The sequence below is a fragment of the Actinospineispora eucalypti genome, from assembly GCF_039543365.1.
Taxonomy (GTDB): Bacteria; Actinomycetota; Actinomycetes; order Mycobacteriales; family Pseudonocardiaceae; genus Pseudonocardia; species Pseudonocardia eucalypti.
This window is the reverse complement of record NZ_BAABJP010000062.1, coordinates 110555-192183: the sequence shown is the minus strand read 5'-3', so window position 1 is coordinate 192183 and position 81629 is coordinate 110555. Positions and strand designations below refer to the sequence as shown.

The 81629-nt window shown below is 72.8% G+C and carries 89 protein-coding genes and 1 pseudogene (1 of these 90 cut by a window edge); 54 read left to right on the top strand and 36 right to left on the bottom strand.

Going from position 1 to position 81629, the window contains the following annotated elements; all coding sequences use genetic code 11:
• A pseudogene (locus ABEB12_RS39090) lies at positions 1-258 on the bottom strand (hypothetical protein); the annotation flags it as partial.
• Positions 259-271: 13 nt separating this feature from the next.
• Between ABEB12_RS39090 and ABEB12_RS39085 the strand changes: the two are divergent.
• Positions 272-1792: an ABC transporter permease gene (locus ABEB12_RS39085; RefSeq protein WP_185062208.1), complete on the top strand. Its 1521-nt coding sequence runs from the start codon at positions 272-274 to the stop codon at positions 1790-1792.
• Positions 1793-1840: 48 nt separating this feature from the next.
• Positions 1841-2776 (top strand): nucleotide-binding protein, encoded by a 936-nt coding sequence (locus ABEB12_RS39080; RefSeq protein WP_185062207.1) that lies wholly within the window; start codon positions 1841-1843, stop codon positions 2774-2776.
• A gap of 1 nt (position 2777) precedes the next feature.
• On the opposite strand, the gene ABEB12_RS39075 is transcribed toward ABEB12_RS39080, so the two are convergent.
• A complete protein-coding gene (locus ABEB12_RS39075) occupies positions 2778-3542 on the bottom strand; it encodes a hypothetical protein (protein ID WP_185062206.1) in 765 nt (254 codons plus the stop codon).
• Between the two features lie 352 nt (positions 3543-3894).
• Between ABEB12_RS39075 and ABEB12_RS39070 the strand changes: the two genes are divergently transcribed.
• Positions 3895-5730, top strand: coding sequence for a hypothetical protein (locus ABEB12_RS39070; RefSeq protein WP_185062205.1), 1836 nt, complete (start codon positions 3895-3897; stop codon positions 5728-5730).
• 23 nt (positions 5731-5753) lie between these two features.
• Here the strand turns inward: ABEB12_RS39070 and ABEB12_RS39065 are convergent, their stop codons facing one another.
• From ABEB12_RS39065 to ABEB12_RS39050, 4 genes are read right to left on the bottom strand one after another with little or no spacing between them, the layout of a single operon-like run.
• Positions 5754-6518: an ATP-binding cassette domain-containing protein gene (locus ABEB12_RS39065; RefSeq protein ID WP_185063044.1), complete on the bottom strand. Its 765-nt coding sequence runs from the start codon at positions 6516-6518 to the stop codon at positions 5754-5756.
• Positions 6512-7375 carry an ABC transporter permease subunit gene (locus ABEB12_RS39060; RefSeq protein ID WP_185062204.1) on the bottom strand — a complete coding sequence of 288 codons (864 nt, stop codon included), beginning with the start codon at positions 7373-7375 and terminating at the stop codon, positions 6512-6514. The genes ABEB12_RS39065 and ABEB12_RS39060 overlap by 7 nt, the downstream gene beginning before the upstream one ends.
• Before the next feature lie 4 nt (positions 7376-7379).
• Positions 7380-8258 carry a transporter substrate-binding domain-containing protein gene (locus ABEB12_RS39055; protein ID WP_185062203.1) on the bottom strand — a complete coding sequence of 293 codons (879 nt, stop codon included), beginning with the start codon at positions 8256-8258 and terminating at the stop codon, positions 7380-7382.
• Positions 8255-9466, bottom strand: a complete 1212-nt coding sequence (locus ABEB12_RS39050; RefSeq protein ID WP_185062202.1) for an FAD-dependent oxidoreductase — start codon at positions 9464-9466, stop codon at positions 8255-8257. The genes ABEB12_RS39055 and ABEB12_RS39050 overlap by 4 nt, the downstream gene beginning before the upstream one ends.
• Positions 9467-9558: 92 nt before the next feature.
• Between ABEB12_RS39050 and ABEB12_RS39045 the strand changes: the two genes are divergently transcribed.
• Complete coding sequence (locus ABEB12_RS39045; RefSeq protein ID WP_185062201.1) at positions 9559-10461, top strand: alpha/beta hydrolase fold domain-containing protein; 903 nt, start codon at positions 9559-9561, stop codon at positions 10459-10461.
• Between the two features lie 13 nt (positions 10462-10474).
• On the opposite strand, the gene ABEB12_RS39040 is transcribed toward ABEB12_RS39045, so the two are convergent.
• Positions 10475-11149, bottom strand: a complete 675-nt coding sequence (locus ABEB12_RS39040) for an RraA family protein (RefSeq protein ID WP_185062200.1) — start codon at positions 11147-11149, stop codon at positions 10475-10477.
• Positions 11146-12756, bottom strand: a complete 1611-nt coding sequence (locus tag ABEB12_RS39035) for a putative PEP-binding protein (protein ID WP_185062199.1) — start codon at positions 12754-12756, stop codon at positions 11146-11148. The genes ABEB12_RS39040 and ABEB12_RS39035 overlap by 4 nt, the downstream gene beginning before the upstream one ends.
• A gap of 140 nt (positions 12757-12896) precedes the next feature.
• Here ABEB12_RS39035 and ABEB12_RS39030 point away from each other — a divergent pair, with 140 nt between their 5' ends.
• On the top strand, positions 12897-13151 hold the full coding sequence (locus ABEB12_RS39030; RefSeq protein ID WP_185062198.1) for an HPr family phosphocarrier protein: 255 nt from the start codon (positions 12897-12899) through the stop codon (positions 13149-13151).
• On the opposite strand, the gene ABEB12_RS39025 is transcribed toward ABEB12_RS39030, so the two are convergent.
• Positions 13148-14119, bottom strand: coding sequence for a sugar-binding domain-containing protein (locus ABEB12_RS39025; protein ID WP_185062197.1), 972 nt, complete (start codon positions 14117-14119; stop codon positions 13148-13150). The genes ABEB12_RS39030 and ABEB12_RS39025 overlap by 4 nt on opposite strands.
• 134 nt (positions 14120-14253) lie before the next feature.
• Between ABEB12_RS39025 and srlA the strand changes: the two genes are divergently transcribed.
• The 4 genes from srlA to ABEB12_RS39005 are packed head-to-tail and all read left to right on the top strand — an operon-like array spanning position 14254 to position 16673.
• Positions 14254-14892, top strand: coding sequence for a PTS glucitol/sorbitol transporter subunit IIC (gene srlA / locus ABEB12_RS39020; RefSeq protein WP_185062196.1), 639 nt, complete (start codon positions 14254-14256; stop codon positions 14890-14892).
• Positions 14889-15893, top strand: a complete 1005-nt coding sequence (gene srlE, locus ABEB12_RS39015; RefSeq protein ID WP_185062195.1) for a PTS glucitol/sorbitol transporter subunit IIB — start codon at positions 14889-14891, stop codon at positions 15891-15893. Before srlA ends, srlE begins: the two co-directional genes overlap by 4 nt.
• 13 nt (positions 15894-15906) lie before the next feature.
• Positions 15907-16281 (top strand): PTS glucitol/sorbitol transporter subunit IIA, encoded by a 375-nt coding sequence (locus tag ABEB12_RS39010; protein ID WP_185062194.1) that lies wholly within the window; start codon positions 15907-15909, stop codon positions 16279-16281.
• Positions 16278-16673: a transcriptional regulator GutM gene (locus ABEB12_RS39005; RefSeq protein ID WP_185062193.1), complete on the top strand. Its 396-nt coding sequence runs from the start codon at positions 16278-16280 to the stop codon at positions 16671-16673. Before ABEB12_RS39010 ends, ABEB12_RS39005 begins: the two co-directional genes overlap by 4 nt.
• Positions 16674-16704: 31 nt before the next feature.
• Here ABEB12_RS39005 and ABEB12_RS39000 read toward each other — a convergent pair whose 3' ends face one another.
• Positions 16705-17025 carry a hypothetical protein gene (locus ABEB12_RS39000; protein ID WP_185062192.1) on the bottom strand — a complete coding sequence of 107 codons (321 nt, stop codon included), beginning with the start codon at positions 17023-17025 and terminating at the stop codon, positions 16705-16707.
• A gap of 147 nt (positions 17026-17172) precedes the next feature.
• Here ABEB12_RS39000 and ABEB12_RS38995 point away from each other — a divergent pair, with 147 nt between their 5' ends.
• From ABEB12_RS38995 to ABEB12_RS38970, 6 genes are read left to right on the top strand one after another with little or no spacing between them, the layout of a single operon-like run.
• The gene (locus tag ABEB12_RS38995; protein WP_185062191.1) at positions 17173-18510 is read left to right on the top strand and encodes an SAF domain-containing protein; all 1338 of its coding nucleotides are present in this window, start codon (positions 17173-17175) and stop codon (positions 18508-18510) included.
• Positions 18510-19496 carry a thiamine pyrophosphate-dependent enzyme gene (locus ABEB12_RS38990; protein ID WP_185062190.1) on the top strand — a complete coding sequence of 329 codons (987 nt, stop codon included), beginning with the start codon at positions 18510-18512 and terminating at the stop codon, positions 19494-19496. The genes ABEB12_RS38995 and ABEB12_RS38990 overlap by 1 nt, the downstream gene beginning before the upstream one ends.
• Positions 19497-19504: 8 nt before the next feature.
• On the top strand, positions 19505-20512 hold the full coding sequence (locus ABEB12_RS38985) for a pyruvate dehydrogenase complex E1 component subunit beta (RefSeq protein ID WP_185063043.1): 1008 nt from the start codon (positions 19505-19507) through the stop codon (positions 20510-20512).
• Entirely contained in the window at positions 20506-21633 is a 1128-nt protein-coding gene (locus ABEB12_RS38980; RefSeq protein ID WP_185062189.1) for a 2-oxo acid dehydrogenase subunit E2, read from the top strand. Before ABEB12_RS38985 ends, ABEB12_RS38980 begins: the two co-directional genes overlap by 7 nt.
• On the top strand, positions 21633-22358 hold the full coding sequence (locus ABEB12_RS38975) for a 2-C-methyl-D-erythritol 4-phosphate cytidylyltransferase (protein ID WP_185062188.1): 726 nt from the start codon (positions 21633-21635) through the stop codon (positions 22356-22358). Before ABEB12_RS38980 ends, ABEB12_RS38975 begins: the two co-directional genes overlap by 1 nt.
• A complete protein-coding gene (locus ABEB12_RS38970) occupies positions 22355-22681 on the top strand; it encodes a hypothetical protein (RefSeq protein WP_345703528.1) in 327 nt (108 codons plus the stop codon). The genes ABEB12_RS38975 and ABEB12_RS38970 overlap by 4 nt, the downstream gene beginning before the upstream one ends.
• Here ABEB12_RS38970 and ABEB12_RS38965 read toward each other — a convergent pair whose 3' ends face one another.
• From ABEB12_RS38965 to ABEB12_RS38955, 3 genes are read right to left on the bottom strand one after another with little or no spacing between them, the layout of a single operon-like run.
• Entirely contained in the window at positions 22682-23119 is a 438-nt protein-coding gene (locus ABEB12_RS38965) for a cupin domain-containing protein (RefSeq protein ID WP_185062187.1), read from the bottom strand.
• On the bottom strand, positions 23116-24393 hold the full coding sequence (locus ABEB12_RS38960; protein ID WP_221498183.1) for an MFS transporter: 1278 nt from the start codon (positions 24391-24393) through the stop codon (positions 23116-23118). The genes ABEB12_RS38965 and ABEB12_RS38960 overlap by 4 nt, the downstream gene beginning before the upstream one ends.
• Positions 24390-25691: an MFS transporter gene (locus ABEB12_RS38955; protein WP_185062186.1), complete on the bottom strand. Its 1302-nt coding sequence runs from the start codon at positions 25689-25691 to the stop codon at positions 24390-24392. The genes ABEB12_RS38960 and ABEB12_RS38955 overlap by 4 nt, the downstream gene beginning before the upstream one ends.
• 116 nt (positions 25692-25807) lie before the next feature.
• Between ABEB12_RS38955 and ABEB12_RS38950 the strand changes: the two genes are divergently transcribed.
• Both ABEB12_RS38950 and ABEB12_RS38945 read left to right on the top strand, forming a co-directional pair.
• A complete protein-coding gene (locus ABEB12_RS38950; RefSeq protein ID WP_185062185.1) occupies positions 25808-26170 on the top strand; it encodes a type II toxin-antitoxin system RelE/ParE family toxin in 363 nt (120 codons plus the stop codon).
• Between the two features lie 28 nt (positions 26171-26198).
• A complete protein-coding gene (locus ABEB12_RS38945) occupies positions 26199-26456 on the top strand; it encodes a helix-turn-helix domain-containing protein (protein WP_185063040.1) in 258 nt (85 codons plus the stop codon).
• Here ABEB12_RS38945 and ABEB12_RS38940 read toward each other — a convergent pair.
• From ABEB12_RS38940 to ABEB12_RS38915, 6 genes are all read right to left on the bottom strand, one after another.
• A complete protein-coding gene (locus tag ABEB12_RS38940; protein ID WP_185062184.1) occupies positions 26433-26732 on the bottom strand; it encodes a hypothetical protein in 300 nt (99 codons plus the stop codon). The two genes, ABEB12_RS38945 and ABEB12_RS38940, sit on opposite strands and share 24 nt — an antisense overlap.
• Positions 26722-28170: an amino acid permease gene (locus ABEB12_RS38935; protein WP_185062183.1), complete on the bottom strand. Its 1449-nt coding sequence runs from the start codon at positions 28168-28170 to the stop codon at positions 26722-26724. The genes ABEB12_RS38940 and ABEB12_RS38935 overlap by 11 nt, the downstream gene beginning before the upstream one ends.
• On the bottom strand, positions 28167-28316 hold the full coding sequence (locus ABEB12_RS38930; RefSeq protein ID WP_185062182.1) for a hypothetical protein: 150 nt from the start codon (positions 28314-28316) through the stop codon (positions 28167-28169). Before ABEB12_RS38930 ends, ABEB12_RS38935 begins: the two co-directional genes overlap by 4 nt.
• A 28-nt stretch (positions 28317-28344) precedes the next feature.
• The gene (locus tag ABEB12_RS38925; protein ID WP_185062181.1) at positions 28345-28746 is read right to left on the bottom strand and encodes a hypothetical protein; all 402 of its coding nucleotides are present in this window, start codon (positions 28744-28746) and stop codon (positions 28345-28347) included.
• A gap of 3 nt (positions 28747-28749) precedes the next feature.
• Entirely contained in the window at positions 28750-29052 is a 303-nt protein-coding gene (locus ABEB12_RS38920; RefSeq protein WP_185062180.1) for a hypothetical protein, read from the bottom strand.
• A gap of 212 nt (positions 29053-29264) precedes the next feature.
• Positions 29265-29969 carry an FCD domain-containing protein gene (locus ABEB12_RS38915; protein WP_185062179.1) on the bottom strand — a complete coding sequence of 235 codons (705 nt, stop codon included), beginning with the start codon at positions 29967-29969 and terminating at the stop codon, positions 29265-29267.
• 120 nt (positions 29970-30089) lie between these two features.
• Here ABEB12_RS38915 and ABEB12_RS38910 point away from each other — a divergent pair, with 120 nt between their 5' ends.
• From ABEB12_RS38910 to ABEB12_RS38890, 5 genes are read left to right on the top strand one after another with little or no spacing between them, the layout of a single operon-like run.
• Positions 30090-30770 (top strand): class II glutamine amidotransferase domain-containing protein, encoded by a 681-nt coding sequence (locus ABEB12_RS38910; protein WP_185062178.1) that lies wholly within the window; start codon positions 30090-30092, stop codon positions 30768-30770.
• Positions 30758-31483, top strand: coding sequence for a glutamate synthase (locus ABEB12_RS38905; protein WP_185062177.1), 726 nt, complete (start codon positions 30758-30760; stop codon positions 31481-31483). Before ABEB12_RS38910 ends, ABEB12_RS38905 begins: the two co-directional genes overlap by 13 nt.
• A 12-nt stretch (positions 31484-31495) precedes the next feature.
• The gene (locus tag ABEB12_RS38900; protein WP_185062176.1) at positions 31496-32824 is read left to right on the top strand and encodes a glutamate synthase-related protein; all 1329 of its coding nucleotides are present in this window, start codon (positions 31496-31498) and stop codon (positions 32822-32824) included.
• Positions 32817-34172, top strand: a complete 1356-nt coding sequence (gene glnT, locus ABEB12_RS38895; protein ID WP_185062175.1) for a type III glutamate--ammonia ligase — start codon at positions 32817-32819, stop codon at positions 34170-34172. The genes ABEB12_RS38900 and glnT overlap by 8 nt, the downstream gene beginning before the upstream one ends.
• A 15-nt stretch (positions 34173-34187) precedes the next feature.
• Positions 34188-35111, top strand: a complete 924-nt coding sequence (locus ABEB12_RS38890; RefSeq protein ID WP_185062174.1) for an SDR family NAD(P)-dependent oxidoreductase — start codon at positions 34188-34190, stop codon at positions 35109-35111.
• Here ABEB12_RS38890 and ABEB12_RS38885 read toward each other — a convergent pair.
• The 4 genes from ABEB12_RS38885 to ABEB12_RS38870 form a co-directional block, all read right to left on the bottom strand.
• Positions 35108-35350: a hypothetical protein gene (locus ABEB12_RS38885; RefSeq protein WP_185062173.1), complete on the bottom strand. Its 243-nt coding sequence runs from the start codon at positions 35348-35350 to the stop codon at positions 35108-35110. The genes ABEB12_RS38890 and ABEB12_RS38885 overlap by 4 nt on opposite strands.
• A gap of 214 nt (positions 35351-35564) precedes the next feature.
• Positions 35565-35732, bottom strand: coding sequence for a hypothetical protein (locus ABEB12_RS38880; protein ID WP_185062172.1), 168 nt, complete (start codon positions 35730-35732; stop codon positions 35565-35567).
• Positions 35732-36145 (bottom strand): hypothetical protein, encoded by a 414-nt coding sequence (locus ABEB12_RS38875; protein WP_185062171.1) that lies wholly within the window; start codon positions 36143-36145, stop codon positions 35732-35734. The genes ABEB12_RS38880 and ABEB12_RS38875 overlap by 1 nt, the downstream gene beginning before the upstream one ends.
• A gap of 23 nt (positions 36146-36168) precedes the next feature.
• Entirely contained in the window at positions 36169-36756 is a 588-nt protein-coding gene (locus ABEB12_RS38870) for a L,D-transpeptidase (protein WP_345703527.1), read from the bottom strand.
• 243 nt (positions 36757-36999) lie between these two features.
• On the opposite strand from ABEB12_RS38870, the gene ABEB12_RS38865 reads away from it, so the two are divergent.
• The 5 genes from ABEB12_RS38865 to ABEB12_RS38845 are packed head-to-tail and all read left to right on the top strand — an operon-like array spanning position 37000 to position 41422.
• A complete protein-coding gene (locus ABEB12_RS38865; RefSeq protein WP_185062169.1) occupies positions 37000-37704 on the top strand; it encodes a thioredoxin domain-containing protein in 705 nt (234 codons plus the stop codon).
• Complete coding sequence (locus ABEB12_RS38860) at positions 37701-38534, top strand: cytochrome c biogenesis protein CcdA (protein ID WP_185062168.1); 834 nt, start codon at positions 37701-37703, stop codon at positions 38532-38534. The genes ABEB12_RS38865 and ABEB12_RS38860 overlap by 4 nt, the downstream gene beginning before the upstream one ends.
• A 12-nt stretch (positions 38535-38546) precedes the next feature.
• Entirely contained in the window at positions 38547-39611 is a 1065-nt protein-coding gene (locus ABEB12_RS38855) for a substrate-binding domain-containing protein (RefSeq protein ID WP_185062167.1), read from the top strand.
• Between the two features lie 18 nt (positions 39612-39629).
• Positions 39630-40514 (top strand): carbohydrate kinase family protein, encoded by an 885-nt coding sequence (locus tag ABEB12_RS38850; protein WP_345703526.1) that lies wholly within the window; start codon positions 39630-39632, stop codon positions 40512-40514.
• Positions 40511-41422: a pseudouridine-5'-phosphate glycosidase gene (locus ABEB12_RS38845; RefSeq protein ID WP_185062166.1), complete on the top strand. Its 912-nt coding sequence runs from the start codon at positions 40511-40513 to the stop codon at positions 41420-41422. Before ABEB12_RS38850 ends, ABEB12_RS38845 begins: the two co-directional genes overlap by 4 nt.
• Here ABEB12_RS38845 and ABEB12_RS38840 read toward each other — a convergent pair.
• On the bottom strand, positions 41419-42294 hold the full coding sequence (locus tag ABEB12_RS38840; protein WP_185062165.1) for an MBL fold metallo-hydrolase: 876 nt from the start codon (positions 42292-42294) through the stop codon (positions 41419-41421). The two genes, ABEB12_RS38845 and ABEB12_RS38840, sit on opposite strands and share 4 nt — an antisense overlap.
• Before the next feature lie 79 nt (positions 42295-42373).
• Here ABEB12_RS38840 and ABEB12_RS38835 point away from each other — a divergent pair, with 79 nt between their 5' ends.
• The 6 genes from ABEB12_RS38835 to ABEB12_RS38810 all read left to right on the top strand — a co-directional run bounded on the left by ABEB12_RS38835 (position 42374) and on the right by ABEB12_RS38810 (position 48077).
• Entirely contained in the window at positions 42374-42796 is a 423-nt protein-coding gene (locus tag ABEB12_RS38835) for a MarR family winged helix-turn-helix transcriptional regulator (protein WP_345703525.1), read from the top strand.
• A gap of 406 nt (positions 42797-43202) precedes the next feature.
• Complete coding sequence (locus tag ABEB12_RS38830) at positions 43203-44585, top strand: cytosine permease (RefSeq protein WP_185062164.1); 1383 nt, start codon at positions 43203-43205, stop codon at positions 44583-44585.
• The gene (locus ABEB12_RS38825; RefSeq protein ID WP_185062163.1) at positions 44582-45529 is read left to right on the top strand and encodes a nucleoside hydrolase; all 948 of its coding nucleotides are present in this window, start codon (positions 44582-44584) and stop codon (positions 45527-45529) included. Before ABEB12_RS38830 ends, ABEB12_RS38825 begins: the two co-directional genes overlap by 4 nt.
• Positions 45526-46476 carry an isopenicillin N synthase family oxygenase gene (locus ABEB12_RS38820; RefSeq protein WP_185062162.1) on the top strand — a complete coding sequence of 317 codons (951 nt, stop codon included), beginning with the start codon at positions 45526-45528 and terminating at the stop codon, positions 46474-46476. The genes ABEB12_RS38825 and ABEB12_RS38820 overlap by 4 nt, the downstream gene beginning before the upstream one ends.
• Positions 46477-46486: 10 nt before the next feature.
• Complete coding sequence (locus ABEB12_RS38815; RefSeq protein WP_345703524.1) at positions 46487-47026, top strand: NUDIX hydrolase; 540 nt, start codon at positions 46487-46489, stop codon at positions 47024-47026.
• 82 nt (positions 47027-47108) lie between these two features.
• Positions 47109-48077 (top strand): alpha/beta hydrolase fold domain-containing protein, encoded by a 969-nt coding sequence (locus tag ABEB12_RS38810; RefSeq protein WP_185062161.1) that lies wholly within the window; start codon positions 47109-47111, stop codon positions 48075-48077.
• A 23-nt stretch (positions 48078-48100) separates the two neighbouring features.
• Here ABEB12_RS38810 and ABEB12_RS38805 read toward each other — a convergent pair whose 3' ends face one another.
• A complete protein-coding gene (locus ABEB12_RS38805) occupies positions 48101-49309 on the bottom strand; it encodes an ROK family protein (RefSeq protein WP_185062160.1) in 1209 nt (402 codons plus the stop codon).
• Between the two features lie 88 nt (positions 49310-49397).
• Here ABEB12_RS38805 and ABEB12_RS38800 point away from each other — a divergent pair, with 88 nt between their 5' ends.
• The 5 genes from ABEB12_RS38800 to ABEB12_RS38780 all read left to right on the top strand — a co-directional run bounded on the left by ABEB12_RS38800 (position 49398) and on the right by ABEB12_RS38780 (position 54444).
• Complete coding sequence (locus ABEB12_RS38800; RefSeq protein ID WP_221498182.1) at positions 49398-50453, top strand: substrate-binding domain-containing protein; 1056 nt, start codon at positions 49398-49400, stop codon at positions 50451-50453.
• A 9-nt stretch (positions 50454-50462) separates the two neighbouring features.
• The gene (locus ABEB12_RS38795; RefSeq protein ID WP_185062159.1) at positions 50463-51431 is read left to right on the top strand and encodes an ABC transporter permease subunit; all 969 of its coding nucleotides are present in this window, start codon (positions 50463-50465) and stop codon (positions 51429-51431) included.
• On the top strand, positions 51428-52174 hold the full coding sequence (locus ABEB12_RS38790) for an ATP-binding cassette domain-containing protein (RefSeq protein WP_185062158.1): 747 nt from the start codon (positions 51428-51430) through the stop codon (positions 52172-52174). The genes ABEB12_RS38795 and ABEB12_RS38790 overlap by 4 nt, the downstream gene beginning before the upstream one ends.
• Positions 52175-52189: 15 nt before the next feature.
• Positions 52190-53062: a TIM barrel protein gene (locus ABEB12_RS38785; protein WP_185062157.1), complete on the top strand. Its 873-nt coding sequence runs from the start codon at positions 52190-52192 to the stop codon at positions 53060-53062.
• Between the two features lie 71 nt (positions 53063-53133).
• Positions 53134-54444 (top strand): cytochrome P450, encoded by a 1311-nt coding sequence (locus ABEB12_RS38780; protein ID WP_185062156.1) that lies wholly within the window; start codon positions 53134-53136, stop codon positions 54442-54444.
• 420 nt (positions 54445-54864) lie between these two features.
• Here ABEB12_RS38780 and ABEB12_RS38775 read toward each other — a convergent pair whose 3' ends face one another.
• A complete protein-coding gene (locus ABEB12_RS38775) occupies positions 54865-57225 on the bottom strand; it encodes an acetyl-CoA acetyltransferase (RefSeq protein ID WP_185062155.1) in 2361 nt (786 codons plus the stop codon).
• A complete protein-coding gene (locus ABEB12_RS38770) occupies positions 57222-57839 on the bottom strand; it encodes a TetR/AcrR family transcriptional regulator C-terminal ligand-binding domain-containing protein (protein ID WP_185062154.1) in 618 nt (205 codons plus the stop codon). The genes ABEB12_RS38775 and ABEB12_RS38770 overlap by 4 nt, the downstream gene beginning before the upstream one ends.
• A 125-nt stretch (positions 57840-57964) precedes the next feature.
• Here ABEB12_RS38770 and ABEB12_RS38765 point away from each other — a divergent pair, with 125 nt between their 5' ends.
• Complete coding sequence (locus ABEB12_RS38765; protein ID WP_185062153.1) at positions 57965-58825, top strand: SAM-dependent methyltransferase; 861 nt, start codon at positions 57965-57967, stop codon at positions 58823-58825.
• Between the two features lie 9 nt (positions 58826-58834).
• On the opposite strand, the gene ABEB12_RS38760 is transcribed toward ABEB12_RS38765, so the two are convergent.
• Both ABEB12_RS38760 and ABEB12_RS38755 read right to left on the bottom strand, forming a co-directional pair.
• Positions 58835-59044 (bottom strand): DUF5302 family protein, encoded by a 210-nt coding sequence (locus tag ABEB12_RS38760; RefSeq protein WP_185062152.1) that lies wholly within the window; start codon positions 59042-59044, stop codon positions 58835-58837.
• 68 nt (positions 59045-59112) lie between these two features.
• Positions 59113-60411 carry an amidase family protein gene (locus tag ABEB12_RS38755; protein ID WP_221498181.1) on the bottom strand — a complete coding sequence of 433 codons (1299 nt, stop codon included), beginning with the start codon at positions 60409-60411 and terminating at the stop codon, positions 59113-59115.
• 86 nt (positions 60412-60497) lie between these two features.
• On the opposite strand from ABEB12_RS38755, the gene ABEB12_RS38750 reads away from it, so the two are divergent.
• The 7 genes from ABEB12_RS38750 to ABEB12_RS38720 all read left to right on the top strand — a co-directional run bounded on the left by ABEB12_RS38750 (position 60498) and on the right by ABEB12_RS38720 (position 66891).
• A complete protein-coding gene (locus ABEB12_RS38750; protein WP_185062151.1) occupies positions 60498-60977 on the top strand; it encodes a MaoC/PaaZ C-terminal domain-containing protein in 480 nt (159 codons plus the stop codon).
• Positions 60974-61798 (top strand): aldolase/citrate lyase family protein, encoded by an 825-nt coding sequence (locus ABEB12_RS38745; protein WP_185062150.1) that lies wholly within the window; start codon positions 60974-60976, stop codon positions 61796-61798. The genes ABEB12_RS38750 and ABEB12_RS38745 overlap by 4 nt, the downstream gene beginning before the upstream one ends.
• A gap of 70 nt (positions 61799-61868) precedes the next feature.
• Complete coding sequence (locus ABEB12_RS38740) at positions 61869-62837, top strand: glycerophosphoryl diester phosphodiesterase membrane domain-containing protein (RefSeq protein ID WP_185062149.1); 969 nt, start codon at positions 61869-61871, stop codon at positions 62835-62837.
• Complete coding sequence (locus tag ABEB12_RS38735; protein WP_185062148.1) at positions 62830-63462, top strand: DUF4129 domain-containing protein; 633 nt, start codon at positions 62830-62832, stop codon at positions 63460-63462. The genes ABEB12_RS38740 and ABEB12_RS38735 overlap by 8 nt, the downstream gene beginning before the upstream one ends.
• A 98-nt stretch (positions 63463-63560) precedes the next feature.
• Positions 63561-64628 carry a DUF4350 domain-containing protein gene (locus ABEB12_RS38730; protein WP_185062147.1) on the top strand — a complete coding sequence of 356 codons (1068 nt, stop codon included), beginning with the start codon at positions 63561-63563 and terminating at the stop codon, positions 64626-64628.
• Positions 64625-65596, top strand: coding sequence for an AAA family ATPase (locus tag ABEB12_RS38725; protein ID WP_185062146.1), 972 nt, complete (start codon positions 64625-64627; stop codon positions 65594-65596). Before ABEB12_RS38730 ends, ABEB12_RS38725 begins: the two co-directional genes overlap by 4 nt.
• A gap of 2 nt (positions 65597-65598) precedes the next feature.
• Positions 65599-66891: a DUF58 domain-containing protein gene (locus ABEB12_RS38720; protein WP_185062145.1), complete on the top strand. Its 1293-nt coding sequence runs from the start codon at positions 65599-65601 to the stop codon at positions 66889-66891.
• Between the two features lie 259 nt (positions 66892-67150).
• Here the strand turns inward: ABEB12_RS38720 and ABEB12_RS38715 are convergent, their stop codons facing one another.
• Positions 67151-68146, bottom strand: a complete 996-nt coding sequence (locus ABEB12_RS38715) for a stage II sporulation protein M (protein ID WP_185062144.1) — start codon at positions 68144-68146, stop codon at positions 67151-67153.
• A 35-nt stretch (positions 68147-68181) separates the two neighbouring features.
• Between ABEB12_RS38715 and ABEB12_RS38710 the strand changes: the two genes are divergently transcribed.
• A complete protein-coding gene (locus ABEB12_RS38710; RefSeq protein ID WP_185062143.1) occupies positions 68182-68997 on the top strand; it encodes an RDD family protein in 816 nt (271 codons plus the stop codon).
• 26 nt (positions 68998-69023) lie between these two features.
• Positions 69024-69479, top strand: a complete 456-nt coding sequence (locus ABEB12_RS38705; RefSeq protein ID WP_185062142.1) for an SRPBCC family protein — start codon at positions 69024-69026, stop codon at positions 69477-69479.
• An 8-nt stretch (positions 69480-69487) separates the two neighbouring features.
• Here ABEB12_RS38705 and ABEB12_RS38700 read toward each other — a convergent pair whose 3' ends face one another.
• On the bottom strand, positions 69488-69781 hold the full coding sequence (locus ABEB12_RS38700; RefSeq protein WP_185062141.1) for a PASTA domain-containing protein: 294 nt from the start codon (positions 69779-69781) through the stop codon (positions 69488-69490).
• A gap of 33 nt (positions 69782-69814) precedes the next feature.
• The gene (locus tag ABEB12_RS38695) at positions 69815-70288 is read right to left on the bottom strand and encodes an ATP-binding protein (protein WP_185062140.1); all 474 of its coding nucleotides are present in this window, start codon (positions 70286-70288) and stop codon (positions 69815-69817) included.
• Between the two features lie 261 nt (positions 70289-70549).
• Here ABEB12_RS38695 and ABEB12_RS38690 point away from each other — a divergent pair, with 261 nt between their 5' ends.
• Positions 70550-71320 (top strand): SDR family NAD(P)-dependent oxidoreductase, encoded by a 771-nt coding sequence (locus ABEB12_RS38690; RefSeq protein ID WP_185062139.1) that lies wholly within the window; start codon positions 70550-70552, stop codon positions 71318-71320.
• A complete protein-coding gene (locus ABEB12_RS38685; protein WP_185062138.1) occupies positions 71317-72087 on the top strand; it encodes an enoyl-CoA hydratase-related protein in 771 nt (256 codons plus the stop codon). Before ABEB12_RS38690 ends, ABEB12_RS38685 begins: the two co-directional genes overlap by 4 nt.
• On the opposite strand, the gene ABEB12_RS38680 is transcribed toward ABEB12_RS38685, so the two are convergent.
• Positions 72080-73540 (bottom strand): FCD domain-containing protein, encoded by a 1461-nt coding sequence (locus tag ABEB12_RS38680; RefSeq protein ID WP_185062137.1) that lies wholly within the window; start codon positions 73538-73540, stop codon positions 72080-72082. The genes ABEB12_RS38685 and ABEB12_RS38680 overlap by 8 nt on opposite strands.
• 141 nt (positions 73541-73681) lie before the next feature.
• Here ABEB12_RS38680 and ABEB12_RS38675 point away from each other — a divergent pair, with 141 nt between their 5' ends.
• Positions 73682-73942, top strand: coding sequence for a hypothetical protein (locus tag ABEB12_RS38675; protein ID WP_185062136.1), 261 nt, complete (start codon positions 73682-73684; stop codon positions 73940-73942).
• A 294-nt stretch (positions 73943-74236) separates the two neighbouring features.
• Positions 74237-75436, top strand: coding sequence for an isochorismate synthase (locus ABEB12_RS38670; RefSeq protein WP_185062135.1), 1200 nt, complete (start codon positions 74237-74239; stop codon positions 75434-75436).
• A 15-nt stretch (positions 75437-75451) separates the two neighbouring features.
• On the opposite strand, the gene ABEB12_RS38665 is transcribed toward ABEB12_RS38670, so the two are convergent.
• Entirely contained in the window at positions 75452-77044 is a 1593-nt protein-coding gene (locus ABEB12_RS38665) for a PEP-utilizing enzyme (RefSeq protein WP_221498180.1), read from the bottom strand.
• A gap of 241 nt (positions 77045-77285) precedes the next feature.
• Here ABEB12_RS38665 and ABEB12_RS38660 point away from each other — a divergent pair, with 241 nt between their 5' ends.
• Positions 77286-77696: a cold shock domain-containing protein gene (locus ABEB12_RS38660; RefSeq protein WP_185062134.1), complete on the top strand. Its 411-nt coding sequence runs from the start codon at positions 77286-77288 to the stop codon at positions 77694-77696.
• Between the two features lie 64 nt (positions 77697-77760).
• On the opposite strand, the gene ABEB12_RS38655 is transcribed toward ABEB12_RS38660, so the two are convergent.
• Both ABEB12_RS38655 and ABEB12_RS38650 read right to left on the bottom strand, forming a co-directional pair.
• Complete coding sequence (locus ABEB12_RS38655; protein WP_185062133.1) at positions 77761-78951, bottom strand: metallophosphoesterase; 1191 nt, start codon at positions 78949-78951, stop codon at positions 77761-77763.
• A 5-nt stretch (positions 78952-78956) separates the two neighbouring features.
• The gene (locus ABEB12_RS38650; protein ID WP_185062132.1) at positions 78957-79601 is read right to left on the bottom strand and encodes a TetR family transcriptional regulator; all 645 of its coding nucleotides are present in this window, start codon (positions 79599-79601) and stop codon (positions 78957-78959) included.
• 73 nt (positions 79602-79674) lie between these two features.
• On the opposite strand from ABEB12_RS38650, the gene ABEB12_RS38645 reads away from it, so the two are divergent.
• Positions 79675-81629: the 5' portion of a flavin-containing monooxygenase gene (locus ABEB12_RS38645; protein ID WP_345703523.1), read on the top strand. 52 nt of this gene lie beyond the right edge of the window; only the first 1955 of its 2007 coding nucleotides appear in the window; its start codon is at positions 79675-79677; its stop codon lies beyond the right edge, outside the window.

The following is an 81629-nucleotide window of genomic DNA, read 5'->3' as shown; positions in this document are numbered from 1 at the left end:
CAGCGCCCCGGCCCCGAGCCGGTCCGTGCCCAGCGCCCCGGCCCCGAGCCGGTCCGTGCCCAGTGCTTCGGCCCCGAGTCGGTCCGTGCCCAGTGCTTCGGCGCCGAGCCGGTCCGTGCCCAGTGCGCCGGCGCCGAGCCGGCCTTCTCCGGGTGGTGGCGGCGGCGGTGCGCCGCCGTGGTCGCCCAGCCTCCCGGCGGCCTCGTCGGGCGGCGAGTCCCGGGGCTCCGGCGGCGGCGCGGCGGCCGGCGTCGGCAATGCGGTGGCAGCCGTGGTCGGCGCGATCGCGGCCGGCTTTGCCCTGGTGGCCGGGCTGTGTGTGAGCGCGGTGCGGGCCATCGGCGCACTGGCCGTCAAGGCCAAGGCGATCCGGCTGCCGGAACGCAAGCCGCGCGAGGAGTACGCCGAGCCGGTTCCGCGCGGCCGGCGCGAGCGCCGGGAGATCGAGCGGGAGTTCCACAAGACCCAGCGCGTCCGGGTGGGCAAGCGGGCGCCGGCGCCGGCCAAGTTCCGCATGCCCCGGCGACGCAGGGCCGCGCGCGTCCTGCGGCCCGGGCACTACCGGGAGACGCTGCGGTCCGCGCTGCACAGCCTGACCAGCAACCGGCTGCGCTCCTGGCTGACCATGATCGGCATCGTGATCGGTGTGGCCGCCGTCATCGTGCTGGTGGCCATGGGCAACGGTATGAAGGCGCACTTCAACGAGCAGTTCAGTCGCCTGGCCAACCAGATCACCATCAGCCCGACCACCGGCTCCTCGCCGGGTGGCGGCGCGGTGCACCAGCTCACCGACCGGGACGTGGAGGCGCTGCAGGACAAGTCGCTCGCACCGGACATCGTCTCGGTGTCGCCGTCCGTGTCCGGCACGGTGACGCTGACCGTCGGGCCGCAGCAGACCCGGTCCAGCCTGATCGGAGCCACGGACAACTACCTGGAACTGGTCGACCGCAAGATCGTCGCCGGCCGTTGGCTGGAGTTCGGCCGGGGTTCGGGCAGTGCCGAGCGGCAGGCCGTGCTCGGGCAGCAGGCCATCGCGTTGATCTGGGGTCCCGGCGTGGACCTCAGCCAGGTGATCGGGTCCACCGTTCGGGTGGAGCGGACGAACTTCAAGGTCGTCGGGGTGCTCGAGGTGAACGGGCAGAACGACAACCTGGTCATCACCCCGTTCGAGGCGGCCCGTACGTACCTGGTCGGCGGCAGTACCGGCAAGGTCGACCAGATTGTGGTGAAGTCCACCGATGTGAACTCGGTCGACGCGGCGGCCGCACAGGCCACCGCAATCCTGGACGTGCGGCATTTCATCCGGAACGCCGCCGACCGCGACTTCAACGTGCTGACGTTCACCACGTTGTTGAACAAGAGCAACGAATTCATCAATTTCCTGGCGAGATTCATCGTGGCGGTCGCGGCAATATCACTGGTAGTGGGTGGTATCGGTGTCGCCAACATCATGCTTGTGTCAGTGACCGAGCGAACTCGGGAAATTGGTATTCGTAAAGCGGTTGGTGCGACCCGGATGGCGATCCTGCAGCAATTCCTCAGTGAAGCCGTTATCCTGACCGGGCTGGGCGGCCTTATGGGTATGGGGGCAGGTGTCGGTATCACGTTGGCGGCCGACGCGCTACTCCCACCGGAGAGCAACGATTCGTCGGCATTGCCACATCCGATCCTGAGCCTCACGGCCGTATTGGTAGCGTTCGGCGTGAGCTTGCTGATCGGCGTGGTCGCCGGTGGCTACCCCGCGTATCGAGCAGCCCGGCTCCGGCCCATCGAGGCGCTGCGCTTCGAGTAGGCCGACCTCCAGCGTGACCGGACCACAGCGAGACGGGTGCCGAGCTAGATGACCATGGATCGCGAGCGGAGCGTGAGCGCCGCCGACCTGACCGACGATGTGATCTTGCGGCCGAGGGCGGAACGCCCGACCACCGGCTGGCGCCAGGCCGTGTACACGGCCTCCGGCGGCAAGATCAACCCTGGGGTGAGCGAGGAGGAAGCGGCGCGCAACGCGCTGTTGCGCCGGGTGCGCCGGCATCTACCGGGGGCGCACCAGGTGGCGATCAGCTCGCTCAAGGGCGGCGTCGGGAAGACTACGGTGTCCGCGGTGCTCGGGTTGACGCTGGCCGAGCACCGGGGCGACCGGGTGGTGGCGGTGGACGCGAACCCCGACGCCGGAACGCTGGCCGACCGGCTCAGCGGCGAGACCGGCGTGACGGTCCGCCAGATGCTGGACAACCTCGGCACCATCGACTCGATGACCGCCGTGTCGCACTACACCAGCCTCGCCGGCCGGCTGCAGGTGTTGGCCTCCGAGCAGGACCCGGCGATGAGCGAGGCGTTCAACCGGGCCGAGTACGAGGCGATCTGCGCGGTGCTGGCCCGGTTCTACAACATCATCATCACCGACTCCGGCACCGGCCTGGTGCACTCGGCGATGGAGGGCACGCTGGCCCTGGCCGACTCGCTGGTGGTGGTCGGCTCGCCGACGGTGGACGGGGCGTCCCGGGCGTCCAAGACGCTCGACTGGCTGGTGGCGCACGAGTACGCCGAGCAGGTCGCCGACGCAATCGTGGTGCTGTGTTGCGACCGGGTCAGCCCGGAGATCGACCAGGACCGGGTCAAGGCTCACTTCGAAAGCCGCTGCCGCGCGGTTGTCGAGGTGCCGTACGACGCTCACCTGGCCACTGGCGGGCGCCTGGACCTGGGCGCCATGCGCGAGCCGACCAAGCTGGCCTTCCTGGAGCTGGCGGCCCTCATCGCCGACCGCTTCAACGCCTGACTCAGAGGCCGAGGCTGGAGAGCACGCCGTCCAGTAGGCCGCCGGAGTCGCTGGCCCGGCGCTGCTTGTGCAGCTGCTGGTCGAGGATGTCCTCCTCGTCCCGGCCGGTGCCCTCGTCGTCCTCGTCGTCCCGTTCGGAGCGGGATTCCGGCCGGTCCTTGGTGACCTGGTGCTCCGGTTTGGCCGGTGCCTGGTGGCCCCGGTCGGGGCGGCTGGCCGGGGCCACCTTGGGCTTGGCCGGGGCAGTGCCTTGGCGCGGGGCCGGCACGGCCGGGGGTGCCGCGTCCGGGATCGGGGCACCGGGGGTGGCGATGGCGGGGTTCTGGTTGATCTCCGGTGCGACGGCGGACGTGGGTGACTGGGCCACCGGGGCGGGGCTGGTGTACCAGGCGCGGAACGCCGCGACCAGGCCGCCGGTCAGCCCGAGCAGGAGCAGCAGCGCCGCCACGAGCGCTCCGACCTTGCCCAGTGAGCGCTGACCGGCAGGCTCCTCCACCTCGGCGGCCTTCGTGGTCCTGGCCGGCTTGGCGGCAGTGGCCGCCGGGCGGGCCTTTCCGGCGGCGGCCTTGGCGGTAGCACTCGAGCGGACGGCCTTGGTTCGGCCGGGGTCGGTCTCGACGGCGGGTGCGCGCTTGGGTGAGGGAACGTCGGCGTGGGTGGGCGGCCCGCCGTAGTAGGAGGGCTGCCAGCGCGGCGTCGAACCGCCCCGGTCGCCCGATCCGCCGGACGCCCCCGCGTCGCGCCCGTTACGCGCACCGTCAGCCATGTGCCTTCATCGCCTCCACCGTTACCTACCTGTGACTTTCACACCAGCCACTGAGCATCACAGGGTTCTCGTCGGGTGCAACGAGCACTGTGTGACCTGGTTACGGTAATTGATCACTCGAACGTGGAATTCCACCGGCTCGAGTAAGTGATAAGGCGTACCCAGTGCAAACTCTCGACCACCGCTGAGAACCGGGCAATTTGCCAGTTGACCTGGGAAAATGATACTCAATGCGCCGCGTAATCAAGTCGTGTGCACAGAGTAACTCCATGGAGAGTTGAGGGAGTGCCGGTCAGGGGTGTTCGGGTGGGCTGCGAAGCTGGACGGGGGCAGTCACCGAGGAGCGGCAGGGATGGAGCAGCACGCGGGCACCGAACGGGCGACGTTCGGCCAGTTCGGCGCGGCCATGGTGCGGGAGGTGTTCACCCCGGCGTTCCTGCGCCGGCAGCTGAACGCCGCCCTGGAGGTGGCCCTGAAGCGCGCCGGCGCGCTCGCCGACCTGGGCGTCGGCATCGTGGCCGCGCGGGCGGAGACTCCGACCCTCATCTCCGACGACGGCCGGGAGCGCCGGTTCGCGGTCACCGTGAAGGCCCGCCTGGAGGCGGACGTCGGGCCGAGGGTGCTCGGCATCGGCGTGGACGCGGACACCGAGCTGGACCTGACCATCCGGGTGTGCGTGTTCCGGCCGGCCATCGTGAAGCTGGACATCGACCCGGTGACCCCGGACGACCTGAGGTTCCGGGTCAAGGGGCGGACCGGGTGGCTGCGCCTGCCGCTGCTCGGCGGTGAGCTGTCCCGGTTGGCCGAGGGTTCCATGGGGGAGATCTGTGCCGGGGTGAACCGGGCGCTGGACGCCTCCGAGCCGCTGCGCCGGATCGACGTCTCGGAGCTGCTGCGCCGGGTGCACTCGGACGGGCCCGAGCCGCCCCGGGTGCGCTCCGGGACCCTCGAGCCGGGGGAGCGCACGGAGTGGCGGCTGGACCTGGGCGAGTACCAGACCGCCCGGCTGCACCTGTGGGCCGGAATCCTGGAGGCCGAGCCGCCGGCGACCGCCGAGCTGGGGTCCAGCGGGCCCGCCGTGCCGGTGGAGCTGTCCCTGCACAGCACCGCCGGGCCGCGGATCGACGACCTCGCGCTGCCGGTGCGCCGGGTGGTCCCGGACCGGGACACCACGGCCACCGGCGAGGGTGTGGCGGTCACCGCGATCCTGCCGGCGGTTTTCCGGGCCCGGTTGGCCAACCGGGGCGGTGAGCCGGTGGGCTACCGGGTCGAGGAACGCCGGCAGACCGTTCAGGGCGACCAGATCGACTTCGCCCGGTTCGGCGAGGCGCTGCCCCGGCGGACCCTCGACGAGCGGGCGGTGACCGATCTGGCGAACGCCTTCCTGGCCCAGGCGCCCCGGCTCGCCGCGAACGGTGCGCTGCCCTCGGGCACGGAGCTGACCGTGCGGGTGCGCCGGGTGCGGCGCACCCGGTCGACCGCCCACGAGCTGTGTTTCCGGCTCCACCTGGAGGCCGACGTGCGCGGCCGGCCCCGCCCGGAGGGAGCGCTCACCGAGGTCGCCGGCAAGCTGCGGGTGACCCTGACCGCCCGGCTGCGGGCCTCGCTGGACCCGGCCGCGCTGCTGCTGGACTTCACCCCGGTGGCCCGCCGGCACGTGCGGCTGGCCCGCGTGCGGGGCCTGCTGCGCGGCCGCTGGATGCCGATGCCCGGGATGGTGCTCGCCGTGCCGCTGCGCGGCCGCCTGCTGCCCGGGATGAACGACGGCCTGCGGAAGGTCAGCCAGCGGATCGTGGTGGCCGACCTGGCCGCCAACGCGGTGCCCAACTTCGCCGACGAGGAGGACCGGCGGGGCGACCGGGTGTTCTTCCGGGGGGTAGCCGGCGCCGGCGAGCCGAAGCTGCACCGCATCGAGCTGGCCGGCCGGCAGCGGTGCCGGGCCAGGGCGCGGGTGTCCGGGCACGGGAACGGCCGTTCCGACGGCGAGCTGGTCGCCGAGCTGGCACTGTGCGACGAGAACGGCGGGGTGTGGGCGTTCGAGCAGGCGCTGGTGCCCGGCAACGGGCGCACCGAGGTGGTCGGCCTGGAGTTCACCGCTCCGAGGGCCGGGCAGTGGCGGCTGCGGGTGGCGTCCGTCGGCCCGCCCGGCGAGCTGGAGTACGACATGCAGGTGCGGGCCGACACCTAGCGCGGAATGCGCGTGCGGGAGACTTAGTGCAGGGTGCGGGCCAGGAAGGCCCGGGTGCGGGCGTGGGTCGGCGCGGTGAGCAGGCGCCCCGGCTCGTCCGACTCGACGATCTCCCCCTGGTCCATGAACACGACGCGGTTGGCGACCTCGCGGGCGAAGTTCATCTCGTGGGTGACCACCAGCATGGTCATGCCCTCGCCGGCCAGGTCCCGCATCACCGCGAGCACCTCGCCGACCAGCTCGGGGTCCAGCGCCGAGGTGGGTTCGTCGAACAGCATCAGGGTGGGGTCCATGGCCAGCGCCCGGGCGATGGCGATCCGCTGCTGCTGGCCGCCGGACAGCTCCGCCGGGTAGGCGCGTTCCTTCTCGGTCAGCCCGACCCGCTCCAGCAGAGCCCTGGCCCGCGTGGTCGCCGCGGCCACGCTCAGCCCGCGCACGCCCACCGGCGCCTCGATGATGTTCTCCAGCACGGTCATGTGCGGGAACAGGTGGAACCGCTGGAAGACCATGCCGATGCCGGCCCGCCGCTTCGCCGCCTCCACCGGGGACAGCTCGTATAGCCGGTCGCCCTTGCGCCGGTAGCCCACCCGCTCGCCGTCCACCAGGATCGAACCCGCGTCGATCCGTTCCAGGTGGTTGATGCAGCGCAGCAGGGTGCTCTTGCCCGAACCGGACGGGCCGATCAGGCACACCACCTCGCCGTGCGGCACGTCCAGGTCGACGCCGCGCAGTACCTCGGTGTCACCGAAGCTCTTGCGCACCCCTTGGATCTGGACGCCGCTCACCAGGCCCGCCCCCGTCCGAACCGGCGCTCCAGGTAGGCCTGCCCCACGGACAACACCGACACGACGATCAGGTACCACAGGCTGGCCACCACCAGCAGCGGGATGACCTGGTAGTTGATCCCGTAGATGCTCTGCGCGGTGTACAGCAGGTCGTTCAGGGCGATCACGCTGACCAGCGAAGACGTCTTCAGCATGGAGATCGTCTGGTTGCCGGTCGGCGGGATGATGGTGCGCATGGCCTGCGGCAGCACGATCCGCCGCATCACCCGCGCCGGCCGCATGCCCAGCGCCAGCGCGGCCTCCCGCTGCTCGCGGTCCACCCCGAGCACCCCGGCGCGCACGATCTCGGCCATGTACGCCGCCTCGTGCAGGGACAGCGCGAGCAGCGCCGCGACGAACGGGCTGATCACCGCGTTGGCCTCGACGGAGAACCACAGCTGCCCGCCGGGTACGCCCAGTCCCAGCCGGGGGTAGAGCGCGGCCAGGTTGAACCAGAACAGCAGCTGTACCAGCAGCGGGGTGCCCCGGAAGAACCACACGTACGCCTGGGAGAGGCCGGACAGCACCCGGCTCGGGGCCACCCGCATCATGGCCAGCAGCACGCCCAGCGCGATGCCGGCCAGCATGCTCAGCACGGTCAGCTCGATGGTGCGGAGCAGGCCGGTGAGGATGGCTTTGGAGAAGAAGTACCGCCCGACCACGTCCCAGCCGAACCGCTGGTTGGACAGCGCGGAGTAGAGGGCGGCCAGCGCCACCACGGCCAGCGCCGCGTAGATGACCCACAGGTAGGGCCGGCGCCGGGGCACCACCCGCAGGGTGGCCTCCTCGGGGGTGGCTTCGGTTGCGGTCGGGGGAGTCACATCGTCACTTCCTTGTGGCGAAGGTGTGCAGGGCGTTGCCCTCGACCGCCCACTTGGCCAGCACCCGGGTGTAGATGCCGGAGCGGTTCAGCTCGGTGAGGGCGGCCTCGATGGCCGGGGTGAGGGGGCTGCCCTTGGCCAGCCCGATGCCGACGGAGGAGCCCGCGTCGTAGCTGTCCGCGACCATGATGTCCGGCACGTTCTTCGCCGCGTAGCGGAGCACCGGGAGGTCCACGAAGACCGCGTCGATCCGCCCGCTGACCAGCGCCAGGACCCCCTTCTGCTGGTCCGGGAAGTTGCGGATGTCGATCGGCGGCCGGCCCGAGGCCTGGCACTTCCTGGACATGTCCGGCAGGTACTTGGCCTGCTGCACCGAGCCGTTGGAGACGCCGACCGAGCGGCCGCACATGGTGGCCACGGTGATCTGCTTCGGGTTCCCGGCGCGGGTGCCCAGGCCGGTGCCGGACACGAAGTACTCCACGAAGTCGAGCACCTTCAGCCGCTCCGGGGTGATCGCCATCATGCTCACCGAGATGTCGTACCGGCCGCTCTGCAGGCCCGGCACGATCTGGTCGAACGTCACGCCGACTACCCGTACCGGCAGGTCCATCGTCTGGCCGAGCACGTTGGCCAGGTCCGGGTCGAAGCCGAGCATGTTCCCGGAGCCGTCCGGTGCGGGATAGTGCACCGGCGCGTTGCCCACGCTCATCACGGCGGTGAGCACTCCCTTGGCCCGTACCTCCGGCGGCACCAGCGCGGCCACCGAGGGCACCGGGCCGGTGGTGATCACGTCCGCCGCCGCGTCGGTCTCCGCCCCGCCCGCGCATCCGGACAGCGCGACGGCGAGCAGCGCGGCCGCGCCGGCGAGCGCCCTGGTCCTCAATGGATCAGCCCTTGCTCGCCGAGCAGGTCCCGCCGGTCCGGGTCCACGCCGTCGGCCGGCAGGGAGTACTCCAGCCCGGACAGCGGCTGGCCCTCGGCGAACCGGGTGGGCCGGAACGGGTCGATCGGTGCGCTGGTGGCCTTGCCGTCCACGATCAGCTCGGCCAGGCAGGCGCCGATCGCGGGCGCCTTCTTGAACCCGCCGCCACTCATCCCGACCGCCAGGAAGAGCCCGGCGACGCCCGGCGCCGGGCCGAGCAGCATCCGCCGGTCCGTCGTGACGTCCAGCGGCCCGCCGTGCCCGTGCACCCGGGGCGCGTCGGACAGCCCGGGGATGCGCCGGGACGCCTGGCGGCGGACCAGCTCGGCGAACCCCGGCTCCTCCGGGCCGCGCTCCTCGTCCAGCTCGGCCATCGGGCGGCGGTAGGCACTGAGCCCGAGCAGCGTGCGGTCCGGGCCGTCCGGGCGCAGGTAGCAGCCGTTGGCCCGGTCGATGATGGTCAGGTGGCCGGCGGGCCCCGGGCGCAGCGGCGCGGGCCGGGCCACGAACATCACCTGCGCCCAGATCGGTGTCAGTTCCGGGGCGATGCCCAGCGGGGAGAGCAGGGCGGCGGACCAGTTCCCGTTGGCCAGCACCACGGTCGGCGCGTCCACCGGGCCCGCGTCGGTGTGCACCCCGAGGATCCGGTCGCCCTGGGTGCGCAGGCCGGTCACCGCGACGCCTTCGGCCACTTGCGTGCCCAGCCGGCCGGCGGCCCGGGCGAACCCCCTGGTGGTGGCCACCGGGTCGGCGTACCCGCTGCGTGGCTCGTACGCCGCCAGCTCGTCACCGGTGAGTCGCAGCGCCGGCTCCAGCTCACCGATCTCCGCGTGGTCGACCAGCCGGGTGGTCACCCCGATGTCCCGCAGCAGCGCGGTGTTGTGGCGCAGCGTCGCGTGGTCGCGCCCGTCCACCATCTGCAGGAACCCGGTGGCCCGGAAGCCGCAGTCGCCGCCGACGCGGTCCGGCCACTCCTCGAACCAGGGCAAGGCGGCGAGCGCGATGCGGGCCTCGTCCAGGTTCGGGTAGTGGGTGCGCACCAGTGCCCCGGAACGGCCGGATGCCCGTCCGGCCACCTCGCCCCGCTCCAGGAGCAGAACGTCGGGCACGCCCAGCCGGGACAGGTGGAAGGCGATCGCCGACCCGACCACCCCCGCGCCGACCACCACGACCCCTGCCGAACGCGGAAGTGTCTGAGCCGTCACACATCGCATACGAACACGCCGCGCGGCCGCTGTCCAGCCGGGGCAAGATGGGTCCGGTGAGCGAAACATTTGGCGTGCCGCCGGCGCTGTGGGAGTACCAGACCACGTTCCGGATGCCGGCCGGCGCCGCGGCCACCGAGCTGCTCAAGGGCTTCGACGAGCACATGAACGCCGACCCGCCGCCGGTGGGCGCCGCGCACCCCGGCGTGCCGCTGCGCGAGGTGGCCGGGTGGCGGCTGAGCGCCGACGTGACCGTGCCGGCTGGAGAGCCGCCGTTCCCGGTGCTGGTCTACCTGCACGGCGGCGGCTGGTCGATGGGCTCGCCGTGGACGCACCGCCGGCTGGCGGCCGAGCTCACCGGGCTCGGACTGGTCGTGGTGTCGGTGGACTACCGGCGCGCGCCGAAGCACCCGTTCCCGGCCGCCGTGGATGACGTGGCGTTCGCGGTGGACTGGGCCCGCGAGAACGCCGCGACCTACGGCGGCGACCCGGGTCAGCTGGTCATCGGCGGTGACTCGGCGGGCGCCAACCTGGCCGCTTCGGTTCTGGCCACCGGGGATTCCGGGGTCCGGGCGGCACTGCTGTGCTACGGAGTCTTCGACTACCACCGGATGCAGGCCGGCATGGCCCGGCTGCTGGGCCGGCCGGACCCGGTCAGCGGGCGCTACCTGCGACCGGAGGAGTTCGACTCCCTGCGTGGAGATCCCCGCCTCTCCCCGGAGGTGGCCGCCGACCGGTTCCCACCCACGCTGGTCACCGTCGGCGAGCTGGACCCGCTGCTGCCGGAGTCGGAGGCCCTGGCCGCGCGTCTGGCGGCAGCCTCGGTTCCGCACCGGCTGCACGTCGTCCCGGGCGCCCCGCACGGTTACCTGCAGTTGCCGACGCACCCATCGCGGGCCGAAGGCATCGCGGTCATCGCGGACTTTCTCCAGGAACAGGGCATCAAGACCGAACGCTGATCCCGGTCGCGGCTCAGACGTGGCCGAAGCGGTCCAGGCACTCCTGTAGCGAGCTGCCGTCCGCGAGGGCCTCCCTGATCCGGACCTCGGTGCGGGTGAGCTCCTCGGCCCGGCGGAGCGCGGCGTCCACCGCCCGGTCCGGGATGACGATCGCGCCGTCCTCGTCGGCCAGCACGAAGTCGCCCGGGTGCACGGTGACCGTCGGCGCGGTGGCCCCGCGCAGCGTGACGGCTCCCTGCGCTCCGGTGACCCGCCAGCGGCCGATCGACTGGATCGGCGTGCGGTAGCGGGCGAACACCGAGAAGCCGTGCCGGCGCAGCCACTTCAGGTCGCGCACCCCGCCGTCGACCAGCGCGCCGACCGCGCCCCGTTCCGCCATGCCCAGCGCGATCAGCTCGCCGAAGTAGCAGATGCCGGCGCCGTCGCCGGCCCACACGGTGACCTCCCCGGGCCCGACCCCGGCGCAGGCGGCCATCTTGGCCGGGTCACCGGTGCCCTCGTAGGACGCCGTCTCGCCGGCGATGGTGTACGCCCAGCCGGCCAGCCGCTCGCCGGACAGGGCGGTCAGTTCGGGGTGCAGTCCCTGGTCGGTCAGTCCCAGCTCGTCCAGCGCGTCGGCCACGTTGGAGGTGTCCACGGCCTGGAACCGGGTGCGGATGTCGTCCCGTTCGGCGGCGGCCCGGGTCATGAAGGCGAACCCAGCGCCGCGCGGGCCTGCGCCCGGCAGTCCGCCAACGTCAGGCCGGTCAGCGCGGTGGCCAGTGCGGGCAGCGCTATCGGGGCGGCGGAGAGGCTGGACACCCCGAGCCCGATCAGTACCGGCGCCAGCTTCGGGTCGCCGGCGGCCTCGCCGCACACCCCGACCGGTTTGCCGGCGGCCGCACCGGCGGCGCCGACCATCTCGATCAGGCGCAGGAGGGGCGGCTGCCAGGGGTCGTGCAGCGCGGCCAGGGCGGTGGCCAGCCGGTCGGCGGCGAAGGTGTACTGGGCCAGGTCGTTGGTGCCGATGCTGACGAAGTCCACCTCGGCCAGGATCCGGTCGGCGGCCAGTGCGGCGGCGGGGACCTCGATCATCACGCCGGGGCTGAGGCCGCGCCGGCGCACGGCGGCGGCGAACTCGGCCGCCTCGACCGGCGTGCTGACCATCGGCGCCATCACCCACACCTCGGCGTCCGTGTCGGCGGCCGCCGAGGCGATCGCGTCCAGCTGGGTGTCCAGGGCCGCCGAACCGACCGGGGTGGCCCGGTAGCCGCGCACTCCCAGTGCCGGGTTGGGCTCGTCGGGGAAGCCGAGGAAGGCCAGCGGCTTGTCCGCGCCGGCGTCCCAGGTGCGCACCACCACCCGCCGGCCGGGGAAGTGCCGGAACAGGCGCCGGTAGACCTCCGCCTGCTCGTCCCGGGTCGGCGCGGTCGGCCGGTCCAGGAACAGCAGCTCGGTGCGCAGCAGGCCGACCCCGCCCGCGCCGGCCGAGGCCACCGCCGACGGCTCGCCCTCCACGTTGGCCAGCAGCCCCACCGGCGTTCCGTCGGCCAGCTCGCCCGCCCAGCTCAGCGGCTCGGCCGAGCGCGGCCGGGGCACGGTGACCGGCTCGTCGGCCGGTGGGCGCAGGTCCACCAGGCCGGTGTCTCCGTGCACCGCGATCAGCCGGCCGGCCTCGATGTCCGCCGCGCCCGGGCAGGCCACCACGGCCGGGATGCCCAGCATCCGGGCCAGGATCGCGGTGTGGCTGGTCGGTCCGCCGCGTTCGGTGACGAACGCGCTCACCTGGGAAAGGTCCAGGGCGGCGGTGTCGGCGGGGGAGAGGTCGTCGGCGACCAGGATGTGCGGGCCGTCCGCCGGTCGCGCCCGGGTGGCCGGTTCGCCGCGCAGGTGACAGACCGCCCTGACCCGCACGTCGTCCAGGTCGGCGGCCCGTTCGGCCAGGTAGCCGCCGAGGCCGCGCAGCCGCTCGCGCAGCTCGCCGGCCGCCGTCCAGACCGCCGCCTCGGCGCTCAGCCCCCGGCTCAGCACGCCGTCCCTGGCCCCGCCGGCGAGCACCGGGTCACGGGCCATCATCGCGTCGGCGGTGATCACCTCGGCCACCTCGGCCGGCGCGGTGGCGGCCAGCGACTCGTAGCCCTCGGCCACCGCCACCAGTGCCGCTTCGGCGCGGGCCGCCTCGGCGGGGCGGTCGTCGGCCGGCACGGCGTCCGGCCGCACGTCCGGCTCGGCCACGGCCGGTCCGGCGCGGTGCGCCCGGCCCACCGCGCGACCACCGCAGACCCCGATCCCGGTCACGGTGAGCACCTCGGTCATCCGGTGTCCCCTTCGTCCCCCGCGCCCGACACATGGTTGTGTGACTGGGCGCACGATGCTTCAGTTTGTAACATCTGTGAATATCTACGCACAACTGCGCAAATGGAATCTCCTCACGCCGAGGTTCGGAGGTCGCCCCCATGCGTCGAGTCGTTACGGTTGGCCCGGAGGTCGGGCTGCACGCGCGCCCGGCGGCGGCACTGGTGGCCGCGGCCGCCCGCGCGCCGGGTGCTGTGCGGATCGGCCGGGAGGACGCGGCGGGTGCGTCCATGGTGGACGCGAAGAGCATTCTCAGCGTACTGACCCTGGGGGCGGAGCGCGGGCAGCGGCTGATCCTCGAGGCCGAGGACGCGGCGGTGCTGGACGAGCTGGCGACGCTGATCGAGACCCCTTAGGCGGGCTCGTGTGCCATCAACAGCCGGGCCAGCGCGCGATCACAGATCAGCACGTCCACCGTGCCGGTACGCAGGGCGCCGAGCACCCCGGGCAGCTTCTCCCGGCCGGCGGCGATGCCCACCACGGTGGGGATGTTGCCCAGGTCGGCCAGGGTGACCGCGAGCATCCGGTCGTCCACCGCGCCGAGCACCGCGCGCCCGGAGGCGTCGAAGTAGCGCGCGCACATGTCGCCCACCGGCGCGGCGCGCTGGAACTCGGCCCGCTCGCCGCGTTCCAGCCGGACCGATTCGATGATCGCGGCGGACGAGCCGACGCCGACGCAGCCGATGCCGACCAGCGCGATGTCCGCCTTGCGCGCGGCGGCGAGCGCGTCCGCGACGCTCGGCTCGGCCAGCAGCACGTCCCGGCTCTCCGCCGAGGTCAGCACGGCCGGCGCGTGCAGCCGGCGCATCCGCCCGCCCACCCGCAGCGCGAGGTCCCGGACCAGCTCCTCGCCGGTGATGCTGGCCTCCACCGAGGACAGGCCGCCGACCAGCGGCACCACCTCGATCTCGCCCAGCTCCTGGGTCTCCGCGAGGTCCACCGGAACGGCGGCGACCAGCGCCTGCATGGTGTGACCCCAGGAAACCGCCAGCCGCGCCGCGCCCCCGCGCAGGCGCTCGGCCAGCCACCGTGCGCCGAGGTCGCCCACCCTGGCCAGGGCCTTCGTCGCCGGCGCGCCGTCGGCCACCCGAACGTCCCGCAGGCCGAACCGCTCGGCCAGGTCGCGCTCGCAGGCCAGGTCCCGGCCGGTCGGGTCGTTGATCCGGATCTCCACGATGCCGCGCTCCCGGGCGGAGGTGAGCATCCGGGAGACGTTGGAACGGCTCAGCCCGAGCGTGGTCGCGATGTCGGCCTGGGAGCGGTTCTCCTGGTAGTACATCCGGGCCGTTCGGACCAGCAGCTCCTGGTCGCGGGGTGCGGGCATGGGCTCGTCTTCCAACTGGGGGTTGTCCACGGGATGAGCCCCGTGTACAACACATCACAAGCACATGTGATGACGGTCTGCACATTAGTGCACACCGTGCTCGGGGGCAACAATGGTCGCACGAAGGAGTGCCGATGTTGGACCTGATCAGCCTGGCCCAGGCGCCTCCGGCGCCCCCACCCTCGAGCGGCGGCCCGCTCGGCGTCGCCGAGTGGGTGGGCACGCATTTCATCGGGCTCTTCAACGCGGCCGGTGAGAAGTTCGTCGGCCTGGTGACGGGCATCCTGCCCACGCTCATCGTGCTGCTCACCGCGATGTACGCGATCACCCGCTTCATCGGCGAGGAGCGCGTCACCACGGCGGTGCGCTGGTCCGGGCGCTGGTGGATCACCCGGTACTCGATCATGCCGGTGCTGTCGGTGCTGCTGTTGACCAACCCGATGTGCTACTCGTTCGGCCGGTTCCTGCCGGAGCGGCAGAAGCCGGCGTTCTACGACTCGGCCGTTTCGTTCGTGCACCCGGTGACCACGTTCTTCCCGTACGCCAATGCCGGCGAGCTGTTCGTCTGGCTGGGCATCGCCAGCGGCGTGCAGCAGCTGGGTGTGTCCACCGTGCCGCTGGCGTTGCGCTACCTCTTCGTGGGCATCCTAGTGATCATGATCCGCGGGGTGATCACCGAGTGGATCACCGCGCTGATCATCCGCCGGACCGGGCAGACCGAGGTGTTCCGGGACTTCGACGAGCAGTTCCGCGGCAAGGCGGTGGCGGCATGAGCGACGACCGCGTGGTGTTCGTCCGGCCGGGGTCGGGCGGCTGGGGCGCCGGGCTGGTGCTGGAGCCCACTGAGGAGAAGAACACCGTGCTGTCGGTGACCGGCGGCGGCATCCACCCGGTGGCCGCCCGGATCGCCGAGCTCACCGGCGCCACCCCCGTCGACGGGTTCACCACCAGCGTGCCGGACGAGAAGGTGCTCTGTGCGGTGATCAACTGCGGCGGCACCGCACGGATCGGGGTCTACCCGCGCAAGCGGATCCCCACGGTGGACGTGTATCCGGGCGCCCCCGGTGGGCCGCTGGCCAAGTACATCACCGAGGACATCTTCGTCTCCGACGTCGGCGTGGCGGAGATCGAGTCGCGGGCCGGCGTCCCGGTCGGTGCGCCGGTGGCCGGCTCGGCCGGGCCCGTCGCTGAGGAGCCGGGCAAGCTGGAGGTGACCGAGGAACCGGGCATGCGCGGGCTGTTCGGGCGCATTTCCGGGGTGTTCGTCAGCTTCGGCGCGGTGGTCGGGTCGATCGTGAACACCTTCCTGGCGTCCGGCCGGGAGACGATCGAGCTGACGCTGAAGACGATCCTGCCGTTCATGGCCTACGTGAGCCTGCTGCTGGGCATCGTGGAGTACACCGGCATCGCCCGGTGGATCGCCGGGGTGATCTCGCCGATCGCCAGCAACCCGCTGGGCCTGGTGGCCATCGCGATCTTCGTCGCGCTGCCCTTCCTGTCCCCGATCCTCGGGCCGGGGGCGGCGATCGCGCAGGTGATCGGCACGTTGATGGGCGGCCAGATCGCCATCGGCGCGCTGCCGGTGCAGTACGCCCTGCCGACCCTGTTCGCGATCAACGGCCAGGTGGGTTGCGACTTCGTACCGGTAGGGCTGGCGCTCGGCGAGGCTCGGCCGCAGACTGTCGCGGTCGGCGTGCCGGCCGTACTCTTGAGTAGGTTGATCACGGCTCCGCTGGCCGTGGTGTTGGCCTGGGCATTTAGTTTTGGGCTGTAGGGAAGGCGGGTGTATGGCCTCGACGTACTACGAGAGCACGGTGCTGCGCGCCGGCGAGGAAGCGTCCGAGATGGCCGAGGGTGGGGTCCTGATCCTCTACGCCGAGCCCATCCCGGACGCGCTGGAGGAGGTCAGCGTGGTGCACGCGCCGACCGCTCCGCCGGCCGCGCCGATGCGTCCCGGTGACCTGCTCACCGTGGACGGCGCCACCGTCGAGCTGATCGCGGTGGGCGAGCGGGCGGACGAGAACCTGCGCTCCCTCGGCCACGTGGTGATCTACCTGAACCCCGGCGCGGACACCCCGCTGCTGCCCGGCGCGGTGCACGCCAGCGGTTCGGTCGGGCTGCCCGTCGCCGGCACTCAGCTCCGGCTCACCTCGGGCAGATGAGCTGGCAGGCCGTCGCGCTGATCGTGGCGGCATTCGCGGTGGCCTTCGGGCTGTCGCTGCTGCAGCACCGGGCGTACGCCCGGGCGGTGAACCGCGTGGCCGCCGAGGAGCACCGGTCCGGCGTGCTGCTGGTGACCGGCCGGGCCAAGGGCGCGCTGCGCGGTGCGGTGGTGCTGCTGGTGGTCGACCGGGTGGAACGCCGGGTGACCAGGGCACTGGCCATGCAGGGCGCGTCCGTGTTCGCCCGGTTCCGGGAGCGGCCGGAGCTGTGCGGCCCGGTCGACGGCGTGGCCGAGCGCGCCCAGGGCAAGGCCCTGCGCCGGGCGGTTTCCGACGCGCTGCCCCGCTACCGCCGGCTGGACGCGACCACCGGCCGCCGCCCGACCCGCTGACCCGCCCATCACGCCGCGGCTCGTGTGCCAGCTAGCTCTGCGCACAGATACGCAACACCGCAGCAGCCTCGTGAGGTTGCCCATCGCGCAGAAAGAAGTCCACCCGCGCGGCGGCCCGGCCGTAGAACACGTTGATGAACCGCTCGCGCTTGTCCGCCGGTAGCCCTGCTTCGTCCCGGCGCAGCGCACCGACCAGGCGGAACGCCCGCCGGGTGCCCAGCTCGACCGACGGGCCGAACGCCGTCCAGCCCAGCGGGGTGAGCACTCCCGGCATGGCCTCGGCCAGGTTCGTCGTCGTCCACCGCGCATCGGGCGCGGAGATCCCGGTCAACGGGTCGGGGAGCTGCGTCACCGGCCAAGCATGTCGGATACGGCGGGCGAACGGTGCGCGAAGACGGTTGTGCGGCGCGCGCACGGATGCTAGGACTTAAGCACGCAAGTGCACATTGTCTGCACATATGTGCACACTGCGCGGGATTGCTCGACGGGGAGGTTCTGCATGAGCTACGTCGACCGACTACGGGCCAGGGAGCGTGAGCTCGGCCGGCCCGTGCGGGTCGGCCTGGTCGGCGCCGGGCAGATGGGCCTGGGCTTCGTGGCCCAGGTCGGCCGGATGCCGGGGATGGAGGTCGCGGCGATCGCCGAGGTCGTTCCGGAGCGGGCCGAGCGGGCCTTCCAACGTTCCGGCAGGACGGGTCCGGGCGGGTCGGACAAGGCGGTGGCCGACCCGGCCGACGGGGCCGCCGCGATCGCCGCCGGGCGCCCGGTGGTCGTATCCGACGCGCTGGCCCTGACCCGGCTGCCGGTGGACGTGATCGTGGACGCCAGCGGGGTGCCCGAGGTGGGCGCCAACGTGGCCTTCTCCGGGCTGATGGCCGGCAAGGACGTGGCGCTGCTGAACGTGGAGTGCGACGTCACCGTCGGCTACCTGCTGGCCACCCTGGCCGAGCGGGTCGGAGCGGTGTACACGGTGTGCCGGGGCGACGAGCCGGTGGAGTGCCGGATCCTGGTCGACTACGTGCGGGACCTGGGCTTCGAGGTGGTCTGCGCGGGCAAGGGCAAGAACAACCCGCTGGACCCGACGGCCACCCCGGCCAGCCAGGAACAGCGGGCGGCGGCGATCGGTGCCAGCCCGAAGATGCTGGCCAGCTTCGTGGACGGGTCCAAGACCATGATCGAGATGGTCGCGCTGGCCAACGCCACCGGCCTACGCGTGGCCCGCCGGGGGATGACCGGGCCGGCGGCCACCGTGCCGAGCCTGGCCCAGGTGTTCCGCCCGGAGGCCGACGGCGGGGTGCTCACCGCGCGCGGGGTGGTCGACTACTGCACCGGCCCGGTCGCCCCGGGGGTGTTCGTGATCGGCTACTGCGACGACCCGGTGGTCATGGACGAGATGGCCTACCTGGGCATGGGCCAGGGGCCGTACTACTCCTTCTACCGGCCCTACCACCTGGCCAGCGTGGAGGCGCCGCTCTCCGTCGCCCGGGCCGTGCTGGACCGCGCCCCCAGCCTGGTGCCCCGGTACTGGCGGGCCGAGGTGCTCGCGGTGGCCAAGCGGGACCTGCGCGCCGGCGAGCCGATGGACGGCATCGGCGGGCAGACGGTCTACGGGCTGGCCTCGGACGCCGAGTCGGCCGCGCGGGAGGGCCTGGTGCCGCTCGGGCTGGCCGCCGGCGGGCGGGCCCGCCGGGACGTGCCGGCCGGCACCCTGCTCAGCCACGAGGACATCGCCGTCGACCAGTCCAGCACCATCGCCACGCTGCGCCGGTTGCAGGAGGCGCTGCTCGCCGGCCAGGAACCGGCGCTGTTCGCCGGGTTGCCGGTTAAGGCCGCGTGATGGGCCTGCTGGACGACCCGGCCCGGGCCGAGCAGGCGCTGATCACCATGTGGACCATCCGGCGGTTCGAGGAGGCGGTGGACGAGCTGTTCGCCCGCGGCCTGATGCACGGCACCATGCACCTGTCGATCGGCCAGGAGGCCTCGGCCACCGGTGTCTGCCTGGCGCTGCGCCCGGACGACTACATCACCTCCACCCACCGGGGCCACGGGCACTGCATCGCCAAGGGCGCCGACCTGACCCGGATGATGGCCGAGCTACTGGCCAAGGACACCGGCTACTGCCGGGGCCGGGGCGGCTCCATGCACATCGCCGACGTGGCCACCGGGAACCTCGGCGCCAACGGCATCGTGGCCGGTGGGGTGCCCATCGCGGCCGGCGCCGGGCTGGCGGTCCAGGCGCGCGGCGGGGACCAGGTCGCGGTGAGCTTCTTCGGCGACGGTGCCACCAACGAGGGGGCCTGGCACGAGGGGGTCAACCTGGCGGCGGTGTGGGACCTGCCGGTGGTGTTCGTCTGCGAGAACAACCGGTACGGCATGTCCATGTCGGTGGAACGCGCCACCCGGGTGGCGCAGCTGGCCGAGCGGGCCGCCGGCTACGGCATCCCCGGCGTCACCGTGGACGGCAACGACCTGGTGGCGGTGCACGAGGCGACCACGGAGGCGGTGGCCCGCGCCCGCCGCGGCGAGGGGCCGACCCTGATCGAGGCGCTCACCTACCGGCACAAGGGCCACTCGAAGAGCGACAAGAACCTCTACCGCACCCGCGAGGAGATCGCCCAGTGGCGGGAGCGGGACCCGATCCTGGCCTTCGAGGAACGCGCACGCGGCCTGCTCACTGAGGAGCGGATGGCCACCTGCCGGGACCGGGCGCGGGACGACGTGCGCGGCGCCGTGCGGGCCGCCGGCTCCGCGCCGGACGCCCGGCCGGATGAGCTGCTGGCCGGCGTGTTCGCGTCCCCGGAGCACGTGGGGGTGCCCCGGTGACCGCGACCATGCCCGCCCCGGCGCGGGCCGGCACCCGGACCATGGCCTACGCCGAAGCGGTCCGGGAGGCGCTGGCCAGTGCCCTCGAGTCTGATCCCCGGGTGTTGCTGCTGGGCGAGGACATCGGGGTCTACGGCGGCGCGTTCGGGGTCACCGGCGACCTGGTGCACCGGTTCGGCGCGGACCGGGTGCGGGACACCCCGATCAGCGAGCTGGGCATCGTGGGCGCGGCGGTCGGCGCCGCCCTGGCCGGCATGCGGCCGATCGTGGAGATCCAGTTCTCCGACTTCACCGCGCAGGCCATGGACCAGATCGCCAACCAGGCCGCGAAGATCCACTACATGCTGGGCGGGGCGGCCAGCGTGCCGCTGGTGCTGCGCGCCCCCGGCGGCTCGGGCACCGGGGCGGCGGCGCAGCACTCGCAGAGCCTGGAAGCCTGGTTCGCCCACGTACCCGGGTTGAAGGTGGTCATGCCGGCCACCCCGGCGGACGCCAAGGGCCTGCTGCTGGCCGCCGTGGACGACCCCAACCCGGTGATCGTGCTGGAGCACAAGCTGCTCTACCGGCAGTCCGGCCCGGTGCCGGAGGGCGCCTACCGGACCCCGCTGGGCGTGGCCGAGGTCCGCCGGCGGGGCGCCGAGCTGACCATCGTGGCCACCGGCGTGATGGTGTCCCGCGCACTGGAGGCCGCGGACCAACTGGCCGGCGAGGGCATCGAGGCGACCGTGGTCGACCCGCGCACCCTGACCCCGCTGGACACCGAGACCCTGCTCACCGAGGTGGCGGCCACCGGCCGAGCACTGCTGGTGCAGGAGGCACCCCGAACGGCCGGCTTCATGGCCGAGGTGGCCGCGCTGGTCGCCGAGGGCCGGGCGTTCGGGCACCTGCGCGCGCCGGTGCGCCGGCTGTGCGGCCTGGACGTGCCGATCCCGTACGCTCCGGCCTTGGAGCGGGCCGCCGTGCCCCAGGTGCCGGACATCCTGGCCGCCGCGAGGGAGCTGGTCCGGGAATGGTGAGCGGGTCGGAGGTACCGCTGGTCATGCCGAAGATGTCCATGACCATGACCGAGGGCATCCTGGTCGAGTGGTGCCTCGAGCCGGGGGACGAGGTGTCCGCCGGCGACGTGGTCTGCGTGGTCAGCACCGACAAGGTGGACATGGACGTCGAGTCCCCCGTAGACGGCACCCTCACCCGCCTGACCGCCCACCCCGATGACGTAGTGCCCGTAGGCACCCCCCTCGCCTACCTCCAGACGGAATCCGAATCCCTCCTGGACCCCGAAACCCTGATTCAGTCGGTTGAGCAGGCTGATTCAGTCGGTTCAGCACACCGGTTCAGTCACTCCGGGCGGTCGGTGGCGGCGGGATCGTGGCCGGTGGCGGTGCCGTTGGCCCGCCGGCTGGCCCGGGAACGCGGGGTGGACCTGGCCGCGGTGGCCGGGACCGGCCCGGGCGGGGTGATCCGGGTGGCCGATCTGCCCGGTGCCGCCGCCACCCGGCGGGACGCGTTCGCGCGGTCGATGACCGCCAGCCTGGCCGTCCCACAGGTCGTGGCCTACCGGGAGATCGACTTCACCGAGTTGGCCGCCGCACGGGCCGGCCTCGGCTGGACCGGGCTGCTGGCCCGGGCCTTCGCCGGGGCGCTGCGCGCCGACCCGGTGCTGAACGCGCGGTTCGAAGCCGGCCGGGCCACCCGGCTGGACTCGGTGGGCGTCGCGGTCGCCGTGCCCACCCCGCGCGGCCCGTTGGCCCCGGTGCTGCGCGACCCCGACGGGCTGCCCGCCCGCGAGCTGGACGCCAGGCTGCGCGCGCTGGCCGGGCGGGCCCGGCTGGGCCGGCTGAGCGCCGCGGACCTCGGTGCCGCCGGCGGCACCCTGACCAACCTGGGCGGCCGCGGCGTGGACGCCTTCGAGACGCTGGTTACCCCGCCCCAGGCCACCGCGCTCACCGTCGGCACCATCGGCCCGAAGCCGGTGGTGGTCGGCGGCGCCGTGGCGGTTCGGGTGCGAGGCATCGTCGGGCTCGCCGTGGACTGCCGGGTGGGTGACGGCACCGACGCGGCCCGCCTGCTGGCCGAGCTGGCCCGCCGGGTGGCCGACCCGGCGACACTCGGGCTGCTCGCGGAGGTGGCGAGCTGATGGCGCGCCGGGGCACGGTGGCCGGGATCGTCCTGGCCAGTGGCGGCGGCACCCGGTTCGGCGCCGGGCACAACAAGGTCTACGTGCCGCTGGCCGGCCGTTCGGTGATCTCCTGGTCGGTCAACACGCTGATGGCCATCCCGGACGTCGGGCCGGTGGTACTGATCGTTCGCCCGGAGGACCGCAAGCGGGTGGACTGGGTACTGGACCGGGAGATCGAGCGCCCCGGGGTGGAACTGGTGTACGGCGGGGCCACCCGTCAGGAGTCCGAGCTGTGCGGGCTGCGCCACCTGGCCGAGCGGATCCACGGCCGAGAGGTGGACGTGGTGCTCATCCACGACGGCGCCCGCCCGCTGATGAGCCGGACCCTGGCCAACCGGATCATCCGGGCCGCGCGGGACGCCGGCGGCGCGATCCCCGGCCTGCCCAAGGACGACCTGGTCCAGGTCTCCTCGGACGGCGGCTGGCTGGACGGCGCCGCGCCCGACGGGCTGGTCGCGGTGCAGACCCCCCAGGCCTTCCATGCCGCGCCGCTGCTGGCCGCGTACGAGGAGGCGGCCCGGGTCCGGTTCGACGGCACCGACACCGAGTCCTGCGTGCAGCGGTTCACCGACCTGACCACCCGGTGGATCGTCGGCGAGCCGCACAACATCAAGATCACCTACCCGCACGACCTGGTGGTCGCGGAACGGGTGATCGCCGACGCCGGGGGAGGTGGCAGGTGACCGAGCCGGTCCCGGCGATGCTGGACTGCCCGCACTGTGGCAGGCCGACCGAGCACGAGCTGCGCTACGCCGGCCGGTTGCTGGTGTCCAGCGGCTGCACGGTGTGTGGTCGGAGCATCGACCTGGACGTGCGCCGCCGGTACGTCGCCGACCTGGCCGGCCGGATCCGCAGCAAACCGCGCCGGCTGGTCCGCCGGCTGCGCCGGCACCCGGTGGCGTTCTCCGCCGGGTTGCCGCGCAGCACGGCGGCGAAGCCGCTCCGGGTGTACGAAGAGATCAAACTGGTGTTGGCCGCCGCCGAGCGGGCTCGCCGCCGCGGCTGACTACCCTCGGCTCTCGTCCGCCAGCCGGAAATCGGCGAAGTCGAACCCGGGGGAGACCAGGCAGCTGACCAGGCCGGTGGTGTCGGCGGGCAGCGTGCGCTGCCAGGTCCCGGCCGGCACCACGGCCTGCGGCGCCGCCGCGTCCAGCACGACCCGCTGGCCGTCCACCGGGCGATCGCCCCGACCGCCCAGCTGAAGGGTGACCGGGCCGGCACCGTTCCAGATCCACACCTCGTCCGAGGCCACGGTGTGCCAGGCGGAGCACTCCCCGGGCGGCAGGCAGAACAGGATCAACGTGGCGGTCGGGCGCACCCTGACCGAGCCGTCCGGACCGACCAGGCGGACCGTTTCCGGGGAGGTCCAGGTGCGCCGGTACCAGCCGCCCTCGGGATGCCGGGCCAGGTCGTGGCGCTCGGCCAGCTCCGGGCTTTCACTCACCGGCGGGTGACCGTTTCGCGCATGAGCGCCACCGGCACCAGCGCGACCAGGCACGCGGCGGCCAGCATCAGGTAGTCCCAGGTGAAACCGTGGTGGTCGATGATCCAGCCACTGACCGCCGGCACGATGGCCCCGGAGACGCCGAGCGCGAGGCCGATCACCAGGCCCATCCCCGACGACGCCGCTCGAGGGGTGGAGTCCACGACCAGAGCGTAGGCCACCGGGAACGGCGAGTTGCGGAAGATCCCCCAGGCCAGCAGCACCAGCCAGGCGGAGACCGGCCCGGAGATGAAGATCATCGCCAGCACGGTGGCGGTCCAGCCGACGCAGATGATGGACAGGGAGAACTTCCGGCCTAGGTGGTCCGACAGCGTGCCCCACACCACCTGGCCGATCCAGCCGGTGATGCCCGAGGCACCGGACACCACGGCCGCCCCGGCCAGCGAGAAGTCGGCGTGTTCGGTCAGCTGCACGGTGAGGAACGCGGTCACCCCGGTCTCCGCCCAGAGCAGGCAGAACGCCAGCCCGACGCCGCACTGCACGTTCCGGTGGACCAGCGCGTCGCGCACCGCGCGGAACGGGTTGGTGAACCGCCGCTCCTCGTCCGCCGGCACGGCCGGGGTCAACCGGTTCCGCTCGATCCAGGCGTTCACCTTGGCCAGGTTGTCCCGGGTGCCCAGTTTCAGCTGGGCGATCATGATCGGCACGGCGATCAGCGGCAGCCAGAGGAAGGCGTCCCGCCAGGTGCCGGCCACCAGCACCCAGCCGATCAGCACCGGCCCGAGCAGCTGGCCGATCGGGAAGCCGGTGTGGTGCACCCCGACTGCGAAGCCGCGGTCCTCCTTCTGCCACCACTCGCCGATCAGCGCCACGTTCACTGGCTCCATGCCGCCGGTGCCGATGCCCATCACCACCCGCCAGGCGCGCAGCGCGTCGATGCCCCTGGCGTACGCGGTGGCGATGCTGGCCACGCAGGTGACCAGCACGGTCACCACCCAGGTGCGCGCCCGGTGGTGACCCCGGCCGAACACGTCGCCGAGTACCCCCAGCAAGATCGCGCCGACGAAGGTGCCCACGAAGGACAGCGAGACCAGCAACCCGGCTTCGGTCTTGGTCAGGCCGAACTCGTCGATGATCCCGGGCAGCACGGTGGGCAGGATGGCCCGGTCGATCGAGGTGATCAGGATGGCCAGCGAGGAGACCAGCAACATCCACCAGGAGATCGGGTGCGCGCGGGGCAGCCACCGGCGCACCGGCGTGGGGGTCTCGGTCATGCCTCGGCCAGCTCCTCGTTGCGGGCGGCGTAGACCGCGACAATGGTGATCAGCTCGGCGATCACCAGGTAGCCGGCCACCAGCCACGGGGCACCCGCGGCGAGGCCGACCAGTGCGGTGGCGATCAGGGGGGTGGGGCCGGCGACCAGCATGCCGTTCAGCTCCCGCGCGGTGGCGATCCCGGTGTAGCGGTACCGGGTGGCGAACAGTTCGGAGAGGAACGCGCCCTGGGCGCCGGACATGGCGCCGAAGCCGATCCCGTACCCGGCCATCATGGCCAGGGCGACCAGCACCGGCTGCCGGGTCTGCAGCAGCCCGAAGAACGGGAACGCCATGACCGCGACGAACGCCGCGCCGAAGATGAACACAAACCGCCGGCCGACCCGGTCCGCCAGCATGCCGAACAGTGGCGCGGCCACGATTCCGGTGATCGCGGCGAGTACCACGGCGGTCAGCCCGACCGTCTTGGACATGCCCAGCGTGCCGGTGATGAAGGACAGCGCGAAGGTGTTCAGCACGTAGGCGTTGGCGTTGTGCCCGGTGATGGAGAGGAAGCCCAGCGCGACGCTCTTGCGGCGTTCGCGCAGCACCTGGCCGAGCGGGAGCTGGCCGCGTTTGGCCTCCTCGCGTGCGACCTCCAGGAACGCCGGGGTCTCACCCAGCCGGCTCCGGATGTACAGCGCCACCAGGAAGATCAGTGCACTGGCCAGGAACGGTATCCGCCAGCCCCAGGAGAGCAGGTCGGCCTCGGGCAGCTGGGCGACCGCCGCGAAGCTGAGCGTGGCCAGCAGCAGCCCGGCGGCGGTGGCCGCGTTCGGGATGGCGGTGTAGTAGGCGCGGCGGTTGCGCGGGGTGTACTCGGCGACCAGTGTGATCGCGCCGGCCAGCTCCGCGCCCGCGCCGAACCCCTGCAGCAGCCGCAGCAGCACCAGCAGCACCGGTGCCCACACCCCGACCTGCGCATACGTGGGCAGCAGCCCGATCAGCACGGTGGACGCACCCATCAGCACGATGGTCAGCACCAGCGCCGGCCGGCGGCCGAACCGGTCCCCGATGTGCGAGATGATGAACCCGCCGAGCGGCCGGGCCAGGAAGCCGACCGCGAAGGTGGCGAACGCGGCCAGCGCGCCGACCAGCGAGCTGGTCTGCGGGAAGAACAGCTTTCCGATCACCAACGCGGCCGCCGCGCCGTACAGCGCGAAGTCGTACCACTCAATGACCGTGCCGACCGTGCTAGCCGCTACCGCGCGCCTAATCTCTTGCTGGTCAGGTACCTGCGCAGTCCGCTCTGCCCCCATTATCGGGACACTAGTTGTGTCCCACAACACAGGTCAACGGATTCTGTCTACAATCTCCCTGATTCGGCAATGGGGCACCCAGTTGTCGGCTGAACTGCCGGTATAGCGTTGATGCTATGACATGGGGTACGGTGGAGCTCGAGCCTGAGGTCCGTCTGTGGCTCGAGGGACTGCCGACTGATCACTTTGCTACCGCGGCGTTCTATATCGACCTGTTGGCGGCTCGAGGGCCGACCCTCGGAGAGCCATATACGCGCCAGTTGGATGGAAAACTCAGAGAGCTGCGGTTTCATCTCGAGCGACGGGCCGTGCGGGTCACGTATTGGATCGTGACGGGACGACGGATCGTATTGCTGACCGTGTTCACGAAGTCGCGGATGCGAGAAGATCGAGAGGTGGATCGGGCACGACGGGCGCTCGCCCGATGCCTCGCTGAGGTTCACACGGTGGAGGAGGGTGTTGACGTTGTTGAGCAATGAGTCTTGGGCGGGCGTACGCGAGCGTCGAATGGCGGAGCCGGGTGCGGCGGAGGCGTACGAGGCGGCTCGGCTGGCCTTCGAGTTGGGGGCCGCAGTGAGAGAGTTGCGCCTGGCGCGGGGGTGGAGCCAGGCTCAGTTGGCGGCTGCCGCGGACATGACCCAGTCGGCCGTGGCGCGTTTCGAGGCCGGGGGGACCACGCCAACCTTGCCCGTGCTGAGCAGGATCGCCAATGCACTGGACGCGGACCTGACAGTCCGCGTCTCACCTCGGACCGGCGCTGCCTGAACCCGCCGACCGCTCGGCGAGCGGGTTGAATCTGGCCGCCGCCCGGGCCGCCGCGGTGCGGTAGGCGTCCATGACGCTGATCGCGTAGACGAACAGCCCGCCGGCGTAGCGGCCGAGGAAGGAGTGCTCCGGCGTGGTCAGGTGATAGGTGATCACGCCGAGCAGCACCATGTAGCAGACGAACACCAGCCCGCGCACCGGCGCACGGTTCAGCACCTGCCCCATGCCGGGCAGCACGATCGCCACGCCGAGCACCACAAACGGTTTAGTAACCACGGGGCCTCGGCAGGTCGGCGGTGAACTGAGCGCCCCGGCGGACGAACCGGTAGCGCCGCCGGACGAACCACACCGAGGCGAGGAAGTAGAACGCCAGGATAGACAAGAGCGCGGTCCCGTAGCCGAGGAAGGTAGCGAAGAAGACCAGCCCGGACAGTGCGATCAGGGCCACCGCCGGCGCCGGGTGCATCGGCAGCACGTAACCCCGTTCGATCTCCCCGAGCGGCCAGAGGCGGCGGAACCGGATGAAGTTCGGCCCCATGAAGCTGTACATCAGCAGCCCGGACAGGATCGAGAAGGTGATCACCGTGGCGAGCAGCGTCGGCTTGTTCAGCAGCACCGGCAGCAGCGCGAACGCGATCGCCACCGGGACCAGGAACACGATGGACCGGAACGGCGTGTGGTAGCGGGGATGCACCGCGCCGAACCACTCCGGCAGGTAGCGGTCCCGGCCCATGGAGAACCAGGCCCGGGAGGCGTCGTTGATGCAGCCGTTGGCCGAGGCGAGGGTGGCGAACAGCGTACCGATCAGCAGCAACACCACCAGCAGCCCGCTGCCGCTGACCCGGGCCGCGTCGAACAGCGGGGTGATCGCGGTTCCGAGGTAGTGCCAGGGCAGCAGCGCGGCGCACACGTACCAGGTCAGCCCGGCGGCCACGATCAGCGTCATCATCCCGGCCATGCTGCCGATCGGGATCGAGCGCGGTGCCGAGCGGCACTCCTCGGCGGCCTGCGCGGTCCCCTCGATGCCCAGGTAGAACCACATGCCGAACTGGCAGGCGGCGATCGCGCCCATCCAGCCGTAGGGCAGCCCGTTGTCCAGGCTGCCGATCAGCCCGGACAGGTGCAGCTGGCCCTCCGGCTGCCAGCCCTGGACGCCGAGGAAGAGCACGATGATGGTGACGAAGGCCAGGCCGGTGATCACGAAGTTCAGCGTCAGCGTGGCCTGCACGCCCCGGTAGTTCAGCCAGGCCAGGGCCAGGATGGCCAGCGTGGCGAACGGGTAGGGGGACAGCTCCTCGGCGCTGCCCATCAGGTTGCCCAGCGTGGTCAGCAGGTAGCTGAGCACGTTGGCGTTGGCCGCCTCGAGCATGGTGTAGGCCAGGGTCAGGTAGAGGCCCACGTTGAACGCCATCAGCGGGCCGATGGTGTGCTTGGCCTGCGCGTACTGGCCGCCGGCCGCTGGGATCGCCGAGGTGATCTCGGAGTTGATCATCACGATGCAGGTGTAGAGCAGGCCGACCACCCAGGCGGCGATCAGGGCGCCGTACATGCCGCCCTTCTCCACCGCGAAGTTCCAGCCCATGAACTCGCCGACCAGCACGATGCCCACGCCCAGTGCCCAGATGTGCATGGGGGAGAGCACCTTGCGCAGCGCCGGTCGCTGCTCGGTGGCCGGCCCGGCGGTCGGCTCGGCGCCGGGAGCGTCGGTACTCATTTCGGCTCCTCGCTCGGTTCGGCCACGTTGATCAGTTGGTCCTCGCTGTACCGGCGGCCCACCCGGACCATGTCCAGCAGCAGCCACCCGGCGATCAGTGCGCTGAGCAGCCAGGCGATCAGTTCCAGCACACCCGCGGCGCTCATTTCTCGCCTCGCAAGCTCGGCTCGGCACTCATTCCCGTGCTCCTTCCCGGGGGCCGAACCGTTCCTCGACGACCTCCCGGTACTCCCGGAACGAGGCCCGGTAGACGAAGCCGAGGTAGGCGGCGAGCAGCGCGGCGGTGCCGAGCAGCGCCCACACGTCGATCGCGTACTTGTCCGCGTTGTTCTGGTGCGACTCCACCGAGGCGTTGATCGCGGCCAGGTCGGCGGTGCCCGAGTCGATCATCTTCTGGTACTGCGCCCGCTCGGCGTCGTTGATCGGCAGCTCGGCCAGCGGGCGGGCGGCGGTGTCGCCGGACGCGGCCTCCTGCACCAGGTAGGTGGTGCCGAACAGGGTGGCGAAGATCAGTACGAGCACGGTCACCGCGTCGATCAGCTGGCCGCGCTTGGACTGCACCGGTGGCTGGTACACGGCTCACCACGGGCCCTGGGCGCGCAGCTCGCGCCTTCGGTCGGCCAGCAGCACGTCATCCCGGTAGATCGCCTCCCGGTTCGCCGCGTAGCTGCGCAGCATGGCCAGCACCGAGGCGGTGTTGAACGCGCCGAGCAGCAGCGCCGAGGCGAGCAGGACGACGGTGATGGCCGGGCTGGGCGCGGTGGCACTGGCCACCACACAGAGGAAGATCAGCACGGCCCACATGAGGACCGTGAACGAGATGGCCAGGACCCGGTCACGCCGGGCCAGCTGGGCGATCCGCGAGCTGAGGGAGGGTGGCACGGGCGCCTCCGGATGCCGGGGTGCGGCGGCGCCCGAGTTCCACATGATGCACTCGCGCGCCGTTGCTCGAGGTGCGGTTCCTTACGACATTGGTCCGAGGTCCAGACCTCGGACCACCGGGCACATGGGACCACCGCGACGCGGAGCGTGTCAAGCGCGCGGAGCCTGCTTGCCGAGCGTGCGCCGAGTTAGCCGCACGCTCGGAGACGCGATCACTCGGTGGGGGCGGAGCCGAACACAATGTCCCGCAGCTGGGCGCGGGTGTGCTCGATGTGCTCCCGCATCCGCGCCGAGGCGGCCTCCGGGTCGCGTCGTAGTACTGCCTGGTAGATGGCCAGATGGTCGCGCACCGACTCCTGCACCGGGTCGATGAACGGAAGCAGGTCGTGGGCCATGAATAGCTCGCCCCGGGCGGCCTCGATGCCGGCCTCCAGCCGGGCGTTCCGGGCCGCGCGGGCCAGTGCGGTGTGGAACCGGGAGTCGGTCAGCCGGAAGGCGGCCCGGCCCTCGGACCTTTCCAGCTCCTCGATCGCCGTGCGCAGCGCGGCCAGGTCCCGCTCGTCCCGGCGCAGCGCGGCCAGCCGGGCACTGTCGGTCTCCAGCGCGATGCGGAAGTCGATGATGTCGTCGAACTCGCCGGACTCGGTGCGCATCTTGGCCCGCCACCGGGCGACCGGCTCCTCCAGTTCGGTCACGTAGGTACCACCCTGGGCGCCCCTCCGGACCTGCACGTATCCGTCCCGCTGCAGGATCTTTAGGGCTTCCCGCAGGCTGATCCGGGCCACGCCGAGCTGCTCGGCGAGCTCGCGCTCGGGTGGCAGCCGGTCGCCGGGGCCGACCTCGCCGAGGTGGATGAGGCGCCGCAGATGATCCGCGACCGCCTGGGTCAGCGTCTGCGAGGTCACCTCGGTGGGCATGCCCCGAGTTATACGCGGTCACCCAGAGTTAACACCAGTCGTTCACCCGGCGGTATTGACAGAAAAGGTCTTAGGTTCGAACCTAGGACCAATGCTCGGAGGCCGGAGGGAGCGCGGCACGTGTGTGGGATCGTCGGGCTGCACCTGAAGAAATCGGAGCTGTATCCGAGGTTGGGCGAGCTGCTGGTTCCGATGCTGGAGGCGATGACCGCCCGAGGGCCGGACAGCGCGGGCGTCGCGCTCTACGGGGACTCCGGCATGGAGGTGATCAAGGACGTCGGGCATCCGGCGGAGATCTGCGCCCGGTACGGCGTGGTGGACCGCGCCGGTTACCAGGCCGTCGGGCACACCCGGATGGCCACCGAGTCCGCCGTCACCACCGACGGCGCTCATCCGTTCACACCGCTGCCTGACCTGGCGCTGGTGCACAACGGGTCCTTCTCCAACTACGCCACCGTGCGCCGCCGGCTGGCCCGAGCCGGCATCCACTGCGAGACGCAGAACGACTCCGAGGTGGCCGCCCGGTTCATCGGGCAGCAGGTGACCGCCGGCGCGGACCTCGGCGACGCCATGCGCATGGTGCTCAAGGAGTTCGACGGTTTCTTCACCCTGCTGGTGACCACCGGCGACGAGTTCGCCGTGCTGCGCGACTCGTTCGCCTGCAAGCCCGCCGTGATCGCGGAGACCGCCGACTACGTGGCGATGGCCTCGGAGTACCACGCGCTGGCCGAGCTGCCCGGCATCGAGCAGGCGCGGATCCGCGAGCCCGAGCCGGAGACGGTGTACGCATGGCGGCGGTGAACTCGGCGTTGAACTCGGCCCGGCGGGAAACGCTGCCGGACCAGGTGGTGCGGATCGACCTAGCCGCCGGCTCATCGGTGCGCGAGCTCAACGCCCAGCTGCACGCGCCCACCGCCGAGCGCTACGAGGTCCACCACCCGCGGGGCGAGCACGCGGTCGCCGCCGGGCTGCGCCACCCGTTGACCGTGGACGTCCACGGCCACGTGGGCTACTACTGCGCCGGCATGAACCAGCTGGCCGAGGTGACCGTGCACGGCAACGCGGGCACCGGGGTGGCGGAGAACATCATGTCCGGCACGGTGCGGGTGCGCGGCGACGCCTCCCAGTCCGCCGGCGCCACCGGGCGGGGCGGGCTGCTGGTGGTGCACGGCGGCGCATCGATGCGCTGCGGCATCTCGATGAAGGGGGTGGACATCGTGGTCGGCGGGGACGTCGGCCCGATGAGCGCGTTCATGGCGCAGGCCGGGCGGCTGGTGGTGGGTGGCGACGCCGGCGACGGGCTCGGCGACTCGATCTACGAGGCCCGGCTGTACGTGCGCGGCCGGGTCGGCACGCTGGGCGCGGACTGCGTGGAGAAGCCGATGCGCGAAGAGCACCGCAAGGAGCTGGCCGGGCTGCTCGCCGCGGCCGGCCTGGCGCACGACCCGGACGAGTTCCGCCGCTTCGGCTCGGCCCGCCGGCTCTACCACTTCGCCGCGCACAACACCTACTGAAGGAGGGCGACCTTGACCGCACCGTACGGCCGGCGCGAGTCGGCCACCTTCGACCGGGCCACCATCGCCGGCATCCAGCGCGCCGCCGAGACCGGCGTCTACGACATCCGGGGCTGGGGCGCGAAACGCCCGCTGCCGCACTTCGACGACCTGCTGTTCCTCGGCGCCAGCATGTCCCGCTACCCGCTGGAGGGCTACCGCGAGCGGTGCGACACCGACGTGGTGCTGGGCGACCGGCACGCCGGCGCACCGCTGCACCTGGACATCCCGGTCACCATCGCCGGCATGAGCTTCGGCGCGCTGTCCGCCCAGGCCAAGGAGGCGCTCGGGCGGGGCGCGACCGAGATGGGCACCTCCACCACCACCGGCGACGGCGGGATGACCCCGGAGGAGCGGGGCCACTCCAAGCACCTGGTCTACCAGTACCTGCCCTCCCGGTACGGGATGAACCCGGATGACCTGCGCGCCGCCGACGCCATCGAGGTGGTGCTCGGCCAGGGCGCCAAGCCGGGCGGCGGCGGCATGCTGCTCGGGCAGAAGATCAGCGACCGGGTGGCCGGGATGCGCACCCTCCCGGCCGGCATCGACCAGCGCAGCGCCTGCCGGCACCCGGACTGGACCGGGCCGGACGACCTGACCATCAAGATCCTGGAACTGCGGGAGATCACCGACTGGGCCAAGCCGATCTACGTGAAGATCGGCGCCACCCGGACCTACTACGACGTGAAGCTGGCCGTCGCGGCGGGCGCGGACGTGGTGGTCGTGGACGGCATGCAGGGCGGCACCGCCGCCACCCAGGAGGTGTTCATCGAGCACGTCGGGATCCCGATCCTGGCGGCGATCCCGCAGGCCGTGCGGGCGCTGGACGAGCTGGGCGTGCACCGGAAGGTCCAGCTGATCGTGTCCGGCGGCATCCGCACCGGGGCCGACGTGGCCAAGGCGATGGCGCTGGGTGCCGACGCGGTCGCCATCGGCACCGCCGCACTGATCGCCCTGGGCGACAACCACCCGCGCTACGACGAGGAGTACCGGGCGCTCGGCACGGCCGCCGGCTACTACGACGACTTCCAGGACGGCCGGGACCCGGCCGGCATCAACACCCAGGACCCCGACCTGGCCGCCCGGCTGGACCCGATCGAGGGCGGCCGGCGGCTGGCCAACTACCTGCGGGTGCTGACCATGGAGGCGCAGACCCTGGCCCGGGCCTGCGGCAAGGCCCACCTGCGCAACTTGGAGCCGGAGGACATGGTCGCGCTGACCATCGAGGCGGCGGCGATGGCCGGGGTTCCACTGGCAGGCACTGATTGGATCCCAGGACAGCAAAGGAGCAGCCATGGGTGACGGCCGCGGAGAACTTGCAGCGCGAGCGGACGAAGATGGCATCGAGTTCTTCCTGGCCATGTTCGTGGACCTGCACGGCAAACCGTGCGCGAAGGCGGTGCCCCGGGCCAGCCTGGACCTGCTGATGGACGGCGGGGCCGGGTTCGCCGGATTCGCCGCCGGGGACCTGGGACAGGGGCCGGCGGACCCGGACATCAACGTGCTGCCGGACCCCGCCTCCTACACCAGGGTGCCGTGGAAGGACGGCATCGCGGTGCTGCACTGCGACCCCTATGTGGCGGGTGAGCCGTGGCCGTACGCGCCGAGGGTGATCCTGAAGCGGCTGCTGGCCGACCTGGAGCGGGACCGGGGCTGGGTGCTCAAGACCGGCGTGGAGGCGGAATACTCGCTGCTGCGCCGCACGCCGGACGGCGGGCTGGATTTCGCCGACGCCCTGGACCGCGCGGACAAGCCCTGCTACGAGGTCAAGGGACTGACCCGGATGTGGGACTTCCTGTCCACCCTGTCCAAGCACATGAACGAGCTGGGTTGGGGCAACTACGCCAACGACCACGAGGACGGCAACGGGCAGTTCGAGAGCAACTTCGACTACTCGGACGCGGTGACCACGGCGGACCGCACGGTCTTCTTCCGCTACATGGTGCACATGCTGGCCCACGACGCCGGCATGACCGCCACCTTCATGCCCAAGCCGTTCAACTCGGTGACCGGCAACGGCCTGCACACCCACCAGAGCCTGTGGACCACCGGAGGCGAGCCGCTGTTCGACAGCGACTCGGACCCGCTGGGCCTGTCCAAGCTGGCCTACCAGTACATCGGCGGGCTGCTGGACCACGGGCGCGCCTCGGCCGGGGTGATCTGCCCGTCGGTGAACTCCTACAAGCGGATCGGCGCCGGCGCGCCCAACTCCGGGGCCAGCTGGGCGCCGGCCTACGTGGCCTACGGCGGGAACAACCGCAGCCTGATGCTGCGGGTCCCCGAGGGCGGCCGGGTGGAGCACCGGGGCGTGGACGGCTCGGCCAACCCCTACCTGGCCCCGGCCGCGATGCTGGCGGCCGGGCTGGACGGCATCGACCGCGGCCTGGACCCCGGCGAGCAGGTCACCGACAACCTGTTCGCCCTGCACCCCGACGAGGTGGCCGCCCGGGGCATCAGCGCGCTGCCCAAGACCCTGGACCACGCGGTGCGGGAGCTGGTGGCCGACCCGGTGCTGCGTACGGCCCTGGGCAAGCTGCCGGACGGAACCGACTTCATCGACTACTACGGCGGGGTGAAACAGGCCGAGTTCGACGCCTACCACGCGACCGTTTCCCAGTGGGAGATCGACCGCTACCTGACCCTGGCCTGATCTAGTGTCTTGGCCATGAGTCTCGTGAAGACCCCGTTCGGTTTCACCAGCACCGCCGCCGAGGTGGCCGAGGGGGCGGACCTCACCGGCCGCCGGGTGGTGGTCACCGGGGCCGCCTCCGGCATCGGCGTGGAGACCGCCCGGGCGCTGGCCGGCACCGGCGCCGAGGTGACCATGGCGGTGCGCGACGTGGCGGCCGGCGAGCGGGTGGCCAAGGAGATCGCCGACGGCGGGCACCCGGCGCCCGGCGTGGCCGCGCTGGACCTGGCCGAACCGGAGTCGGTGGCGGCCTTCGTGGCCGGCTGGGACGGCCCGCTGCACGTGCTGGTGAACAACGCCGGCGTGATGGCCTGCCCGGAACAGCGCACCGCGGCCGGTTGGGAGATGCAGCTGGCCACCAACCACCTCGGCCACTTCGCCCTGGCCCTGGGGCTGCACCGGGCGTTGGCCTCGGACGGCGCCGCCCGCGTGGTCTCGGTCAGCTCCAGCGGTCACCAGCTGTCACCGTTGATCTTCGACGACCCGCACTTCCTGTTCCGCCCCTACGACCCCTGGCTGGCCTACGGGCAGTCCAAGACGGCGAATGTGCTGTTCGCGGTGGAGGCCACGCGGCGCTGGGCGCGCGACGGCATCACGTCCAACTCGCTCATGCCGGGCGCGATCCGCACCAACCTGCAGCGGCACACCGGGGGAGTGGGCAGCGGGGGCACGCCGGCGGAGTGGTTCAAGACGGTCGAGCAGGGCGCGGCCACCTCGGTGCTGCTGGCGGTGTCCCCGCTGGTGGCGGGCATCGGCGGGCGCTATTTCGTGGACTGCAACGAGACGGAGACGGTGGACCGCCGGACCGGCGACCTGGGCGGCGTCGCCCGCTACGCCCTGGACCCCACCAACGCGGACCGCCTCTGGGAGTGGTCGGAACGGTGGGTGAGCGGCGGTTAGTCCTCGCGCAGCGCGGAGCGGAAGCGCTGCTGGGCGCCCTGTTTGGTGGTGCCGTAGACGCCGCCGATCTGGGCCCAGGTGCCGCCCTGGTCACGCAGTTCGGCCACGGCGGCCAGCTCCAGCTGCTCGGCCGCCTCGCGCAGCCGCCGCGCGGCGGCGAGCCGGTCGACCGCGCCCTCCGTCGACTCCACCGCTTCCAAAGCCCGCCGGACCTGCTTCAGGGACCCCTTCGCCGCCACGCCGGGAATGCTAACCCTATTGGTGGGGGTCAACCACCCATTGACCTCCGTCAATGCTAGGTTGACGTTCGTTGGTCAACAGTCAGTTGACCCGGCCGGCCGGAGGGAGGCGGACATGGCTAAGAAGAAGAAGGGCAAAAAGGGCAAGAAGAAGAAGTGAGCCCGCGCCCGTGAATGCTCGCCTGACCCGGGGCCAGGCATTACCGGCCTCGGGTCAGGCGATGCGCGGCTTGGCCTTGGCGATCGCCTGGACCACCGGGTCGACCGCCTGGCCGTTCTTCTCGGCCAGCTCCGCGAGCAACTCGGCGGCGTCCTTCTCGGCCTGGGTAACCCGGATGCGTGCGTGGGTCCGGTTCACGTCGGCGACGCGTTCCTTGGCCATCACTGCCCTTCCGACGGCGGTTCCTGGACTACCTCGAACTCAATGGTACGACTCTTTTCCAGCTCCCGGTACAGCTCGGTCGGCTCGGCCAGCACCGCCCTGAGCACCGCCTGGATGAACGCCAGGTCGGCCTCGGTCTGCAGCAGCGGCAGGCGGCTCATCGCGCGCAGCGTGGCGATGCCCAGCTCGTCGGCGCGCGGGTTCTCCCGGTCGACGGCCAGCTCGGCGGCCCAGCGGACGGTCCGCAACAGCTCCTCGCGCCGGGCCCGGACGTCTAGCTCCCGGGCGCCCACCCGGGTCACCCGGTGCCCGATGAACACGCCGAGCAGCGGCAGCACGAGGGCCCCGACCCCGGTCGCAATGGCGAACCAGGTCGGAACCGCCGCCGTGGCCTGCTGGGCCAGCCCGATCATGCGTGCTCCCGGGTCAGCCCCGGTCAGTCGTCGCTGTCGTCGTCATCGTCGCTGTCGTGGTCGCCGTCGTCCTCGTCGTCGCTGGGCGAGTACTCACCCTTGCGGGCGGCCAGCTCCTGGGAGCCCTTGACCACCTGCACCTGGTCACCGACCTGCAGGTAGTTGAAGAACGCCTGCGCGTCCGCGACCGGCAGGTGGATGCAGCCGGCCGAGGAACGGGCCGGGTCGCCGCCGTGGAACGCGATGCCACCGTCCTCGAAGAACACCGCCCACGGCATGGGCGCGGGCTGGCCCTTCTTCGGCCCGGACTGGATGCGCGACTCGGTGCTCTTGTAGTCCTTTTCCTTCTTGTAGACCCGCAGCGAGTGGCCGATCGGGGTCTCCTTGCCGTTCCCGCCCGAGGAGATCTTGATCGGGCCGCGCATGATCTTGCCGTCCTTCACCAGCCAGGCCTTCTGCGACTCCAGGTCGACGCAGGCCTTGGTGGTGACCGTGCAGGCGAGCCCAGGAACCAGCGCCGTCTGGTGGGCCTGCTTCGCCGCGTCGGAGAACTCGGAGTCGTCGGCCAGCGCCGCACCAGCAAAATAGGTGGTCAGACCCACCGTGCTCACCGTGAGCACGATGAGCGCGCGTGTGCCCAATCGCCGACTTCTGGTCATTCCTGCCCCTCTGCCCCGTCCGTCCCGGGGGTCGCTTCTCACCTTCTCTACATGGATTGACGCGCGGGAAGCCGGGAGGTTGCGGTTCTGAGGAAAAATTTCGAAGTGACCTGAGACGGGGACCGGGTTCGGCGGGCCCGGGCGAACAGGGAATGCTGCCCGGTAGGTGGCCCCGGGGCGGAGGACGGTGCGGAGATGACGGGTACGGAAACCAACCGGGCGGGGCTGGGGATCGGCATCGCGCTGGCCGTGGTGCTGCTCCTCGGGGTGATCAGTTTCGCCAGCGGCAAGCCGGCCGAACCGGCCGCCGGCGCCCATGCGATGAGCGACGCTTCGAAGGCCAGGTCGGAGGCGGCCCGGCGGATCCCCGGCGACCCACTGGCCCTGGGGGACCCGGCGGCGCCGGTCGTGCTGGTCGAGTTCGCCGACTACAAGTGCCCGTACTGCGCGGTGTTCGCCGAGCGGGTCGCGCCACCGTTGATCGACCAGTACGTCAAGACCGGCAAGGTCCGGGTGGAGTGGCGTGACTTCAGCTTCCTCGGCCCGGACTCCACCCTGGCCGCGGTGGCGGCCCGGGCCGCCGGGCGCCAGGGGAAGTTCTGGGACTTCCACGATGCGCTGTTCGCGCAGCACAGCGAGGGAACGGTGGTGTGGTCGCACGCGACGCTGATCGGCCTGGCCGAACAGCTCGGCCTGGACAAGGCGCGGTTCCAGCGTGACCTGGCCGACCCGGCGCTCTCCGCCCAGGTGGATTCGGACAAGGCGGAGGGCGTGCGGCTGGGGGTGAACAGCACACCGACCGTGCTGATCAACGGGAAGCTGATGTCCGGCTCGCTGTCGGTCGCCGAGTACCAGCGGGCCATCGAGACGCTGCTGGCGCACGCCGGCACCAACCGTTGACCGACGTCGGCTACCTGGCCGCGCTGCTCGGTGGGGTCCTCGCCCTGCTCAGCCCGTGCAGCGCGCTGTTGCTGCCGTCCTTCTTCGCGTACGCGTTCGCCGGCGGCGGCCGGCTGGTCGCCCGGACCGGGGTGTTCTACCTGGGGCTGGCCGCGACCCTGGTGCCGCTGGGGGCCGGGTCCGGGGCGCTGAGCGGGCTGTTCGCCACGCACCGGGAGACGCTGATCCGGGTGGCCGGTTGGGTGATCATCATCTTCGGCGTGGCGATGATCCTGGGCCGGGGGTTCGTGTTCGGTCCGGCGGTGCGGTTGCAGCAGCGGTTCGCCTCGCGCGGCGGTTGGCTGGGCGTGTTCGGGTTGGGCGCGACCTACGGGCTGGCCGGGTTCTGCTCCGGCCCGATCCTCGGTGCGGTGCTCACCATCGCGGCGGCCGGCGGGCAGCCGGCGCGCGGTGCGGCGCTGCTCGCGGTGTACGCGCTGGGCATGGCCGCCCCGCTGTTCCTGCTGGCGGTGGTGTGGGAGCGGTGGCGGATCGGCGAGCGGGGCTGGCTGCGCGGGCGGGAGATCGCCGTCGGACCGGTGCGGCTGCACACGACCAGCCTGGTGTCCGGGCTGCTGTTCGTGGCGATCGGTGTGCTGTTCCTGCTGTTCGACGGCACCGGGACGCTGGGCGAGGTGCTGGGGCTGTCCCTCGGGGCGGACTCCGAGTTGGCCGCGCAGCGGGCCGTGGGCGGGTTCGGGTCGAGGGTGCCGGACCTGGTGGTGCTCGGGCTGGCCGCCCTGTCGATCATCGGCGTGGTCGCCTGGCGGGCCCGCCGACGGACCACATAACCTATCTGCCCAGTGAGGAACGGGAGGCGCCCGGTGGCGGCGAACAACCCGTCGCCCCGGGTCCAGGGGCGGCGCCCGACCGCGTCGGACGTGGCCGCCGAGGCCGGCGTCTCGATCGCCAGCGTGTCGCTGGTGATCAACGGCAAGGCCGAGGGCCGGGTGGCGACGCGGACCCAGGAACGGGTCTGGCGGGCGATCAACAAGCTGGGCTACGTGGTGGACTCGGCCGCCCGCAGCCTGGTCACCGGCCGCCGGCAGTGCATCGCGCTGGTCGCGCCGGACCTGGGCAACCCGTTCTTCACGCAGGTCGCCGCCGGCGTGGCCAAGGCGCTGGGCGGGGAGTACCGGCTGCTGCTCGCGGTCTCCGGCCCCGAGCGGGAGGAGCCGGACCTGGCCCAGCTGGTCGGGTTCGGCGTGGACGGGATCCTGCTGGAGTTCCCCGGCACCCGGGTGGACACCCGGCAGATCGGCTGCCCGGTGGTGCTGCTGGACGAGCCGGTCGCTCCGCCGGAGCTGTCCCGGGTGCACTTCGACACCGCCCCCGGCGCGTGCGCGCTGGTGGACCGGATCGTCGAGCTCGGCCACCGGCGGGTGGTCTACCTGGACGCCACCCGGGAGGGACAGACCTTCGCCACCCGGCGGGCGCAGGTGTGTGCGCGGCTGGCCGCGACTCCGGGTACGGAAGTGATCGAGGCGCGGGCGAACATCACGGTGGACGCGGCCCGTGCGCTGGTCGCCGAGGAGTGGCCGGGCTGGCGGGCGGCCGGGGTGACCGCGATGATCGCGGCGGCCGACCTGCTGGCCTACGGCGCGCTGAGCGCGTTCACCGGCCTCGGGGTCGCGGTGCCCGGCGAGGTGTCCATCGGCTCCTTCGACGACCTGCCGTTCTCCGAGATCACCTCGCCGCCGCTGAGCACGGTCCGGCTGTCGGCGTTCGACCTCGGGTACACGTCGGCGGGCATCCTGCGCGAGCTGATCGCCGACGGGGGCGGCGACCGGCCGAGGGTGCGGGCGCTGGGCACCTCGCTGGTCGAGCGGGCATCGCTGGGGCGGGCGCGGTTGCAACCCTCAGGTTAAGCGCATAACTTCGGTGCCGTGCCCAACCTGGAGAGTGGCCCGCTGGTGGTGCTCGGCGATCTCGTCGAGGACGTCGTGGTGTGGCTGGCCGGCCCGCCGCGGGTGGGCACCGACAACCCGTCGCGGGTGTACCGCACCCGGGGCGGCAGTGCGGCCAACGTGGCGATGTTCGCCGCGCCGCTGGTGCCCACCCGGTTCGTCGGCCGGGTCGGGGCGGACCCGCTCGGTGACGCGCTGGTCGACCGGCTGCGGGACGGGGGAGTGGACGCGCGGGTCCAGCGCGGCGGGCGCACCGGCAGCATCGTCGTGCTGGTGCACCCGGACGGGGAGCGCACCATGTTTCCCGACCGGGGTGCCAGCGCCGACCTCGGCCCCGTCCCGGTGGACTGGCTGCGGGATGCCCGCTGGTTGCATCTGCCGGCGTACGCGTTGAGCGCCGAACCCTCGGCCGGCAGCGCTCTGGCCGCGGTGCGCGCCGCCGCCTCGGCCGGGTGTGCTGTGTCGCTGGACGCATCCTCGACGGCGTTCCTGGTCGAGTACGGCGCCAGCCGATATCGTGATCTTATCGCGGAGATCCGACCAGCCGTGCTGTTTGCCAATGCGGCCGAGGCCGCGGTACTGGGCCTCGCCGACCGGCGGCCACCCGCCGGGTCCGTTTTCGTGATCAAAAATGCCGCCGACCCCACGGTGGTGGTGCGCGACCGAGGTGAACCGCTCCGCCTGCCGGTCCCCGCCCGGCGCGCGGCCAGGGACAGCACCGGGGCCGGTGACGCGTTCGCCGCCGGCTACCTGGCCGCCGCCATGGCCGGGCGGAACGTCGCCAACTCGGTCCGGGCCGGCCACCACCACGCCGCCCGAGTGCTGGACGCGCCGGGTGCCAACTTCAGCCTGGAGGTCTCGTGACCAGCGGTCCGATCAACCTTTCCGACGAGGTGGCCACGGCGGTCGCCGAGGGCGCGCCGGTGGTGGCACTGGAGTCCACCATCTTCTCCTCCCTCGGCCTGCCCGCCCCGCACAACGCCGAGGCGCTGAGCCGGTGCACCGAGACGCTGCGCCGGCGCGGGGTGGTTCCCGCCGTGGTCGCGGTGCTGGAAGGCGCCTGGCAGGTGGGGCTGAGCCCCGCCGAGGAGAAACTGATCATGGACGGGGAACACAAGGTCGCCGAACGGGACCTCGCGGTGGCCGCCGCCCAGGCCTGGCCGGTGGGCGTGACCACGGTGTCCGCCACGCTGGCGGTGGCCGAGCGGGCCGGCATCGGGGTGTTCGCCACCGGCGGCATCGGTGGCGTGCACCGGGGAGCCGAGCTCACCGGCGACGTCTCCGCCGACCTGGACGCCCTGGCCAACCACCCCCTGGTCACCGTGTGTGCCGGGGCAAAGGCCTTCCTGGACCTGCCCCGCACGCTGGAGTACCTGGAGACCGCCGGCGTGCCGGTGCTGGGCTGGCGGCACGACGAGTTCCCGGCCTTCTACACCCGGTCCAGCGGGCTTCGGGTGCCACACCGGGTGGAGAGCGCGGAGGAGGTGGCGGCGGTGCTGGCCCACCGCGCGCGGCCGCGCACCGGCGTGCTGCTCACCGTGCCGATCCCGGAGGCCGAGGAGCTGGACGGCGCCGCGCTGGCCGCCGACCTGGACGCCGCGCTGGCCGCCGCCGATGCGGCGAAGGTGACCGGCCCGGCGGTCACCCCGTACGTGCTGGCCCGGCTGGAGGCGGAGACCGACGGGGCGAGCGTGCCGGCCAACCTGGCACTGGCCGAGCACAACGCCGAGGTGGCCGCCGAGGTGGCGCTCGCGCTGGCCGCGCGACGCTAACCCGCGATCGGGCGCCAGGCCGGGCGGTCGTCGGCCGGGTGGACCTCGCCGAACTGGACGTCGGCGAAGTGCACGCCGAACCCGAGGGTGTCCGGCTTGGCCAGCTCGGCGATCAGTCGCCGGCGGGACTCGACGGCCTGGCGGGGGTCGTAGTCCGGCCAGGCGTGCCAGTCCGGGCGGTCCACCTGCGCGGCGGTGTGCAGGGCGTCCCCGAAGGCGATCAGCCGGCGCCCGCCGGAGGCGATGACGAAGCCGGTGTGGCCGACGGTGTGGCCCGGGCTGGGCAGCGCGCGCACCCCGGGGAAGACCTCCTCGCCCGCCTCGATCCCGCGCAGCGAGGTGGCCAGGGTGTCCAGCGCCTCACGGGGCGTGCCGGCCCGCTCGGCCAGCTCCCGCTCGGCCCATTCCCGCTGGTCGACGAGGAACTTCGCGCCGGGGAAGGTGTCGGCGACGCCGGCCCAGCCGACGTGGTCGCTGTGCAGGTGGGTGAAGGCCACCGCCTCGATGCTCGCCGGGTCCCGGCCGATCGCGGCCAGGCTGTCCAGCAGCGCGCCGCCCGTGGCGCCGCCGACCGGTGTGCCGGCCACCGGGCCGGCCTCCACCCGGCCGATGCCGGCGTCGATCAGCAACGCCCGCTCGTCCGCCTCCACCAGCAGCCCGCCGATGCTGGCCACCAGTTGGCCCCGCTCGTCCAGGTGCTCGGGGTGCGCGGCCCAGTCGGCGTCCGAGCTGTGCGGGAGCCACCCGCGCGCATCGAGGCCGACCGCGCCGTCGGGCAGGTAGGTGATGGTCAGCTCGCCGATCCGCACCGAGCGCGTCTCCGCCGGTCGCCGGTAGCGCTCGCGCGCCGTGTCCGTGATGCCGTTCGCCATGCCGTCGAGCGTAAAGTTCCAGCTTGAATGATTCAAGCTATAAATATGTTGGCTTGATGCATCCGGCTAGGATGGACCCGTGAGCGCGGATGCCGAGATGAGCCCGGAGCGGCAGCTGTGCGGCCTGGTCAACGGGCTGTCCCGGCAGATCGGTGAGCACGTGCGGGAGCGGGCGGGTGCGCTCGGGCTCACCGCCCCGCAGGCGATCGCGCTGCGCGAGCTGACCGGCCCGCTGACCATGCGCGAGCTGGCCGACCGGATGGCCTGCGAGCCGTCCAATGCCACCTTCGTGATCGACCGGCTGGAGCGCCAGGGCCTGCTCGAACGACACCCGCACCCGGTGGACCGGCGGGCCAAGCGCCTGGTGCTCACCGACAAGGGGGCGCGGCTGCGGGAGCGCCTGCTGGAGCTGCTCGCCGAGGACTCGCCGCTCGGCGGCCTCACTCCGGACGAGCAGGCCGCGCTGCACGGGCTGCTCGCCCGGGCCGTCACCAACCGGTAAGGGCGCCGGGCGCGGTTCGGTCGCGGTGCCGGTTCGAAGCGCGGTCGGGACGGCGCGGTCGGGCGGTCTCCCGCGGTTCGGCCTGCGCCCGGGACCTTGGGTTCGTCGCGCGGTCGCACCTATCGCGTTGGGTGCGGCTACGCGGCGTGGCGGTCGGGGGTCTCTGGCGAGCTGCAGACAGGGTTCCGCTCCACGAGATCCACCTGAGTGGGGTACGGTCCAAGATCAAACCCCGCTCAGGTGGATCTCGTCGAAGGAACGTCCGTCGGCCAGGACCGAACGGCTACGGTTCGTGACCGGTCGGTCCGAAACCGGCGCACCGGCCCGTGTGCGGCCCGTCGACCACCCTCTTGTGACCCGTTAAGGGCTTAACTACTGTCAGCTTCACGGCGGGAGGGGTGGCGGTATGACCGAACGGCGCGGATGGTCCGACCGGGTGGGTGCCGAGCTGGAGACGGTGGGCGTTCTGCCGGTGCCGGACGACCAGCGGGTGATGCGGCCGTGGCGGATGTTCCTGGTGTGGTTGATGGCGGCCAGCTCCGCCACCACGCCGCTGATCGGGCAGCTGCTGTTCGACTACGGGCTGACCAACTTCGTCATCGCCTGCCTGGTGGCCTGGCTGATCGCGCTGATCCCGGCCGGGCTGTTCTCGGAGATGGGCCGGGAGGTGCCGCTGTCCGGCCTGGTGGTGGCCAGGGGGACGTTCGGCTGGCACGGCGCGTTCGGCTTCTCCGCGCTGTTCACCGTGGTGAACCTGGGCTGGTTCGGGCTGAACACGGCGGTCGGCGCCGTGATCCTGGCCGCGATCACCAACTCCTCGCTGCTGCTGTGGAACATCGTGGTCGGCGGGGTGCAGATCGTGCTGGTGCTGTTCGGCATGAAGTGGCTGGAGCGGTTCTACCGGTACACCGCGCTGCTCATGATCGTTTGCTACGGGGCGCTGTTCGTCTACCTGGGCATGCGGTACGGGCTGGTCGCGCCGGCGCAGACCAAGGCGATGGACTGGGGCGGCGCGATGACGATCATCCTGTCGTTCTCCATCCTGTCCTGGACCTACAAGCTGTCCACGGTTTCCCGCTTCGCGGTCCCGGCGGAGCGCACCGGCGGACAGCGGCCGTCCTACTTCCTCGCCCCGTCGGCCGGGATCATGCTGGCCCTGATCGGCATGGGCGTGGTGGGGCTGTACTCGCAGGCCGCGACGGGCGAGTGGAACGTCGCCCTGCTGGCCAAGGACATCCCCGGCTGGGGCATCGTGGCCGCCGTGGGGGTCGCGGTGGCGGTCCTGCACACCAACGCGATGAACCTCTACCCGGCCATGGTGGACCTGCTGGTGGCGATGAACACCGTGCGCGAGCCACGCCGGTGGGAGCAGCCGGTGGCCACCGTGGTGCTCGGCGTGTGCGGCGTGCTGCTGGCCGTCGCCGGAATCCTGCAAAATGCCGAGGCCTTCCTGGTGGCCTGCGGGAACGTGGTCATCCCGTTCACCTTCGTGATGCTGGCCGACTGGTTGTTCGTGGCGCGCCGGCGAACCCCGGCCGGCGAGTTCTTCCGGCCGCCGGCGAACTGGCGGGAGCGGTGGCGGCTGGACGCGGTGGTGGCCGCCGTGGTCGGTGCGCTGATCGGGTTCTTCGGCCAGGACTTCCTGCCCCGGTTCTCCTACGAGATCGCGCCGCTCCCGGTGGTCGCCGGGCTGATCTCGGCGGCGCTGTTCGTGCTGCTGGCCTGGCCCCGGGTGCGGGCCGCCGGCGGCAGCGGTGGCGACCGGGCGGTCGGGGCGGTGGTGGAGTGAAACCGGTCGTACTGGACTGCGACCCCGGTCACGACGACGCCTTCGCCATCCTCCTGGCGGCCGCGCACCCGGCGATCCGGCTGCTCGCCATATCCACCGTGGCCGGCAACCAGACCCTGGCCAAGACCACCCTGAACGCCCGGCGGGTGTGCACGCTGGCCGGTATCACCGACGTGCCGATCGTGTCCGGCCAGGCGAGGCCGCTGGTCGGCCCGGTGGAGCTGGCCGCCGACGTGCACGGCGAGTCCGGGCTGGACGGCCCGAACTTCGGCCCGCCGAGCGTGCCGGTGACCTCCACCGACGGGGTGGGCTACCTGCGCGAGCTGCTGCGCGGGTCGCCGGAGCCGGTGACCGTGGTGGCCGTCGGACCGCTGACCAACATCGCCGCGCTGCTGCTCTCCACGCCGGACGTCGGCCGGCACATCGCGGAGATCGTGATCATGGGCGGCAGCACCGAGCGGGGCAACAGCACGCCGTACGCCGAGTTCAACATCTACGCGGACCCGGAGGCGGCGGCGGTGGTGTTCGGCAGCGGCCTACCGGTGGTGATGTGCGGGCTGAACGTCACCCACCAGGCGCTGGCCGGAGCCAAAGTGCGGCGGCGGATCGCCGAGGTGGGTGGCCCGCTGGCCGGTGCCTGCCTGGAGCTGCTGGACTTCTTCGGCGACACCTACCAGCGGCTGTGGGGGTTCCCGGCACCGCCGGTGCACGACCCGGTGGCGGTGGCCCGGGTGATCGACCCGGGCATCGTGGGCTGCGTGCCCAGCCGGGTGGACGTGGAGCTGGCCGGTACCCACACCCGGGGCGCCACGTCGGTCGACCTGCACCGGCGCACCGGCCTCGAGCCGAACGCGCTGGTCGCCACCGAGCTGGACGCGGACCGGTTCTGGGAGTTGATGGTGGATGCGATCGCGGTGCTCACCGAGCGGGGACGGGCGGCGTGACCGGCGTTCCCGTCCTGGACCTGGCCGCGCCGCGCGAGCGGCTGGTGGCCGAGCTGGACCGGACCTGCCGGGAGATCGGTTTCTTCCAGGTGGTCGGGCACGGGGTGCCTCCGCGCGTGGCGGACGCGGCCTGGCGGGCCGCACGGGCGTTCTTCGACCTGCCGTTGGCCGAGCGGATGGCGGTGGCCATGCCTTCGCCAGGCTATCCCTACGGCTACAGCCCGGTCTCCGGTGAGTCGCTGGCGCGGTCCCTCGGCGAGGCGGGGCCGGCGGACCTGAAGGAGTCGTTCAACGCCGGGCCGTTCGGGGTGCCACCCGGTGGGTTCGCCGACGCCGGGGAGGCGCAGGCGTACGCGCCGACGCCCTGGCCGGACGGGCCGCTGCCGTCGTTGCGGACCACCTGGCGGGCTTACCACGGCGAGCTGCACGCGTTGTCCGGCCGGCTGATGTCGCTGGCCGCGACGGCGTTGGGGCTCCGGCCGGACTTCTTCGCCGACAAGATCGACCGGGCGGCCGGCTCACTGCGCGCGCTGAACTACCCCGAGCAGCCGCACCCGCCCGCGCCCGGGCAGCTGCGCGCCGGCGCGCACACCGACTACGGCATGCTCACCGTGCTCCGCCAGGACGACGCCCCCGGCGGGCTGCAGGTGCGCGCGCTGGACGGCCGGTGGGTGGACGTGCCCAGCGTGCCCGGGGCGTTCGTGGTGAACATCGGCGACCTGCTGGCCCGGTGGACCAACGACCGCTGGCGCTCCACCCTGCACCGGGTGGTGAACCCGCCCCGCTCGCCCGGGGCGCCGACGCGGCGACAGAGCATGGCGTTCTTCGGCAACGCCAACTGGTCCACCGAGGTCTCCAGCTTGACCGGGGAGAGGCCGAAGTACCCGGCGGTGTTGGCCGGCCCGCACCTGATGGGCAAGTTCCGGGCCAGCGTGGGATCTACCTAGGGTGGGTGTTGTGGGAGTTGCCGAGCTGCTGGCCGGGTACCGGCCGCACGACCCGATCGAAACCGCCGACCTGGCCCGCCTCCGGGCGATGCTGGAGGTCACCGAGGACCCCTGGTCACGGGCCATTCCGCTGCACGTGACTGCCTCGGCGATGATCGTGCACCCGGAGACCGAGCGGGTACTGCTGCGCTGGCACGCGCGGCAGCGGGCCTGGCTGCAGGTGGGTGGGCACGGTGACCCGGGGGAGACCGACCCGCTGGAGATCGCGCTGCGTGAGGCGGCCGAGGAGACCGGCCTCCCCGACCTGAAGCCGTGGCCGGACGCCGAGCTGGCGCACCTGGCCATCGTGTCGGTGCCGGCCAAGGGCGACGAGCCCGCGCACGAGCACGCCGACCTGCGGTTCGTGCTGGCCACCGGGTCACCGGAGGCCGCGCGCCCGGAGACCCCGGACGCCCCGCTGCGCTGGCTCACCCTGGACGAGGCCCGGCAGAGCAACCACGAGCCGAACGTGCACGAGACCCTGGCCAGGGTGCACGCCCGGTTCGCCTAGCGCGGAACGCGCTTGCTGAGCGGGCGCCCAGTTAGGCGCCCGCGGGAGGCGGCGGCCTGGTTGGTGGCTTAACGTACGGTGTATGTCGAGCATGCTGGTGGTTGACCGGTACACCGCGCGCAGCCTGCGCTCCCGGGTGCTCAACGCGGCCACGAAGCGGGCCGTGATCCGGGCACTTACCCGGTTGGAGCGGGACTTCGGGCCGGAGACGTTCGACCGGCTGCGCCGGCTGGACGAGTTCGCCGCGCGCCGGGCACGGCCGGTCCGGGGCACCCGCACCGAGCCGGTCACCCTCGGCGACGGGGTGCGCGGCGAGTGGGTGCACGGGCCGGGCGTGCCGGCCGCCCGGGACCGGGCGATCCTCTACCTGCACGGTGGCGGCTGGGTGACCTGCGGGCTGAACACCCACCGCCAGCTCATCGCCCGGATCTCGGCGGCGTCCGGGGTGCCCGCGCTGGCCGTGGACTACCGGATGTTCCCGGCGGTGCCGTTCGGCCAGGAGGCCGAGGACTGCCTCACCGGCTACCGCTGGCTGCTCGACTCGGGCGCGGCCGCCGAGCACGTCACGATCATGGGGGACTCCGCCGGCGGTCACCTCACCTTCGCCACCGCCCTGCTGGCCCGGGACCGGGGCCTGCCACTGCCGGCCGGCCTGGTCGGCATCTCCGGCTGCTACGACCTGGACATGGCCACCAAACGCAGCCACGCCAACGCCCGGCGCGAGCCGGTCGAGATGCGGGCGTTGGAGCGCCTGGTCGACGCGATCACCGAGGGGCTGGACGTCGCCGACCCCTCGGTGTCCCCGCTGCGGGCCGACCTCGCCGGCCTGCCCCCGGCGCTGCTGACCGCCAGCTACACCGAGGTGCTCTACGACGACTCCGAACGGCTGGCCAACCGGTTGGACGCCGCCGGCGTGCCGTGCACGCTGCGCACCTACGACCAACAGCTGCACGTGTTCCAGGCGTTCGGCATGTTGCTGCCCGAGGCCCGCGCGTCGGTCACCGCGATCGGCGCGTGGCTGCGGGCGAATAGCCCCGGCGAGGCGGGGTAGGCCAGCCGCACGGGGCCAGTCGGTTAGCAGCGGGCGGCGGTGAGGAGGCGGTCCACGCGGGTGGGGGCCAGGACCAGGTCGGCCACCAGCAGGGCGGTGCCGATCAGGCCGGCGCGGCGGCCGAGGGTGTCGCGGACTATGCGCAGGCGGGTCGTGGCCAGGGGCAGCGAGCGGCGGTAGACCATCTCCCGGACGCCGGCGAGCAGCTGTTCCTCCGCGTCGGCCAGCTGGCCGCCGATCACCACCACCCGGGGGTTGAGCAGGCTCACCGCGTCGGCCACCGCGCCGCCGAGCACCCGTCCGGCCTGCCGCACCATCCGGACGGCGGTGGTGTCGCCGGTGAGGGCCAGGCGCACCGCGTCGTCCACGGAGTCCACCCCGGAGTAGCCGGCGGCGCGCAGGTCCCGGACCAGCGCCCAGCCGCCGGCCCGGGCCTCCACGCAGCCACGGCTGCCGCACCGGCACAGCGGCGGCTCGACCTCGCCGGGCAGCGCCACCCGCATGTGCCCGATGTCCCCGGCCGCCCCGTCCGCGCCCCGGTACACGGCCGACCCGGCCACCAGGCCGGCGCCGATCCCGGTGCCCACCTTGATCATGAGCAGCGCCTCGGTGTCCGGGTGCGCACTGCGCTGCTCGCCGAACGCCATCGCGTTCACGTCGTTCTCCACCATCACCGGGCAGCCGAACCGGGGCCGGAACCAGGCGCGGATGTCGAAGCCGTCCCAGCCGCTCATGATCGGCGGGCTGACCACCCGGCCGCCGGCGAAGTCCACCGGTCCGGGCACCGCCAGCCCGATGCCGTACACGTCATCGGCGGCCCGGCCGGCCTCGGTGAGCAGCTGCTCGAAGTAGTCGGCGATCAGCCCCAGCACCGGTCCGGGGCCGCTGGCCACGTCGATCGGGCTGGTCCGGTCCAACCGGATGGCGCCGGTCAGGTCGGTGAGCGCGGCCCGCACGGCGGTGGCTCCGACGTCGGCGACCAGCAGCACACCCCGGTCCCGGTGGAAGGCGAACTGCCCGGCCGGCCGGCCCCGGCCGGGCGCCTCCTCCCCGGCCGCGACCACCAGTCCGGCGCCGAGCAGCGCGTCCAGCCGCTGGGCCACGGTGGACCGGGACAGGCCGGTGCGGCGCATGACCTCGGCCCTGGTCAGCGGGCTGTGCTCGCGCAGCAGCGCGAGCAGCTCGCCGGGCGATGCGGCGGCGCTGATCCTCTCGGTGGCGGCCGGGTACACCCACTCAGAGTAGGTTCTGGAGCTTCACTAGACAAAAGTTCTAATACTTTTGCTTGACAGTCGACATAAGTCGCCCTGTAATCAACCCGTGACCACAAGGACGTGCCGCACGCTGGCCCTGGGGGCGGTCGCGGCGGTCGGCTGCCTGGCCCTGGCCGCCTGTGGCGGCGGTGCCCCGGCCGGTGGCGGTGCCCCGGCCCCGGCCCCGGCCAAGCCGGCGCAGCCGCTGAAGATCGCCGCCGTGATCAAGGGCCTGGACAACCAGTTCTTCCAGGCCATGCAGAAGGGCATCGAGGACGCCAGCGCCGGTGGCGGGGTGCCGACCACCGTGCAGGCGGCGGCGTCGATCACCGACACCACCGGGCAGACCGACAAGCTGACCGGGCTGGCCGGCCAGGACTACGGCTGCTACGTGGTGAACCCGATCACCGGGACCAACCTGGTGCAGGGCATCGCGCAGGTGACCGCGAGCGGCAAGCCGGTCGTCAACATCGACCGTCCGGTGGCGCCGGAGGCGGCCGAGGCGGCCGGCCTGAAGATCGCCACCTACATCGGTACGGACAACCTGGCGGCCGGCCGGATGGCCGCCGCCGAGATCACCCGGATGCTCCCCGGCGGCGGCAAGATCGCCGTGGTCGGCGGCGTCACCGGCGATGTGACCAGCGGCGAACGCATCCAGGGCCTGATCTCCGGCGTCGGGCCGGGCATCGTGGTCGCGCAGAGCGTGGCGGCCAACTGGGAGCGCCAGGAGGCGCTCACCCAGGCCACCAACGTGCTCACCGCGAACCCGGACCTGGCCGCGTTCTTCGTGGCCAACGACGACATGGGCCTGGGCGTGGCCCGCGCGGTGGCCAACGCCGGCAAGACGGCCCAGGTGCGGGTGATCAGTGTGGACGGCAACCCGGATGCGTTGCGCGCGGTGAAGGCCGGCGAGCTGACCGCCACGGTGGCCCAGTACCCGTACGCGATCGGCGAGATGGGCGTGCAGGCCTGCCGAGCGGCGGCGGCCGGCGCCAGCCTGCCGGCCAAGGTGAACGCGCCGATCATGCTGATCACCAAGGACAACGCCGACCAGGCCATCGCGGCCGCGCCGAGACCGCTCGGCGACTACCCGAATCCGTTCCCGGCATTGATCGGCAAGTGACGTAGAGCAGTGACACACAGCATTGCCCCGGGCCGGTTCGCCGTGCCCGGCCCGCTGCGCGACGCGGGGTTCTGGGCCGACTGGGCGGCCGCGGTGGGCCTCGTCGCACTGGTGGTGATCTTCAGCCTGGCCAGCCCGGCGTTCCTCTCCGAGGGGAACGTGCGCTCGATGCTGGTGGCGTCGGCGATCCTGGTGGTGCTCTCGGTGGGCCAGACCTTCGTGGTGCTGACCGGCGGCATCGACCTCTCCGTGGCCGCCGCGATGACCTTCGGCGCGGTGCTGTTCGGCCTCGGCATCTCCCGGGGGTGGGGAGTGGTGACCTGTGGACTGCTCGCGCTGGTCGGCGGCGGGCTGGTCGGGGTGCTGAACGGGTTGCTCATCGGCAAGGGCCGGATCACCGACTTCGTGGTGACCCTCGGCGGCCTTTCCGCCGCGTCCGGGGCCGCGCTGGTGGTTGCCGACGGCAAGCCGGTCACCGTGGTCAACGTGAGCCTCTTGAAGCTGGCCACCGGCGGTGTCGGGATGATCGGCTGGTCGGTGCTGATCGCGGCGGCGGTGGCGGTGGTCGCGCACGTGGTGCTGTTCCGCACCCGCTGGGGGACCAAGGTGTTCGCGGCGGGCGGGTCGGCGGAGGCGGCCGCGGCGGCGGGCATCAGCGTGCCGGCGGTGAAGGTGGCGGTGTACACGCTGTGCGGAGTCCTGGCCGGGCTGGCGGCCATCCTGCTGGTGGCCAGGGTCGGCGCGGCGGAACCGGCGGTTAACACGTCCTTCCTGCTCAACTCGGTGGCCGCCGTGGTGCTCGGCGGGGTGAGCCTGACCGGTGGCCGGGGCAGCGTGCTCGGGCCGGTGCTCGGCGCCCTGCTGCTCACCGCGCTGGCCAACGGGCTCACTCTGCTCGGCGTCTCGCCGTACTACCAACCGGTCGCGGTCGGCGTCGTGGTGGTGGCCGCCGCCCTGCTCACCCGGTTCCGCAAATGACGCCGCCCCTGCTCGAGGTGGAGGGCGTCTCGCTGGCGTTCGGCGGGGTGCGGGCGCTGCGCGAGGTGTCGCTGAACCTGCGGGAAGGCGAGATCACCGCGCTGGTCGGGGACAACGGGGCCGGCAAGTCCAGCCTGGTGCGCTGCATCGCCGGGATCTACCACCCCGACGAGGGCAGCTTCCGGCTGGACGGCGAGCCGGTCCGGTTCGAGACCGCCCAGCAGTCGCGTGCCGCCGGCATCGAGACGGTGCACCAGAACCTGGCGCTGGTGGAAGACCTGACCGTGTGGCAGAACCTGTTCCTGAACCGCGAGCTGGTGCGCGGCATCGGCCCGCTGGCCTGGCTGAACCGCTCGGAGATGAAGAGCCGGGCGGCCGACATGGTGGCCCGGTTGTCGGTGAACGTGCCGGCGGTGACCGCCCGGGTGCGCCGGCTGTCCGGCGGCCAGCGGCAGGCGGTGGCGATCCTGCGGGCGGCCGGTTTCAGCTCCCGACTGGTAATCATGGACGAGCCCACCGCCGCGCTGGGCGTGCGGGAGACCTCCAGGGTCGAGGACCTGATCATGCTGCTGCGCGAGCAGGGGCGATCGGTGCTCCTGGTCAGCCACAACCTGGACCAGGTCACCCGGCTGTCCGACCAGGTCTGGGTGATGCGCGGGGGCCGCTGCGTGGCCGGCCGGCGCACCGCCGAGACCACCGGCGAGGAGTTGGTCGCGCTGATCACCGGCGCGAAGTTGGCCTGAAGGGGGAGAGCTGAGTTGACGAATCCGATTGGCGTGCACGCCCTGGTCTGGGCCGGTGACACCTCGGCGCCCTCGGTGCGCCGGGTGGTGGCGGAGACCGCCGCCGCCGGCTACGACCTGGTGGAGTTCTCGCTGCACGACTCGCTGAACCTGGATACCGGCGAGACCCGCCGCGAGCTGGAGCGGGCCGGCCTCGGGGTGGCCTGCTCGCGGGGTCTGGCCTTCGACGCCGACGTGTCCAGCGACGACCCGGCGGTGGTGTCGCGGGGCGCGGCGCTGCTGCGCGACTCGCTGCGGGTGACCCACGAGCTGGGTGGCACGGTGCTGACCGGGGCGCTGTACAGCGCGCTCGGCAAGTACGGCGCGCCGCTCACCCCGGCCGGCCGGGCCAACGTGGTCTCGGTGCTCACCGAGCTGGCCGGCGAGGCGGCCCGGCTGGGCATGACCCTGGGCCTGGAGATCTGCAACCGGTACGAGACCAACGTGATCAACACCGCCCGGGACGCGCTGCGCCTGGCCGACGACATCGGCGCGGACAACGTGTTCGTCCACCTGGACACCTACCACATGAACATCGAGGAGGACGACCTCGTCCGGCCGGTCTACCAGGTCGGGGACCGGTTGGGTTACGTGCACATCGGGGAGAACCACCGGGGCTACCTGGGCTCCGGGCACCTGGACTTCGGCGCGTTCTTCCACGCCCTGGCCGACATCCGGTACGGCGGGCCGATCACCTTCGAGTCGTTCTCCTCGGCGGTGGTCTCCGCCGGGTTGACCGGTGACCTGGCCATTTGGCGGAACCTGTGGTCCGACGGCGCCGACCTGGCCCGGCACGCCCGCGCGTTCATCGCCGGCCAGCTGGCCGCCTCGGACCCGCGGCAATCCTGAGAGTGAACCCGCTGTGGCGGGTTGCGGGGGAACCAATTAACGTTTAGCGATGCAATTCAGGGGCCCATTCAATGCTTGACCCGCCACCGGGCGACGGCGGCCCACCCGTGATCGGCCACAGCTGGCAGGTCGTGGCCGACCCACCGGGGTTCTGCACCCGTCGGTACGAGCGCTACGGCCCGATCTCGCGGTTCACCGCGGTCGGTCGCGAGGCGGTTCTGGTGGTGGGCGCCGAAGGCACCGAGGCGGTGCTGGGTGGCCGGGACCGCGCCTTCGCCAACGGCCCGGCGTGGTCGTCGTTCATCAGCCCGTTCTTCCGGCGCGGGCTGATGCTGCTGGACTTCGAGGAGCATCTGCGCCACCGGGGCCTCATGCAGCAGGCGTTCACCCGGGACCGGGTGGAGGGGTACCTGCGGCAGCTGCTCCCGATCCTCACCCGGGACCTCGCGGAGTGGCCGGTGGGGATGAGCTTCCGGGTGCAGGACGCGTTCCGGGAGCTGATGCTGCGCACCGGGGTGCGGGTGTTCATGGGCGGCGGGCTCGGCGGCGAGACCGACGCGGCGGTGAAGGCGTTCCTGGACTGTGTCGCGGCCACCGGGTCCTCGCTGCGGTTCGCGGTGCCGGGCGGGCGGTGGGCGCGCGGGCTGGCCGGCCGGCGGCTGCTGGAGGAGCTGTTCATGGAGCGGATCCCGGTGGTCCGCACCCGGGGCGGCTCGGACCTGTTCGCGGTCTTGTGCCGCAGCGTCACGTCGGACGGGGACCGGTTCACCGACGAGGACATCGTGAACCACATGATCTTCCTGATGATGGCCGCGCACGACCCGATGACCGTGACCCTGACCAGCATGATGCGGTTCCTGGCCGAGCGGCAGGACTGGCAGCGGCAGTGCCGGGCCGAGTCGTTCGCCCGCAACACCGCCGCACCCACCTTCGAGGACCTGCAGCGGCTGGGCTCGCTGGACCTGGTGATGCGCGAGACGCTGCGGCTGGTGCCCCCGGTGCCGACGCTGTTCTCCGAGGCGGTGGAGGACGTCAAGGTGCTGGGGTTCGAGATCTCCCAGGGCACCATGGTGATGATGTCCTCCTACGTGAACCACCACATGCCGGAGTACTGGCCGGACCCCGAGGTATTCGACCCGCTGCGGTTCGCGCCCGAGCGCCGGGAGGACGCCGCGCACCCCTACGCCTGGCTGCCGTTCGGCGGCGGCGTGCACCAGTGCATCGGCATGCAGTTCGCCGCCATGCAGGTGATCGCGGTGCTGGACCAGGTCCTGCGCCGCTACCGCTGGAAACTGGCCACCGGCCCCACCCCGTCCCTCAACTGGCGCGGCCTCCCCATCTGGCGCGACGGCATGCCCATCCACCTGGAACGCATCGACTAACCGTTTCCCCCATCCCGGCGAGTCGGCGTTCTCAGCACACCGAGTCGGCGGTTTGGTCGGTCTTCCCCGGCTTTGGCTGGCCTGTCGCTGTTGATGGGGGGTTCCGTTCCCTTGGTGCGTCCAGGGTTGCCCACCTGGCATGATCGCGGTCTGTGGCGATTCAGCGTCGAAATTCGAGGCTAGACCGCCGGAAACGGCGATCACCCCGAGGCGGTCGCCTCAGGCGCCACTCTGGTTGCATGACCGGAACACCATAGGGATTTGATCTCGCCGCCACCCGCATGACGATTCGCTCATGAAACAGAAGTGACCACCGGGACGAGCGACCCGGACCCAGACGCAGCGGGCCGGCCAGAACCCGCGGAAGATCGACCCATCCGCGCCGTCCAAGCATCTTTAGAACCGGCGCCGCTGCCCAGCTCAGCGGTTGCGCCAGACCGGCTTGCGCTTCTGGGCGAACGCGGTGACGCCCTCGAGCGTGTCCTCGCTGACGATCAGGTCGTCCAGTGCGTCGGTGGGGTGGTTGACCGCCGCCACCGGGTCGGCGATGCCGGCCGTCTCGGCCATGATGCGCAGGGACGTGCGCACCGAGGTCGGCGAGCCGTCCAGGATCTCGGCGGCCAGCTCGCGGGCGGCGGCCAGCGCCCCGCCGGCCTCGGTCACCCGGTTCACCAGGCCGTACTCCAGCGCCTCCGGGGCGCTGAGCCGCCGGCCGGTGAGGATCATCTCGTTGGCCAGCTTGGCCGGCACCGCGCGGGGCAGCCGGACCAGCCCGCCGGCCCCCGCGACCAGGCCCACCTTGACCTCGCTCAGCGCGAACTTGGCCTCCGCGTCGGCCACCACCAGGTGGCAGGCCAGCGCGATCTCCAGGCCGCCGCCCATGGCGTAGCCGTTGACCGCCGCGATGACCGGTTTGGGCATCTCGGCCCGGTTGGTCAACCCGGCGAAACCGTTCTTGGGCACCCACAGCGGCTTGCCGCTGGCGGTGTAGGCGAGGTCGTTGCCGGCGCTGAACGCCCGCTCGCCGGCGCCGGTGAGGATGGCCACCCACAGGTCCGGGTCGGCGAAGAAGGCGTCGAACACCTCGTCCAGCTCGACGTTGGCCGGCGGGTGCAGCGCGTTGTGCGCGTCCGGCCGGTTGATGGTGACCTCCAGCAGGTGTCCCTCCCGGCGCACCAGCACGTGCTCGTAGTCCTCGCGCAGCCCGGCCGGTCGGGGCGGGAAGAGCCGGTTCATCCGTGCCTGGTCCATCGCGACCCGGTTGCCGTGGCCGAGCGAGCGCGCGTAGATGCGGGCGCCGATCGGGTCGCCCTCGGTGAGCAGGGCCAGGGTGTCGGCGTCCTCGGTGGTGGCCAGGAACCGGCGGCCGTCCGCCTCCAGCCGCCCGACCACGATGCCGGTGCGGCGGTCACCCCGGTACCTCACCGTGTACGTCTCCACGGTGGCCCAGCCGTCCGGGTAGTCGGCGCGCACCACGGCCGGCCAGCCGTCGATCTCCGCCTGCGGCCCGTCGTCCTCGGGTGCGCGCCACGGCGCCGGCGTGCTGGCGTAGACCCCGACCGAGTACTTGCTGAGCACCCCGCCGTTGGCGCCGACCAGGCCGAACCGGCCCGGCTCCGCGCGGACCCGCCGCACGGTCTCGGCGATGGCGTGCATCGAGTAGTTGTTGCCGGCGCCGCCGAAGAACGGCAGGCCACCGGTCACGGTCAGTCCTCGGGGGTCGTCCGCGCGCAGGCCGAACTCGTCGGCGATGTTGGCCACCGCGATCGGGAAGCAGCTGTAGAGGTCCAACCAGGCCAGCTCGTCCATGCCCACGCCGGCCATGTCCAGCGCGCGCCGCACGGCCAGCACGGAGGCCGGCGATGCGCTCAGGTCGGTCCGTTCCAGCAGCCGCCGCTCGCGCAGGTCGCTGTGGCCGTGCAGGTACGCCCGGCGGTCCTCGGGCACGCCGAGGCGGTCCGCCGCCCCGGTGGACATCAGCAGCACCGCTGCGCCCTGGTTGACCTGGTCACGGGCCACCAGGTAGCGCGGGTAGGGGTCGGCGATGAGGCGGTTGCGGTCGGTCGGGGTGGCGAGCTCGGTCGCGTCCCGCTCGGTCGGCGCGGCCGCGTGCGGGTTGGCCGCCGCCACGCGGGTGAACGGGGCGAACAGCTCGCCCATGCCGGCCGCGTACTCCTCCCGGGACTGCTTGAGCCGGGCGCGGCGGGCGTTCTCACAGATCGCGTACTGCAGCGAAGGCTCGGTGAGCCCGTGGGCGATCATCTGCCGGTTCACCAGCCCGGTGAGCCCGAACCCCCGGTCGTCCAGCTGGCCGCCCACCGACTCGGAGAAGTCCGGCTTGTCCTCCGCGCCGGCCAGCTTGCGCGCGGTGGAGATGGCCTCGGAGCCGAAGGCCAGCACCACCTCGGCGCCGCCGGCCGCGATGGTGCCGGCCAGCTCGGTGACCAGGTGCTGCGGCCCCTGCCCGCCGGCGACTTCCAGGATCGCCCTGGCCGGCCGGGCCCCGATCCGGTTGGCGACCGAGCGCGGGTAGTTGTCGGAGCGGCCCAACGGCGCGTGCGCGCCGGGCACGGAGACCTCGAACTGGCGGATGCCGGCGACCGTGTCGATCTCGGCGGCCAGCCGCCCGGGGTCGGCGGCCGCGCAGTCGGCGAGGGCCTGGCGGGCCGCCTCGGCGGCCAGCTCCACGGCCGACAGCCCCCGGTAGTCCTCGCTGTCCACGCGCTCGGAGGCCTGGCCGACGCCGACGAGAACGGGCGTGCGGGGGTCGATACCGGTCACCGGTTGGCCTCCCTGACGGCGTGCAGCAGAAAGTCGACGAGCTCTTCCGCGTAGCGGTCGGCGTCCCGGACCAGCTGGCCGACCAGGCCGTCCGGGGTGGTCATGATGTGCATCACCGCGCCGCCGCAGAGGGTGTCCAGCAGCAGGGTCACCGAGGTGTTCTCGGGGATCTCGCCGCGCCGGATGCCCCGGCGGACCATGGCCCGCGCGGCCAACACCTGGGACTCGCGCAGCTCCGTCCACCGGCGGGCCACCTCGGGGATGCCCGGGGCCTCCACCGCGATGCGGTGCGCGGCCCGCCGCGCGTCGCCCAGATAAACCCGGAGCAGCTGGCGGGTCAGGGTGATCAGGTCGCCGCGCAGGGTGCCGGTGTCGCTGTCCGCCACGTTGGCCACCCGGGCGGCGAGCGCGTCCGCCAGCAGCTGCTCCTTGCCCGACCAGCGCAGATAGATGGACGCCTTGCCGACCCCGGCGCGCCGGGCGACCGCCTCCAGGCTGAAGCCGGCCCATCCGGCCTCGCCGTAGAGTTGCACCGCCGCGTCGATGATCCGGCGGTCGACCTCGGGGTCCCTCGGCCGGCCGGCCGGAGCGTGTGCCCTGGTGGCTGGGGGCATTGGGCGGCTCCGTGATTACTAGACGATTGCCGTCAGTATAACGTCCGTGACCCCGGGCGCAGGGTGGCGCGGCTCACCCACAACAGTGACTTACTTAGCCAAACTAAGAGGTCTACTCTGCCGGTATGCGGCGTGACGACGATCAGTGGGAGATCACCACCGGGGTGGGGGCGACCGCGCTCGCGGTGGCCGCCGCGCGGGCGATGGAGTCGCGGGCGGCCGAGCCGCTGGTGTCCGACCCCTACGCCGAGCTGTTCGTGACCACGGCCGAGCGGGAGTCGCACGGGGCGCTGGACGTCTCGGCCGACGCCGGGCAGGTGCGCACCCGGACCAGCTACATCGGCGTGCGGTCCCGGTTCTTCGACCGGTTCGTGCTGGACGCCGCCACCGCCGGGATCGGTCAGACGGTCATCCTGGCGGCCGGCCTGGACGCGCGGGCGCTGCGCCTGGAGCTGCCGGCCGGGCATACCGTCTACGAGCTGGACCAGGCCAAGGTGCTGGACTTCAAGGACCGGGCGCTGGCCGGCGGCCTGCCGGTGCCCCGGACGGGCGGCGGTGAGCGGGTGCCGGTGCCGGTCGACCTGCGGCAGGACTGGCCGGCCGCGTTGCGTTCCCGGGGGTTCGACCCGGAGCTGCCGACCGCCTGGCTGGCCGAGGGCCTGTTGCCGTACCTGCCGGCCTGGGCCGAGCGGGACCTGCTGGACCGCATCCACGAGCTGTCCGCGCCGGCCAGCCGGTGCGCCCTGGAACGGTTTGCCCGGCTGGCCGACGAGCCCGAGCGACCGGCGGCGCCGGTACTCGGGGTCGACGTGCGGGAGCTGGTCTACCGGGACGACCGGCCGGATCCGGGGAAGCGACTGGCCGCCCTGGGCTGGCGGGTTACCCAGCTGCCGGCCCGGGTGGTGGCCGAGCGGTACGGCCGCCCGTTGGCCGCCCAGGGTACGTTTTCCCGCAAGGCGGTGCTGGTCACCGCGGTGAAGCCCTGAGGGCCTGGGTCAGCCGCTCTTGCGGCGGAAGGCGCGCTTGCCGCCGGCCCGGCGGGAGTGCTCGTGCACCTTGCCGGCCGCGCCGCCGTGCCCCCGCACCGCGCGCGCCTCGTCCGCGCCGCGTTTGCGCTCCAGGGCCGCCCGGAACTGGCTCTTGAGGTCCTCGGCCGCGTCGGTGGGCTGCTCGTCGGCCTGACCGGCTTCCGGTGTTTCCGCCATGGTGGCCTCCGAGTCGTGGGGTAACAGTGACACGAGCCTCGCACGCCTCCGGGCCCGGCGCGACCGAGTTAAGCGATTGCCGAGGCTACCCACTCGGCGGCGGCGAACCCTCGCCGGTTGTCGGCGGCCAGGATCTGCAGCCCCAGCGGCAGGCCGGCACCCGGCAGCGGCAGGCTGAACGCCGGGTGGCCGGTCACGTTCGCCGCCCGGGTGTACCGCAGCAGCGCCCCTCGCACCGACACCGGACCGTCCGGGAGATCCACGCCGGCGTCCGAGGCGCGCGGAGCCGCGCAGGCCACCGTGGGCAGCAGCACCGCATCGAGGTCGGTGAACAGCGCGTCCACGGCGGCGGTGAGCGCGGCCACGCGGCGGGCGGCGCGCACGTACCGCCAGCCCGGGACCTCGGCGGCCTCCCGCAACCGGTCGGCCACGTCGTCCTGGTAACCACCGCGGGGCAGCAGGTCGGCGTGCACGGCGGCCGCCTCCGACCCCTGCAGGTCCAGCCCGGTGGTGTTCAGCTCGTCCCACTCGGACAACCGGACCTTGACCGGCTCGGCGCCCCGCGCGGCGACCCGGGCCAGCGCGGCCCGCAGCGCCTCGGCCACCGGTTCGGCCGGCGGCGGGTGCTCCAACAGCCCCAGGCGGGGCGGTCCGTCGAGCCCCGGGCCCAGGTCTCCGCCCAGCGCGGCGATGGCGTGGCGGGCGTCGGTCACGCTGCCGGTGAGCACCCCGACGTGGTCGAGGCTCGCGGACAGCGGGAACACCCCGTCCAGGGGCAGCGTGTGTCGGGACGGCTTGGTGCCGACCACCCCGCACAGCGCGGCCGGGATGCGCACCGAACCGGCGGTGTCGGTGCCCAGGGCGAGCGGCACGATCCCGGCGGCCACCGAGGCGCCCGCGCCGGCGCTGGAGCCGCCCGGCATCCGGTCCGGGTCGTGGGGGTTGTGGCACGGGCCGGCGGCGTTGACCAGACCGGTGGCGCCGTAGGCGAACTCGTGGCTGTGGCTCAACCCGATGATCACCGCGCCGGCGGCCCGGGCGGCGGCGACCACCGCCGCGTCCGCGTCCGCGACCCGGCCGGCGAATACGGCGGAGCCGCAGGTGAAGGGCATCCCGGCCACCGGGATGATCTCCTTCACCAGCACCGGCACGCCGGCCAGCTCTCCGGTCGGCCGGTCCGCGACCCGGGCCGCGGTCTCGCGCGCGCCGTCCCGGTCCAGGTGCACCACCGCCCCCAGCCCGGCCACCTCGTCGGCGCGGCGCAGCGCGCGTTCGGTCAGCTCCACCGGGTCCAGGCGTCCCGCGCGGACTCCCTCCGCGATCCCCCGCACCCCACCGAGATCCGCCCAGTCACCCAGCAACGCCATTCGTCGATTCCCCTCCCGGTTGCCCGGTCCACCTGATCAGGCGCGTATAACCCTGGTCAAGAACGAAACGACGTGAAGGAGCCGGAATGGGTGGCGCACGCGCGGTGACGGGCCGCTGGTTCGAGGACCTGCCGGTGGGCGCCGTGGTGGAGCACGCCGTCCGGCGGACGGTCACCGAGACCGACAACGTGCTGTTCACGACCATGACCATGAACCCGGCGCCGCTGCACCTGGACCACGACTACGCCGCCGGCACGGAGTTCGGCCGCCCACTGGTGAACAGCATGTTCACCCTCGCCCTGGTGGTCGGGCTGTCCGTGCCGGAACTGACCCTGGGCACCATCGTCGCCCAGCTCGGCCTGGACGGGGTGAAGTTCCCCGCGCCGGTGTTCCACGGCGACACCGTCCGGGTGGAGACCGAGGTGGTGGAGGCGCGGGAGTCGAAGTCCCGGCCGGGCACCGGCCTGGTGGTGTTCGAGCACCGGGCGTTCAACCAGCGTGACGAGCTGGTCTGCGTGGCCCGGCGCACCGGTCTGATGCACCGCCGGCCCCAGGGGGCGTCGTGACCGGGTTCCGCCCCCGCAGCCTGCTGTTCCTGCCCGGCCACCGGCCGGAGATGCTGCCCAAGGTCGCCCGCTGCCGGCCGGACGCGCTGGCCGTGGACCTGGAGGACGCGGTACCCCCGGCGGCCAAGGACCAGGCCAGGGACACCGCGCTGGCCGCGCTGGCCGCCGAGCGCCCGGCCGCCGGCGCGGTGCTGGTCCGGCTGAACGGGGCGGACACCCCTTGGTACGCCGCCGACGTGGCCGCCGCCGCCGACGCGGTGCGGGCCGGTGCGCTGGACGGGGTGCTGCTGCCCAAGTACGAGCACCCGCCGCAGCTGGCCGCGCTGCGCGCCGCGCTGCCGGAGGGCACCGTGGTGGTGGTCGGCCTGGAGAGCGGGCTGGGCGTGGCCGACGCCCGTCCGCTGCTCGCCGAGGGACCCGAGGGCGCGTACTTCGGGGCCGAGGACTACATCGCCGACCTGGGCGGCCGCCGCACCGACCCAGGCACCGAAGTCCTCTACGCCCGCAGCCAGGTGAGCCTGGCCGCCCGGCTCGGCGGGGTGAGCGCGCTGGACCAGGTGGTCACCGCGGTGCGGGACGCGGAGGCGTTCCGGGCCGACGCGGTGCGGGCCCGGGAGCTCGGCTACCCCGGCAAGATGTGCCTGCACCCGCTGCAGGTCGACGTCGCACACGAGGTGTTCACGCCGTCTCCGGCCGAGATCGAGCACGCCCGGGAGGTGCTGCGCGCGGCCGAGGCCGGTGCGGGCCTGGTGAACGGCGAGATGGTGGATGCGGTGCACGTGAGCATGGCGCACGCGGTGCTGGCCCGCGCGGCGGAGTAAATCCCGGCGTCCGGGGTCTCCGCTCTGCCACCATGACCAGGTCATCGCGATGTCGGATCGGGGGGAACCGATGACCGAGCCGCCGAACTACCCGGGCTGGGGCCCGCCGGCCGCCGCGCCGAAGCCCGGGGTGATCCCGCTGCGCCCGCTCGGCATCGGCGAGATCCTGGACGGCGCGATCTCCTACGTGCGGGCGAACCCTAAGGTCACGCTGGGCCTGGCGGCGATCGTGACCTCGCTGTCCGAGCTGGTGCAGGCGCCGGCGACCGTGCTGATGGCGAACATGCAACCGGCGCGGTCGCTGCGGGAGACGATGGCCGGGACGCTGGGCGCGACGATGTTCGCCGTGCTGGTCAGCTTCGTGGTCGGTACCATCCTGAACGGCCTGCTGATCTCGGTGCTGGCCCGGGCGGTGCTCGGCCAGCGCCCGTCCATGCGGGAGGTGTGGGCGGCCACCCGGCCCCGGCTGCTCGGCCTGCTCGGCGTGGTGGTGTTGCTCGCCCTCGCCGCGTTCGGGCTGGTGCTGCTGGCGGTGATGCCGCTGGTGGGGTTGGCCGCGCTGAGCCCGCCGCCCGCGGTGGCGGTGCCGGTGGGCGTGCTGTGGGCGCTCGGTGCGTTCGTCGCGCTGGTCTACCTGATGACGCGCTGGGTGATGGCGGCGCCGGTGTACGTGCTGGAACCCGGCACGGTGCCCGGCGCGCTGGTGCGCTCCGCACGGCTGGTCCGGGGCCAGTGGTGGCGGGTGTTCGGCATCGTGCTTCTGGCCCAGCTGATCGCCGTGGTACTCAGCATGATCCTCTCCGTGCCGTTCACCCTCGCCGGCATGCTCGCCTCCGGTGGCTTCAGCCAGGCGTTCGACGGCGTCGGGGTCCCCCTGCCGATGCTGCTGCTGTCCACCGTGGGCACGATCCTGGCGACCACGGTGACCGCGCCGTTCATCGCCGGGGTGACCGGGCTGCTGTACATCGACCAGCGGATCCGCCGGGAGGGACTGGACCTGGAGCTGGCCCGAATGGCGCAGGCCCGGCCCGATGAGTGAGGTCCCGGTGGACATCGGGCGGGACGCGGCGGCGGAGGCGGCGGCGCGGGAGCTGGCCCGCCCCGAGTACCTGGTCGAAGGGCCCTCGCTGCCGGAGCGGGTGCTGACCTGGCTGTTCGACCGGCTGGACGAGCTGTTCGAGCGCGCGGCGGCGCACGCGGCCGGGGGCTACCTCGGGCTGCTCGCGCTGGTCGTGGTCCTGGTGCTGGTCGCGGTGGCGGTGCGGGTGGTGGCCGGCCGGCTGGGCCGCGCGGTGGCCGGTGGAGAGGGGCCGTTCGACCGGCCCCGGCGGTCCGCCGCCGATCACCGGGCGTCGGCCGACGGGTACGCCGCCGCCGGGGAGTGGGCGCTGGCCGTGCGGGAGCGGTTCCGGGCGGTGGTGCGGGAGCTGGAGGAGCGGGACCTCGTGCCGTACCGCGCGGGTCGCACCGCCGACGAGGTAGCCGAGGCCGCGGGCCGGGAGCTGCCGGAGTGCGCCGAGGCGATGCGCTCGGCGTCCCGTACCTTCGACGAGGTCTGGTACGGCGGGCGGCCGGCCACCGCGGACATGGACCAGCGGCTGCGTGAGGTGGACGCGGCCGTCCGGCGGGCCCGGCCCGAGGCACGGGTGGGCGCCGTCGGATGACCAATGCGGAACGCGCTGGCCGAGCGGGCGCGCGCGGGGGACACGGTGCACGGCGCGCGGGCGCGGAACTCTGGCGATCCGCCCGGGGGCCGGTCGCGGTGGGTTTGCTGGTGCTGGTCACCGGGCTGGTGGTCGCGGCGCTGGCTCACCGGCCGGCGGCCGGGCTGTTGAACCCGGAGGCGGCCCGGCCCGAGGGGTCGCTCGCGCTGGTGCGCCTGCTGCGGGCCGAGGGCGTGGCGGTGACCGCCGTGCGGACCAGCGCCGAGGTAGCCGCCGCCGGGCCGGACACCACCGTTCTGGTGACGGCGCCCCGGCGGTTGGCGGCCCACCAGGTGGACGCGGTGCGCCGGTCCGCCGCGAACCTGCTGCTGGTGGACCCGGGCCGGGAGGTGCTGGCCGGACTGGCCCCCGGGGTGACCGAGGAAACCCTGTTCGCGCCGGTGGACACCGTGCCCCCGGCGTGCGCACTGGCGGAGCCGGCCGGCCCGGCCGAGCTGGGTGGTGTGCTGTACGCCGCGGCGGCGGGGGTGCGGTGCTACCCGGGCGAGGCCGGCGCGGCCCTGGTCCAGGTCACCGAGGGGGCTCGGACGATCACCGTGATCGGCACCCCGGTCCCGCTGACCAACGACCGCCTGGCCGAGGAGGGGAACGCGGCGCTGGCCATGCGGCTGCTCGGCGGGAAGCCGACGCTGCTGTGGTACCTGCCGATGCCGGAGGCCGCGCCGGTGGACCAGCGCCGGGGCCTGCTGGAACTGCTCCCGAGCGGCTGGCTGTGGGCCGCCGCCCAGCTGGCGATGGCGGCCGTGGTCGCCGCGTTGTGGCGGGGGAGGCGGCTGGGGCCGGTGGTCGGCGAGCCCCTGCCGGTGGCGGTGCGGGCGGTCGAGGTGGTGGAGGGCCGGGGCCGGCTGTACCGCCGGTCCGGCGACCGGGGGCACGCCGCCGGGGCGTTGCGGGCGGCCGCCCGGGCCCGGCTGCGCGCCCGGCTCGCCTTGGCCGGCGGGGACGAGCCAGCCGAGGTGCTGGTCGACGCCGTACACAGGCGCACCGGCCGTCCGACGGCCGACCTGCGAGCCCTGTTGTACGGTGCGGCGCCTACGGACGACCCGGCCCTGGTCCGCCTGGCCGACGAGCTGGACGCCCTAGAGCGAGAGGTACGCCAGAGGTGACACCCGAGACCGTCTCGACCGACGCCGCGCGGGACGCGCTGCACGCGTTGCGCCAGGAGGTGGGCAAGGCCGTCGTCGGGCAGGACGCCGCGGTCACCGGACTGGTGGTCGCGCTGCTCTGCCGGGGGCACGTGCTGATCGAGGGCGTGCCGGGCGTGGCGAAGACCCTGCTGGTCCGGGCACTGGCCCGGGGGCTGACGCTGGACAGCAAGCGGGTCCAGTTCACCCCCGACCTGATGCCGGGGGACGTCACCGGGTCGCTGGTGTACGACACCAGGGGCGCCGAGTTCTCCTTCCGGGCCGGCCCGGTGTTCACCAACCTGCTGCTTGCCGACGAGATCAACCGCACCCCGCCGAAGACCCAGGCCTCGCTGCTGGAGGCGATGGAGGAGCGGCAGGTGTCGGTGGACGGGGTCGGCCGGCCGCTGCCCGACCCGTTCCTGGTGGTCGCCACGCAGAACCCGGTGGAGTACGAGGGCACCTACCCGTTGCCCGAGGCCCAGCTGGACCGGTTCCAGCTGAAGCTGACCATGCCGCTGCCCGAGCGGGACGAGGAGTTGGACATCGTGGGCCGGCACGCGGCCGGCTTCGACCCCGCCGACCTGGCCGCCGCCGGGGTGGGCCCGGTGGCCGGGGCGGCGGAGCTGGCCGCCGGCCGGGATGCGGTGCGCCGGGTGACGGTGGCCGAGGAGGTGCTCGGGTACCTGGTCGACGTGTGCCGGGCGACCCGGGGCTCCGCCGCCGTCTCGCTGGGCGCCTCGCCCCGGGCGGCCACCGCGCTGCTGGCCGCCAGCCGCGCCGCCGCCTGGCTGGCCGGGCGGGACTACGTCACCCCGGACGACGTGAAGGCGCTGGCCCGGCCGGTGCTGCGGCACCGGCTGCGGCTGCGCCCGGAGGCCGAGCTGGACGGGGTGGGCGCGGACGGTGTGCTGGACGGGGTGCTCGGCGCCGTCCCGGTGCCCCGCTAGCCGTGGCCGTCACCGGGCGCACCGCGCTGCTGGCCGTGCTCGGCGCGCTGGTGGCCGGGGCGGCGCCGGGGTGGTCGGCCTTCGCGGCGGTCCAGGCGTTGTTGCTGCTCGCGGTGCTGGTGGACGTCGCGCTGGCGGCACCGGTGGCGGCGCTGCGGCTGAGCCGGTCGGGGGACACCTCGGTGCGGTTGGGTGAGACGGCCACCGTGCACCTGGTCGTGGGCAACCCGTCCCGGCGCCCGCTGCGCGGCGTGCTGCGGGACGCCTGGCCGCCCAGCGCGGGCGTCGTGGAGGACCGGCACCGGCTGCACGTCCCGCCGGGGGAGCGCCGCCGGCTCACCCTGACCCTGCGGCCGACCCGCCGGGGAGACCGGGAAGCGTCGCGGGTGACCGTGCGGTCGGTCGGGCCGCTCGGGCTGGCCGCCCGGCAGCGCGGCCGGGCGGTGCCGTGGACGGTCCGCGCGCTGCCGCCGTTCACATCCCGGCGCCACCTGCCGTCGCGGCTGGCCCGGCTGCGTGAGCTGGACGGGCGCTCGGCGGTGCGGGTTCGGGGCCAGGGGACCGAGTTCGACTCGCTGCGGGAGTACGTGCTGGGCGACGACGTGCGGGCCATCGACTGGCGGGCCACCGCGCGGTCCACCAACCTGGTCGTGCGCACCTGGCGCCCGGAGCGGGACCGGCACCTGCTGCTGGTGCTGGACACCGGGCGCACCGCCGCCGGCCGGGTGCGCGACCAGCCGAAGCTGGACGCCGCGATGGACGCCGCGCTGCTGCTGGCCGCGCTGGCCTCCCGGGCCGGCGACCGGGTGGACCTGCTCGCCTACGACCGGGCCGTGCGGGCGAGCGTGTCCGGGGTCGCTCGGGGTGCACTGCTGCCGGCGCTGGTGGACGCGATGGCGCCGGTGCGCCCCGAGCTGGTGGAGACCGACGTGTCCGGCCTGGTCAGCACCGTGCTGACGCGGACGCCGCGCCGGTCGCTGGTGGTGCTGTTCACCGGGCTGGACCCGGCGCCGGTGGAGGCCGGGCTGCTGCCCGGGCTGCCCGCGCTGGTGCACCGGCACCGGGTGCTGGTGGCCTCGGTGGCCGATCCCTCGGTGGCCGAGCTGGCCGCCGGCCGGGGTGACCTCGCGTCGGTGTATCAGGCGGCCGCCGCCGAACGGGCGCTGGCCGAGCGGGCGCACACCGCCCGGCTGCTCGGCCGGCGCGGCGTGATCGTGGTGGACGCACCACCCGAAGAGCTCGCGCCCCGGGTGGCCGACGCCTACCTGGACCTGAAGTCCACGGGGAAGCTCTAACGTGAGGTTTGTCGGCGAACGGCCTCGTGTGGTCAGGCTTCAGTCTGGTCGCGGTGGCCGGGATGTGCTCGGCCCCGGGTTCATGGTCATGTCGCAGCAAGAGACGTTTCCGGTCGTCAAACTGTCTCTCACCGCTACTTGACCATGAAACGCCCCGCCGACCAACCGCGCCGACGCTCGCCGAGGCGCACATTGTCACAGGCCCGAGGCGTCGCGGCCGTGCTCCAAGGACGTGGTCGTCGGCCGTGGCGGAAGGCCCCTAACCAGCGGTCGGAACCGTGTCGCCGCGTTGTTCGGCGGCGATGTCGCCGGTCTCCCCGGCCCGCGCCGCGCGCCGGCCGAACACCCGGACGTAGCCGAGGAAGAGACCTTCGGCCAGCGCCCCGATGACGATCTTCGCCCAGGTGGGCAGGCCGGACGGGGTCACGAAGGCCTCGATGGCACCGGCCACCAGCAACACCAGCCCGATGCCCAGCGCCATCCCCACGGTGGCCCGGCCGCGCGCCGCCACCGCCGCGCGCCGGGGCAGCGGCCCGGGGTCGACCAGTGTCCAGCCCAGGCGCAGGCCGGCGCCGCCGGCGAAGAACACCATGGTCAGCTCGAGCAGGCCGTGCGGGGTGATCAGGCCGAAGAACACGTCCAGCCGGTCGGCGGCGGCCATCAGCCCAGCGGTCACGCCGACGTTCACCGCGTTCTGCAGCAGCACCCAGACCACCGGCAGCAGCAGGATCCCGGAGACCAGGCAGATGGCGGCGACGAAGGCGTTGTTGGTCCACACCTGCGCGCCGAACGAGCCGGCCGGCGCGGACGAGTAGTACGCCGCGAAGTCGTGCTCGGTCAGCCGGCGGATCTGCTCCGGGGTGGCGAGGCTGGACCGTACCCGCGGGTCGCCGGCCACCCAGGCGCCGGCCACCCAGGCCACCAGCAGCATCACCGCCGCCACCGCCAGCGCCCAGCGGCGGGTCGCGTAGCAGGCGCCGGGGAACCCGACCAGGAAGAACCGGGCCGCGTCCCGCCAGGCCGGGCTGTGCGCACCGGTCACCGCCGCGCGCGCCCGGGCGACCAGCGAGGACAGCCAGCCGACCAGCGCCGGGTCCGGCGAGCTGGACCGCACGGTGGAGAGGTGGGTCGCGGCCCGCTGGTACAGGGCGACCAGCTCGTCGGCCTCGGCGCCGGTCAGCGACCGGCGGCGGAGCAGCTCGTCTAGCCGTCCCCAGTCGGGGCGGTGTCGCGCGACATACGCGTCGATATCCATTCCGCCAACCCTTCCGAGCGGGCACACTAGCGCGCGTGAGTGATCTCGTCACCGGCGAAGCCGTGGTGCTGGAGCTGCGGCCGGCCAAGCTGCCCAGCCGTGCGGTCGCCTTCGGCATCGACCTGCTGGTCATGTGTCCCGTGGTCGTGGCGCTGCTGCTGGTGGCGCTGCCCGGGATCGAGGGGGACCCGGCGATGGCCGCCGCGGTGGGCCTGGCCGTGTACGTGGGGGTCTTCGTCGGCTACCCGGTGACCATGGAGACGCTGACCAGGGGCCGCACCCTGGGCAAGATGGCCATGGGCCTGCGCGTGGTGCGCGAGGACGGCGGCCCGATCCGGTTCCGCCAGGCACTGGCCCGGGGCCTGGGCGGGCTGATCGTGGACTTCGGGGTGGCCAGCGGCTCCACCGGGGTGATCGGCGTGCTGACCTCGCTGCTCTCCGAACGGGGCCGGCGGGTCGGCGACATGCTCGCCGGCACGTTGGTCGTGCGCGAGCGCCAGGGTATGCCGGAGCAGGCGGAGCTGGTCATGCCGGCACCGCTGGCCGACTGGGCGAAGGCGCTGCAGCTGGCCGGCCTGCCGGACGCCCTGGCGCTGCGGGTGCGCCAGTTCCTGGGCCGGGCCGGACAGCTGGACCCGGGCCGCCGGCACGCGCTGGCCCACGACCTGGCCAGCCAGGTGGCCGCAGTGGTGAGCCCGCCCCCGCCGGGCGACACCCCGCCGGAGGCATACCTGACCGCGGTGCTGGTCGTGCGTCGGGACCGCGCGCTGAGCGGACCGGTGCCGGCCGTGCCCGAACAGCGCCGGGCGCCGGCCGGCGAGGAGAGCGGCGGCTTCGTGCTTCCCCACTGACCCGACCCGAAACAGGAGGTAGCAGGGTGCGCGACTCGGTGACCATGCACATGGCGGCGACGCCCGAGCGGGTGTGGGAGCTGGTCTCCGACATCACCAACACGGGCAGGTTCAGCCCGGAGACCTTCGAGGCGGAGTGGCTGGACGGCGCGACCGGGCCGGCGGTGGGGGTGCGGTTCCGGGGCCACGTGAAGCGCAACGGCCGGGGGCCGGTGTACTGGACGGTCTGCCGGATCACCGCCTGCGAGCCGGGCCGGGAGTTCGGCTTCGACGTGCTGGGTGGGGACAAACCGATCAACACCTGGCACTACCGGTTCGAGCCGAGCGGCGAGGGGGCGGACGTCACCGAGTCCTTCGCCCTGGTCGAGTCGCCGTTCACCAAGGCGTACTGGGCGCTCGCGGGACGCCGGCGCGGGCGCTACAACCGGAAGAACATCCAGGCCACCCTGGAACGCATCAAGGCGGTCGCGGAAGCGCCCTGACCCGCGCGCTACTTGGCGCCGGCCGGCGCCTTCGGGGCGGGACCGGTGGGTAATGGCTGGTTGCCGCCGCCTCCGCCGTCGTCGGAGGGGCCGGTGCTGACCCAGATCAGCACCTTGTGTCCGGGCTCGAGGTAGCTACCCGCCGCCGGGTCCTGTGCGGTCACCGTGCCGACCACCGAGGCCTTGTGGCTGGGGTCCTGGTCCACAGCGAGCAGATGCGCGTCCAGTGCCTTGTCGTGCGCGGCCGTGGCCGGTAGCCCCACCAGGGCGGGGACCACGGTCATGTGTTCTCGTTGTCCCATGTCTCCAGGGTACTGATGCCGCTGTGGCTTGTCTCACGCGGACGACGTGCTGCGCCAAACTTCGTCCGAGCTGGTCAGCGGCGCGGGGTCGGGCAGGTCCACCCGCTGGCTGGGCTGGCTGGTCATCTCCACCCGGGTACCGCGGTGGCCGCCGTCGATGTGCAGGAACTCGGTCACCCCGCGCATCAGCCGGATGCCGCGCTGGCGGTAGCCGGGGTCGCTGGCCGGCTCCTGCCACCGGCCGTTGTCCGCGACGATCACGGACAGCCGGGGCGAGCCGTCCGGGGCGTCGGTGAGGCTGGCGTCCACCCACACGAAGCCGATCTCGTCGGCGGGGTAGGCGTGGTCGACGACGTTCGAGACCGCCTCGTTGACCGCCAGGATGAGGTCGTCGGCGTCGTCGCCCGGCCAGCACAGCTCCTCGAGCCAGGCGCGCAGGCGGTGCCGTACCCGGCGGGGTGCCCACGCGTCGGCGGGCAACACATCGTGGAAAGTCAGCGCGGTCACGCGGCCTCCCGGGAACATCGACACCGTGTCTGCCTGTTGGCATCACCGCGAGGGTGCCCATTTCTGGCGCTGAACTAACGCGCCGTGACGAAATTCTCGCCGAACGTACGTCGACCGGTGTGACGGACGCGGCGCCGAGGGCGTGTCCGCGCCCAGCGGTGTACCCCGGCCGCCCAACGGTGGGAGTCGCCGCGCAAGATCGGGCCGGGTGTGGTGAGCTGACCCGGGTTTAACGAACGTTCGGAGAAAGGATCCTCGGCCATGGACATTTCGGGTGCCTCGGCGATCGTCACGGGTGGCGCCTCCGGCCTCGGCGAGGCGACCTCGCGGTTGCTCGCGCGGCGTGGCGCGAAGGTGGTGGTGCTCGACCTGAACGAGGAGGCGGGCAAGGCGGTCGCCCAGGAGATCGGCGGCGACTTCGTCAAGGCGGACGTGGCCGACGAGGCGCAGGTGCAGGCGGCGGTGGAGGCGGCCTCCGAGATGGGTCCGCTGCGGGTGCTGGTGAACAGCGCCGGCCTCGGCCGGGCCGCGCGCATCATCGGCCGGGACCTGAGCCCGATCCCGCTGGAGCAGTTCGAGTTCGTGATCCGGGTGAACCTGGTCGGCAGCTACAACTGCGCCCGGCTGGCGGCCTCGGCGATGGCCAAGACCGAACCACTCGCGGACGGCACCTCGCGCGGCGCCATCCTGAACACCGCATCGGCCGCCGCCTTCGACGGCCAGATCGGGCAGACCCCGTACTCGGCCAGCAAGGGCGGCGTGGTCGGCATGACCCTGCCGATGGCCCGCGACCTGGCCCGGCACGGGATCCGGGTGAACACCATCGCCCCGGGCCTGATCGACACCCCGATCTACGGCACGGGGGAGAAGGCCGAGGCGTTCAAGGCGCAGCTCGGGCAGAGCGTGGTCTACCCGAACCGGCTGGGCACGGCGGACGAGTTCGCCTCGATGGCGGTCGAGGTGCTCACCAACGACTACATGAACGGCGAGACGATCCGCCTGGACGGCGCGATCCGCATGCCCCCGAAGTGAACTTCGCGCGGGAGGAGGCGGGCGGTGTGCTCACCGTCCGCCTCACCCGTGACCGGAAGCTCAACGCGGTGACCGGCGACATGCTGGACGGGCTGCGGGCCGCGGTGGCCGAGTTGGCCGATCGGGACGACGCCGGAGCGCTGGTGATCACCGCGGCGGGGCGGTACTTCACGGCGGGCGCCGACATCACCGCGCTGCCTGTCGGGGACACCGGCCCCGGTGTGCGGGGCAGCGACTTCCGCCGGGCCTACCGGGGGCTGCACGAGCTGTTCGACCGGATCGAGGCGGTGGAGAAGCCGGTGATCCTGGCCGCCCAGGGGCCGTGCCTGGGCATCGGCGTGGAGCTGGCGGCCAGCTGCGACTTCCGGTTCGCCACCGAGCGGACCACCTTCGGCCTGCCCGAGGTGCGCAACCTGGCCGCGCTGCCCGGTTCCGGCGGGATCAGCCGGCTGACCAGGCTGATCGGCCCGCACTGGGCGAAGTGGGTGGCCATGGCCGGCCAGACCCTGGACGCGCAGCGGGCGCTCGCCGCCGGGCTGGTGCACGCGGTCTACCCGGAGGACGAGTTCGACCGGCGGGTCCGGGAGTTCGCACTGGACCTGGCGGGGCAACCCCGGGAGGCGCTCGGCCTGGCCAAGCTGCTGGTCGACGCGGCCGCCACCGCCGACCGGACCACCGCCCGGGACCTGGACCGGATCGCCAACAGCGCACTCATCGCGTCGTCGGAGCACCAGGCCAAGCTCGCCGCGTTCCGCAAGTTCAGGTGAGCTGCCACCAGTCGGCGGGCGCGGAGTCCAGGTGGAGCATCATGCGGCGCTTGGCCACCGCCGTGTCGCCGATCAGGATCGCCTCGGCGATGCCGCGGTGGGCCAGGTCGATCTCGTTGGCGAACGCCCGGCGCTCCGGCGCGGAGGCCACGCCGGTCGGCGGGTTGAACAGGCGCGCGGTGATCGCGGTGACGATCTGCAGGAACAGCGCGAGCACCGGGTTTCCGGTGAGCCGGCCGAGGTCGGCGTGGAACTCGAAGCCGACCTCCTCCAGCATCGCGTCCGGTGTGGCCGGACGGGCGCACACCGTGGCGCGCAGCCGACGCGCCACCCCGTCCACGTTGCGCCGGGCCACCACGCTGTCGATGCAGCCCAGCTCGATGATGTTGCGCACCGCGCGCAGCGACTGGGCGTCGATGCCCTGGTACTCCAGGTAGAGCGTGATCGCCTCGATGCTCGCGTCCGGGGTCGGCCGGGTGACGTAGAGGCCGCCGGCGGGTCCCCGGCGCATTTCGCTGATCGAGTGGTACTCCAGCAGGCGTACCGCCTCGCGCAGCACGGCGCGGCTGATCCCGTACCGGTTCATCAGCTCCTGCTCGGTGCCGATCAGGTCGCCCTCGGCGAGCATCTCCCGGGCGATGTTGCGCTGGATCCGGTCGGCGACCACCTCGGCCAGCTTGAGCTGGTTGTGCCGGCTGCCGGCGGCCACCCCGCCGGCTTGGCGCAGGTGGCCGTTCTGCTGGACATCCTCACGCAGCCACATGCCCAGGGCGCTCAGGTGCGCGGCGAGCAGCTGCTCCGCGCGGGTGACGTCCCGGCTGGCGGTGGCCTCCACAATGGCCCGGTGCGTCCTGCGGGCCGCCTCGGAGGCCTGCTCGCTCACCGCTCGCCCGCCCGTCCGGGCCTCGGTGTGCTGCCTGGTGAGCAGCGTGAGCACCTCGATGAACAGGGCCAGCACCGGATTGCCGGAGAGCTCGCCGAGCAGCACGTGCAGCTCGTCGGAGACGTCCAACAGCTCCAAGCCGGGGAAATCCGGCGGGGTTGCCTCGCGTTCCAACGCGGCGCGCAGCCGCGCGATCCCGTTGTCGGTCACCGTGCGGGCGACCATCGCGGCGGTCGCCGGCTCCAGCACGAGCCGTGCACTGATCAGGTCGTCGATGGTGGTGTGCGCGTGGGCCAGGTAGATGACCAGGGCCTGGGCCGAGGGCAGCGCGTCCGGGGCCTGCACGACCAGCCCGCCGGCCGGCCCGCGCCGCATCACCGCCACCCGGTGGTGCTCGACCAGGCGGATCGCCTCGCGCAACACCGATCGGCTGACCTGGAAGCGCGCCATCAGCTCGGCCTCGGAACCGAAAATCTGGCCGACCGGCCAGCCCGCCGCGATGACCTCGGCCTCGATCTGGCGGGCAACCCGGGCGGCGAGCTTGGCACCCGAGCTAGGCGATACATCCATGGTATTGCGAACTTCTCACGGAAGAGCACACTAAATCAATTGTTTGATCACGAACTAGTACCTCATTTGCGCCGCCCGTCCGGAGAGTGACGCATGCCGAAAGGGCTAGACTCGCCCGCCACGGTTAGCGGAGGGGGCACCATGCCGGCGGACGAACCGGACGAGACCGACGACCCGGGCGCCGAGGCGGGCGGCGCGAAGGGCCACCGGGTGCCGCGTACCTGGTGCCGGGACTGCGACGGCAAGGGCCTGCGCGTGCTGCCCAGGATGGCCGTGCTGTCCGGTGGAGCCACGCTCACCGAGGCCATGGGCGGCGGGGAGTTCGTCACCGGTTTCGAGACCCGGCCCTGCTCGACCTGCGGCGCCACCGGATGGATCTCCGGGATGGTGCCGCCGGTCTGAGTACTCCGGCGGAGCCGGCGTGCTGGGTTGGGCGCCCAGTTTGGCGCCCGACGGAGACGTCGCCGGCGGGGCCGGCGCGCTGGGTTGGGCGCCCAATTTGGCGCCCGACGGAGACACTGTGACCGGTGTGGTTGCTGTTCTCTGGTGTTTCTCGGCTCGTGTGTCGGCGGGCACATCGGCTCGGGTCTTCCTCGAGTCACCTTGCCATCACTCGAACGAGGGTGTTCAGATAGGTATGCCTTACCTAATTAAGTAGGTGTTGGCCAGTCGTCGACCCGGCCGAAAGGAGTACGTGTGTCCACCTCGGCTTTGGTCAGGCCGCGACCCGTGCACAGCCCGTCCGACCTGCTCAGGGCCTATCTACCCGGCTCGTTCTTCTACTCCTCGGCCAGCGGCAGCCTGCTCGCGGACGGCGTTCACTCGGTGGTGGACGCCGGAGGCGGTTGCCGGGCCCGGGTCGCGGCGGTTCGGCGGGCGCTGGCGGACGCTGTGGCGGCCGGCTTGCCGGACCCGATGGTGGTCGGCGCGCTCGGGTTCGGGCCGGGAGCGCCGGCCAGCCTGGTGGTGCCGTCGGTGGTGCGTCGGGCCGGCTCGGCCGGTGGACTCGAGCCGGGTGCCGAGCCGGGCTGGTCGCCGGGGTGCTGGCGGGTCCGGCACCTGACCGCCCCCGACGAGTACCTGGCCGCGGTTCGCGGCGCGCTCGACCTGATCGGTGCCGGGTCGCTGCGCAAGGTGGTGCTGGCCCGCTGCGTCGAGCTGGTCGCCGAGTCGGGGGTGTCGGTGCCGGCCGTGCTGGCCCGGTTGGTGCGCACCGACCCGGGCGCGCACGTGTTCGCGGTGGACGTCTCCGAGCCCGGCGACCACGCCACCCGCACGCTGCTCGGGGCCAGCCCGGAGCTGCTGGTGAGCCGGCGGGGGGACCAGGTGGTGGCCAACCCACTGGCCGGCTCCGAGGCCCGGGCGGCCGACCCGGTGGAGGACCGCCGGCGCGCGGACCGGCTGGCGGCGTCCGGCAAGGACCGGCGGGAGCACGAGTTCGTCGCCGCCCAGGTGGCCGAGGTGCTCGGCCGGTACTGCGTGGGGCTGCGGGTGCCCCAGGAGCCGTCGGTGATCGGCACCGGCTCGATGTGGCACCTGTCCAGCCGGATCAGCGGCCGGCTGGCCGACCCCGAGGTGTCCGCGCTCGAGCTGGCCGAGGCCTTGCACCCGACTCCGGCGGTGTGCGGGGTGCCGCTGGCCGAGGCGCGCGCGGCGATCGGCGACCTGGAGACGGTGGAGCGGGGTTACTACACCGGCATGGTCGGCTGGTCCGCCCCCGGTGGCGACGGGGAATGGGCGGTGACCATCCGCAGCGCGGAGGTGAGGGACCGCGCGTTGCGGCTGTTCGCCGGCGCCGGCGTGGTGGACGGCTCCAACCCGGTCACCGAGCTGGCCGAGACCAGCGCGAAGCTGCGCACGCTGCTCGGCGCGCTCGGGGTCACCGACCCGCTGTAGGGCTGGGCGGAACCGCTACGTCCCCTCCACCCGGGTGAGCACGGTGACCTCGCCGAGCGTGCCGTCCACCCGCAACAGGTCGCCGGTGCGCAGCGCCGCCGTGCCCCGGCCGGTGTTGATCACGCAGGGCAGGCCCATCTCGCGGGCCACGATCGCGCCGTGCGAGGAGGCCGAGCCGATGTCGATCACGACCCCGGCGGCCAGGTGGAAGGCGGAGGCCCAGGACGGGTCGGTGGCCCGGCAGACCAGGATCTCGCCGGGCTCCAGCTCGTCGCAGCCGTCCGCGTCGTGGACCACCCTGGCCGGGCCCTGGACCACCCCGGAGGCGGCGGCGATGCCGGTCAGCCGGTCGGCCCGCTCCTCGGGCCGCGCGGCCGGGGTGACCGGTTCCGGGTTGCCCAGCCAGAAGTCCGGCACGTCGATCTTCTCGTAGGCCGCGCGCAGCTCCCGGCGGGCCGCCACCAGTCCTTTCGCGTCGGCCGGCGGCGTGCCGGTGATCTCCTCGAAGGTCAGGTAGAACATGTCGTCCTCGGCGTCCAGCACGCCGGCCGCCACCAGCTCCCGGCTGCGGGCGTGAGAGGCCGCGCGGGCGCCGTCGAACGCGCGGGCCAGGGCGGCCTTGCCCTCCTCGCGCAGGGGGATGAACACGGCCGCCACCCGCAGCAGAATCCGGGCCAGCGCCCGGTCGGCCGGGGAAAGGGCGCTGAGCAGGCGGTGGCGCGCGGCTCGCCGGTCGGCCTCGCGCCGCTCCGCCCGGTCCGGCGCCTCGGGCGCGGTGCGGTACTTGCGCACCAGCCGCTCGACCAGTTCGGGACGTTCCCGCCATGACGGGTTGGACATCTCCACCTCGCCGGCACAGCGGAACCCGTAGTCGGCCAGGAAGCCGTTCAGGCCCAGCTCGCCGCGGGCGACCCGGTGCAGCGCCGCGACCAGCTCCACCTCCACCATCTGGCCGAGCCCGGAGGACAGCTCGAGGTGCAGCCCCGGCTCCCCGGCCCGCTCGGCCAGCCCGCCGAGCTTGTCGAACACCGCCTGGGCCACGAGGGTGCCCGACACGTGCTCACGCATGGCGTACTCGAGCATCAGCCGGGCCTGCCGCAGCTGCACGCCGGCCGGCCGCGCCAGGCCCGCCGGCGAGGTGGCCCAGCGCCACCACCCGCTCAGCCGGGCGGACATGCGCCGGATCCGCCGGGGCAGCCGGGCGACCAGCAGGGGCGCCTTGACCGCGATCACCGGGTAGCGCCGCCGGGACGAGTAGTCGGGAGCGTCGGTCCGCACCGTGCCGAAGATCTGCTCCTCGAACACCGCCCCGGAGGTGCCCGGCATCAGGTCGCACATCCGGCGGAAGTAGTTCAGGTTCGCGGTGTAGCGGCCGAAGAACACCGCCGAGGTGGCCTGGCCCGGGTTGGCGGCGATCCGGATCTCCGACGCGGGCAGCACACCGAAGTCGTGGAAGGTTCCGTTCACCGCCAGGTCGGACACCGGCAGCCACAGCGTGGCGCCCAGCGGGCTCATCACGCCGGGATAGTTCTCCCTGGTGTTGACGGTCGACCAGGCGTCCTGGGGTGCGCAGCGGTGGTGCATCGGGTTCGGGGTCCTGAGGTCCACCGCGCGAAGCTTAACCGAACGCTGATCGGTTGGGTAGGGAATGGTTGCTACGGCAAGAATGCCGCCGAGTCTTCCACCAATAAATGCTGAATTTCCTCAGTGCTAACATCCAGAACTGGAGTGATCAAGAAGATCGGGCCGCGATTCAGACGGAAAAGAGTATGCGGATCTTTGCGGCAAGCGGGGTTGTTTGTGGCGGCGCGACCTACGGATCAGTCAGACTTGTTGTGGAGGCGGAGTTATGGCAGTGGGGCGGGTACTGAAGTTCGACGAGGCGCGGGGCTACGGGTTCGTTGGCCAGGAGGACGGTGGCGAGGATGTGTTCATCCACGTCAATGACCTGGACTTCGACAAATCCCTGTTAGCCACCGGCGCCCGGGTGGAGTTCGAAATAGAGGAGAGTGGGCGCGGCCTGAAAGCTTCCGCGGTTCAGCTGTTGGAGCAGGCGCCGGAATATGTGCCACCCCCTCGAACGGGCGCCACACGCAGTGCGGATGACGGCCTGTGCGATGTGCTGACGGCAAAAGAGTTTACTGAAGAAGTGACGGAGCTACTGCTCGCGTCGGCACCCGGACTCACCGGGGAACAGATTTTGCGCGTGCGGCAGCACCTGGTGCGCATGGCGCACGCACACGGATGGGTGGATGGCTGAGCTCGGTGGTCGCCCGATCGGTCAGTCGGCTGAATCTCCCGCACGCGCCAAACCGGGCGTGCCCTCAGCCCAGCGCCTCCGGCGCGGGACCGCGGAGGGTGATCAGGGTGATCTCGCTCGGCGCGAAGACGCGCAGCGGCGGCCCCCAGAATCCGGTGCCCCGGCTGGTGTAGAGCTGGGTGCGCGCGCCGTGCCGGCTCAGTCCGGCCAGCACCGGCTGGTCGGTGCGGACCAGGTAGTGGAACGGCCAGATCTGGCCGCCGTGCGTGTGCCCGGAGAGTTGCAGGTCGATGCCGGCCTCGGCCGCCTCGGCGACCTGTTTCGGTTGGTGGGCGAGCAGAAGCACGGGCAGCTCCCGGTTGGCGCCGGCCAGCGCGGCCGGCAGGTCGGGTCCCCGCCCGCTGCCCACGCCGGTCGGGTCGTCGATCCCGGCCACCACCAGCTGGTCACCGCCGCGCGCCACCACGTCGTGCCGGTTGTGGAGGGTGTGCCAGCCCAGCCGCCGCATGTGGTCCAGCCAGGCCTGGGCCTCGGCGAAGTGCTCGTGGTTGCCCACGATGTAGTAGCGGCCGAGCTCGGCCCGCACGTCGGCCAAGGCGGCCACCTGGTCGGCGCGCCGGTCGGGCAGGCCGTCCGCGAGGTCGCCGGCGTGGCAGACGATGTCCGCGTTCAGCTCGTTGACCTCGGCCACCACCCGCTCGCCCCAGCCGCGCCGGTCGATCGGGCCGAAATGGGTGTCCGTGATCAGCGCGATGCGCAACCCGTCCAGGCCCGCGCCCAGCCGGTCCAGCCGGACCTCGACCGGCACGACCCGGGGCACCCGGGTTGCCTGCCGGTAGCCGTAGGCCAGCAGCACGGCGACCGCCGCTAGCACCAGTACGGCCACCATCCGCGCGCGGGTGGGATCGGGCACCCCGGCCAGCGCCAGCACCAGCCGGACCGGCTCGCCGAACAGCGTCCAGACCAGCAGCACCCAGCCCGAACCGAGCAACAGGTCGCCCAGCCGGGCGGCGGCGTCGAGCTGCCGGGGCCCGTGGCCGAGCAACATGCCGACCGGCACGCCCACCAGGGCCAGCGCGAACAACGCGGCGCCCACGGTGACCACCGGCGCCGGCCAGTCGGCGCCCGCGCCGAGCAGCCGCCAGGCCGGGACCGCGTACAGCAGCACCGGCACCACGAACAGGATGATCAGGAAGAAGGTGCGGCCGCTGGGCCGCGACCGGGACGGTCGGTTCTCACGGGTCGTCGTCGCCACCGGACCTACCTCTGCTCCCGGGTGAAACCCACCAGCTCGAGTGCCTTGGCCTGGATCTGCTCGGTGGTGATGCCCTCCGAGGCGCGGAACCAGTGCGCGATCCAGATCAGCATGCCGAGGATCATCCGGGTGGTCAGCCGGGGGTCGCCGGGCGGCAGCGCGCCCGCGTCGATCGCCTCCGCCACCGCGTCGATCCAGACCTGCTCGTGCCGCCGGGTCCAGCGCCGCCACTCCCGGTGCACGGTGCGCGGCAGCCGGGAACCGTCGAAGAACACGAAGAAGTAGTCGCGCATCCGTACGGCCGCGTCGATCTGCACCCGGATCAGCTCGGTCAGCCGCTCCTTGGGGGTGGCGTCCGGCGCCCGGATGGCGCGCGCCGCGTTGCGGTCCAGTTCGTCGGTCATCCGGACGAACAGGATGCCCAGCAGGTGGGCCTTGTCCGGCACCGAGCGGTACAGCGTGGCGCGGGAGACGCACAGCTCCTTGGCGGTGCGCTCGATGGTGACCGCGTCGATCCCGCCCTCGGCGAACAGCCGCTCGATGGCGGCCACCACCGCTCCGTCGTCGATGTTGCGCGGCGGGCGGCCCCGCCTGCGCTGGGTTGTCGACGCGGCCGTCACGGTGGCGCCGTCGGCAATCTGGGAGGTCATGTCATTTCGATCGTACCGGCGGGTTGCCTATAGTATTTGAGACGGCCAGGTTCAAAAAGATGGAGCGTGCGGCGTGGCGCAAGCCCGGACCACCGACCCCCGAACCACCGACCGGAGCCCGGCCGAGCTGCGCGCGGCGCTGGCCGGGGCGCATCTGCCCACCCTGTTGATGGCCATGGCCACGCTCAGCGGGGACCGCGCGGGCTGGCTGCGCCCGGAGTGGCGGCCGGCCGCGCCGAGGGGCGCCGGGGAGGACGACACCGGCGGACTGCCGGCGGAGACACAGCGGGAGATCCGGGCGGCCGCCGAGGAGCTGGTCACCCGGCGCTGGGCCGGCGGGCTGCCCCCGGCGCCGCCGCCGACGCCGGACCAGCTGGCCGAGATGCTGGAGATCTCCCTCGGCCCGGGCAACTCGCTGCCGGCGGGCATCGGGCCGCTGCTCGCCGAGGAGCTGGGCGTGGCCAGCCGGGACGTCGAGTTCCCCGATGTGCCGGCGGACCTGCGGGTGCTCGTGGTCGGCGCCGGGTTCGCCGGACTGTGCGCGGGGATCAAGCTGCGCAAGGCCGGCGTGGCGTTCACCATCGTGGACAAGAACCCGGACGTCGGCGGCACCTGGCTGGAGAACACCTACCCCGGCTGCGGGGTGGACACGCCCAGCCACCTCTACTCGTTCTCCTTCGCCCAGCGGGCCGACTGGTCGCGCTACTTCGCCCGCCGCGACGAGCTGCACCGGTACCTGAACGACCTGGCCGACGAGTACCGGCTGCGCCCGCACATCCGGGGCGGCCTGGAGGTCGAGTCGATGGCCTGGCGGGCCGGCGAGCGCCGCTGGTCGGTGCGGCTGCGCGCGGGCGACGGCCGCCGGGAGACGCTGACCGCGCACATCGTGATCACCGCGACCGGGTACCTGAACCGCCCGAAGTACCCGGACATCGCCGGACTGGACAGCTTTGCCGGCCCGTGCATGCACACCGCCCGGTGGGACCCGGCGGTGGACGTGCGCGGCAGGCGGGTGGCGGTGATCGGCACCGGGGCCAGCGCGATGCAGCTGGTGCCGGCCATCGCCGGCGTCGCCGAGCGGGTGACCGTGTTCCAGCGGTCCCCGCAGTGGGGCCTGCCCAACCCGAACCAGCCGCGCGCGGTCGACGAGGCGACCAGGTACCTCATGCGGGAGGTGCCGCACTACCTGGGCTGGTACCGGCTGCGCCTGGTGTGGAACTTCGGCGACCGGCTGTTTCCCGCGCTGCAGGTCGACCCGGAGTGGCCGCACCCGGGGCGGTCGGTGAACGCGGTCAACGACCGCCACCGGGCCTTCCTGGCCAAGTACATCGCCCGCGAGCTGGGCGACCGCGCCGACGAGCTGCTGCCGGTCTGCCTGCCCGACTACCCGCCCTACGGGAAGCGCCCGCTGCTGGACGCCGGGTGGTTCCGCACGGTGCGCCGCGACGACGTGGAGGTGGTCACCGACCCGGTGGCCAAGGTGACCCCGGGCGGCGTGGTCACCGAGCCGGGCCGCGAGATCCCGGCGGACGTGTTGGTGCTGGCCACCGGCTTCCAGAACCTGAACCTGCTGGCCCCGATCGAGGTGCGCGGCCGGTCGGGGCGCACGCTGCGGGAGACCTGGGGCGAGGACGACGCCCGCGCCTACCTGGGCATGACCGTGCCGGACTTCCCCAACTTCTTCATGCTGCTCGGCCCGAACACCATCGCCGGGCACGGCGGCAGCGCCGCGCTGGGCATCGAGATGGAGCTGGGCTACGTGATGAAGCTGCTGGCCCGGATGCTGGCCGAGGGCATCGACGTGGTCGAGTGCCGGCCGGAGGTGCACGACCGGTACACCCGGCGGCTGGACGCCGCGCTGGAGCGCACCATCTGGGCGCATCCGGGCATGACGACCTACTACCGCAACGGCGCCGGGCGGGTCGTCACCACGATGCCCTGGACCAACGTGGAGTTCCGGGAGCTGACGCAGGAACCGGACCTGGCCGACTTCCACGCCGAGCTCGGGCTCGAGCTTCCCGGCGGGCG

Excerpts from the sequence above, each read along its gene's own strand:
- ABEB12_RS38880 (WP_185062172.1), bottom strand. The coding sequence starts at position 35,732 with ATGGCCAAGGAACGCGTCGCCGACGTGAACCGGACCCACGCACGCATC.
- ABEB12_RS39010 (WP_185062194.1), top strand. The coding sequence starts at position 15,907 with ATGGCCTCGACGTACTACGAGAGCACGGTGCTGCGCGCCGGCGAGGAA.
- ABEB12_RS38890 (WP_185062174.1), top strand. The coding sequence starts at position 34,188 with ATGAGTCTCGTGAAGACCCCGTTCGGTTTCACCAGCACCGCCGCCGAG.
- ABEB12_RS38740 (WP_185062149.1), top strand. The coding sequence starts at position 61,869 with ATGACCGAGCCGCCGAACTACCCGGGCTGGGGCCCGCCGGCCGCCGCG.
- srlE (WP_185062195.1), top strand. The coding sequence starts at position 14,889 with ATGAGCGACGACCGCGTGGTGTTCGTCCGGCCGGGGTCGGGCGGCTGG.
- ABEB12_RS38780 (WP_185062156.1), top strand. The coding sequence starts at position 53,134 with ATGCTTGACCCGCCACCGGGCGACGGCGGCCCACCCGTGATCGGCCAC.
- ABEB12_RS39070 (WP_185062205.1), top strand. The coding sequence starts at position 3,895 with ATGGAGCAGCACGCGGGCACCGAACGGGCGACGTTCGGCCAGTTCGGC.
- ABEB12_RS38715 (WP_185062144.1), bottom strand. The coding sequence starts at position 68,146 with ATGGATATCGACGCGTATGTCGCGCGACACCGCCCCGACTGGGGACGG.
- ABEB12_RS38995 (WP_185062191.1), top strand. The coding sequence starts at position 17,173 with ATGAGCTACGTCGACCGACTACGGGCCAGGGAGCGTGAGCTCGGCCGG.
- ABEB12_RS38810 (WP_185062161.1), top strand. The coding sequence starts at position 47,109 with ATGTCGAGCATGCTGGTGGTTGACCGGTACACCGCGCGCAGCCTGCGC.
- ABEB12_RS38915 (WP_185062179.1), bottom strand. The coding sequence starts at position 29,969 with ATGCCCACCGAGGTGACCTCGCAGACGCTGACCCAGGCGGTCGCGGAT.
- ABEB12_RS38650 (WP_185062132.1), bottom strand. The coding sequence starts at position 79,601 with ATGACCTCCCAGATTGCCGACGGCGCCACCGTGACGGCCGCGTCGACA.
- ABEB12_RS38960 (WP_221498183.1), bottom strand. The coding sequence starts at position 24,393 with ATGACCGAGACCCCCACGCCGGTGCGCCGGTGGCTGCCCCGCGCGCAC.
- ABEB12_RS39080 (WP_185062207.1), top strand. The coding sequence starts at position 1,841 with ATGACCATGGATCGCGAGCGGAGCGTGAGCGCCGCCGACCTGACCGAC.
- ABEB12_RS38990 (WP_185062190.1), top strand. The coding sequence starts at position 18,510 with ATGGGCCTGCTGGACGACCCGGCCCGGGCCGAGCAGGCGCTGATCACC.
- ABEB12_RS38680 (WP_185062137.1), bottom strand. The coding sequence starts at position 73,540 with ATGGATGTATCGCCTAGCTCGGGTGCCAAGCTCGCCGCCCGGGTTGCC.
- ABEB12_RS38980 (WP_185062189.1), top strand. The coding sequence starts at position 20,506 with ATGGTGAGCGGGTCGGAGGTACCGCTGGTCATGCCGAAGATGTCCATG.
- ABEB12_RS39005 (WP_185062193.1), top strand. The coding sequence starts at position 16,278 with ATGAGCTGGCAGGCCGTCGCGCTGATCGTGGCGGCATTCGCGGTGGCC.
- ABEB12_RS38930 (WP_185062182.1), bottom strand. The coding sequence starts at position 28,316 with ATGAGCGCCGCGGGTGTGCTGGAACTGATCGCCTGGCTGCTCAGCGCA.
- ABEB12_RS38765 (WP_185062153.1), top strand. The coding sequence starts at position 57,965 with ATGCGGCGTGACGACGATCAGTGGGAGATCACCACCGGGGTGGGGGCG.
- ABEB12_RS38905 (WP_185062177.1), top strand. The coding sequence starts at position 30,758 with ATGGCGGCGGTGAACTCGGCGTTGAACTCGGCCCGGCGGGAAACGCTG.
- ABEB12_RS39030 (WP_185062198.1), top strand. The coding sequence starts at position 12,897 with ATGCGTCGAGTCGTTACGGTTGGCCCGGAGGTCGGGCTGCACGCGCGC.
- ABEB12_RS38770 (WP_185062154.1), bottom strand. The coding sequence starts at position 57,839 with ATGCCCCCAGCCACCAGGGCACACGCTCCGGCCGGCCGGCCGAGGGAC.
- ABEB12_RS39075 (WP_185062206.1), bottom strand. The coding sequence starts at position 3,542 with ATGGCTGACGGTGCGCGTAACGGGCGCGACGCGGGGGCGTCCGGCGGA.
- ABEB12_RS38865 (WP_185062169.1), top strand. The coding sequence starts at position 37,000 with ATGACGGGTACGGAAACCAACCGGGCGGGGCTGGGGATCGGCATCGCG.
- ABEB12_RS38945 (WP_185063040.1), top strand. The coding sequence starts at position 26,199 with ATGGCGGAGCCGGGTGCGGCGGAGGCGTACGAGGCGGCTCGGCTGGCC.
- ABEB12_RS38700 (WP_185062141.1), bottom strand. The coding sequence starts at position 69,781 with ATGGGACAACGAGAACACATGACCGTGGTCCCCGCCCTGGTGGGGCTA.
- ABEB12_RS38830 (WP_185062164.1), top strand. The coding sequence starts at position 43,203 with ATGACCGAACGGCGCGGATGGTCCGACCGGGTGGGTGCCGAGCTGGAG.
- ABEB12_RS38735 (WP_185062148.1), top strand. The coding sequence starts at position 62,830 with ATGAGTGAGGTCCCGGTGGACATCGGGCGGGACGCGGCGGCGGAGGCG.
- srlA (WP_185062196.1), top strand. The coding sequence starts at position 14,254 with ATGTTGGACCTGATCAGCCTGGCCCAGGCGCCTCCGGCGCCCCCACCC.
- ABEB12_RS38840 (WP_185062165.1), bottom strand. The coding sequence starts at position 42,294 with ATGGCGAACGGCATCACGGACACGGCGCGCGAGCGCTACCGGCGACCG.
- ABEB12_RS38755 (WP_221498181.1), bottom strand. The coding sequence starts at position 60,411 with ATGGCGTTGCTGGGTGACTGGGCGGATCTCGGTGGGGTGCGGGGGATC.
- ABEB12_RS38675 (WP_185062136.1), top strand. The coding sequence starts at position 73,682 with ATGCCGGCGGACGAACCGGACGAGACCGACGACCCGGGCGCCGAGGCG.
- ABEB12_RS39035 (WP_185062199.1), bottom strand. The coding sequence starts at position 12,756 with ATGACCGAGGTGCTCACCGTGACCGGGATCGGGGTCTGCGGTGGTCGC.
- ABEB12_RS39040 (WP_185062200.1), bottom strand. The coding sequence starts at position 11,149 with ATGACCCGGGCCGCCGCCGAACGGGACGACATCCGCACCCGGTTCCAG.
- ABEB12_RS38975 (WP_185062188.1), top strand. The coding sequence starts at position 21,633 with ATGGCGCGCCGGGGCACGGTGGCCGGGATCGTCCTGGCCAGTGGCGGC.
- ABEB12_RS38935 (WP_185062183.1), bottom strand. The coding sequence starts at position 28,170 with ATGAGTACCGACGCTCCCGGCGCCGAGCCGACCGCCGGGCCGGCCACC.
- ABEB12_RS39025 (WP_185062197.1), bottom strand. The coding sequence starts at position 14,119 with ATGCCCGCACCCCGCGACCAGGAGCTGCTGGTCCGAACGGCCCGGATG.
- ABEB12_RS38690 (WP_185062139.1), top strand. The coding sequence starts at position 70,550 with ATGGACATTTCGGGTGCCTCGGCGATCGTCACGGGTGGCGCCTCCGGC.
- ABEB12_RS38760 (WP_185062152.1), bottom strand. The coding sequence starts at position 59,044 with ATGGCGGAAACACCGGAAGCCGGTCAGGCCGACGAGCAGCCCACCGAC.
- ABEB12_RS38985 (WP_185063043.1), top strand. The coding sequence starts at position 19,505 with ATGCCCGCCCCGGCGCGGGCCGGCACCCGGACCATGGCCTACGCCGAA.
- ABEB12_RS38660 (WP_185062134.1), top strand. The coding sequence starts at position 77,286 with ATGGCAGTGGGGCGGGTACTGAAGTTCGACGAGGCGCGGGGCTACGGG.
- ABEB12_RS38790 (WP_185062158.1), top strand. The coding sequence starts at position 51,428 with ATGACGCCGCCCCTGCTCGAGGTGGAGGGCGTCTCGCTGGCGTTCGGC.
- ABEB12_RS38875 (WP_185062171.1), bottom strand. The coding sequence starts at position 36,145 with ATGATCGGGCTGGCCCAGCAGGCCACGGCGGCGGTTCCGACCTGGTTC.
- ABEB12_RS38950 (WP_185062185.1), top strand. The coding sequence starts at position 25,808 with ATGACATGGGGTACGGTGGAGCTCGAGCCTGAGGTCCGTCTGTGGCTC.
- ABEB12_RS38750 (WP_185062151.1), top strand. The coding sequence starts at position 60,498 with ATGGGTGGCGCACGCGCGGTGACGGGCCGCTGGTTCGAGGACCTGCCG.
- ABEB12_RS38955 (WP_185062186.1), bottom strand. The coding sequence starts at position 25,691 with ATGGGGGCAGAGCGGACTGCGCAGGTACCTGACCAGCAAGAGATTAGG.
- glnT (WP_185062175.1), top strand. The coding sequence starts at position 32,817 with ATGGGTGACGGCCGCGGAGAACTTGCAGCGCGAGCGGACGAAGATGGC.